At 70.9% G+C, this 113,333-nt stretch carries 98 protein-coding genes and 1 tRNA gene (2 of these 99 running past the window's edge); 48 read left to right on the forward strand and 51 right to left on the reverse strand.

The genetic code is table 11. The annotated features are described in order from the left end of the window. The 4 genes from I5731_RS19940 to hemC form a co-directional block, all read right to left on the reverse strand. Positions 1-1,619 carry the 5' portion of a heme biosynthesis protein HemY gene (locus I5731_RS19940; RefSeq protein ID WP_197310971.1) on the reverse strand. It extends 256 nt beyond the left edge of the window, so 1,619 of the gene's 1,875 nt are visible here — the first part of the coding sequence; it begins with the start codon at positions 1,617-1,619; its stop codon lies beyond the left edge, outside the window. A gap of 107 nt (positions 1,620-1,726) precedes the next feature. Next, a complete protein-coding gene (locus I5731_RS08775) occupies positions 1,727-3,877 on the reverse strand; it encodes a hypothetical protein (RefSeq protein WP_197310972.1) in 2,151 nt (716 codons plus the stop codon). A 118-nt stretch (positions 3,878-3,995) separates the two neighbouring features. After that, positions 3,996-4,802, reverse strand: a complete 807-nt coding sequence (locus I5731_RS08780; protein ID WP_197310973.1) for a uroporphyrinogen-III synthase — start codon at positions 4,800-4,802, stop codon at positions 3,996-3,998. A 58-nt stretch (positions 4,803-4,860) separates the two neighbouring features. Beyond that, complete coding sequence (gene hemC, locus I5731_RS08785) at positions 4,861-5,799, reverse strand: hydroxymethylbilane synthase (protein WP_197310974.1); 939 nt, start codon at positions 5,797-5,799, stop codon at positions 4,861-4,863. Between the two features lie 210 nt (positions 5,800-6,009). Between hemC and tsaD the strand changes: the two genes are divergently transcribed. From tsaD to acs, 7 genes are all read left to right on the forward strand, one after another. Then, positions 6,010-7,083, forward strand: coding sequence for a tRNA (adenosine(37)-N6)-threonylcarbamoyltransferase complex transferase subunit TsaD (tsaD, locus tag I5731_RS08790; RefSeq protein WP_197310975.1), 1,074 nt, complete (start codon positions 6,010-6,012; stop codon positions 7,081-7,083). A 37-nt stretch (positions 7,084-7,120) separates the two neighbouring features. Beyond that, positions 7,121-8,104, forward strand: coding sequence for an NAD(P)H-dependent glycerol-3-phosphate dehydrogenase (locus tag I5731_RS08795; RefSeq protein ID WP_197310976.1), 984 nt, complete (start codon positions 7,121-7,123; stop codon positions 8,102-8,104). Between the two features lie 513 nt (positions 8,105-8,617). Continuing rightward, the gene (locus I5731_RS08800; protein ID WP_197310977.1) at positions 8,618-8,905 is read left to right on the forward strand and encodes a YciI family protein; all 288 of its coding nucleotides are present in this window, start codon (positions 8,618-8,620) and stop codon (positions 8,903-8,905) included. A gap of 76 nt (positions 8,906-8,981) precedes the next feature. Then, complete coding sequence (locus I5731_RS08805; protein WP_197310978.1) at positions 8,982-9,395, forward strand: EVE domain-containing protein; 414 nt, start codon at positions 8,982-8,984, stop codon at positions 9,393-9,395. Further along, the gene (locus I5731_RS08810) at positions 9,396-10,115 is read left to right on the forward strand and encodes a class I SAM-dependent methyltransferase (RefSeq protein ID WP_407941833.1); all 720 of its coding nucleotides are present in this window, start codon (positions 9,396-9,398) and stop codon (positions 10,113-10,115) included. A 172-nt stretch (positions 10,116-10,287) separates the two neighbouring features. After that, positions 10,288-12,153 carry a PHA/PHB synthase family protein gene (locus I5731_RS08815; RefSeq protein ID WP_197310979.1) on the forward strand — a complete coding sequence of 622 codons (1,866 nt, stop codon included), beginning with the start codon at positions 10,288-10,290 and terminating at the stop codon, positions 12,151-12,153. A gap of 218 nt (positions 12,154-12,371) precedes the next feature. Then, complete coding sequence (acs, locus tag I5731_RS08820) at positions 12,372-14,318, forward strand: acetate--CoA ligase (protein ID WP_197310980.1); 1,947 nt, start codon at positions 12,372-12,374, stop codon at positions 14,316-14,318. A gap of 84 nt (positions 14,319-14,402) precedes the next feature. Here acs and I5731_RS08825 read toward each other — a convergent pair whose 3' ends face one another. Then, on the reverse strand, positions 14,403-15,539 hold the full coding sequence (locus I5731_RS08825; protein ID WP_197310981.1) for an alpha/beta hydrolase family protein: 1,137 nt from the start codon (positions 15,537-15,539) through the stop codon (positions 14,403-14,405). Positions 15,540-15,679: 140 nt separating this feature from the next. Here I5731_RS08825 and I5731_RS08830 point away from each other — a divergent pair, with 140 nt between their 5' ends. After that, on the forward strand, positions 15,680-16,732 hold the full coding sequence (locus tag I5731_RS08830) for a helix-turn-helix domain-containing protein (RefSeq protein WP_197310982.1): 1,053 nt from the start codon (positions 15,680-15,682) through the stop codon (positions 16,730-16,732). A gap of 241 nt (positions 16,733-16,973) precedes the next feature. After that, on the forward strand, positions 16,974-17,300 hold the full coding sequence (locus I5731_RS08835; RefSeq protein WP_235981678.1) for a DUF2794 domain-containing protein: 327 nt from the start codon (positions 16,974-16,976) through the stop codon (positions 17,298-17,300). Positions 17,301-17,313: 13 nt separating this feature from the next. Here the strand turns inward: I5731_RS08835 and I5731_RS08840 are convergent, their stop codons facing one another. The 3 genes from I5731_RS08840 to dapF all read right to left on the reverse strand — a co-directional run bounded on the left by I5731_RS08840 (position 17,314) and on the right by dapF (position 19,778). Further along, on the reverse strand, positions 17,314-17,856 hold the full coding sequence (locus tag I5731_RS08840; RefSeq protein ID WP_197310983.1) for a GNAT family N-acetyltransferase: 543 nt from the start codon (positions 17,854-17,856) through the stop codon (positions 17,314-17,316). A 170-nt stretch (positions 17,857-18,026) separates the two neighbouring features. Beyond that, positions 18,027-18,791 carry a Bax inhibitor-1/YccA family protein gene (locus I5731_RS08845; protein ID WP_197310984.1) on the reverse strand — a complete coding sequence of 255 codons (765 nt, stop codon included), beginning with the start codon at positions 18,789-18,791 and terminating at the stop codon, positions 18,027-18,029. A 150-nt stretch (positions 18,792-18,941) separates the two neighbouring features. After that, positions 18,942-19,778, reverse strand: coding sequence for a diaminopimelate epimerase (dapF, locus tag I5731_RS08850; RefSeq protein ID WP_197311184.1), 837 nt, complete (start codon positions 19,776-19,778; stop codon positions 18,942-18,944). A gap of 1,000 nt (positions 19,779-20,778) precedes the next feature. Here dapF and ffh point away from each other — a divergent pair. The 4 genes from ffh to trmD all read left to right on the forward strand — a co-directional run bounded on the left by ffh (position 20,779) and on the right by trmD (position 24,404). Next, positions 20,779-22,353, forward strand: coding sequence for a signal recognition particle protein (gene ffh, locus I5731_RS08855; protein WP_197310985.1), 1,575 nt, complete (start codon positions 20,779-20,781; stop codon positions 22,351-22,353). A gap of 96 nt (positions 22,354-22,449) precedes the next feature. Beyond that, positions 22,450-22,809 (forward strand): 30S ribosomal protein S16, encoded by a 360-nt coding sequence (gene rpsP, locus I5731_RS08860; RefSeq protein WP_197310986.1) that lies wholly within the window; start codon positions 22,450-22,452, stop codon positions 22,807-22,809. A gap of 192 nt (positions 22,810-23,001) precedes the next feature. After that, positions 23,002-23,661: a ribosome maturation factor RimM gene (gene rimM, locus I5731_RS08865; RefSeq protein ID WP_197310987.1), complete on the forward strand. Its 660-nt coding sequence runs from the start codon at positions 23,002-23,004 to the stop codon at positions 23,659-23,661. Further along, the gene (gene trmD, locus I5731_RS08870; RefSeq protein ID WP_197310988.1) at positions 23,658-24,404 is read left to right on the forward strand and encodes a tRNA (guanosine(37)-N1)-methyltransferase TrmD; all 747 of its coding nucleotides are present in this window, start codon (positions 23,658-23,660) and stop codon (positions 24,402-24,404) included. The genes rimM and trmD overlap by 4 nt, the downstream gene beginning before the upstream one ends. An 81-nt stretch (positions 24,405-24,485) precedes the next feature. On the opposite strand, the gene I5731_RS08875 is transcribed toward trmD, so the two are convergent. Then, a complete protein-coding gene (locus I5731_RS08875) occupies positions 24,486-24,956 on the reverse strand; it encodes a BA14K family protein (RefSeq protein ID WP_197310989.1) in 471 nt (156 codons plus the stop codon). A 285-nt stretch (positions 24,957-25,241) separates the two neighbouring features. Between I5731_RS08875 and rplS the strand changes: the two genes are divergently transcribed. Next, entirely contained in the window at positions 25,242-25,712 is a 471-nt protein-coding gene (rplS, locus tag I5731_RS08880; RefSeq protein ID WP_197310990.1) for a 50S ribosomal protein L19, read from the forward strand. Positions 25,713-25,900: 188 nt separating this feature from the next. Continuing rightward, positions 25,901-26,800, forward strand: coding sequence for a metallophosphoesterase (locus I5731_RS08885; protein ID WP_197310991.1), 900 nt, complete (start codon positions 25,901-25,903; stop codon positions 26,798-26,800). 115 nt (positions 26,801-26,915) lie between these two features. On the opposite strand, the gene I5731_RS08890 is transcribed toward I5731_RS08885, so the two are convergent. Beyond that, on the reverse strand, positions 26,916-27,314 hold the full coding sequence (locus I5731_RS08890; protein WP_197310992.1) for a DUF1236 domain-containing protein: 399 nt from the start codon (positions 27,312-27,314) through the stop codon (positions 26,916-26,918). A 234-nt stretch (positions 27,315-27,548) separates the two neighbouring features. On the opposite strand from I5731_RS08890, the gene I5731_RS19945 reads away from it, so the two are divergent. The 3 genes from I5731_RS19945 (at position 27,549) to I5731_RS08900 (ending at position 29,612) form a co-directional block, all read left to right on the forward strand. Beyond that, positions 27,549-27,683, forward strand: coding sequence for a hypothetical protein (locus I5731_RS19945; protein WP_268926567.1), 135 nt, complete (start codon positions 27,549-27,551; stop codon positions 27,681-27,683). 77 nt (positions 27,684-27,760) lie between these two features. Continuing rightward, on the forward strand, positions 27,761-29,173 hold the full coding sequence (gene leuC / locus I5731_RS08895; protein WP_407941834.1) for a 3-isopropylmalate dehydratase large subunit: 1,413 nt from the start codon (positions 27,761-27,763) through the stop codon (positions 29,171-29,173). A gap of 226 nt (positions 29,174-29,399) precedes the next feature. Further along, positions 29,400-29,612 carry a hypothetical protein gene (locus I5731_RS08900; protein WP_197311201.1) on the forward strand — a complete coding sequence of 71 codons (213 nt, stop codon included), beginning with the start codon at positions 29,400-29,402 and terminating at the stop codon, positions 29,610-29,612. A gap of 99 nt (positions 29,613-29,711) precedes the next feature. Here the strand turns inward: I5731_RS08900 and I5731_RS08905 are convergent, their stop codons facing one another. Continuing rightward, the gene (locus I5731_RS08905) at positions 29,712-31,235 is read right to left on the reverse strand and encodes a hypothetical protein (RefSeq protein ID WP_197310993.1); all 1,524 of its coding nucleotides are present in this window, start codon (positions 31,233-31,235) and stop codon (positions 29,712-29,714) included. A gap of 147 nt (positions 31,236-31,382) precedes the next feature. Beyond that, positions 31,383-32,636, reverse strand: a complete 1,254-nt coding sequence (locus I5731_RS08910; protein ID WP_197310994.1) for a ubiquinone biosynthesis hydroxylase — start codon at positions 32,634-32,636, stop codon at positions 31,383-31,385. Positions 32,637-32,837: 201 nt separating this feature from the next. On the opposite strand from I5731_RS08910, the gene tesB reads away from it, so the two are divergent. The 7 genes from tesB (at position 32,838) to I5731_RS08945 (ending at position 42,019) form a co-directional block, all read left to right on the forward strand. Continuing rightward, positions 32,838-33,695 (forward strand): acyl-CoA thioesterase II, encoded by an 858-nt coding sequence (tesB, locus tag I5731_RS08915; protein WP_197310995.1) that lies wholly within the window; start codon positions 32,838-32,840, stop codon positions 33,693-33,695. Positions 33,696-34,062: 367 nt separating this feature from the next. Continuing rightward, positions 34,063-35,433 (forward strand): ammonium transporter, encoded by a 1,371-nt coding sequence (locus I5731_RS08920; protein ID WP_197310996.1) that lies wholly within the window; start codon positions 34,063-34,065, stop codon positions 35,431-35,433. Positions 35,434-35,827: 394 nt separating this feature from the next. Beyond that, the gene (locus I5731_RS08925) at positions 35,828-36,166 is read left to right on the forward strand and encodes a P-II family nitrogen regulator (protein ID WP_197310997.1); all 339 of its coding nucleotides are present in this window, start codon (positions 35,828-35,830) and stop codon (positions 36,164-36,166) included. Between the two features lie 314 nt (positions 36,167-36,480). Further along, the gene (locus tag I5731_RS08930) at positions 36,481-37,701 is read left to right on the forward strand and encodes an aminotransferase class I/II-fold pyridoxal phosphate-dependent enzyme (RefSeq protein ID WP_197310998.1); all 1,221 of its coding nucleotides are present in this window, start codon (positions 36,481-36,483) and stop codon (positions 37,699-37,701) included. Further along, a complete protein-coding gene (locus I5731_RS08935; protein ID WP_197310999.1) occupies positions 37,698-37,886 on the forward strand; it encodes a hypothetical protein in 189 nt (62 codons plus the stop codon). Before I5731_RS08930 ends, I5731_RS08935 begins: the two co-directional genes overlap by 4 nt. 129 nt (positions 37,887-38,015) lie before the next feature. Further along, positions 38,016-41,156: a DNA translocase FtsK gene (locus I5731_RS08940; RefSeq protein ID WP_197311000.1), complete on the forward strand. Its 3,141-nt coding sequence runs from the start codon at positions 38,016-38,018 to the stop codon at positions 41,154-41,156. Positions 41,157-41,380: 224 nt separating this feature from the next. Continuing rightward, on the forward strand, positions 41,381-42,019 hold the full coding sequence (locus I5731_RS08945; protein WP_197311001.1) for a LolA family protein: 639 nt from the start codon (positions 41,381-41,383) through the stop codon (positions 42,017-42,019). Positions 42,020-42,468: 449 nt separating this feature from the next. Here I5731_RS08945 and leuB read toward each other — a convergent pair whose 3' ends face one another. The 10 genes from leuB to I5731_RS08995 all read right to left on the reverse strand — a co-directional run bounded on the left by leuB (position 42,469) and on the right by I5731_RS08995 (position 53,122). Further along, positions 42,469-43,581 carry a 3-isopropylmalate dehydrogenase gene (gene leuB, locus I5731_RS08950; protein ID WP_197311002.1) on the reverse strand — a complete coding sequence of 371 codons (1,113 nt, stop codon included), beginning with the start codon at positions 43,579-43,581 and terminating at the stop codon, positions 42,469-42,471. A 390-nt stretch (positions 43,582-43,971) separates the two neighbouring features. Beyond that, positions 43,972-45,396, reverse strand: a complete 1,425-nt coding sequence (locus I5731_RS08955; RefSeq protein WP_197311003.1) for an aldehyde dehydrogenase family protein — start codon at positions 45,394-45,396, stop codon at positions 43,972-43,974. A 173-nt stretch (positions 45,397-45,569) separates the two neighbouring features. Then, the gene (locus I5731_RS08960) at positions 45,570-46,055 is read right to left on the reverse strand and encodes a MarR family winged helix-turn-helix transcriptional regulator (RefSeq protein WP_197311004.1); all 486 of its coding nucleotides are present in this window, start codon (positions 46,053-46,055) and stop codon (positions 45,570-45,572) included. Positions 46,056-46,151: 96 nt separating this feature from the next. Beyond that, positions 46,152-46,742: an NAD(P)H-dependent oxidoreductase gene (locus I5731_RS08965; RefSeq protein WP_197311005.1), complete on the reverse strand. Its 591-nt coding sequence runs from the start codon at positions 46,740-46,742 to the stop codon at positions 46,152-46,154. Next, the gene (locus I5731_RS08970) at positions 46,742-47,323 is read right to left on the reverse strand and encodes an NAD(P)H-dependent oxidoreductase (RefSeq protein ID WP_197311006.1); all 582 of its coding nucleotides are present in this window, start codon (positions 47,321-47,323) and stop codon (positions 46,742-46,744) included. The genes I5731_RS08965 and I5731_RS08970 overlap by 1 nt, the downstream gene beginning before the upstream one ends. Before the next feature lie 244 nt (positions 47,324-47,567). Further along, complete coding sequence (locus tag I5731_RS08975) at positions 47,568-48,992, reverse strand: FAD-binding oxidoreductase (protein ID WP_197311186.1); 1,425 nt, start codon at positions 48,990-48,992, stop codon at positions 47,568-47,570. A 5-nt stretch (positions 48,993-48,997) separates the two neighbouring features. Next, on the reverse strand, positions 48,998-50,362 hold the full coding sequence (locus I5731_RS08980) for a cytosine deaminase (RefSeq protein ID WP_197311007.1): 1,365 nt from the start codon (positions 50,360-50,362) through the stop codon (positions 48,998-49,000). 6 nt (positions 50,363-50,368) lie between these two features. After that, positions 50,369-51,217, reverse strand: a complete 849-nt coding sequence (locus I5731_RS08985) for an ABC transporter permease (RefSeq protein WP_328838466.1) — start codon at positions 51,215-51,217, stop codon at positions 50,369-50,371. Then, complete coding sequence (locus I5731_RS08990; RefSeq protein WP_197311008.1) at positions 51,214-52,056, reverse strand: ABC transporter ATP-binding protein; 843 nt, start codon at positions 52,054-52,056, stop codon at positions 51,214-51,216. The genes I5731_RS08985 and I5731_RS08990 overlap by 4 nt, the downstream gene beginning before the upstream one ends. 64 nt (positions 52,057-52,120) lie before the next feature. After that, positions 52,121-53,122, reverse strand: coding sequence for an ABC transporter substrate-binding protein (locus I5731_RS08995; RefSeq protein WP_197311009.1), 1,002 nt, complete (start codon positions 53,120-53,122; stop codon positions 52,121-52,123). 419 nt (positions 53,123-53,541) lie between these two features. Between I5731_RS08995 and I5731_RS09000 the strand changes: the two genes are divergently transcribed. The 6 genes from I5731_RS09000 to I5731_RS09025 all read left to right on the forward strand — a co-directional run bounded on the left by I5731_RS09000 (position 53,542) and on the right by I5731_RS09025 (position 63,469). Next, complete coding sequence (locus I5731_RS09000; RefSeq protein ID WP_197311010.1) at positions 53,542-53,976, forward strand: RidA family protein; 435 nt, start codon at positions 53,542-53,544, stop codon at positions 53,974-53,976. Positions 53,977-54,014: 38 nt separating this feature from the next. Beyond that, positions 54,015-54,572, forward strand: a complete 558-nt coding sequence (locus I5731_RS09005) for a Uma2 family endonuclease (protein WP_197311011.1) — start codon at positions 54,015-54,017, stop codon at positions 54,570-54,572. After that, positions 54,569-55,912, forward strand: a complete 1,344-nt coding sequence (locus tag I5731_RS09010; protein WP_197311012.1) for an 8-oxoguanine deaminase — start codon at positions 54,569-54,571, stop codon at positions 55,910-55,912. The genes I5731_RS09005 and I5731_RS09010 overlap by 4 nt, the downstream gene beginning before the upstream one ends. A gap of 235 nt (positions 55,913-56,147) precedes the next feature. After that, complete coding sequence (locus I5731_RS09015; RefSeq protein ID WP_197311013.1) at positions 56,148-56,951, forward strand: creatininase family protein; 804 nt, start codon at positions 56,148-56,150, stop codon at positions 56,949-56,951. 390 nt (positions 56,952-57,341) lie between these two features. Continuing rightward, positions 57,342-59,669 carry a heavy metal translocating P-type ATPase gene (locus tag I5731_RS09020; RefSeq protein ID WP_197311014.1) on the forward strand — a complete coding sequence of 776 codons (2,328 nt, stop codon included), beginning with the start codon at positions 57,342-57,344 and terminating at the stop codon, positions 59,667-59,669. Between the two features lie 125 nt (positions 59,670-59,794). Beyond that, a complete protein-coding gene (locus tag I5731_RS09025; RefSeq protein ID WP_197311015.1) occupies positions 59,795-63,469 on the forward strand; it encodes an AsmA family protein in 3,675 nt (1,224 codons plus the stop codon). 123 nt (positions 63,470-63,592) lie between these two features. On the opposite strand, the gene I5731_RS09030 is transcribed toward I5731_RS09025, so the two are convergent. Together I5731_RS09030 and I5731_RS09035 are read right to left on the reverse strand one after the other, a co-directional pair. Continuing rightward, positions 63,593-64,444, reverse strand: a complete 852-nt coding sequence (locus I5731_RS09030) for a transglutaminase-like domain-containing protein (RefSeq protein WP_197311016.1) — start codon at positions 64,442-64,444, stop codon at positions 63,593-63,595. 178 nt (positions 64,445-64,622) lie between these two features. Next, positions 64,623-66,302: an acyl-CoA dehydrogenase family protein gene (locus I5731_RS09035; RefSeq protein WP_197311017.1), complete on the reverse strand. Its 1,680-nt coding sequence runs from the start codon at positions 66,300-66,302 to the stop codon at positions 64,623-64,625. A 299-nt stretch (positions 66,303-66,601) separates the two neighbouring features. Between I5731_RS09035 and I5731_RS09040 the strand changes: the two genes are divergently transcribed. Continuing rightward, positions 66,602-67,612, forward strand: coding sequence for a YihY/virulence factor BrkB family protein (locus I5731_RS09040; RefSeq protein ID WP_197311018.1), 1,011 nt, complete (start codon positions 66,602-66,604; stop codon positions 67,610-67,612). Here I5731_RS09040 and I5731_RS09045 read toward each other — a convergent pair. Beyond that, complete coding sequence (locus I5731_RS09045; RefSeq protein WP_197311019.1) at positions 67,609-67,938, reverse strand: DUF167 family protein; 330 nt, start codon at positions 67,936-67,938, stop codon at positions 67,609-67,611. The genes I5731_RS09040 and I5731_RS09045 overlap by 4 nt on opposite strands. A gap of 19 nt (positions 67,939-67,957) precedes the next feature. Next, positions 67,958-68,248: a YggT family protein gene (locus I5731_RS09050; RefSeq protein ID WP_197311020.1), complete on the reverse strand. Its 291-nt coding sequence runs from the start codon at positions 68,246-68,248 to the stop codon at positions 67,958-67,960. A gap of 277 nt (positions 68,249-68,525) precedes the next feature. Between I5731_RS09050 and I5731_RS09055 the strand changes: the two genes are divergently transcribed. Further along, positions 68,526-68,601 (forward strand) — tRNA-Ala (locus tag I5731_RS09055). Between the two features lie 143 nt (positions 68,602-68,744). On the opposite strand, the gene I5731_RS09060 is transcribed toward I5731_RS09055, so the two are convergent. After that, positions 68,745-69,101: a response regulator gene (locus I5731_RS09060; protein WP_197311021.1), complete on the reverse strand. Its 357-nt coding sequence runs from the start codon at positions 69,099-69,101 to the stop codon at positions 68,745-68,747. Between the two features lie 238 nt (positions 69,102-69,339). Here I5731_RS09060 and I5731_RS09065 point away from each other — a divergent pair, with 238 nt between their 5' ends. Then, positions 69,340-70,344: an HWE histidine kinase domain-containing protein gene (locus tag I5731_RS09065; RefSeq protein WP_197311022.1), complete on the forward strand. Its 1,005-nt coding sequence runs from the start codon at positions 69,340-69,342 to the stop codon at positions 70,342-70,344. 36 nt (positions 70,345-70,380) lie between these two features. Here the strand turns inward: I5731_RS09065 and I5731_RS09070 are convergent, their stop codons facing one another. From I5731_RS09070 to I5731_RS09130, 13 genes are all read right to left on the reverse strand, one after another. After that, a complete protein-coding gene (locus I5731_RS09070; protein ID WP_197311023.1) occupies positions 70,381-71,142 on the reverse strand; it encodes an amino acid ABC transporter ATP-binding protein in 762 nt (253 codons plus the stop codon). A 23-nt stretch (positions 71,143-71,165) separates the two neighbouring features. Beyond that, on the reverse strand, positions 71,166-71,954 hold the full coding sequence (locus I5731_RS09075; RefSeq protein WP_197311024.1) for an ABC transporter permease: 789 nt from the start codon (positions 71,952-71,954) through the stop codon (positions 71,166-71,168). Next, complete coding sequence (locus I5731_RS09080) at positions 71,951-72,649, reverse strand: ABC transporter permease (RefSeq protein WP_197311025.1); 699 nt, start codon at positions 72,647-72,649, stop codon at positions 71,951-71,953. Before I5731_RS09080 ends, I5731_RS09075 begins: the two co-directional genes overlap by 4 nt. 120 nt (positions 72,650-72,769) lie before the next feature. Continuing rightward, the gene (locus tag I5731_RS09085; RefSeq protein ID WP_197311026.1) at positions 72,770-73,630 is read right to left on the reverse strand and encodes a transporter substrate-binding domain-containing protein; all 861 of its coding nucleotides are present in this window, start codon (positions 73,628-73,630) and stop codon (positions 72,770-72,772) included. 67 nt (positions 73,631-73,697) lie between these two features. Further along, positions 73,698-74,531: a transporter substrate-binding domain-containing protein gene (locus tag I5731_RS09090; RefSeq protein WP_197311027.1), complete on the reverse strand. Its 834-nt coding sequence runs from the start codon at positions 74,529-74,531 to the stop codon at positions 73,698-73,700. A 70-nt stretch (positions 74,532-74,601) separates the two neighbouring features. Beyond that, complete coding sequence (locus I5731_RS09095) at positions 74,602-75,915, reverse strand: NtaA/DmoA family FMN-dependent monooxygenase (protein ID WP_197311028.1); 1,314 nt, start codon at positions 75,913-75,915, stop codon at positions 74,602-74,604. A gap of 411 nt (positions 75,916-76,326) precedes the next feature. After that, a complete protein-coding gene (locus tag I5731_RS09100; RefSeq protein ID WP_197311029.1) occupies positions 76,327-76,854 on the reverse strand; it encodes a flavin reductase family protein in 528 nt (175 codons plus the stop codon). Beyond that, entirely contained in the window at positions 76,851-77,963 is a 1,113-nt protein-coding gene (locus I5731_RS09105) for an MsnO8 family LLM class oxidoreductase (protein WP_197311030.1), read from the reverse strand. The genes I5731_RS09100 and I5731_RS09105 overlap by 4 nt, the downstream gene beginning before the upstream one ends. 44 nt (positions 77,964-78,007) lie before the next feature. Next, entirely contained in the window at positions 78,008-78,703 is a 696-nt protein-coding gene (gene ribB / locus I5731_RS09110; RefSeq protein ID WP_328838475.1) for a 3,4-dihydroxy-2-butanone-4-phosphate synthase, read from the reverse strand. A gap of 23 nt (positions 78,704-78,726) precedes the next feature. After that, the gene (locus I5731_RS09115; protein ID WP_197311031.1) at positions 78,727-79,263 is read right to left on the reverse strand and encodes a flavin reductase; all 537 of its coding nucleotides are present in this window, start codon (positions 79,261-79,263) and stop codon (positions 78,727-78,729) included. A gap of 61 nt (positions 79,264-79,324) precedes the next feature. Next, positions 79,325-80,632 (reverse strand): NtaA/DmoA family FMN-dependent monooxygenase, encoded by a 1,308-nt coding sequence (locus tag I5731_RS09120; protein ID WP_197311032.1) that lies wholly within the window; start codon positions 80,630-80,632, stop codon positions 79,325-79,327. Between the two features lie 49 nt (positions 80,633-80,681). Beyond that, on the reverse strand, positions 80,682-81,983 hold the full coding sequence (locus I5731_RS09125) for an NtaA/DmoA family FMN-dependent monooxygenase (protein ID WP_197311033.1): 1,302 nt from the start codon (positions 81,981-81,983) through the stop codon (positions 80,682-80,684). Positions 81,984-82,097: 114 nt separating this feature from the next. After that, positions 82,098-83,669 (reverse strand): ABC transporter substrate-binding protein, encoded by a 1,572-nt coding sequence (locus tag I5731_RS09130; protein WP_197311034.1) that lies wholly within the window; start codon positions 83,667-83,669, stop codon positions 82,098-82,100. Between the two features lie 310 nt (positions 83,670-83,979). Between I5731_RS09130 and I5731_RS09135 the strand changes: the two genes are divergently transcribed. After that, positions 83,980-85,017, forward strand: coding sequence for a LysR family transcriptional regulator (locus I5731_RS09135; RefSeq protein ID WP_197311035.1), 1,038 nt, complete (start codon positions 83,980-83,982; stop codon positions 85,015-85,017). A 61-nt stretch (positions 85,018-85,078) separates the two neighbouring features. Here the strand turns inward: I5731_RS09135 and I5731_RS09140 are convergent, their stop codons facing one another. The 7 genes from I5731_RS09140 to I5731_RS09170 form a co-directional block, all read right to left on the reverse strand. Continuing rightward, positions 85,079-86,239: a DMT family transporter gene (locus tag I5731_RS09140; protein WP_197311036.1), complete on the reverse strand. Its 1,161-nt coding sequence runs from the start codon at positions 86,237-86,239 to the stop codon at positions 85,079-85,081. Positions 86,240-86,271: 32 nt separating this feature from the next. Then, the gene (locus I5731_RS09145; RefSeq protein ID WP_197311037.1) at positions 86,272-87,756 is read right to left on the reverse strand and encodes an MATE family efflux transporter; all 1,485 of its coding nucleotides are present in this window, start codon (positions 87,754-87,756) and stop codon (positions 86,272-86,274) included. Positions 87,757-88,012: 256 nt separating this feature from the next. Continuing rightward, positions 88,013-89,833: an ABC transporter ATP-binding protein gene (locus I5731_RS09150; RefSeq protein WP_197311038.1), complete on the reverse strand. Its 1,821-nt coding sequence runs from the start codon at positions 89,831-89,833 to the stop codon at positions 88,013-88,015. A gap of 3 nt (positions 89,834-89,836) precedes the next feature. Further along, positions 89,837-90,733, reverse strand: coding sequence for an ABC transporter permease (locus I5731_RS09155; RefSeq protein ID WP_197311039.1), 897 nt, complete (start codon positions 90,731-90,733; stop codon positions 89,837-89,839). A gap of 70 nt (positions 90,734-90,803) precedes the next feature. Then, positions 90,804-91,772, reverse strand: coding sequence for an ABC transporter permease (locus I5731_RS09160; protein ID WP_197311040.1), 969 nt, complete (start codon positions 91,770-91,772; stop codon positions 90,804-90,806). A 488-nt stretch (positions 91,773-92,260) separates the two neighbouring features. Further along, positions 92,261-93,310 (reverse strand): L,D-transpeptidase family protein, encoded by a 1,050-nt coding sequence (locus I5731_RS09165; protein ID WP_235981647.1) that lies wholly within the window; start codon positions 93,308-93,310, stop codon positions 92,261-92,263. Positions 93,311-93,448: 138 nt separating this feature from the next. After that, the gene (locus I5731_RS09170) at positions 93,449-95,788 is read right to left on the reverse strand and encodes a heavy metal translocating P-type ATPase (RefSeq protein WP_197311041.1); all 2,340 of its coding nucleotides are present in this window, start codon (positions 95,786-95,788) and stop codon (positions 93,449-93,451) included. Between the two features lie 68 nt (positions 95,789-95,856). Here I5731_RS09170 and I5731_RS09175 point away from each other — a divergent pair, with 68 nt between their 5' ends. The 5 genes from I5731_RS09175 to paoC all read left to right on the forward strand — a co-directional run bounded on the left by I5731_RS09175 (position 95,857) and on the right by paoC (position 101,058). Next, entirely contained in the window at positions 95,857-96,294 is a 438-nt protein-coding gene (locus I5731_RS09175; RefSeq protein WP_197311042.1) for a MerR family transcriptional regulator, read from the forward strand. A 169-nt stretch (positions 96,295-96,463) separates the two neighbouring features. Further along, positions 96,464-97,120: a DsbA family protein gene (locus I5731_RS09180; protein ID WP_197311043.1), complete on the forward strand. Its 657-nt coding sequence runs from the start codon at positions 96,464-96,466 to the stop codon at positions 97,118-97,120. Between the two features lie 129 nt (positions 97,121-97,249). Beyond that, positions 97,250-97,909, forward strand: coding sequence for an aldehyde dehydrogenase iron-sulfur subunit PaoA (gene paoA / locus I5731_RS09185; RefSeq protein WP_197311044.1), 660 nt, complete (start codon positions 97,250-97,252; stop codon positions 97,907-97,909). After that, the gene (locus I5731_RS09190) at positions 97,906-98,853 is read left to right on the forward strand and encodes an FAD binding domain-containing protein (RefSeq protein ID WP_197311045.1); all 948 of its coding nucleotides are present in this window, start codon (positions 97,906-97,908) and stop codon (positions 98,851-98,853) included. Before paoA ends, I5731_RS09190 begins: the two co-directional genes overlap by 4 nt. 3 nt (positions 98,854-98,856) lie before the next feature. Next, positions 98,857-101,058, forward strand: coding sequence for an aldehyde oxidoreductase molybdenum-binding subunit PaoC (gene paoC, locus I5731_RS09195; RefSeq protein WP_197311046.1), 2,202 nt, complete (start codon positions 98,857-98,859; stop codon positions 101,056-101,058). A 31-nt stretch (positions 101,059-101,089) separates the two neighbouring features. On the opposite strand, the gene I5731_RS09200 is transcribed toward paoC, so the two are convergent. Beyond that, positions 101,090-101,428 (reverse strand): hypothetical protein, encoded by a 339-nt coding sequence (locus tag I5731_RS09200; RefSeq protein WP_197311047.1) that lies wholly within the window; start codon positions 101,426-101,428, stop codon positions 101,090-101,092. Positions 101,429-101,550: 122 nt separating this feature from the next. Next, on the reverse strand, positions 101,551-102,540 hold the full coding sequence (locus I5731_RS09205; RefSeq protein ID WP_197311048.1) for a barstar family protein: 990 nt from the start codon (positions 102,538-102,540) through the stop codon (positions 101,551-101,553). Between the two features lie 218 nt (positions 102,541-102,758). On the opposite strand from I5731_RS09205, the gene I5731_RS09210 reads away from it, so the two are divergent. Genes I5731_RS09210 through I5731_RS09220 form a run of 3 tightly spaced genes read left to right on the forward strand, consistent with a single transcriptional unit; the run spans position 102,759 to position 105,189 of the window. Then, a complete protein-coding gene (locus I5731_RS09210) occupies positions 102,759-103,886 on the forward strand; it encodes an acyl-CoA dehydrogenase family protein (protein ID WP_197311049.1) in 1,128 nt (375 codons plus the stop codon). Beyond that, positions 103,883-104,617, forward strand: a complete 735-nt coding sequence (locus tag I5731_RS09215; RefSeq protein ID WP_197311050.1) for a PIG-L deacetylase family protein — start codon at positions 103,883-103,885, stop codon at positions 104,615-104,617. Before I5731_RS09210 ends, I5731_RS09215 begins: the two co-directional genes overlap by 4 nt. Continuing rightward, the gene (locus I5731_RS09220; RefSeq protein WP_197311051.1) at positions 104,614-105,189 is read left to right on the forward strand and encodes a class I SAM-dependent methyltransferase; all 576 of its coding nucleotides are present in this window, start codon (positions 104,614-104,616) and stop codon (positions 105,187-105,189) included. The genes I5731_RS09215 and I5731_RS09220 overlap by 4 nt, the downstream gene beginning before the upstream one ends. Here the strand turns inward: I5731_RS09220 and I5731_RS09225 are convergent. After that, the gene (locus tag I5731_RS09225) at positions 105,079-106,338 is read right to left on the reverse strand and encodes a glycosyltransferase (protein WP_197311052.1); all 1,260 of its coding nucleotides are present in this window, start codon (positions 106,336-106,338) and stop codon (positions 105,079-105,081) included. The genes I5731_RS09220 and I5731_RS09225 overlap by 111 nt on opposite strands. 247 nt (positions 106,339-106,585) lie before the next feature. Here I5731_RS09225 and I5731_RS09230 point away from each other — a divergent pair, with 247 nt between their 5' ends. The 4 genes from I5731_RS09230 to I5731_RS09245 all read left to right on the forward strand — a co-directional run bounded on the left by I5731_RS09230 (position 106,586) and on the right by I5731_RS09245 (position 111,418). Continuing rightward, positions 106,586-107,092 carry a YciE/YciF ferroxidase family protein gene (locus tag I5731_RS09230; RefSeq protein WP_197311053.1) on the forward strand — a complete coding sequence of 169 codons (507 nt, stop codon included), beginning with the start codon at positions 106,586-106,588 and terminating at the stop codon, positions 107,090-107,092. Between the two features lie 73 nt (positions 107,093-107,165). Beyond that, on the forward strand, positions 107,166-109,283 hold the full coding sequence (gene katE, locus I5731_RS09235; RefSeq protein WP_197311054.1) for a catalase: 2,118 nt from the start codon (positions 107,166-107,168) through the stop codon (positions 109,281-109,283). Between the two features lie 280 nt (positions 109,284-109,563). Further along, entirely contained in the window at positions 109,564-110,235 is a 672-nt protein-coding gene (locus I5731_RS09240) for an SRPBCC family protein (protein WP_197311055.1), read from the forward strand. Between the two features lie 10 nt (positions 110,236-110,245). After that, positions 110,246-111,418, forward strand: coding sequence for a zinc-dependent alcohol dehydrogenase (locus I5731_RS09245; RefSeq protein ID WP_197311056.1), 1,173 nt, complete (start codon positions 110,246-110,248; stop codon positions 111,416-111,418). A gap of 381 nt (positions 111,419-111,799) precedes the next feature. Here I5731_RS09245 and I5731_RS09250 read toward each other — a convergent pair whose 3' ends face one another. Further along, positions 111,800-112,156: a hypothetical protein gene (locus tag I5731_RS09250; protein ID WP_197311057.1), complete on the reverse strand. Its 357-nt coding sequence runs from the start codon at positions 112,154-112,156 to the stop codon at positions 111,800-111,802. Between the two features lie 188 nt (positions 112,157-112,344). On the opposite strand from I5731_RS09250, the gene I5731_RS09255 reads away from it, so the two are divergent. After that, on the forward strand, positions 112,345-113,333 hold the 5' portion of the coding sequence (locus tag I5731_RS09255) for a DNA topoisomerase IB (protein ID WP_235981648.1). Its footprint extends 76 nt past the window's final position; 989 of the gene's 1,065 nt are visible here — the first part of the coding sequence; its start codon is at positions 112,345-112,347; the stop codon falls past the right edge of the window.

Here is a 113,333-nt window from a genome sequence, read left to right on the forward strand (position 1 = left end):
GTGGCGGCTGCGGCAGTGGCGGCTGCGGCGGGGAGCGGCGCGGGGGCGCCGGGCGGCATGGCACCCGGGCGCGGCGTGTCGTCGGCCGCGACGTCGGCGGGCTTGCCGATGGCGGAACCGCCGCCGGTGCCGTTCCCCGGTCGCGGACCCTTGCCGAGGCCGCCGCCGTCGCCCGTGCCGGAGCCGGGGCCAGAGCTGGGGCCCATGCCTGAGCCGGACGGCGGGTCGGCCCGGTCGTCGGCGTCTTCGAGCGGCGGCATCGCCGCGCGCGGCGGCTCCAGCGGCAGCATGGCGCGGTCGGCGAGGTCGGCGCCGTCGAGCGAGGTGCCGTCGCCGCGGGTCGCCGGCACCTTCCATTCATAGGCGTCGAGGCGGCCGGTCACCGGCGAGACCGGCGCCCACTCGTCGGAGGCGACGCCGTCGGCGATCCAGGTGGCGTCGGGGGCGGCGGTGACGGCGCGCGACAGCCATTCGCGCATGCGGCCGCGGTCGCCGTGCTCGGCTTCCTCGAGCTCGGCGAGCATCAGGCAGACGCGGCGGGTCGGCGCGAGCCGCAGGGCGCGGGTCAGCGCGTCGCGTGCTTCGGCCCACTCGTGCGCGTCGATCGCCTGACGGGCGACGGCGACGAGGCCCTCGATGCTGTTCGGACGCAGGGCGGCGAGGGATTTGGCGCGCTTCAGGCGATCGCGCGGCGCATCGCCCGGGCGGACGTGGGCGTAGACCTCGGCGATGTCGGGGTGCGGGCTCTGCTTCCAGGCGGCTTCCAGCACCTTCGACGCCTTGCGCAGGTCGCCGAAGCGCGACAGCAGGCGGCCGGCGGCGACGGCGGCGGGCACCAGTTCCGGCGCGAGGCGATGCGCCTCCAGCGCATTGGTGCGTGCCTTTTCAGGCTCGGAATCCTCGCACTGCAGGGCGCGGGCGGTGAGCAGCACGGCGCGCTGGCGGCGCGCCTCGCGCTTGTCGACGAGGCGGCTCGAGGCGCTCTGCTCGAGGGTCGCCAGCGCGCCCTCCCAGTCTTCCTCTGCCGACTGGAACTCGATCGTCGCCTGCCCGGCCCAGGGAATGCCGGGGGCGACTTTCATGGCTTCGGCGGCGTAATGGCGGGCGGCGTCGGCCTCGCCGGCGCGGGAGGCCTCGATGTAGAGGCCGCGCAGGCCGAGCAGCGCGGTTTCCGGGTTGTCGAGCATGCGGTTGAAGGCGGCGCGGGCGCGGTCGTCGGCGCCCTCGATCTGGGCGGCCTGGGCGTCGAGCAGGTGGACGAGCGGCTCGCGGCCGCCGAGCAGCTTGCGCGCCTCGCCGGCATAGCGGTGGGCGAGGCGGGCGTCGCCGGCGCCGACGGCGATCATGCCGCGGCTCAGCGCGGCATAGCCGCGGTCGCGGCGCCGGGCGCGGAAATAGTCGCCGACGATCTTCGGCGAGCGCAGCACGCCCGAGAGAATCGCCCAGGCGAGCACCGCGGCGAGCGCGAAGAGGACGAGCGCCACCACGACCACCCGGGCGGAGGGGGCGATCTCGCCCCCCGGCCAGGCGACGGTGACGGCGAGCGGCACGCCGCCGAGCCAGTCGAGGGCGAGCACGGCGGCAAACAGTACCGCGATGGCGATCAACACCCGGATCATCGTCCCGTCTCCCTTGCCGCGCGCCGGGGTCGATGCCCCTGCCGCGGTTGTCCCTCGTTGTGCCGGCTCCGTCCGTCGTCCGGCCCGACCGGGCCGGCGCGGCGGGGTCAGTTCTTGTTCACCTGCACCGACAGCCGCTCGACGATGCGGTCGGTGAGCGCCGAAATCGCGCCGTCGGCGGCGATGCGGGCCGACAACGCCTGCTCCCACTCCGCCGAGGCGGCTTTCGCCGGCTCCGGCAGGCGGTCCCAGCTCGCCTTGGCGCCGACGAGGTCGCCGGCCGCGAGCTTGGCGCGGATATCGCCGACGATGGTGCCGAGCGACTCGCCCTCGGCCTCGTCGGTGGAGCGGAAATTGACGAGGCGGCGCGCCCCGGCGAGCAGGCGCTCGACCGGTTCGGCGTCGGGCGCGACGATCTCCGAATTCACCACCTCGGTCTCGGGGAAGCTCGCGGTGACGCCGGCGGCGGTCGGCACGCCGGTTTCGGCGAACGGCGCCAGGCCGTCGATGCCCGGCAGGTCGCTGGCGCCGGCCTGGACGGCGGCGAGGTCGGCGGTGAAGGGTTCGCCGCGGGCGACCTTGCCGGCGAGGGTGGTGACGGCGAGCGACAGGGCGGCGATCTCGCCTTCTTCCGGCGCGCGGGCGATCACCGTCTCGACGGCGGCGAGGCGCTGGTCGACCGCATCGAGCGCGCCACCGGTTTCGCCGAGCCGGCCGTCGAGGCCGGCGATCCGCTCACCGAGGCTGCCGTCGAGGCCGTCGATCCGTTCCCCGAGACCGGCGACGGTTTCGTCGGTCTTGCCGGAGAGGGCATCGAGGGCCGCCGTCTGGGCTTCGTCGGCGCTGCGCAGCTCGTCGAGCGCGGTGAGACGCTGCTCGATCGCATCGAAGCGGCCGTTGCTCGCCGTCGCGGCGTCGCGGGCTTCGGTCTGGCTCGCCTCGAACGCGGCGCGCAGCTCGTCCTGGCCGGTCTTCAGCGCCGAGACGGAGGGGCTGAGGTCGGCGACGGTGCCGTCGACGAGGCCGAGGCGGGTGCCGAAGGCTTCGGCGCGGCTTTCGAGCGTGCGCACGGCGGGGGCGAGGTCTTCCTTCGGCAGCGCCTCGACGGCGGCCTGCAGCGATTCGAGGCCGCTCGCGGCGGCGTCGGTGCGCTCGGTCAGGCCGGCGACGGTGGTGGCGGTGCTGCCGGTGCTCTCCTCGAGGCTGGCGCCAAGCGCTTCGCGCGCGGCGGTCTCGGCGGCGAGCGCCTGTTCGAGGCGCTGCAGCGGGCCGGCGACGTCGACCGCGCCGGCGGCTTCGGCGGCCTGCCGCGTCTCGGCGAGGCCGGCCTCCAGCGCGCTGAGCCGGGCCTCGGCGCCGTCGTCGGCGGAGAGGGCGCCGAGGCGGCTGTCGAGCTCGGCGAGGCGGGCCTCCAGCGCGGTGACACTGGCGGTGACGGTGTCCGGCGTGCCGAGCGACACGGCGCCGCCGCGCACCAGCGCATAGGCACCGCCGAGGGCGACGACGCCGCCGAGGCAGGCGGCGAGCACGAGGCCGGCGGGCGAGGCCCGCCGCGCGGCGGGCGCGTCGGACGCCGGCGCCGAGGCGGCCCGGGCGGGCGCATCGCCGATCGGGTTGCTGGCGGCGGCGAGGGTATCGATCGGAGTCGCCGGGGGAACGGTGTCGGCGGGCGGCGGCTCCACGGCGGAGGCATCGGTTGACGGCGCCGCCGCCGGGTCATCGACCGGTGCGGCGGCCTCGGGCGGCGCCGGCTCGGCGGAAACGGTGTCGCCGAGCGGGGGCTCGCCGGCCGATGGGCCGGGCGTCGCCGTGTCGGTGGGTCCCGTCGCGGTGGGGTCCACGGCGGGCCCGGTGCCGGGATCGAGGTCGGCGGAGGGGGCATCGTCCGGGCGGCCGGGCGGCGCGTCGCCGTCGGTCGCGACGGGCGCGGCCTCGCCGGTGCCGGGCTCGCGCGGCAGGCCGGAACCCTCGGCGACATCCGGCTCGACCGGCCGGGCGTCGTCGGCGGCGGGGTGTCCGGGATGGGCGGGGGTTTCGGGATCGGCGGGGGCAAAGACGTTCGGCGGCACCTCGTCGGGGGAGGCCTCGGCCGAGGAGGGTCCGGTGGACGGTGTGGCTCCGTAAGCGGCCTTTTCCGCGTCGGCGGCCGCCTGCGCGCGCGCGACTTCGGTCGCGGTGAGATCGATGGTCGTGGACCGCTTCGGGGTCCGGCCGCCGCCGGTCCGGTCGGACGACTTGCGGTCCTTATCGCTCACCATGCCTGCGCTCCCGTCGCTTCGGCCGGAGATCCGGCCCTTGTTCCTTGGCGGCGATGACGCCGCCGGTCGGCCACGCAGCCGGCATCGGCCCGCCGCGGCCGGCTGGATGCTTCCGCCGTCAACCCGCTGCCCCGCCGGATGTTCCCGGCCCGGCGTCGGGCTCCGTCCAGGCCCCATTGTTCGGCACTGCGGCGCCGAGCGCAACCACGAGCCGATCGAGACTTTCGCCGTCCGGCGTCGCGGCGGTCAGGATCCGGCCGGCCCCGGCGAGCGGCGCGGCCGCCGCCGCCGAGATCGCCGCGACGGTGAGCCCGGCGAGGCGATCGGCGAGGCCGGCACGGACGAGCCCCGCGGCAAAGGCGCGCGCGGTCCGTGCCGAGGCGACCACGACGACGTCGACGGCCCCGGCGGCCAGCGCGGCCACCACCGGCGCCGGCAGCGTCTCCGCCATCTCGGCAGCGTAGGTCTCGACCGTCGTCACCGCCAGCCCCGCCCGTGTGAGATCGCCGGCAAGGTCGCCGGTCCGGTCGCGTCCGGCAAGATAAAGCAGGGACGAGGCTGCGGCACCATCCGCGTCCGTGCGGATGCGGCGCCGGGCGAGGGCGGCGAGCGCCGCCACGTCGCCGTCGGCGCTCTCGACGACGACGCAGCCGGCGGCGCGGGCCGCGGCGGCGGTCGATGCACCGACGCAGAGCACCGGGAGGGCGGCGAGCGCCGGCGGCAGCCCGGCGGCGAAGGCGGCGGCGCTGGTCGCGAGCAGCGCCGCGGGCGGGCGGTCCACGAGGCCCTGCGGCAGGCGCGCCGGCCAGTCGACCATCGGCACGATGGCGAGCATCGGCGCGGCCAGCACGTCGAACCCCGCCGCCCGCCAGCGCGCGGCATCCCGGCTGGCCTTGTCCGCGGGGCGGAGGGTGAGGATCAGCATGGCGGCGGACGATCCCCGTTTCGGGCCCCGTTTCGTGCCCCGGTTCGTGACTGGCGGCTCACAGCCCGCTGAAAAAGTCCGGTCCGCCGCGCGCCTTCAGCCGGGCGCCGAGCTCCGCGCCGATCTCGGCCGCATCGCCGGTGAGCCCTTCGATGCGGTCGGCGTGCGCGGTGGCGCCGTCCGGCGTCAGGATCAGCCCGGCGAGCGTGAGGCGCCCGGCGGCGATCGTGGCGTGGCCGGCGATCGGCGTGCGGCAGGAGCCGTCGAGAGCGGCGAGGAACGCGCGTTCGGCGGCCAGCGCCACGGCGGTATCCGGGTCGACGACCGGGGCGAGCAACGCGGCGACGCCGGTGTCGCCGGCGCGGGTCTCGATGCCGATCGCGCCCTGGCCGACGGCGGGCGGAAACTCGTCGAGGCCGAGGATCTCGGTCGCGACATCGGCCATGCCGAGCCGCTTCAGCCCGGCGAGCGCCAGCAGGGTGGCGTCGACGACGCCCTCGTCCAGCTTGCGCAGCCGGCTCTGCACGTTGCCGCGGTAGGTGACGACCTCGAGGTCGGGCCGGAGGCGCCGCACCAGCGCCTGGCGGCGCAGCGAGGCGGTGCCGACGATGGCGCCGGCGGGAAGATCGGCGAGGCGCGCGGCGCGCGGCGAGATGAAGACGTCGCGCACGTCCTCGCGGGGCAGGAAATGCTCGAGGACGAGGCCGTCCGGCAGCGTCGTCGGCATGTCCTTCGCGGAATGCACGGCGAGGTCGATCGTGCCATCGAGCAGCGCCTCCTCGATCTCCTTGGTGAAGAGCCCCTTGCCCCCCACTTCAGAGAGCGGGCGGTCGAGGATGATGTCGCCGGAGGTGCGGATGACGACGACCTCGATCGCCGCGGGATCGAGGCCGTTCGCGGCGGCGATGCGGTCGCGCACCTCGTGCGCCTGGGCGAGGGCGAGCGGGCTGCCGCGGGTGCCGATCGCGAAGCCGCCGCGCGTGGGATTCGTTTGCAAGGCGCGGTTCCGGGTGTTAGGGGCCAAGCGACCTCCGGACCCGCATCGAAGCGGCGCCGGAGGGGTCCGGGGCTGGCCCGGAGCGGTGATGGAGGCGTAGCGGCCGGGCGGCGGCTTCGTCAACCGTGCTGCGCGGGGAGAGCCCGCTGCGAGACGACCGGCGGCCCGCCGCGCCGGCCGGACGGGCGAGATGCGAAGGAACTTTCGACGGTGATCGTGCTCGGCATCGAGACGTCCTGCGACGAGACCGCCGCCGCCGTCGTGGCGCGCGGCGCGGACGGGCGCGGCACGATCCTCTCCAACGTCGTGCTGTCGCAGGACGGCCACGCCGTCTATGGCGGCGTGGTGCCGGAGATCGCCGCGCGCGGCCATGTCGAGGCGCTCGACGACGTGATCGGCGAGGCCCTGGCCGAGGCCGGGGTCCGCCTCGCCGATCTCGACGGCATCGCCGCGACCGCCGGTCCCGGCCTGATCGGCGGCGTGCTGGTCGGGCTCACCACGGCGAAGGCGCTGGCGCTGGCGGCCGCCAAGCCGCTCGTCGCGGTCAACCATCTCGAGGCGCACGCGCTGACGGCGCGCCTCACCGACGGCATCGACTTTCCCTATCTGCTGCTGCTGGTTTCCGGCGGGCATACCCAGATCGTGCGCGTCGACGGGCTCGGCGACTATGTGCGGATCGGCACCACCATCGACGACGCGCTCGGCGAGGCCTTCGACAAGACGGCGAAGTTGCTCGGGCTCGGCTATCCCGGCGGGCCGGCGCTGGAGCGGATGGCGGCCGGCGGCGATCCGCGCCGCATCGCGCTGCCGCGGCCGCTCACCGGCCGGGCCGAGCCGGATTTTTCCTTCTCCGGCCTGAAGACCGCCGTGCGGCTGGAAGCGGAGCGGCTGGCGCCGCTCGACGACGGCGCCGTCGCCGATCTCGCCGCCGGCTTCCAGGCGGCGGTGTGCGACGTGGTCGCCGACCGGGTCGGCCGGGCGCTGGCGCTGTTTGCCGCCGCAAGGCCGGGCGTGCCGCCGGTGCTGGTGGTCGCGGGCGGCGTCGCGGCGAACAAGGCGATCGCCGCGCGGCTGCGCGAGGCCTGCACGGCCCGCGGTGCCCGGCTGGTGGTGCCGCCGGGCGTGCTCTGCACCGACAACGGCGCCATGGTCGCCTGGGCGGGAGCCGAGCATCTCGCCGCCGGCCACCGCGACGGCTTCGATTTTGCAGCGCGGGCGCGCTGGCCGCTCGACGGCCGCGCCGCGCCGATGGTCGGCCACGGCCGCCTCGGCACCAAGGTCTAGTGGTGGCGGCGCGCGCGCCAGTCCGGAGGATGCCCGCATGATGGGTCCGTTGCGTGTCGCCGTGTTCGGGGCCGGGGCCTGGGGCACGGCGCTCGCCCTCGTCGCGGCGCGGGCGGGGCACGACGTCGATCTCATCGGCCGCAGTCTCGACCGCGCCCGCGAGGCCGACCGCAGCCGCCGCAGCCCGGCGCTGCCGGAGGCGGAGCTGCCGGCCGGCGTGCGCACCGGCGCCGATCCCGCCCTCGTCGCCGATGCCGACCTCGTGCTCGTCTGCGTGCCGGCGCAGGCGACGCGCACGGCCCTGCCGGGGCTCGCACCGTTCCTCGCCCGCGGCGTGCCGCTGGTCGCCTGCGCCAAGGGCATCGACCGGCAGACCGGGCAACTGGTCGGCGAGGTGATCGGCGGCCTGGTGCCGAATTCGCCGGTCGCCGTGCTGTCCGGTCCGGGCTTTGCCGTCGACGTCGCGCGCGGCCTGCCGACGGCGGTCACGGTCGCCGCCGAGGACGAGGTGCTGGCGGGCTGGGTGGCGACGGCGCTCGCCGGGCCGGGCTTCCGGCCCTATGCCTCGACCGACCCGGTCGGGGTGCAACTCGGCGGCGCGCTGAAGAACGTGCTCGCCATCGCGTCGGGCATCGTCGCGGGACGCCGGCTCGGCGCGAGCGCGGAAGCCGCCGTCGTCACGCGCGGCTTCGTCGAGCTCCGCCGCCTCGCCGCCGCCTGGGGCGCGCGGCCGGAAACCGCGATGGGGCTGTCCGGCCTCGGCGACCTGATCCTCACCTGCCGCAGCCTGCAATCACGCAATTTTTCGCTCGGCCATGCGATCGGCGCCGGCGAGGCCCTCGGCGACGGCAAGCTCGCCGAGGGTGCCGCAACGGCGGCGATCGCGGTCGAGCGCGCCGGCGCCTTCGGCATCGAGGTGCCGATCATGGCCGCGGTCGCGGCGATCCTCGCCGGCGAGATCGACGTCGACGACGCCATCGACCGGCTGCTGGCCCGGCCGCTGAAGCGGGAGGACGGGTGAGGGGGAGACTCGGCGGAAAGAGGACGGCTGAGGTTCAAGGCCGGGCCCGCGGTGCGTGGTGCGGGTTGCGTGGTCGGGGAGCGCGGTGTGGATGCCGCCAGGATCCGGACTTTTCAGTTCGGAGCGGTTCCCATCCAATACCCCCTCCACCCGTCATTGCCGGGCTCGACCCGGCAACCCAATAGCTTCGCCGCCCTCCATGCCTATCGATCGGAAATCGCAGCGGTTTTCTGCTGCCCTGCGAATCGCCGCGAGGCCATTGGGTCGCCGGGTCGAGCCCGGCGATGACGGAATGGAGGGGTTGGGGATGGGGGCAAGGTGGCGGGGCCGAGTTTCCGGCAAGGCCACCCGGCCCGCCGCCACCCGGCGCTGATGCCACTCCGGGGCGAGCCCGCAGCTCCTCTCCCCTGTGGCCCCGCACCCCGCATTGCCGCCCGCTTCCTTCCGCCCCCTTTACCTCGCTCGCTCCCGCCTCTAGAGCTTGTCGCCGCCCCGTTTTCCCGGAGATCCGTGATGCTCTTTGCCGTCAGCTGCCTCGACAAGCCCGGTCATGCCGAGGTGCGTACCGACAACCGCCCGGCCCACGTCGCCTGGCTGAAGGCGAACGGCGCGGCGATCAAGGCGGCGGGGCCGTATCTCTCCGACGACGGCGCGGTGATGAACGGCTCGCTGCTGATCGTCGAGGCCGAGGACCGCGCGGCGCTCGACGCGCTGCTGGCGCAGGATCCCTATCTCCACGCCGACCTCTTCGACAGCGTCACGGTGCGGCCGTGGAAGTGGGTGATCGGCGCCCCGGCCTGATCGGTCCGGCCCGATTTCCCGCCCGATTCCCGGCCACCCCGTCCCGTCCGACGTTCGTCCGCACCGGAGCCCGTTCATGGCCAAGTGGCTGTTCAAGTCCGAGCCGTTCAAGTGGTCGTGGGCGATGCAGAAGGCGAAGGGCGCCGAGGGGCAGGCGTGGGACGGCGTGCGCAACTACCAGGCCCGCAACAACATGCGGGCGATGCAACTCGGCGACGAGGGCTTCTTCTACCATTCCAACGAGGGGCTGGAGATCGTCGGCATCGTCGAGGTCTGCGCCCTCGTCCACCCGGACCCGACCACGGAGGATCCGCGCTGGGAGTGCGTCGACATCCGCGCCGTGCGCGACGTGCCGAACCCGGTGACGCTCGCCGCGATCAAGGCCGAGCCGCGGCTCGCCAAGATGAGCCTCGTCACCTCGATGCGCCTCTCGGTGCAGCCGGTGACCGACGCGGAATGGGACATCGTCTGCCAGATGGGTGGCCTCTAGGTGGGCGCGCCGCCCGCCGATCCTGCTGCCGACCTTGCCGCCGCGCCTCTCCTCGACCGACCCGCCTTCATCCGCGCCAACACCGCGCTGATCGCCCCGCCGCACGTGCCCGAACTCCGGCTCCATCTCGCCGTCGAGGCGATGGACCTCTGGGAGCGCACCGAGGAGGAGCTGGGCGAGATGGGCCTGCCGCCGCCGTTCTGGGCGTTCGCCTGGGCGGGCGGACAGGCGCTGGCGCGGCATATCCTCGATGCGCCGGAGCTCGTCGCCGGGCGCCGGGTGCTGGATTTCGCCGCCGGCTCGGGGGTGGTGGCGATCGCCGCCAAACGCGCCGGGGCGGCCTCGGTCACGGCGAGCGAGATCGACGCCTTTGCCCTCGCCGCGATCACCCTCAACGCCGCGGAAAACGGCGTCACCATCGAGCTCGAGACGCGCGACGTGCTCGACCCGGCGCTGGCGGCGGAGTTCGCCGGCTTCGACGTGGTGCTCGCCGGCGACGTCTTCTACGAGAAGCCGATGGCCGACCGGGTGTTGCCGTTCCTGAAAGCCTGCGAGGCGCGCGGCGCCCTCGTCCTCTTCGGCGATCCCGGCCGCAGCTACCTGCCGAAGACGGGCATCGAGAAGCTCGCCACCTACGATGTCGCGGTGTCCCGGGCGCTGGAGGATTCGGAAGTGAAGCGCACCAGCGTGTGGCGGTTCAGCGTTCCGCACCCCGGCTGAGCCGGTTCCGGTCGGTCCGATCCCGGCGTCCGGCGACCCGACTTGCTCTCGATCAAGGCACCTCCCGTTTGCGCAGCCTAGAGTGGCCGGACAGTCCGGCCGGCGGCACCGCCGTCTCGGCCGTGGGTGACCGTGCCGGTGACGGGATCGCAGCCCGGGGGGCACAGATCGGATGGTCCAGATGCTCGAGACGCTGCCGAAGGGAAAGGCCGGCGAGGCTGCCCTGCCGGCGACCGCACCCCGGATGACGCCGGCCGGAGCCGGGCCGCGCGCGCTGGCGCCGGAGCATGTCCATCAGAATCTCGACCGCTCACTGCGCGCGTCGGTGGCGCGGTTGACGGGCGGCATCTCGACCCACGCGTTCCTCGACGCGTGGACCGACTGGACGTTTCACATGGCGCGGTCGCCGGGACGGCAGCTCGAGCTGCTGGAGCGGGCGCAGCAGAACCTGCTGAAGCTGATGGCGCACGGCGGCGGTCCCGCGTCCGATCCGGGTTCGGATCCCGGTCCTGGCGCCGATGCCGATGTCGCCGCCGAGATCGCCGCGCCGTTCACGCCGAAGGCTTACGACCACCGGTTCGACGATCCGGGCTGGCAAAGGCCGCCGTTCTGGCTGTGGCAGCAGAGTTTCCTCGCCGTGCAGGACTGGTGGGATCACGCGACCGACCAGCTGCGCGGCCTGCAGCCCAAGGACGCCGACCGGGCACGCTTCATGGCGCGGCAGGCGCTGGACACGGTGTCGCCGTCCAATTTCCCGGCGCTGAACCCGGAGATCATCGGCACGACGCTCGCCAGTGGCGGGCGCAACCTCGCCGACGGCGCGGTGCACTTTGCCGAGGACATGCTGAAGACCCTGGCGCAGGTGCACGATCCGGCGCCGCCGGGCTATGAGGTGGGCAAGGATCTCGCCTGCACGCCGGGCACGGTGGTGTTTCGCAACGCGCTGTTCGAGCTGATCCAGTATGCGCCGCAGACCGGTGCGGTGCGGGCGGAGCCGGTGCTGATCGTGCCGGCCTGGATCATGAAGTACTACATCCTCGATCTCTCGCCGCAGAACTCGATGGTCCGCCACCTGGTCGGCCAGGGCTTCACCGTGTTCATGATCTCGTGGTGCAACCCGACCCCCGCGCAGGCGGAGCTGTCGCTGGAGGACTATCGCGCCAGCGGGGTGATGGCGGCCCTCGACAGGGTGGGCGCCCTGATGCCGGGACGCCGGGTCCACGCCGTCGGCTACTGCCTCGGCGGCACGATGCTGGCGATTACCGCGGCGACCATGGCGCGCGACGGGGACGACCGCCTCGCCAGCATCACGCTGCTCGCCGCACAGGTCGATTTCGCCGAGGCGGGAGAGCTGCTGCTGTTCGTCGACGAAAGCCAGGTCGCCTTCCTCGAGGACATGATGTGGGACCGCGGTTACCTCGACCGCCCCCAGATGGCGCGGACGTTCTCGGCGATCCGGTCGGAGGACCTGATCTGGTCGCGGGCGGTGCGGCGGTATTTCCTCGGTCAGGAGGACCTGCCGACGGACATGGGCGTCTGGGTCGCCGACACGACGCGGATGCCGGCGCAGATGCACTCGGAATACCTGCGCGGCCTGCTGCTGCAGAACCGCCTGACGGCGGGGCGCTTCGCGGTCGAGGGGCGCGTGATCGCGCTGAAGGATATCTCGGCGCCGCTCTTCGTCGTCGCGACCGAGACCGACCACATCGCGCCGTGGCGGTCGGTCTACAAGACGCAGCTCTTCACCGACTGCGATCTCACCTTCGTGCTCACCAGCGGCGGGCACAACAGCGGCATCGTCAACAAGCCCGGCGATCCGCGCAGCCGGTACCTGTGGTCGCATCGCCCGCCGGGCGCGCTCTACGTCGGCCCCGACGACTGGGTGGCGACGGCGACATCGGCGCAAGGCTCGTGGTGGCCCGCCTGGGCGGACTGGCTGGCCGGCCGGAGCAGCGCCGCGCTGACGGCGCCGCCGCCCGTCGCCGCGGAGGCCGCGTTCCTGGGCGCGGCGCCGGGCACCTACGTGTTCCAGACGTGAGGCTGCCGTGCCCGCGACCCGGCGCCGTTCGCGCGCGCCGGGGCCCGCAGGCCGCGGCATCCGGGCTTTCGATTCGGCGCGCCCCTCGCCCCCCTTTCGTCGCGCTACCAAAGTGCGAGCGGTCGCAGGTGGACGCTAGGGGGTGCGATTTGCATAATGCGGCGCAAAGAGGCGGCGGTTTTCCGTAACGCCTGAACGGCTTATCCGGGAGGATCACCATGTCTGAGAACGTTTATCCGGTGCCTGCGGCCTTCGCCGACGGCGCGCTGGTCGACAACGAGGCGTATCTCGACATGTATCGGCGCTCGGTCGCCGATCCGGATGGCTTCTGGGGCGAGCACGGCAAGCGGCTCGACTGGATCAAGCCGTTCACCAAGGTGAAGAATTCGAGCTTCGGCCCCGAGGATGTCTCGATCAAGTGGTTCGAGGACGGCACGCTCAACGTCGCCGCCAACTGCGTCGATCGCCACCTCGCGACCCGCGGCGACCAGGTGGCGATCATCTGGGAAGGCGACGACCCGGCCGACTCGAAGTCGATCACCTATGCCGAGCTGCACGCCGAGGTCTCGACGTTCGCCAACGTGCTGAAGAAGCACGGCGTCAAGAAGGGTGACCGCGTCACCATCTACCTGCCGATGATCCCCGAGGCGGCCTATGCGATGCTGGCCTGCGCCCGCGTCGGCGCGATCCACTCGATCGTGTTCGCCGGCTTCTCGCCGGACAGCCTCGCCGGCCGCATCGAGGACTGCGATTCGAAGCTGGTGCTGACCGCCGACGAGGGCCTGCGCGGCGGCCGCAAGGTGCCGCTGAAGACCAACGTCGACGCGGCGCTGAAGAAGACGGCCGGCGGCGAGAAGGTGATCGTCGTCAAGCGCACCGGCGGCAGCGTGCCGATGACCGAGGGGCGCGACTTCTGGTACGACGACGAGGCGGCGACCGTTTCGGCCGATTGCCCGCCGGAAGAGATGAACGCGGAAGACCCGCTGTTCATCCTCTATACCTCCGGCTCCACCGGCAAGCCGAAGGGCGTGCTGCACACCACCGGCGGCTATCTCGTCTATGCGTCGATGACGCACCAGTACGTGTTCGACTACCACGACGGCGACATCTACTGGTGCACCGCCGACGTCGGCTGGGTCACCGGGCACAGCTACATCGTCTATGGCCCGCTCGCCAACGGCGCGACGACGCTGATGTTCGAGGGCGTGCCGAACTATCCCTCGCCGGCGCGCTGCTGGGAGGTGGTCGACAAGCACAAGGTCAACATCTTCTACACCGCGCCGACGGCGATCCGCGCCCTGATGGGCGCCGGCGACGACCACGTGACGAAGACGTCGCGCGCGTCGCTGAAGCTGCTCGGCTCGGTCGGCGAGCCGATCAATCCGGAAGCCTGGAACTGGTATTACAACGTGGTCGGCGACAAGCGCTGCCCGATCGTCGACACCTGGTGGCAGACCGAGACCGGCGGCATCCTGATCACGCCGCTGCCGGGCGCCACCGCGCTGAAGCCGGGCTCGGCGACGCGGCCGTTCTTCGGCGTCGAGCCGGCGATCGTCGACGCGGAAGGCAAGATCCTCGAGGGCGCCTGCGAGGGCAACCTCGTCATCACCACGGCCTGGCCGGGGCAGATGCGCACGATCTTCGGCGACCACGAGCGCTTCGTGCAGACCTATTTCTCGACCTACAAGGGCATGTACTTCACCGGCGACGGCTGCCGGCGCGATGCCGACGGCTACTACTGGATCACCGGCCGCGTCGACGACGTGATCAACGTCTCGGGCCACCGCATGGGCACGGCGGAAGTGGAATCGGCGCTGGTCTCGCACCCGAAGGTGTCCGAGGCGGCGGTGGTCGGCTATCCGCACGACATCAAGGGCCAGGGCATCTACTGCTACGTGACGCTGATGGCCGGCGAGGAACCGTCCGAGGCGCTGCGGAAAGAGCTGAAGAACTGGGTGCGCCGCGAGATCGGCCCGATCGCCTCGCCCGACCTGATCCAGTTCTCGCCCGGCCTGCCGAAGACCCGCTCCGGCAAGATCATGCGCCGCATCCTGCGCAAGATCGCCGAGGACGAGTTCGGCGCGCTCGGCGACACCTCGACGCTGGCCGACCCCGGCGTCGTCAACGAGCTGATCGACAACCGGCAGAACCGCAAGGCGGGCTGAGGGGGATCGATCGCGATCGACATGGCAGAGGCCCCGCTGCGTCGCCGCAGCGGGGCCTTCCCGTTTGCGACGTCGCGTTTCGGATCAGAGCCGCGCCTTCAGGAAAGCCGTGATGCGGGCGGTGACATGCTCGTGGACCGCGGCCCGATCCGACACCGCCGGATCGGTGCAGACGGGGTCGTCCCTCTCGGCTTCCAGCAGCGCCGCGCCTTCCGGCTTGCACAGGCCGAGGAAGCTGAAGTGGATTGCCGGACCGATCGTCGCCCGCTCGACCTCGGGAAGCCGCAGGGCGAGGCCGCTGCCGGCGGCACCGACGTCTCGCGCGAGGCCCGGATCGAAGCCGGTCCAGTCGTCGGGCGGCGCGAAATCGACGAGCAGCACCGGCAGGTGCATGTCCAACACGCTCTCCGGCGTGAAGCCGTAGCTCATGCCGGGATCGACGGCGACCGCGGCGCGGATCCGCGGGTCGCGCAACTCCGCCTCGAAACTCTCCGGCAGCGCGGCGAGGTCGACGCCGCCCTTGCCGAAGAAGACACAGTCGGTCGCCTCGGCGAAGCGGGTGCAGTAGTCGCGGTAGCGGCCGCGGTCGAGACGCGCGCCGGCGAGCTGCAGCGCGGTCGAGCCGCCCAGCGAGAAGCCGAGCACCGCGATGCGGTCGCGGTCGACGCGGGGGCCGAAGGCCGGATCGGCGAGCAGGGCGTCGAGCGCGGCCGTAAGATCCCTCGCTCGCGCGGCGAGATCGATCGAGCGGCGCGGCGAGGAATCGCCCGAGGTGCTGCCCGGATGGTTGACGGCGAGCACCATGACGCCCCGCAGCGCCAGCGCCGAACTCAGCCAGCCGAGATTGTCCATGTTGCCGCCCGAGCCGTGGGAGACGACCAGCAGCGGAAAGCGCCCCTCGGCCGGCGCGGCGCCGACGAAGGCGGGCGTACCCCGGAAGACGGGGTTGTCGCCGACGAGGCCGCCGTAGGTCGGCGTTCCGACCGGATACCAGACCGAGGCCGCGACCGGCCCGGCGCGGTGCGGCAAGGCGAGATCAAGACGGTCGTAGCCGGCAGTGGCGCCGAGCGCGTCGGCGGTGCGATCCCCTTCATGCCCGGCGGGAGCGGACTCATCCGCCCGGGCGTCCGCGGCGACGGCCTGCGAAACGAGGGCGAAGGCGAGGAGCGCACCCATATGGATGGCGCGGCGAGCGCCGGGCCGGCGGATGGCGTATGGCATGGGCAGGTGTCCTTCGAGGTGGTGGAGACATCGTTCTCCTGACGATTTTCCGCCGCAGCGGCGTCCTCGAACCGGTTCGAGGTCGCGCAGATGCGGTTTTCGGACCATCAAGGGCCGTCGTCTTCCAGCGCCGGTGCCCGATGCTGACCCTGCCCGTTCCCCTCGTCGTCTCGCTGGTGCTGATCTTCCTGATGCTGCGCGTGCTCGTGCGCCGCGATCGCCCACCGCTGTTCGCAGCGTTCGTCGGCGCCTGCGCCCTGCAGGGCCTCGTGGTTTCGCTCAATCAGCACTACGGCCTCACCGGGCTGCACCCGCTGCAGCCGGTGACGGCGACGATGATTCCGCCGCTCGCCTGGATCACGTTCGAAACCAGCGTCAGGCGGCGCCTCGAGCTTCGGCTCGACCTGCCTCATCTCGCCGGCCCGGCCTTCACCGCCTTCGCCTCGGCCTTTGCGCCGTCGACCCTCGACGTCGTCGTCCCGGCGATCTTCCTCATCTACGGCGGCCTCATTCTCGTCGCCCTCCGCAGCGGCGACGACGGCCTGCCCCACGCCCGGCTGGAAGCCGGCGGGCGGCCGCGCCTGATCTGGCTCGCCATCGCGCTCGGCCTGATCTTCTCCGCCGCGGTCGACGGTGTCATCGCGCTGGGACAGGCGGCCGGCCACGACGAACTGCGTGCGCTCGCCGTCGGCTTCGCCGCCTCGCTGAACCTCCTCGTCATCGGTCTGCTCGGCCTGTCGCCTGACGTTGCCGGCGCCGCGCCGGACGACGCCGAGACGATGGGCGAAGCGAGGGCGGGCGAAGCGCCGGCGGGCGAGGCGGCGGCGGGCACACCGGACGCCGGGCTTGCCGCCCGCGACGCGGGCGTGATGGCGCGCGTCGCGGACGTCCTCGACCGCCAGGGGCTCGCCCTCGATCCGGACCTGACACTGGCGCGTCTCGCCCGCCGCGCGGGACTGCCGGCCAAGGAGGTCTCGGCGGCGATCAACCGCACGACTGGCGAGAACGTCTCGCGCTACGTCAACGGCCACCGCATCCGCCAGGCCTGCGTGCGCCTGTGCGCCGGCGCCAGCGTCACGACGGCCATGCTGGAGAGCGGCTTCAACAGCAAGTCCAACTTCAACCGCGAATTCCTGCGCGTCACCGGGCTGACGCCTTCCGCCTTCGTGGCCGACGCGGGGAAATCGACCTGAGGCCGCCGCCGGCTTGCGGGGCGGGGCCCAGGGAGTGACCCGTCAGGCGTCGATCTCTTCCGCCCCATTGCCATCGGCGCCGTCCGGGGTGATCATGACGGACGGGTGACGGTGGGATCCGGTCGGGAGAGGCCGTTTGAACGAGAACGACGAAGCGTCGCAAAACGGGGCGAACGCCTCCGGCACGGTGCATCGGCCGGAACGCTGGCAGGAGCCCGCCCAGCCGGCAGGTCCGCCGCGGCTGGTCGCCTCGCAGCCGCGCCCCGCGCCGATGGTCGCCTTCGACCGCAGCGAGCTCAACGAAATCCTGAAGATCTACGGCCGCATGGTCGCGGCGGGGGAATGGCGCGACTACGCCATCGACCATCTGAAGGACCGCGCCGTGTTCTCGGTGTTCCGGCGCTCCAGCGAAGTGCCGCTCTACCGGATCGAGAAGGATCCGGCGCTCGCCCGCCGCCAGGGCGCCTACAGCATCGTCGCCCAGACCGGCATGATCCTGAAGCGCGGGCCAGACCTCGCCAAGGTGCTGCGCGCGATCGACAAGAGCCTCAAGATCGTCAGCGGCTGAGTTTTCCGGAAGGTCAGAGAGCAGGCGGCGGCGCACCCGCGCCGCCCATCGGCGCGAGTTCGCGCTGGAGAATCACCGTGTCGAGCCAGCGACCGTGCTTGAAGCCGACGGCGCGCAACACCCCGACCTCGCGAAAGCCGAGGGCGCGGTGCAGGCCGATCGAGCCGGCACTGGCGCTGTCGCCGACGACGGCCACCATCTGATGGAAGCCGCGGGCGGTGGCCTCGATGATCAACGCAGCCAGCAGCCGCCGACCGAGACCCGAGCGATGCCGGTCCGGCCGGATGTAGATCGCGTCCTCGACGGTGGAGCGGTAGGCGGGGCGCGGCCGGTAGGGGCCGGCGTAGGCGTAGCCGGCGATGCCGTCCGCCGCGGTCTCGGCCACCAGCCAGGGATGCCCGCCGTCCAGCACCGCCGCCATGCGCCGGCCGATCTCGGCCGCGTCGGGGGGCTCGAGCTCGAAGCTCGCGGTGCCGCTCGTCACGGCATGGGCATAGATGGCGGCGATGGCCACGGCGTCGGCGGGGGTCGCGGGGCGGATGTGGGGCTCGGTCATCGGGGGCGTCGGATCACGAAGGGCGGGACTCGGGGCGGAGCCTTGCGCACGGCCGCCGGCAGCGCAACCCCCACCGGCCGGTCGCGCCCCGGGGAGCTGGCGGGGACCATGCGAAAAGGGCGCGGCCCTTGCGGACCGCGCCCCCTTGTCGCTTCACCCTGGCCGATGCGTCAGCGGCGGTCGCCGAAGAGCTGCAGCAGCATGATGAACATGTTGATGAAGTCGAGGTAGAGCCGCAGCGCGCCCATGATGGCCTTGCGGCCGGCGGTCGCCTCGTCGTCGGACGCGTAGTACATCTCCTTGATCTGCTGGGTGTCGTAGGCGGTGAGACCCGCGAAGACCAGCACGCCGATCACCGACACCGCGAAGGCGAGGGCGGACGAGGCGAGGAAGATGTTGACGATCGACGCGATGATGATGCCGATCAGGCCCATGAACAGGAACGAACCCCAACCCGACAGGTCGCGCTTCGTCGTATAGCCGAACAGGCTCAGCGCGCCGAAGGAGGCCGCGGTGATGAAGAACACCTGCGTGATCGACTGGCCGGTGTAGACCAGGAAGATCGACGACAGCGACAGGCCGACGAGGCCGGCGTAGACCCAGAAGGTGATCTGGGCCGCGGCGACGCTCATCTTCTCGATCCGGAAGGACAGGAAGAAGACGGCGGCGAGCGGGGCGAGCATCACGACCCAGCGCAGCGGGCTGGTATAGAGCAGCGCGCCGAACTCGGTCAGGCCGAGCGCGCCGGTCGCCGGGTCGGTCGCGACCGCGGCGTTGAACGCGCCATAGGCGGCGATGCCGGTCAGCGCGAGGCCGATCGCCATGTAATTGTAGACCCGCAGCATGTAGGCGCGCAGGCCCGCGTCGATCTCGCCGGCGCCGGCACGCGACACCGTGCCGTAGCGCGCATAGGCGTTGCGATCCGGGTTAGCCATGGAAGACCCCTTAGACACTTTGGTGGTGCCGTTGGTACGGCAGATGCGGCAGCCGGGACCGGCGCCGCCTTCGACCCACAATATGGTGGGGACGCGCTTTGTCCACAAGCATCGCGCGTCGCGGATCGGCGACGCGCGCGGGACCTCGCCTCAGGCGGCTTCGGCGGCGAACACGGCGGCGGGGATCTCGCCGCGATGCTCGAAGGCGGTCGGCCCGGTCATCAGGATGTGGCCGTCCTCGCGCCAGAGGATATCGAGGGTGCCGCCGGGCAGTGCGACGGCGACCTCGCGGCCGGTGCGCCCGGTGCGGGCGGCGGACACCGCGGCGGCGCAGGCGGCCGAGCCGCAGGCGCGGGTGAGGCCGACGCCGCGCTCCCAGACTTTCAGCGTCAGGCTCGCGGGCGAGGTGACGGCGGCGAGCGAGATGTTGGCGCGCTCGGGGAAGATCGGGTGGTTTTCCAGCATCGGCCCGAAGCGGCCGAGGTCGTGCGCCTCGACGTCGGCGACCCAGAAGATCGCGTGCGGGTTGCCGACGTTGACCACCGACGGCGAATGCAGCACCGGCGCGTCGATCGGGCCGATCTGCAGCTCGATGGCGCGGGTGTCGTGGAACGGCTCGGCGAGCGGGATGTCGGCCCAGTCAAACTTCGGCTTGCCCATGTCGACGGTGACGCCGCGCGCGCCGGCATCGGTGACGGTGAGCAGGCCCGCGCGGGTTTCGAGCAGCAGCTTCGTGCCGCCCTCCGCGTCGAAGAGATAGCGGCCGACGCAGCGGGTGCCGTTGCCGCAGGCGAACGACTGCGAGCCGTCGACGTTGAAGATCGCCATCGCCGCCTTGGTGCCCGGCGTGCGCGGCGGATAGAGCGCCATCAGCTGGTCGAAATGGCCGCCCGGCAGCGCGGCGATCGCGCGCGCCGCGGCCGGCGTCACCCGCTCGGGCCTGCCGCGCAGATCGAGCACGACGATCTCGTTGCCGATGCCGTTCATCTTGAGGAAGGGAATGGCGTCCACGGCGGGCGGCTTTCGGAAGACGAGGGGGAGAGGGCCGGAAGCCGGCGCTGCGTAACCTGTGCGCTCTCTATATGCGCGATCTCCGCGCGCGGGAGAAGAGGCGCGGCTCGGGACGCTGCGTCCGGCGGCGAACCGTTGCCATCCGGTCAAAGCACATCGGCACCTGCCGAGTGTCAGCGGAGCGTGGACGAACTCGCAGGACTGCTTGCGAGGACACGACGTGCGGTCTGCTGACGCCTCGGCTTTTCCCTCGTCCTTCGAGACAGGCGCTTCGCGCCTTCCTCAGGATGAGGGAAAAGGATAACCGTCTCAGGATGAGGTAAAAGGGTAACCGTCTGGAGATACACTGAAAACCTCACCTAGGCCTCATCCTGAGGAGGCCCGCAGGGCCGTCTCGAAGGACGAGGCCGGGCGCGCCGACCTCTCTCCGGCTGCCTGACCGGACAGCAGTGACCGCGCCCCCCCGACGCAAAGAAGGGCCGCCCGGTGGGCAGCCCTTCCATTGTCGAACCGAAATCGACGGGAAACCGTTCAGGCGAGACGAACACCGCAAGAGGTGTAGATCCGGCCGGCGGTCTCCAGAGACCTCGGCTTGTGACAATGAGACACTGGATCACCTCCTTTCAATACGTTGCTGACAATCCGATGGTCGCCTGCATCGCGGGGTCTGGCAAGAGGCAATTTTTGCCCACCGCTGCCCAATCCACAGGCGCGGTCAAGAGCCGGGCAGGGCGGCTTCCGGCCTGCGCGCGGCGGCCATTCCTTGACTTTGCGGCCCCGCAAGGGTATCCACCGCTCGAAATCGTCCAGGATCCCCGTCTTGGAGCCGCCGACCGGGCGTATGAGCCCGGAGGTCACCACCCGCCAGCGCGATGCGCCCGCGGGTGTCGCAGCGCTTTGCGCGCGGCTTTTCTGCGGGGGCCGGGATGACCACATGCCCGGGGATCACGTCTCTCCGGGGAAGGACCCAAGCACGATGTTCGAAACCCTTTCGGATCGCCTGTCCGGCATCTTCGACAAGCTGACGCGGCGCGGCGCGCTGTCGGAAGCCGATGTCGGCGAGGCGATGCGCGAGGTCCGCCGGGCGCTGCTCGAGGCGGACGTCGCGCTCGACGTGGTGAAGTCGTTCACCGACAAGGTGCGCGCGCGCGCCGTCGGCGCCGAGGTGGTGAAATCCGTCACCCCCGGCCAGATGGTCGTGAAGATCGTGCACGACCAGCTCGTCGAGATGCTGGGCTCCGAGGCCAAGCCGATCGACCTGCACGCGGTCGCGCCGGTGCCGATCCTGATGGTCGGCCTGCAGGGCTCCGGCAAGACGACGACGACCTCGAAGATCGCCCGCCGCCTGAAAGAGCGGGACCGCAAGAAGGTCCTGATGGCCTCGCTCGACACCCGCCGCCCGGCGGCGATGGAGCAGCTGAAGATCCTCGGCGAGCAGAACGGCGTCGACACGCTCCCGATCGTTGCCGGCCAGAGCGCGGTGCAGATCGCCAATCGCGCGATCAATGCCGCGAAGCTCGGCGGCTATGATGTCGTCATCCTCGACACCGCCGGCCGCGTCACCGTCGACGAAGGCCTGATGGACGAGGTGGTCGAGGTCAAGCGCCAGACCAACCCGCACGAGATCCTGCTGGTCGCCGATGCGCTGACCGGCCAGGACGCCGTCAACACCGCGCGGGCGTTCGATGGCCGCGTCGGCATCACCGGCATCGTGCTGACCCGTGTCGACGGCGACGGCCGCGGCGGCGCCGCGCTCTCCATGCGCGCCGTCACCGGCAAGCCGATCAAGCTGATGGGCGTCGGTGAAAAGTCCGACGCGCTGGAAGATTTCCATCCCTCCCGCATCGCCGACCGCATCCTCGGCATGGGCGACATCGTCGCCCTTGTCGAGAAGGCCGCCGCCAACATCGACGCCGAGAAGGCGGCGAAGATGGCGAAGAAGATGCAGAAGGGCGAGTTCGACCTCGACGATCTCGCCGACCAGCTGCGCCAGATGCAGAAGCTCGGCGGCATGAACGGCATCATGGGCCTGATGCCGGGCATGGGGAAGATGAAGTCGCAGATCGCCGCCGCCGGCTTCGACGACCGGCTGATCAAGCGCCAGATCGCCATCGTGCAGTCGATGACCAAGGTGGAGCGGGCAAAGCCCGCCGTGCTCGACGCCAAGCGCAAGCGCCGCGTCGCCGCGGGCTCCGGCACCGACGTCTCCGACATCAACAAGCTCCTGAAGCTGCACCGCCAGATGGCGGACATGATGAAGAAGATGGGCAAGCAGAAGGGCGGCCTGATGGGCGCCCTCGGCGGCATGATGGGCGGCGGCGCCGGCGGCCTGCCCGACATGTCGCAGGTCGATCCGGCGACGCTCGACCGCGTGGCGCGCGAGGCCGGCCTCGGCGGCCCCGGCGGGCTGAAGGGCCTGCCGCCCGGCGGTCTCGGCGGCATGCCGGGCGGAATGCCCGGCGGCCTGCCGCGCGGCGGCCTCGGCGGCGCCCTCGGCCGCCTCCCCGGCCTCGGCCTGCCGGGCATGGGCAAGGGTCCGAAGAAGAAATGATGCGGTTCGGCCGGTGATCCGAGCTCTCGGCACCGGCAGACCGCTTCCTGAAAAAGCACTGAAACATCAAACCAAGCACTGAAAAGGACTGAAGAAATGTCTCTCAAGATTCGCCTTGCCCGCGGTGGCACCAAGAAGCGTCCGCACTACCGGATCGTCGTCGCCGATGCGCGCAGCCCGCGTGACGGCCGCTTCATCGAGAAGATCGGCACGTTCAACCCGCTGCTCGCCAAGGATTCGGCCGAGCGCGTCGCGCTCAACGTCGAGCGGGCGCAGTACTGGCTGAGCCAGGGCGCCCAGGCGACCGACCGCGTGCTGCGCTTCCTCGACGCCGCCGGCCTCGCCAAGCGTCCGGCCCGCAACAACCCGGTCAAGGCCGAGCCGGGCACCAAGGCCAAGGAGCGCGCCGCCGAGCGGGCCGCCGCCGCCGAGAAGGCCGCCGCCTCCGCCGAATAAGGCGTTCCGCCGGTGCCGGCGCCAGCCCCTCGGGGGGCGGTGGCCGGCCGGCGATCCCCGGCGGCAGGCCGGTCGCGAGGCCGCGGGGGTTTCTCCGCGGCTTTTTGCTTTGTCCGGGGCGTTTCGCCCCGGGCGAGGGTCCGTCGCCGTCCGGCCGTCCGGCCGCGCGGCGCTGAAGGAGGCTTGCAGCCGATGCGCGATTCGCGCTCCAGACCCCCGTCCCGTCCGTCTCCCGGCCGTGCTCCGGCGGGCAGGCCGCCCGCCGCCCGGCCGGCGCCGCTCGTCGATCCGGTGCTCGTCGCCGAGATCGGCGCGGCGCACGGGGTGCGCGGCGAGCTGCGGGTAAAGCCGCACACCGGCGACGCCGAAGCGATCGCCGACTACGGCCCGCTGGTCGCCGAGGACGGCCGGCGCTTCGTGATCGAGCGGATGCGGCCGGCAAAGGCGATGCTGGTGGTAAGCTTTGTCGGTATCACCGACCGCAACGCGGCCGAGCCGCTGGTCGGCACCAGGCTCTATGTCGAGCGCGCGGCGCTGCCCGAGCCGGACGAGGACGAGTTCTATCATTCCGACCTGATCGGCCTCGCCGTGGAAACCACCGCGGGCGAGCCGTTCGGCCGCGTCGCCGCGCTGCATGATTTCGGCGCCGGTGACCTCGTCGAGGTGATGCGGCCCGGCGCGCCGTCGGTGTTCCTGCCGTTCACCAAGGCGGTGGTGCCGGTGATCGACATCGCGGGCAAGCGCATCGTGGTCGAACCGCCGGCGGGCCTGCTCGGCAGTTCGCCGGACGATGCCGAGGCGCAGGCCGCGGCGGCGGGCGAGGACGGCGACGAGACGCCGCCCGGCGCATGAGCGACGACGACCTCGCCGGTGACGCCGGGGCGGCGACGCCCCGGCCGGCGGGCTTTGCCGCCACCGTGCTGACGCTCTATCCCGAGATGTTTCCCGGCCCGCTCGGCACCAGCCTGTCCGGCCGGGCGCTCGGCGACGGGCGCTGGTCGCTGGAAACCGTGCAGATCCGCGACTTCGGCCTCGGCCGGCACCGGGCGGTGGACGACACGCCGGCCGGCGGCGGCGCCGGCATGGTGATGCGGCCCGATGTCGTCGCCGCGGCGATCGATGCGGCGGCACCAGGCGATGATCCGCGTCCAAAACTCTTCATGAGCCCGCGTGGCCGGCCTCTGAGCCAGGCGCGGGTTCGCGAGCTTGCGGCCGGTCCCGGCGCGGTGATCCTCTGCGGTCGGTTCGAGGGCGTCGACGAGCGGGTGATCGAGGCGCGCGGCCTCGAGGAGGTGTCGATCGGCGACTACATCCTGTCGGGTGGCGAACTCGGCGCGATGGTGCTGCTCGATGCGGTGGTGCGGCTGCTGCCGGGCGTGATGGGCAATGCGCAGTCGGGGGTTTCGGAGAGCTTCGAGGGCGGGCTGCTCGAGCATCCGCAGTATACGCGGCCGCCGGTGTTCGAGGGCCGGGCGATCCCCGAGGTGCTGACCTCGGGTGATCACGGCGCGATCGCGCGCTGGCGGCGCGCTCGCGCGGAACGTCTCACCGCCGAACGGCGGCCGGATCTGCTGGCACCCGGCGGCAAGCAATAGAAAAGCGGCGCCCCGGGGGACGCCGCTTTCATGTTCATCAGGTCCGAAATTCACTGAACCCGGGCTCAGCCCGTCGGGGCCTTACTGGCAGTAGTGACGCTGACGGTCGTTGCCGAGGAAGGTGCCGCTGTCCGGATCGAACGAGCGGTACTTCGACGAGCAGTAGTTGTAGTAACCCTGCGTCCCGAACGGATGACCGCCCGCCGGAGGGGCGCCGGAGGCACCCTGGCTCGGGCGCTGGCCGCCCTGACCGGCACCCGAGAGGGCACCGCCGAGGATGGCACCGGCGGCGAGGCCGAAGATGGCCGCGGCGCCGTCGTTGTTGTTCCTGCGGTCGCGGCGATGGCGGCTCTCGTACCAGCGGCGATAATCGCGCTCCGACCAGCGGCTGCGCTCGCGCTGCCAGCGGCGATAGTCGCGATCCTGCGGGTTGTTCTGGTAGTACTGCTGGATGTAGCGGTCGCGGCGCGGATCGGCGTTCGCCGGAACGGCCACGATCATGCTCGACCCGAGGACGGCGGCCGCAAGAATGGCGCTTATCGTCTTTTTCATTGTCGCTCTCCTGATCACTGCGGTCGGCAATCCGAAGTCGGTCGGCCGCAACTTGGGGGGAGAACGTGCCGGGCGGGGATCTGTTCCCCCGCGGGGCGAAACCCCCGGCGACGGCGGATTTCGGGGCTGCGGCCTCGACAAGACCGGCGCAGTGGTGTAGAGAGCCGCGCGATGGCCGCATGCCGGCCGCTTTCTAACGATGCGAACCGAACGGCGAATTCGCCCCCATCGCGTTGACGATGCGCGGGCGCTCTGGGCGTTCGAAACAACCCAAGGCGAGATGCCATGAACATCATCGAAGAGATCAACAACGAGCAGATGGCCGTGATCGAGGCGAAGCGCAAGCTGCCCGAGTTCAGCCCCGGCGATACCCTCCGCGTCAACGTCCGCGTGACGGAAGGCACCCGCACCCGCGTGCAGGCCTACGAGGGCGTCTGCATCGCCCGCTCGGGCGGTGGCCTCAACGAGAGCTTCACCGTTCGCAAGATCTCCTACGGCGAAGGCGTCGAGCGCGTGTTCCCGATGTACTCGCCGATGGTCGAGGGCGTCGACGTCGTGCGCCGCGGCAAGGTGCGCCGGGCCAAGCTCTATTACCTGCGCAACCTGCGCGGCAAGTCGGCCCGCATCTTCGAGGCGACCAACGTGCGCGCCCGCAAGCTGAACGACGCCGACAAGGCCGACGCCGCCGCCGTCAAGGCCGGTGTCGCCGCCGCGAAGGCCGAAGCCGCCGCTGCGAAGGCGGAAGCCGCCAAGTAATCCAGGGCCGCTCGCGCGGACCGGACACCGAGATTGCGACGGGCGGCCTTCGGGTCGCCCGTTTTCGTTTGGGGGGGACTGGTTTAGCGCCCCTCCCGTCCGACGGCGTTAACCGCGTGCGCCGAAATCCGCGGCCGGGTGCCTCTCTGGCCGGAATTTCTCCATGATCGCCGCGCTAGGGTTCCGCGATGATCACCCGCCGCACCTTTCTCCGTCTCGCCGGCACGGCCGCGATGTCGCTCGTCTCCGTCGGCGCCTATGCCGGGGTGATCGAGCCGCGCTTCCGGCTGGTCGTCACCCGCTACACGCTGCGCATCCCGCGCTGGACGGCGGCGCATGGGCCCATGCGCATCGCGGTGATCGCCGACCTGCACGCCTGCGAGCCGTGGATGCCGCCGGCGCGGATCGCCGAGATCGTTGCCGAGACCAACCGGCTCGCCCCCGACCTCACCCTGCTGCTCGGCGACTATGTCACCGGCATCGGCCGGTTCAGCACGGCCGAGGTGCCGATCGAAGTCTGGGCGGCGGCGCTCGGCGGGCTGTCGGCACCGCTCGGGGTGCATGGCGTGCTCGGCAATCACGACTGCGGGGCGGATGTGCCGGCGATCCGGCGGGCATTCGCCGCGCAGGGGATCACGCTGATGGAGAATGCGGCGCAGCGGCTCGCCACACCGTCCGGCGGGGCGGCGTTCTGGCTCGCCGGACTCGGCGACCAGATCGCTTGGAACGGCCGCGGCGGGCGCGGCCTCGACGACCTGCCAGGCACACTCGCCCAGGTGACGGACGATGCGCCGGTGCTGATGATGGCGCACGAACCCGACATCTTCGCCAGGATGCCCGACCGGGTGAGCCTCACCGTCAGCGGTCATACCCACGGCGGCCAGGTGCGGCTGCCCTTCGTCGGCAGCCCGCTGGTGCCGTCGCACTACGGGCAACGCTACGTTTACGGCCACATCGTCGAAGACGGAAAGCAGATCGTGGTGTCGGGCGGGCTCGGCTGCTCGCTGCTGCCGGTGCGCTTCGGCCGGCCGCCGGAGATCGTGCTGCTGGATATCGTCGGAGCCGAGGATGATGGCAGGGTGGCCTGAGACCACCGCCGAGAAGTGGCCTCGAGAGACGTACCGATACGCGAAGACGGCGGAGACCGGCAATCGCCGTCCTCCACCGCCCTCGCAAGTTCATAGCCTGATCAGCCGAGCCGGATCAGTTGACGATCTCGATCACCTGACGCGAGCCGGCGTCGATGATCAGATACTGCCCGTTGACGTAAGCGTACTGATACTGCGGCTGCTCGGGCACTTCGTAGACGACGACCGGCGGCGGCAGCACCACGCCGACCTCGACCGGCTGCTCGATGATCACCGGCTGCACCGGGGCCGGCTGCTGCACGACATATTCGCGGACCTCGACCGGCGGGGCGACGACGGTGCCGACGATCGCGCCGGCGACGCCGCCGACGGCCGCGCCGACCGGACCGCCGACGATGGCCCCGGTCACCGCGCCGCCGGCAGCACCGGTGACGGTGCCTTCCTGGGCGAGGGCAGGGGCGGCGCCGAACGCGAGGCCGGCGGCGAGCGCGGTAGCTGCGAAGATGGTCTTCATTGCGGTTCTCCTTATGCCGTTTCCAGCTCCGGGACCGAAACTGCCTCTGCCGCCGGTTTGTTCCAGCGGCAAATCCTGACGGCGGAGCGTAATCCGCCATCACCGTCGCGGAAGACGTGTCCATTGCTTGTCCGACAACCGGATCATCTTGCAGAGGGTGGGCGGGCCGATGGCAGCGGGCGGCCGGTGGAGGCTCTTTTCCGGGCGGCGCGGTGCGGCTATAAGGAGCCCATGATGAGACCCGCGGGAAGCCGGACGCTGCAGACGAGCGAGACGACGATGGAGTTCGCCCCCATCGGCGATCACGCGCGCCTGCCCGGCCGGTTCCATGCGCGGCTTTCGGGGGTGACCTCGCGGCGAGCGGCCTGACGCCCCGCCGCCATCGTCCTTTCGCGCACCTCGATCTTCGCCGCCTCGCGGCCTTCTCGCTTCCGGATACCCAACTGATGACCAGCACCCCGCGCACCCTCTACGACAAGATCTGGGACGACCATGTCGTCGACACCCAGCCCGACGGCACCGCGCTGCTCTATATCGACCGCCACCTCGTGCACGAGGTGACCAGCCCGCAGGCTTTCGAGGGCCTGCGCACGGCGGGCCGCAAGGTGCACCAGCCGCAGAAGACGCTGGCCGTCGTCGACCACAACGTGCCGACCACCGACCGCTCGCAGCCGAACGAGGATCCGGAGTCCGCCGCGCAGATCGCGGCGCTCGCCGAGAACACCCGCGAGTTCGGCATCGAGTATTATGACGAGCACGACGACCGTCAGGGCATCGTGCATGTGGTCGGGCCGGAGCAGGGCTTCACCCTGCCGGGCATGACCATCGTCTGCGGCGACAGCCACACCTCGACGCACGGCGCCTTCGGCGCGCTGGCGCACGGCATCGGCACCTCGGAGGTCGAGCACGTGCTTGCCACCCAGACGCTGATCCAGCGCAAGGCGAAGAACATGCGCATCACCGTCGACGGCACGCTGCCCGAGGGCGTGACGGCGAAGGACATCATCCTCGCGATCATCGGCGAGATCGGCACCGCGGGCGGCACCGGCTACGTGATGGAATACGCCGGCGAGGCGATCCGCGCGCTGTCGATGGAAGGCCGCATGACGGTCTGCAACATGTCGATCGAGGGCGGCGCCCGCGCCGGCCTGATCGCCCCCGACGAGAAGACCTTCCAGTACATACTCGACCGGCCGAAGGCGCCGAAGGGCGAGGCGCTGGAGCGCGCGATGGCCTACTGGGCGTCGCTGCAGTCCGACGAGGGCGCGTTCTTCGACCGCGAGGTGCGGCTCGACGCCGCCAGCCTGCCGCCGATCGTCTCGTGGGGCTCCAGCCCCGAGGACGTTGTCTCGGTCGCCGGCGTGGTGCCGAACCCGGACGAGATCGCCGACGAGAACAAGCGCACCTCGAAGTGGCGCGCGCTGGAGTACATGGGCCTCGAGCCGGGCACGAAGATCACCGACATCGCGCTCGACAAGATCTTCATCGGCTCGTGCACCAACGGCCGCATCGAGGACCTGCGCGCCGCCGCCGCCGTGGTGAAGGACCGCAAGGTGGCCGGCAACATCAAGCTCGCGATGGTCGTGCCGGGCTCGGGCCTCGTCAAGGCGCAGGCCGAGGCCGAGGGTCTCGACAAGGTGTTCGTCGAGGCGGGCTTCGAGTGGCGCGAGCCGGGCTGCTCGATGTGCCTCGCGATGAACCCCGACAAGCTGCAGCCGGGCGAGCGCTGCGCCTCGACCTCGAACCGCAACTTCGAGGGCCGCCAGGGCTTCAAGGGCCGTACCCACCTCGTTTCGCCGGCAATGGCGGCGGCGGCAGCGATCGCCGGCCACTTCGTCGACGTGCGCAGCTGGGCTTGAGCCGCGCCGCGGCCGCGGCGCCGCGACGGACCTGATCGATCTGACGGAACGGCCGGCATCACGCCGGCCGTTTCGCGTTGCGGGGCAGGCGGCCTCGAGGCCGGCCGGCCGGGGCAGGGAACAGCGACGGGGTCCCGTCCGTTCTCTTTCCATGCGCACCACAAACACGTGGCGCCCGGCAGCGCCGGCCCCGGCCGGGCGCAGCCAACCGAAGGAGTCCCGCCCCATGACCGACACAAGCAACGACGAGTTCCGCGACCGCCCGCGCGTCCCCGCGCAGCCGCTGCCGCCGGGCCATGCCGAGAAGCCGAGCACCGAGCCCGGTGCGACCTCGGCCGAGGAGCAGAAGCAGCACGACGCGACCGACGACCAGCTCGAGGACGAACTCGAGGATTCCTTCCCGGCGAGCGACCCCCCCTCGATCACCCAGCCGAAGTGAAATCGTCCGGATCGCCCGATCCGGTGACTTGATCCCGCCCGCCGCGCTGCTTCAATGCAGCCGGCGGGCGGTTTCGTTTTTCAGGGTGCGAAGGCCGGATCAGCGGCTCGGCGGCACCAGCATCTGGCCGTTGACCGACACCGAGCCATTGGCCGCGACGTCGACCTCCCACACGGAGCGGCCGCCTTCGTTGCGCGCGAGTCCCTTGGCGAAGATCAGGGCGGGGATCGCCTGCTGCACCTCCGGCACGTCGCCGGCCTTCTGCAGTTCGGCGATGATGCCGTCGAGGTTGGTCAGGGCGATCGTCGCGCTGCCCTCGACCACCGGCGGGGCCTCGACCTTCACCTCGCGGCGCGGCTTCATGCTGTCATGTGAGACGGTGAAGCGCCCTTCGACGGCCGCGGTGTAGAGCGGCCCGGTCACGGTGCTCGGCTCGAGCACGATGCTCAGTGCGCCGTCCGGCAGGATGACCCGGCCCGCCGCCTCGAAGTCGCCGTCGTCCAGCGGCTGATCGCTGTTGAAATCCGCCCGGTCGATCAGCAGACGCGCCGGTGCATCGAGGTCGAGGTCTTCCAGCGCCAGTTCGGCGTCGAAGCCGGTCGGGAGCAGCGGCGTCGTCCACGCGGGCAGGACGCCCGCCGGAAGCGCCACGCCGTCGCTGCCCATCGAGATCGCCACCCGCGCATCCGGGATCGCGCCGGGGAAATCGAGACCCAGCCGGATCGACTCCGCGGTGGCGCGGCCGGCCGGCAGCTCGACGACAATGTTCTCTCCGGTAAACACACTCGTGATCTGCCGGAATCCGGGGAGCATGGTGGGCAATTCGGCCTTGAGCGAGACTGCTTCTTCCGCTGTGCCGTCTGTGGCCTCGGCGGACAGTGCCGCTATGATCGGCAGGAAATCGATCGGTCGGAGGACCATGCCAATCGCTTCGAAGTCGTAGCGCAGCGGCGCAAGGCTGAGGGTGTACGCCGGCGAACCGTTTGTCATCATCGTCTGTCGGTATGACGCGACGCCCAATTCGGCCTTGGAATCGAAACCTCCCTCGACGTTGCGGGTGTCCCGGCCGTTGACGACGGTCTCGCTCTCCTCGGTTCGTGACTCCTGCCCGTCCATCTTCTGTTGCGTGGTGGTGCGGTCGACGCGCACCCGGAAGCTCTGGAATCCGCCGAGCTCGGGGTCGAACACCGCATCGGCGCTCTGGCCCTCCGGCCGCCACTCGAAGAAATCCGGCTCCCCGTTCTCGCTGCCGAATTCGACCTTCAGCGACGGGTAGACGAAGTCGGTGACGCGCCAGAGACCGTTCTCGACGGGCATCGTCCGGATCCACGGGTTCTCGTAGACGGTCAGGTTGATGGCGTCGCCGGCGAAGGCGCCGACGATGCGGCCGAGGTCGAGGTCGATCCGGTAGGCATCCCCGTCGGCTCCGACGGTGACATAGCCCTTGTCGAAGGCCGGCTGGCCGACATAGGCGGCGATGTTGCCGGCAAGGGTGCGGGCGCCTTCTGCCGTGGCTTCGGCGGCGAGGGCGGGGACCGCAAGCAGCGGGCCGGCGAAGAGCGGGGCGGCGAGGGCGGCGGCGGCAACGGATCGCGTGATGAAAAGGCGCTTGTCGACGAACATGTCGGTCTCCTGCGAAAGCGCGCGCAAGATAGCACGGCTACAACCCGTCGTTCAGCCCGCGACGCTCCCAAGATTCCGGGGAAGCGGCCGGCCGGGGCCGCGCTTGACCGGCGACACGCCGGGCGCCGGCGCTGCCGGACGCCGACCTCAGAGCCGCTCGCCGCGCATCAGCCGGGGCTGGTCGGCGCCGTCGCCGGCGGCCTGGCGGATGAAGGCGCGTTTCAGGCCCGGCAGGCGGTCGACGAGGCCGAGGCCGATGTCGCGGACGAGGCGGACCGGGGCGAGGTCGTTGGAGAACAGCCGGTTGAGCACGTCGGTGACGACGGCCATCTGCGCCGTGTCGAAGCGGCGCCAGCGCTGGTACTCCTCGAGCACGTCGAGGGAGCCCGGGTCACGGCCGATGCGCAGCGCCTCGACCAGCGTCTCGGCGAGCGCCGCGACGTCGCGGAAGCCGAGGTTGAGGCCCTGGCCGGCGATCGGGTGGATGCCGTGCGCGGCGTCGCCGACGAGGGCAAAGCGCGGGCGGACGAAGTCGCGCGCCAGCGTCAGCCCGAGCGGATAGGCGACGCGCGGCCCGACCACCTCGATGCGGCCGAAGCGCAGGCCGAGGCGGCGCTCGAGCTCGACGTCGAACAGGATCTCGTCGCCGCGCACCAGCTTGTCGGCGACCCCGGTCTTCTCGGTCCACACCAGCGACGAGCGGTTGCCGGTGAGCGGCAGCGTCGCAAACGGCCCGGCGGGCAGGAAATGCTCCTCGGCGCGGCCCTCGTGCGGCCGCTCGTGGGCGATGGTGGTGACGATGCCGGACTGGCCGTAGCTCCAGGAAACGGTGCGGATGCCCGACAGCGCGCGCAGGCGCGAGCGGACGCCGTCGGCCGCGATGAGCAGGGAGGCCGCGATGCGGCGGCCGTCGGCGAGCCGCGCCACTGTGCTGCCGGCGCCGGTCTCGAAGTCGACCACCGAGCCGGGGGCGATCAGCCGGACGCCGGCGGCGACCGCGGCGCGGGCGAGCGCGCCGACCATCACCGCGTTCGGCACCATGTGCGCGAAGGGCGCGCCGTCGTCGGTGCGGCCGTCAAAGGTGAGGAACAGCGGCCGGACGGCGTCGTCGAGCCGCGAATCGGTGATCACCATGTCGAGGATCGGCTGGGCGGCGGGCTCGATCTCGGCCCAGACGCCGAGTTCGCCCAGCATGCGCCGCGCCGCGGCGGCGATCGCCGAGGCGCGCAGGTCTTTCGCCGCCTCGGCCGGATCGGTCTGCGGCGGGCGGGCGTCGACCAGCGTCACGCCGAGGCCCGGCAGGGCGCTCGCCAGCGCCAGCGCCAGCGACAGGCCGACGTAGCCGCCGCCGGCGATCAGGACGTCGGTCCGTTCGATATCGGCCCGTGGGTTGTCGGTCATCGTCCGCGCCCTTCGCTTCCCCGGTTCGCCCTCGCCGCCCGTCCCCCGTCATCTATCGCACGGCGCACCGCGCGGCCACCAGAGGGGAAACCCGAGGGCGGCCGGCAGACCCGCCGCACGTCCCGCCGCGCTTGACGGCGGCCGCCGCGGCCGGCCACATGGCCTTGAATCTCCTCGATCCCGCCAGCGCACCGGACGCCCATGACCGACGCCGCCGTCTCCGTCGCCGCCATCCTCGACCTCGAGCAGATCGAGGCGACGCTGTTTCGCGGCAGCAGCCCGAAGCTCGGCTGGCAGCGGGTGTTCGGCGGCCAGGTGATCGGGCAGGCGCTCACCGCCGCGAGCCGCACGGTGACGGGGCGGCTGGTGCACTCGCTGCACTGCTATTTCCTGCTGCCCGGCGATCCGGCACTGCCGATCGTCTACGAGGTCGAGCGGATCCGCGACGGCGGCAGCTTCACCACCCGGCGGGTGGTCGCCGTGCAGCACGGCCGGCCGATCTTCGCGCTCTCTGCCTCGTTCCAGGCGCCCGAGGCGGGTTTCGAGCATCAGGACGCGATGCCCGACGTCGCGCCGCCGGAAAGCCTGCCCGGCGGCGACCAGCTCAGCGCCGAAATCCTCGCCCGGGCGCCGGAGCCGATCCGCCGCTACTGGCAGCGGCCGCGGCCGCTGGAGCTGCGCCCCGTCGATCTCGCGAGCTACGTCGACCGCAGCGCGCACCGGGCGAGCCAAATGATCTGGGTGCGTTCGGCCGCGGCCTTGCCGGACGACCAGGCGCTGCACCGCGCCGTGCTCGCCTATGCCTCCGACATGACGCTGCTCGACACCTCGCTGCACGCGCACGGCCGCTCGGTGTTCGACAAGGACCTGCAGGTGGCGAGCCTCGACCATGCGATGTGGTTCCACCGCGACGTCGTGGCCGACGACTGGCTGCTCTATGTGCAGCACAGCCCGTCGGCCTCCGGCAGCCGCGGCTTCATCCGCGGCTCGCTGTTCGACCGCGCCGGCCGCCTTGTTGCCTCCGTGGCGCAGGAAGGACTCATTCGTAGGCGTCCGTGACCTGGCGCCTGCGATTTGTGCATCTGTTTTTTAGGCAATCGGCGCTTTTTTGATCAGATCGATCATCCGCTGTTGCGATCCCGCGCGTTTGTTGCGCTGCGGTCCGGAAAATGCGGCTCGTGTGCGGCGCGAAAGCCCGATTCTCGCCATGATTCCGCCGCCGCCCCCGACTTGGCACGAAGATTGTAACCGGATCGCCGCCATCAGGCGGGATCGAGGGGGGAAGCGGCGGCGTCGCAAGATGCCATGCAGACCGGCGATCGACGTCTGGACCTCACGGAGTGAACGGCGGGGGCTGAGCCATAGCCCGCGCGACGGGCATTGAAGAGCAACGACAACCCTCGCGATTTACAGCAAAGGTACGTCCATGAGATTCTTGAAGATCGTTTCTGCGGCCGCGACGATGGCGGCACTGGCGGCACTGCCCGCCTTCGGTCAGGAGGCCGCGCCAGAGGTCGCAGCCGAGGTGGTCGAAGCCGTCGCCGCGGTGCCGAACCCCGGCAACACCACCTGGATGATGATTTCCACCATCCTCGTCCTGTTCATGACCATCCCGGGCCTCGCGCTGTTCTACGGCGGCCTCGTGCGCGCCAAGAACATGCTGTCGGTGCTGATGCAGGTGCTGATGGTCGCCTCGGTCATGATGATCGTCTGGGTGGTCTACGGCTACTCCTTCGCCTTCGGCGGCTCGGAGAGCGCCTTCTTCGGCGGCTTCGGCAAGCTGTTCCTCTCGGGCGTCACGGCCGATTCGACGGCGGCGACCTTCTCCGATGAGGTCATCCCCGAATACGTGTTCATCGCCTTCCAGATGACGTTCGCGGCGATCACGCCGGCCCTGATCGTCGGCGCCTTCGCCGAGCGCATCAAGTTCTCGGCCGTGATCCTGTTCTCGATCCTCTGGGTCACCCTCGTCTACTTCCCGATCGCCCACATGGTCTGGGACGCGAACGGCCTGATCTTCACCGGCGCCCACGCGGGCGGCGTTGCGGCGCTCGACTTCGCCGGCGGCACCGTCGTGCACATCAACGCGGGCATCGCGGGCCTCGTCGGCGCCATCGTCGTCGGCAAGCGCACCGGCTATCCGCGGGACATGATGCCGCCCCACTCGATGACGCTGACCATGGTCGGCGCCGCGATCCTGTGGGTGGGCTGGTTCGGCTTCAACGCCGGCTCCAACCTCGAAGCCAACGGCGGCACCACGCTCGCCCTGATCAACACCTTCACCGCCACGGCCGGCGCCGTCGTCGCCTGGGGCATCATCGAGACCATCGCGCGCGGCAAGGCTTCCGGCCTCGGTGCGGCTTCGGGTGTGGTTGCCGGCCTCGTCGCCGTCACCCCGGCGGCGGGCCTGATCGGCCCGATCGGCGCCATCGTGCTCGGCGCCATCGCCAGCCTCGGCTGCTACTTCTTCGTCTCGGTCGTGAAGCCGAAGCTCGGCTATGACGACAGCCTCGACGTGTTCGGCATCCACGGCATCGGTGGCATCATCGGCGCCATCGGCACCGGCGTCTTCACCGCGAGCTCGCTGGGCGGCGTCGGTATCCCCGGGGACGCCTCCATGGGCGCGCAGGTCTACTCGCAGATCGTCGCCGTGATCATCACCATCGTGTGGTGTGGCGTGGTCAGCTTCATCCTCTTCAAGATCGTCGACGTCGTCGTCGGTCTGCGCCCGTCCGTCGAGGCCGAGCGCGAGGGTCTGGATCTGTCGAGCCACGGCGAGTCCGCCTACCACAACTGATCGTTGCCCGGTCGCGGGGGGCCTCCATGCCGCCCGCGACCGGCGCCTTCGCGCCCCCGGTTCCCGCCGACCGACACCCGCCGCGACGCACCTCCGGCCCGTCGTTCGAAATCCTCGCGCCCGATCGCCCGCATCCGGATCGATTCGGACCCACGAGGGTTGTGTAACCACAGCGAGAAGGCGCTAAGTTCTGGCTGGACCGACCTCGGCGTGGCAGCTGCCTCGCCGAACCACGGACCGGTCACGAAGAAGGCAACGGCCCCAGGGCCGCTGTTTCCGGCGCCGGGCCCCGCATGGGCCGGCTGCGGACGGCAGCGGTTCCGAGACAAGAGACACGACGCCCAGGCTGGCCGACGCGGCCAGACGACCGAGCAAATTCCCAAGGGAGAACCCCATGAAGATCGTCATGGCCATCATCAAGCCGTTCAAGCTGGACGAGGTGCGCGATGCGCTCACCGCGATCGGCGTGCACGGTCTCACCGTGACCGAAGTTAAGGGTTACGGCCGCCAGAAGGGCCACACGGAAATCTACCGCGGCGCCGAATACGCCGTCAGCTTCCTGCCGAAGCTGAAGGTCGAAGTCGCCGTGGCCACCGACCAGGCCGATAAGGTCGTCGACGCGATCTCGGTCGCGGCGAAGACCGGCCAGATCGGCGACGGCAAGATCTTCGTCTACGCGATCGAGCAGGCCGTGCGCATCCGCACCGGCGAGACCGACGCCGACGCGCTCTAAGCCGATTTGCGATCGTCCGTGGAAGAGGGGCCGGTTTTCCGGCCCCTTTTTTCGTGCCCGGCGGCGATCGGCACCGGGCGACGCCGCCGGGCGAAAACCGGAGGCCGCCCGCGCCGCAGCGCGTTCGCAACCCGTTGCAGAACCGGAAGAATTTGCATTCCGACCGGGGGGAGCGCCGAAATCGATCGTTAGGCTTAATGCCCGATTAACCGGGACTGGTTAGCCTTCCGGGCAACGACAGGAGGTGCCGCCGGATGCGGCGCCGTCGCTGCCGGAGCCGGTCGCCCGCGACCGGCCCGCCGTCCAGGATCGCCATGACAGCCGCGCCCCCGTCAGTCATCGCCTCGCCGTTCCAGCGCTATGCCGCGCTGATCGCCGGCATGGCGCCCGGCGCGCCGGCGATCGACCTCACCATCGGCGAGCCGCGCCATGCGGTGCCGGAGTTCGTCGCGCCGGTGCTGGCCGCTGCGAACGCCGATTTCGGGCGCTATCCGCCGATCCGCGGCACCGACGCTTTTCGTGCCGCCGTCGCCGACTGGCTCGGCCGGCGCTACGGGCTGGCCACGCCGATCGATCCCGCCGCGGGCGTGCTGCCGCTGAACGGCTCGCGCGACGGATTGTTCTCCGGTGTGATCCACGCGGCCCACCGCGCCGCGGGCCGGCTCGGCGGCCGTCGTCCCGCGGTGCTGATCCCCAATCCCTTCTATGCCGTCTATGCGGCCGCCGCCGAGATCGCCGGGGCGGAGCCCGTCATGGTGCCGGCGACGGCGGCCGGCGGCCACCTGCCCGATTTTGCGAGCCTGCCTGCGGACCTGCTCGACCGGACGGTCGCCGCCTTCTACGCCTCACCGGCCAATCCGCAGGGGGCCACCGCCTCGCTCGCCGACTGGACCGCTCTCGTCCGCCTCGCCCGGGCGCACGGCTTCATGCTGTTCGCCGACGAGTGCTATTCGGAAATCTGGCGCGGCGCGCCGCCGGCCGGGGCGCTGCAGGCGGCCGATACGCTCGGCGACGGCTATGCGGGCGTCGTCGCGTTCAACTCGCTTTCCAAGCGCTCCAACCTGCCGGGGCTGCGCTGCGGCTTTGCGGCCGGGGATCCCGATTTCCTCGCCGACTGGGCGGTGAAGCGCAACGTCTACGGGCCGCAGGTGCCGATCCCGGTGCAGGCGGTCGCCGTCGCGGCCTATGCCGACGAGGACCACGTCGCCGAGAACCGCCGGCTCTACGACGCGAAGTTCGTCGCAGCGGCCGAGATTCTGGCGCCGGTGTTGCCGGTCACGGTGCCGCCCGGCGGCTTCTTCCTGTGGCTCGACGTCGGCGCACTCGGCAGCGGCGAGGCGATCGCGCGCAGGCTCTACGCCGAGGCCGGCGTCAAGGTGCTGCCCGGCGCCTATCTTGCGGCAAACGACCCGGTTCACGGCAACCCCGGAGCAGATTACATCCGGGTGGCGATGGTCGAGGACCAGCAGCGGACGGAGGCGGCGCTCGGCCGCCTCGCCGCCGTCCTCGCATCGGCGAGGGAGACAGCCCGATGACGACACCCACCCCGAACCGCCAGCCGATCTGGCGGCGGTTCGATCCGCCCATCCTCGAAGCCTACGCGCCCGGCCGCCGTCCCGACGGCACCGACTTCGGCGCCGAGGACGAAGAAGACGAGGACGACACCGCGGCCGAGCCGGAGGCGAGCCCCGCGCCCGGCCCGGCCCCGAAGGCGAGCTGACGCCGCGAGCCGGCCCGCGAGGCCGGCCCGGCCGTTCCGCATCCGGTGGATGCGCCGTGCTGAAGACGACCCGAGTTGTGACCGGCCGCCGGCGTTCCGGCGGCCCCGAAGAGGACGAGACCGGTAAAGATGCGCAGCTCCCGAACGCTTTCCTCGGCCCGGATGCCCGCCGACAGCCGCCTGCGGCAGGCGCTGCGCCGCAACGTCGCCGGCGTGGCGGGCCTCGTCATGATCGCCGCCGTCGCGGCGCTCGCCGCCGCGCTTGCGACCTGGTCGGTCGATGATCCGAGCTGGAGCCACGCGACCGAGCTGCCGGTGCGCAACGCGCTCGGCCCGGCCGGCGCGGTGGTGGCCGACCTGCTGATGCAGCTGGTCGGGCTGACCTCGGCGGTGTTCCTCTATCCGATCGTGGTGTGGGGCTGGCAGCTCGTCGTCGGGCGCACGGTGAAGGTCGAGCGCCGCCGCATGGTGGCCTGGGTGCTCGGCACGCTGTGCGGCGCGGGCTTTGCCGGCGCGCTGCCGGTCGCGGCCGGCTGGCCGCTGCCGACCGGGCTCGGCGGCGTGCTCGGCGATCTGGTGCTGCAGGTGCCGGCCGCCTTCTCCGGCGGCCTGCTCGAAGGCACCGAGCGTCTCGTGGTCGCCGGCCTGTTCGGCCTCGGCGGCCTCGCGCTGCTCGCCTATGCCGCCGGCCTCTACGGCACCCGCCGCGAGGTCGACATCGACACGCTGGAGCCGGCCGACGAGGAAATCGAGCGCGACAGCGATGGCTTCGGCGCGGCGGCGATCGGCGCGGTGTCGCACTGGTGGCTGTCGGCGAAGGCGCGGCTCGGCCGCGGCCGCGCGGCCCCGGACTACGCCTATCCGGGCGAGGAGGGCTTCGACGAGGCGCCGCCGCCCGAGAAGCGCGGCCGGCTCGGCCGCATGGTGCGCGGCCTGGTGCAGCCCGACGACGGCCTCGACCAGCTCGTTGCGCCGGTGCCGGTCGCCACGCCGCGGCGGGCGCCGGAGCCCCGTGTCGAGGCCCCGCGGGCCCCGGCGCCGGTGCGCGCGCCGGCCCTCGACGGCGACGGCGGCCTCGATCGCCGCGCGACGCGCGGCGGCTCGGTGCACGCCGATTATGCCCCGAACCGCAGCCGCGTGGCGGAGCCGGCGATGGCGCCGGTGCCGCAGCGCGAGCCCGCGCCGGAGTACCGCGCCGAGGCGCCACGCGCCGCGCCGCGGCCGGCGCCGGTGCCGGCCGACGAATATGATCTCGACGACGACCTCGAGGCGATCGCCACCGTGCGCCCCGCCGTCCGGGCCGCGGCCGAGCCGCGCGCCGCGCGCCCGGATCCGGTGGCGCCGCGGCCGCGGCCGCTGCGCGGGCCGTTCGCGTTGCCGCGCACCCCGGCCGCCCCGGCCGGCGGCGCGGCGGAGGCCGAGCCCCGCCTCGATCCGCCGTTCGACCCGCTGTTCGATCCCCCCTTCGGCGACGAGGCCGAGCCGGCGGAGGACTTCGCCGACCGGTTCGCCCCGGAGCCGGACGAGGACGACGACTACGATCCCGGCTTCGTGCAGCCGCGCACCGTGGAAGTGACGCCGCCGCCACGGCCGCTGCGCGGCCCGGCCGCGCCGCGCCCCGCGCCGGTCGCCACTGAGCCGATGGTCGGCCGGGTGACGCCGCCCGCCCCGCCGCCGCGCCCCGGCAAGCGGCTCGAGGCCGACCGGCAGCCGCCGCTGCCGGTGTTCACCGCCGGCGGCTACCAGTTCCCGCCGCTGCAGCTCCTCGCCGAGCCGCGGCCGCAGGGCCAGGTCAAGGTGTCGGCCGACGCGCTGGAGCAGAACGCGCGCCTGCTCGAGGGCGTGCTGGAAGATTTCGGCGTCAAGGGCGAGATCATCAACGTGCGCCCCGGCCCGGTGGTGACGCTCTATGAGCTCGAGCCCGCGCCGGGCATCAAGTCGAGCCGCGTCATCGGCCTCGCCGACGACATCGCCCGCTCGATGAGCGCGATCGCCGCCCGCGTCGCGGTGATCCCGGGCAAGAACGCCATCGGCATCGAGCTGCCGAACCAGCGCCGCGAGACCGTCTACTTGCGCGAACTCGTCGCCAGCGAGGACTTCGAGCGCTCCAAGGCGCGCCTCGCGCTCTGCCTCGGCAAGACGATCGGCGGCGAGCCGGTGATCGTCGACCTCGCCCGCACGCCGCACATGCTGGTCGCCGGCACCACCGGTTCGGGCAAGTCGGTGTCGATCAACACGATGATCCTGTCGCTGCTCTACCGGCTGACGCCGGACCAGTGCCGGCTGATCATGATCGACCCGAAGATGCTGGAGCTCTCGGTCTACGACGGAATCCCGCATCTTTTGACGCCGGTGGTCACCGACCCGAAAAAGGCGGTGGTGGCGCTGAAGTGGACGGTCCGCGAGATGGAGGACCGCTACAAGAAGATGTCGAAGCTCGGCGTGCGCAACATCGAGGGCTTCAACGCTCGCCTCGCGCAGGCGCTGGAAAAGGGCGAGAGCATCTCGCGCACCGTGCAGACGGGCTTCGACCGCGAGACCGGCGAGCCGATCTTCGAGACGGAAGAGTTCGACCTGCAGCCGATGCCGTTCATCGTGGTGCTGATCGACGAGATGGCCGACCTGATGATGGTCGCCGGCAAGGAGATCGAGGGCACGGTGCAGCGGCTCGCCCAGATGGCGCGCGCCGCCGGCATCCACGTCATCATGGCGACGCAGCGTCCTTCGGTCGACGTCATCACCGGCACGATCAAGGCGAACTTCCCGACGCGCGTCTCCTTCCAGGTCACCTCGCGCATCGACAGCCGCACCATCCTCGGCGAGCAGGGCGCCGAGCAGCTGCTCGGCCAGGGCGACATGCTCTACATGGCCGGCGGCGGTCGCATCCAGCGCGTGCACGGCCCGTTCGTCGCCGACGAGGAGGTCGAGCAGATCGTCGCGCACCTGAAGACCCAAGGCACGCCCGACTACCTCGACGCGATCACCGCCGACGAGGACGAGAGCCCCTACGACGAGGGCGGCGGGGCTGCCGGCGGCGGCGAGGTCGGCGAGGGCGCCGATCTCTACGACCAGGCGATCGCCGTGGTGCTGCGCGACAAGAAGGTCTCGACCAGCTACATCCAGCGCCGCCTCGGCATCGGCTACAACCGCGCTGCGTCGATCATCGAGCGGATGGAGAAGGAAGGCATCGTCAGCGCGCCCAACTCGCAGGGCAAGCGCGAGATCCTGCTCGAGCAGCCGGTCGGCGGCGGCTACGAGCAGGATTACTGAGCCCGGCGCTTGACGGTGTCGCCGGATCGCCGGCGGCGCCGCGGATTTGCCGGAATGATCGGCGATAGTCGGGCCTGGAACCGCAGACCCCGTCCCTGCGTTGGCTGAGCGGCCCCGGCCGCGGCGCCAGCGTTCCGGCCGGCCCAGCGCCCCAAGCCCCGGTTGAAGCCCCCCGGTCACCGCTCCGCGCGGCGCCCGGCCGGACCCACGAGGAAACAAGATCGATGTTCGCGCCCGCCCGACGCCTTGCCGCCGCCCTGCTCGCCGCCGCGGTGCTTGCCGCCCCGCTCGCCGGCCCCGCCGCCGCCGCGCCGAACCTCGCCAATCTCAGCGCCGAACAGCGCGGCACCCTCGACAGCATCAACCGCTATTTCGCCAGCGTCACGACGCTCGAGGGCAAGTTCATCCAGACCGGGCCCGACGGCAGCACCGCCGAGGGCTATTTCGTGATCGACCGGCCCGGCAAGATGCGCTTCCGCTACGAGCCGCCGGCGCCGATCGACATCATCGCCGACGGCCGCACGGTGGCGATCAACGACAAGCGGCTGAAGCAGCAGACGCTGGTGTTCCTCAACGACACGCCGCTGCGCTTCCTGCTGACGCCGAACCTCGACCTCACCAAGGAGGCCGTGGTGCAGTCGGTCTCGGTCGCCGACGACCTGATCACGGTGATGCTGGAAGACCCCGGCACCTTCCAGACCGGCCGCCTGACGCTGATCTTCGACGGCCGCACCACGGAACTGCGCCAGTGGACCATCACCGACGCGCAGGGGCTCGACACCACGGTCGCGGTCTACGACCTGCAGGGCGGCAAGGCGACGAAGCCCGAGTGGTTCAAGATCAACTTCTCGCTGTACAAGTGAGGGGATGACGGGCCGTCACCCCGTGGAGGATGGCCCGTTCCCCCTCATCCGCCCTTCGGGCACCTTCTCCCGCGAGGGGAGAAGGGGTTTTTGCGGAAATGCAGTGGGTTACGGGACGGGTCGCTGGCGGCCCGTGCCGTTTGCTTCACTACCCTTCCGCCGTCATGGTCCGCGCAGGCGGACCATCCACGAAGGCCGCACGGCGCAGATTTTCCCAGTTACCTGATTGTTGCACGGCTCGTGAAGCAGGGTCCGCATCGCTGTTGGACGCCTGCGGGGCCGTTGCCGTGGATGGTCCGCCTGCGCGGACCATGACGTGCAGGGGTGGACGACCCAGAGCCCAGAGCCAAGCACACCCAACTCCGCGACGTCTTCTTCCCTTCTCCCCTCGCGGGAGAAGGTGCCCGAAGGGCGGATGAGGGGGCAGCAGCGCCCCCTCAAACCCAATCTTACCCCACCTTCGCCTTGAACGCCTTCAGGATCGCCGCGCCCATCTCCGTGGTCGAGACCACGTTGGAGCCTTCCGAGGCGATGTCCTTCGTGCGCGTGCCGCTGTCCAGCACCTCGGCGATCGCCGCGTCGAGCTTTTCGGCGAGGTCGATCAGCCCGAAGGAGTAGCGCAGCGCCATGGCGAAGGAGCCGAGCATGGCGATCGGGTTGGCGAGGCCCTGGCCGGCGATGTCGGGGGCGGAGCCGTGCACCGGCTCGTAGAGCGCGCGGCGGGTGCCGGTGGCCGGGTCCGGCGCGCCGAGCGAGGCGGACGGCAGCATGCCGAGCGAGCCGGTGAGCATGGCGGCGACGTCGGAGAGGATGTCGCCGAACAGGTTGTCACAGACGATGACGTCGTACTGCTTCGGCCAGCGCACCAGCTGCATGGCGCAATTGTCGGCGAGGACGTGCTCGAGCTTGATCTCGGGGTACTCGTCGGCGCCGACCTTGGTGACGACCTGGTTCCAGAGCACGCCCGACTTCATCACGTTGCGCTTCTCGGCCGAGGCGACGCGGCCCGAGCGGGTGCGGGCGAGGTCGAAGGCGACGCGGGCGATGCGCTCGATCTCGCCCGTGGTGTAGAGCTGGGTGTCGACGGCGCGGCGCTGGCCGTTCTCCAGCGTCACGATCTCCTTCGGCTCGCCGAAATAGACGCCGCCGGTGAGTTCGCGCACGATCAGGATGTCGAGCCCCTCGACCACCTCGGGCTTCAGGCTGGAGGCGGCGGCGAGCGCCGGGTAGCAGATCGCCGGACGCAGGTTGGCGAACAGGCCGAGATCCTTGCGCAGGCGCAAGAGGCCGGCCTCGGGGCGCACGTCGTAGGGCACCGCGTCCCACTTCGGCCCGCCGACGGCGCCGAACAGCACCGCGTCGGCGGCGAGCGCCTTCGCCATGTCCTCTTCCGAGATCGCGCGGCCGTGCGCGTCATAGGCGCAGCCGCCGACGAGGCCCTCGTCGGTCTGGAAGTCGGCGAGGCCCGCTTCGTTGATGAAGCCGATCACGGCCTTCACCTCGGCCATGATTTCCGGGCCGATGCCGTCGCCGGGAAGCAGGAACAGGTTCTTCGTCGTCATGGGACCGTCCGTCGGGCACGAGGTTGGCGACCGCCGGACGGGGTCCGGGGGCGTTGCGGATCTGTGCGGCGGGGTTACCGCGCCGCGCCGGGCGGCGCAAGCCTCGGGCGCTGTGGGAGCGTGGGAAGGGCGCGGATTTGCTCGTCCCCGCGGTGACATTCCGCCTCTTCCCGCGGGGACTTTCCCCTCTCCCCTCGCGGGAGAGGGTGCCCGAAGGGCGGGTGAGGGGGCGGGCTCTCCGCCGGGATCAGCGGTGGCGAGAGGCAATCTCGGCGGGGCCATCGCGGCGCCTGCAGAACGCGGCACCGCCGTGCCCCCTCATCCGCCCTTCGGGCACCTTCTCCCGCGAGGGGAGAAGGGCTTCTTGCCACCGCCTTCGATGACAGCCGCTCAGCCGTGGCCGACGATGCCCTTCACCTCCAGGAAATCGTGGATCGCCCAGTCGGCGTATTCGCGGCCGTTGCCCGACTGCTTGAAGCCGCCGAAGGGGGCGTGGGTGTCCCAGGCGGGGTAGTTGATGTTGACGGTGCCGGCGCGCAGGCGCCGGGCGAGCGCGCGGGCGGCGTCGAGGTCGGTGGCGGCGATGTAGGCGGCGAGGCCGTAGACGGTGTCGTTCGCCATCTCGACCGCCTCGTCGAGGTCGCCGTAGGGCAGGATCGCCAGCACCGGGCCGAAGATCTCCTCGCGCGCCACCGTCATCGCCTGGGTGACGCCGCCGAACACGGTCGGGCGGATGTAGTAGCCGGTGTCGAGGCCGTCCGGCTTGCCCGGGCCGCCGGTGACCAGCGTCGCGCCCTCGGCGATGCCGGCCTCGATCAGCCGCTGGATCTTGTCGAACTGCACCTTGCTCACCACCGGTCCGAGCCCGGTGCCCTCGGTACGCGGGTCGCCGGTGACGTGCGCCTCGGCGGCGGCTTTGGCGATGGCGAGCGCCTCGTCGTGGCGGTCGGCCGGCACCAGCAGCCGGGTCGGGGCGTCGCAGGACTGGCCGGAATTGGCAAAGCAGGCGTTGACGCCCTCGGTGACGGCGCTGGCGAGGTCGGCATCGGGCAGCACGATGTTCGGCGACTTGCCGCCGAGCTCCTGCGCGACGCGCTTCACCGTGTCGGCGGCGGTCTTCGCCACCATGATGCCGGCGCGGGTCGAGCCGGTGAACGACATCATGTCGACGTCGGGATGGGCGGCGAGCGCCTGGCCGACGCCGGGGCCGTCGCCGTTGACGAGGTTGAAGACGCCCTTCGGCGTGCCGGCGGCGTCCATGATCTCGGCGAAGACGATGCCGCTGATGGGGGCGATCTCGCTCGGCTTCAGCACCATGGTGCAGCCGGCGGCGATCGCCGGGGCGACCTTGCAGACGATCTGGTTCAGCGGCCAGTTCCACGGCGTGATCAGGCCGACGACGCCGATCGGCTCGCGCACCACGCGGGTGGTGCCGCGCTGGCTTTCGAACGCGAAGTCCTCCAGCGCCTTGATCGTCGCCTCGAGGTGCACCTGGCCGGCCCAGGCCTGCGCCTCACGGGCAAAGCCCATCGGCGCGCCCATCTCGTGCGAGACGGCTACGGCGATCTCCTCGTAGCGCTCGTTGTAGAGATCCAGCACGCGGCGGAGCAGCGCGAGCCGCTCCTCGCGGCTGGTGAGCGCGAAACCCGGGAAGGCGGCCTTCGCGGCCGCGACCGCCTTGTCGACGTCCGCGGCCGAGCCGATCGAGATCGCGGTATAGGCGGCCTCGGTGGCCGGATCGATCACGTCGAGCGTCTTCGGCACGACCGGATCGACCCAGGCGCCATCGATATAGAATTTCGTGTGGTTCGACATGGACGAGCCTCGACTGGCGGACGGGCCTTGCGGCGCCGAAGGGCGGGGGAACGGGCCGCGCGGCACCGGAGGGCGGGCCGCGGGTGCGGTGTGGTCCGCAGCATAGGCTGGCCGGCGCCGCGCCGTCACCAGCCCGGGGCGAGGAAAAATCGCGGGCGAACCGCGCTGCAGCCTCAGACGGCGTAGATGCGCTTCAGCGCCCGCACCAGCCGGTCGGCCTCGGTCTGCGACAGCCGGCCGAGGATGCGCGCCTCGTGGCCGGCGACGAGGTCGCGCACGGCGGCGAGTTCCGCTTCGCCGGCGGGCGTGAGGGCGAGTTCCTGTCGGCGCCGGTCGGTCGTCGACGGCCGCCGCCGCACCAGTTCGCGCTCTTCGAGCCGGTCGACGAGGCCCATCATGGTCGCGCGGTCGGTGCCGAGCGCCGCGGCGAGGTCGACCTGCGAGACTTCGGGATTGGCGGCGACGAGCTCGAGCACGGCGAGCTGCTTCTGCGTCAGGCCGCGGTCGCCGATCGTGGCCGCGAAATCGCGGTAGATCGCGGTCTGCGCCATGCGCACGTGAAAGCCGAGCAGGGTGTCCAGCCGGCCGTAGGACAGGCGCCGGCCATGGGAATCGGTGGGTGCCGCGTCGGCGACGCGGGCTTGTCTCTTTGCGACCATTGATCCGCCCCAGTGCCGTTTCTTTGCCGGCTGGGGTCATAACGGACCGATTGCGCGCCCCCGTCAAGCGGCATCGGACTTGCGCCTGCCGCCGGGTCAGGCCCGGGCGAGTTCCCGCTCGACGCGGCCGAGATAGGCGGTGCGGGCGGCCTCCGTCACGGTGTCCATGCGGTAGAGCGCGAGATAGCGCGTCCGGCACAAGGGGTGGCAGACCGAGCGCAGGCCGCGGGTGATGGTGCGCCGGCCGGGCTCGCCGACCAGCTTCGACAGCCACCAGCTCGCGCCGCAGGTGGTGACCACGGTGATACGGCGGATGTGGGAGAGGCCCGGGCGGATGCCTTGCGCGCCCTGGTCCATGTGGAAGGCGACGCCGGGCAGCAGCACGCGGTCGAGCCAGCCCTTCAGCATCGCCGGCAGATTGTACCACCAGGTCGGGTAGACGAAGACCAGCGCTTCGGCCCAGAGCAGCGCCGCGACATGCGGCTCGACGTCGGGCGAGGGACGGTGGCCCGGATCGTTGTAGCTGCGCCGCTCGGCGGTGGTCAGCGTCGGCGAGAAATCCTCGCCGTAGAGGTCGATGACGCGGTAGTCCCGGCCGGCGCCGGCGAGTCCGGCGCAGACGCGGTCCATCAGCGCGCGGCCGAAGCTTTCCGGCACCGGATGGCAGAAGACGACGAGCGTGCGCATCAGAAGGTCCGCATCTCCTGCTCGACCTTGGCGAGGAACGCCGCGCGGCTTTCCGGGGTCGAGCGGTTCATGTCGTAGTGGGCGAGGTAGCGCACGGGCACGGCGAGCCCGGTCACCGCCCGCAGCACCCGCATCACCAGCTTGCGCGGCGGATCCCCGACGAGGAACGCCCTGAGCCGGGAGCCGCCGTAGGTGGTGACGGCCGCCATCTTGCGGATGTTCCTGAGCTGGGTCTGCACCCGGCCGTCCACCATCTTGAAAGATACGCCCGGCAGGAAGACGCGGTCGAAGAAGCCCTTGAGGATCGCCGGATAGCCGAAGTTCCACACCGGATAGACCAGCACCAGCGCCTCGGCGGCGAGGACTCTTCCCACATAGGGATCGACCGCGGCGCGGTTCGCCGGAATGTCGTGGTAGGCGAGGCGCTCGGCGCGGGTGAGGCGCGGGTCGAAGTCCTCGGCATAGAGGTCGAGGTCGTCGACGTCGTGCCCGGCGGCGCGCAGCGTCGTGACGACCTTGGCGTGCAGGGCGGCCTGGAAGCTCGTTTCGACGGGATGGGCGAAGAGGACGAGGACGCGCATCAGGGGAGGGTCCGGGTGGGCGTGGGGGATGGCGGTGCGTGGGGCCTACCCCTCTCCCTGTCCCTCCCCCACAAGGGGGGAGGGGACGCAGGAGGAGGTTTTTTTCGTCCGACCAGCGCCGCGTCCGAGACAGACTGCCGGTCGGGCAAAGCCGCGCCCCGATCGTCCCCTCCCCCCTTGTGGGGGAGGGACAGGGAGAGGGGTGAGACCACGCCCAGCGACCTGTCGGAAAGCGCCGCGCCCCTCACCCCGCCACCCTCAAACCCTTGAACAGATACGTCTTCTCCGACGTGAAATCGAACTCCGGGTCCTCCCAGGCGATCATCTTGCCGGGGTTGAGCAGGCCCTTCGGGTCGGCCTCGCGCTTGAAGGCGAGCTGGACGGCGTCGGTCTGCTTCATGCCGCCTTCCTCCAGCGTGTAGCGGTGCGGGTTGAACACCGGGCAGCCGTTCGCCTCGTAGAGCGCGATGATCTCCTCCAGCCGTTCTTCCGTCGAGAAGCGCACGATCGGCAGGCCGAAGCAGGCGACATCGCCGTCGAAGCGGACGAATTCGAGGTGCTCGGGCACCTCGTCGCCGAAGATCCCGGCGATGGTGGCGACCTTCTCGAGGTGGTCCGGGGCGGGGTAGAGCGTCTGCAGGTAGGTGATCGAGGGATCGACGCGCAGGCCGCGCAGGGTGGTGTGGTTCCAGGTCAGCTCGTAGGCGGGCGGCAGGCCTTTCTTCTCCTCGTCGCTCGCGGTGTCGGAGCGGTAGAGGATCTCGGCCTGCATGCGCGCGGCGAAGGCGGCAAACGCCCCTATCGCGAAGGGGGCGATGGCGAGCACCGCCACCGACTGGTCGCGGCGGATGAATTTCTGGTGGCGCAGGAAATAGTCGTGTGGCACGGGGGCGGCGACGACGGCGATTTCTTTTGCCAGCAAACCGTCCTGGCGGGCGAGCGCGTCGCCGAAGCGCGCGGCCGTGACGTAATCGTCGAAGCCGCAGAGCACGTCGACCCAGTCGTAGGCGGCGGTGAGCGGCATCTCGACTTCGGTGATGACGCCGTTGGTGCCGTAGGCGTGGCTGACCTTGTGCATGTCGTCGCCGGTGAGGTCGAGTACGCGCGGGGTTGCCTCGCAGGTGACGACGCGGGCGCGAATGATGTTGCCGTGGTCGCGCAGGCCCCCCCAGCGCACCGAGCCGACGCCGCCGGAGCCGCCCGCAATGAAGCCGCCGATGGTGGCGCTGCGGTAGGTCGAGGGGTGGAGCCGCAGCTCCTGGCCGGAATGGGCGCGCGTCGCCGTGTCGATCGCCTCGATGATCGCGCCGGCCTCGGCGACGACGAAGCCGGAGCCGATCGCCTTCACCGCCGTCATCTCGGCGAGGTTCAGGATCGCGCCGCCTGACAGCGGCATCGCCTGGCCGTAGTTGCCGGTGCCGGCGCCGCGCACGGTGAGCGGCACGCCGTGGCGATAAGCGGCCGCGACCGCCGCCACCACCTCGGCCTCGCTCTTCGGCGTCACGACGAGGTCGGCGGTCACGTCGTCGAGTTGGCGCTTCAGCACCGGCGAGTACCAGAAGAAGTCGCGGCTCTTCTGCTTGACGAGCTTCGGGTTGTCTTCCGTTGCGATCGCGCCGAGGTCGGCGCGGAAGGCGGCGAGATCGTAGGCCGGGTTGGGCGCGGACATGTCGTTCACCTGGCGTCTCCGAAGAGGGAATCGAGCTCGGCGTAATCGGGCAGCGTCCGGTCGATGGCGCGCCCGGCGCGCAGCACGGTGCGGTCGGCCTGCGGCCGGCTGAGCAGCTCGCTGTAGCGGCGGGCGCGGAACAGGACGAGGTCGGCGGCGGCGCCGGCGGCGATCCGGCCGTGCTGCTCGGCGCGCAGCGCCGTCGCCGGCGTCGTGGTGATCGCGGCGGGCCAGTCGCCGAACGGATGGTCGAGCTGCAGGATGCGCACCGCCTCGCGGAACACCTCGACGGCGTCGAGGTCGCCGTAGGCGTAGAACGGATCGCGGGTGTTGTCGGAGGAGACGGCGACGGGGATGCCGCGCGCCTTCATCTCGTGCAGCAGGGTGACGCCGCGCCAGCGCGGCGTGCGGCGCGGGCCGGTGCCGCTGGCGTCGTCGAGCAGGTGCCGGTCCTGCAGGTACATGTTGCACATCGGCAGCGACACGACGGTGATGCCGGCTTCCGCGACGAGGTCGAGCGTTGCGTCGATCGCCTCCGGCGTCTGCCGGGCGAGCGAGCAGCAATGGCCGGCGACGATCTTGCCCGGAAAGCCGATGGCGATCGCCTCCTCGGCGAGGTGGCGCAGCGCGGTCGCCGCCGGGTCCTCGGTCTCGTCGACGTGGAGGTCGAGGTCGAGGCCGTGGTCGGCGGCGAGGCGGAGCAGCGTCGCCACCACCTCGCGCGAGCGCGGATAGACGGCGAGCGAGCCGCCGAGCACGCCGCCGGCGTGCTTCACCGCGGCGACGATCTCGGCCATCAGCTGCGCGTCGAAGACGTGGTCGGGGCCGACGAGGGCGACGCCCTGCAATTCGATGCGGTCCGCCCAGTCCGCCTTCATCTCGGCGAACACCGGCCAGGAGATCTTGTGCTGGGGGCCGACGGAATCGATGTGGGTGCGGATCAGCGAGGTGCCGTGGGCGTAGGCGCACTTCAGCCCGAAGGCCATGCGGGCGGCGACGTCTTCGGCGCTCCAGTTCGCCTCGCGGTCGCCGGCGACGTTCAGCAGCGCGCCCATGAAGCTGCCGTCCGGATTGCGCCGGCGCGGCCAGATGTGGCCCTTGTCGAGATGGGTGTGCATGTCGACGAAGGTCGGCCAGACCATGCCGCCGCCGAGCTCGATCCGCGGCGGAGCGTCGCCGGCCGGCGTGCCGGCGGGGAGCACCGAGGCGACCTTGCCGGCCTCCACCGTGATGTCGACGCGGGCGAGGCCGTCGGCGTCGGCGGCGAGCGCGGGCGCCGCGACGAGGCAGGCCGGCACCGTGGCATTGCCGAGCACGTAGCCGGCGGCGGGCAGGTCGGCGAGGAAACCGAAGGTCGGGGCTGCGGTCATTGAAACTCAGTTCTCGCGCTTCAGCGCGCTCTCGTGCCAGCGGCGCAGCAGGAGGTGGGAGACGGCACTCGTCGCCGCGAAGATAACGACGCCGGTGAGCGACAGGAGGATCAGCGCCGCGAACAGGCGCGGAATGTTGAGCCGGAACTGCGATTCCAGCAGCCGGAAGGCAAGGCCCGAGCCGGCCCCGGCCGAGCCCGCGGCGAACTCCGCCACCACCGCCGCGATCAGCGCGAGGCCGCCGGCGATGCGCAGGCCGGCGAGGAAATAGGGCAGGGCGTTGGGCAGCTTCAGGTAGAGCAGCGTCTGCCAGCGGCTGGCGCCGTAGAGCTCGAACAGGTTGAGCAGGTTGTGGTCGGTGGATTTCAGCCCCTGCATCGTGTTGGAGAGCACGGGGAAGAAGGCGACGATCCAGGCGCAGATCAGCAGCGCCTGCTGCGTCGTCGGGGCGTAGATGATGATCAGCGGCGCGATCGCCACGATCGGTGTGACCTGCAGCACCACGGCATAGGGGAAAAGCGCGAGCTCGAACCAGCGCGACTGCACCATCAGCACGGCGAGCGCGACGCCGCCGACGAGGGCGAGCAGCAGCGCGGCGAAGGTGATCTTCAGCGTCACGATGAGGGCGGCACCGAGGATCGGCCAGTCGGTCCACATCGCCTGCGCGACGCGCAGCGGGCTCGGCAGGATGTAGTGCGGCACCTCGTAGAGCGTGCAGTAGGCCTGCCAGGCGGCGACGAGCAGCACCATCATCGCCGCGGGCACGGCGATGCGCAGCAGGCGGCCGGAGCTGGCCGAGCGGCCAGGTTGCCCGGTCGCGGCCGGCGCGGCGCCGTCGCTTGCCGCGGCCGTCACAGGTGGTCGTCCAGGCCGGCGGTGCTCGACATGATCGCCGCGTGCAGCGATGCCGAGACGCGGCGGCAGTGCTCGGCGTAGCCGGCGGAGGTGCGGAAGGCGTCGCCGCGCGGATAGGGCGCGTCGATCGCCATGTCCTCGAACACCCGGCCCGGCCGCGCCGCCATCACCACGATGCGGTCCGAGAGGTAGACGGATTCGAACACCGAATGGGTGACGAAGACCACGGTCCAGCCGTAGGTCTCCCAGAGGTGCAGGAGGTCGTTGTTGAGCTTGAAGCGGGTGATCTCGTCGAGGGCGGCGAAGGGCTCGTCCATCAGCAGCACCTTCGGCCGCGTGACGAGGGCGCGGGCGATCGAGACGCGCATCTTCATGCCGCCGGAGAGTTCGCGCGGATAGGCGCCGGCGAATTTGGCGAGGCCGACGAGGTCGAGCGCCTCCATGACGCGGCCCGACGCCTCGGCCTTGGAAATGCCTTTCAGGCGCAGCGGCAGCCAGACGTTCCTGAACACCGTCGCCCAGGGCATCAGCGTCGGCTCCTGGAAGACGAAGCTGATCTCCCGTTCCGGCCGGCCGCTGGAATCATGCTTCGAGGTCGGCCACTCGACGGTGCCGCTGGTCGGGTCGCCGAGGCCGGCGATGATGCGCAGCGCGGTGGACTTGCCGCAGCCGGACGGGCCGAGCAGGCTGACGAAGGAGCCGGGCGCGACGTCGAGCGACAGGCCGGACAGCGCGACGGTGCCGCTCGAAAAGGTCTTCGAGACGTTGCGAAGCCGGATGATCGGCCGGCCGCTGCCGGCCTCGGCGCCTGCCGGGATCGATGCCCGCTGCGGGTCCATGCGCATCCTTCGGAACGCGGTCGCGGCCGCCGCGCCGGAGGGCGCGACGGCCGGACACGCCGTATCACTTCTTGAGGTCGAGGCCGACGCCGTTGCAGACGAACTCGGTCGTATAGACCGACGAGACGTCGAGGCCGGCCTTGACGACGCCGGCCTTCACCATCGCGTCGTAGAAGCCGGTGACGGTTTCGGCGGTGAAGCAGCCGATGCCCTTTTCGGTCGCGAGGCCGGAATCGACGATGCCGTATTCCTTCATCGTGGCGATCGAGAACTCGATCTGGCCGTCGGTCATCTCCGGATTGTCGGCCTTGATCAACGCGTTGGCCGCGGCGTTGTCGCCGTAGAGGTAGTTGTACCAGCCGACGATCGACGCCTCGACGAAGCGCTTGGTGATGTCGGGGTTGGCCTTGACGTAGTCGGCGGTCGCCTCGATCAGCGTCGACGGGGTCGAGAAGCCGGCGTCGGCGAGCAGGAACAGCTTCGGCTTGATGCCGCCTTCGGTCTCGATCGCATAGGGCTCGGAGGTGACGTAGCCCTGCTGCGCCGATTCCTTGTCGGCGAGGAAGGGCGCCGCGGAGAAGGTGTAGGGCTTGTACTGCTCGTCGGTGAAGCCGGTGTAGGCGGACTTCATCCACTGGAAGTAGGTCGCGAAGCCGTCCTTGCCCATGAAGATGGTCGGCAGCTTGGCGAGGTCCTCGAAGGTCTCGATGCCGGTGTCGGGATGGGCGATCAGGACCTGCGGCTCCTTCTGGAAGATCGCCGCGACCTCCATCACCGGCACGCCCTGCTCCACCGCCGAGAACGAGCCGAGCAGGTTGCCCTGCATGTAGAACTCGATCCGGCCGGCCATCAGCAGCGCCTGGTTGGCGGCCTGCGGGCCGCCCTGCACGATGGTGACCTTGAGGCCGTATTTCTCGTAGGTGCCGTCGGCGACGGCCTGGTAGAAGCCGCCGTGTTCGGCCTGGGCCAGCCAGTTGGTGCCGAAGCTCACCTCGTCGAGCGCGAAGGCCGACGTCGCCTGCAGGGCGGCGACCGCCGCAAGGCCGAGTGTTCCGAATACGCGCATCCTTCGATCCCCCAAAGTCGCGGGCGACGCCCGCCGGTTTCGTGCCGGTGCCGGCCAGCCTCGGCAGCCGCGTCGCGCCGCCGACTGTGCGACGGCGGCCCCGGCCGTGACAAGAGCGCCCTTGGACCGTCTCCCGTGCGACGCGCGTTGGCCCACCCTGCGAGCGCGTTCCGCGGCGGAGTTCCCGGAGGCGACATGCCGCAAGAGCCATGCCATGCCCTGCCGCCGCGGGTTCGACTCACGGGCCGTGCCCCGGCGCCCGGCACCACGGGTGATACGGGCGGCGGGCCCGTGGCGGATCGCGCGCCACTGCCGAGATTTGCGGCAGCCGGCCGCAAATATTTGACCATTTGATCAGCTTGCAGCCGCCCCGCCCCGGGCCTTAGGCTCGCAGCCGTTCCGCCAGCCGAGATCCGACCATGCCCCGCGCCCCGACCGCCAGCGCCTCGCCCGACCGTGCAGCGGCCGCGCGGCCGCTCTCCCCTGCCGCGATCCGGGCTCCCTTCGGGCGCTATTCGCACGGGCTGGAACTGCCCGAAGGCGCCCGGCTCGTCGTGGTGTCGGGCACGCTCGGCGTCCAGCCGGACGACGGCGTGCCGGAGGACGTCACGGCGCAGGCCGAACTCTGCTTCTCGAACATCGCCGCGATCCTCGCCGAGGCGGAGATGGACTTCGGCGACGTGGTGCGCATCAACGCCTTCGTGACGCGGCGCGAGGATTTCCCGGCCTATATGGCGGTGCGGGACCGATGGGTGCGCGAGCCGCTGCCCTGCTCGACGCTCGTCATCGTGTCGGGCTTCACCCGGGCGGAGTTCAAGGTCGAGGTGGAAGTGACGGCGGCGAAGATGCCATGATGGCCGCGAACCTGGTGCCGTTGACCGGATGTTGCCCGATGGCCGAGCTGAAGTCCGAACCGATGTCGGCCGAGGCGTTTCTCGCCTGGTGTCTCGACCGTGAGGAGCGCTACGAACTCGTCGATGGCCTGCCGCGGATGATGACCGGCGCGCGCCGGGCGCACGATCGCGTCGTGCTCAATGCGCTGATCGCCTTCGGTGGCCTGCTGCGTGGCAGTCCCTGCGAGCCCGGCTCGGCCGACATCGCGGTGCGAATCCCGAACGGCAATGTCCGCCGGCCCGACGTCAGCATCGACTGCGGCGACAAGGATGGTTCGCTGCTCGAGGCGACGCGTCCGGTCGCCATCGTCGAGGTGCTTTCCCCGTCGACCCGGCAGACGGATCTCATCCGCAAGCTCGGCGAGTACCAGACGCTGCCGTCACTCTGCTATCTGCTCTTTCTCGAGCCGGAAGAGGTGTCCGCCGTCTTCTGGCACCGCGTGCCCGGCGGGACGTGGACCTATCTTTCGCTCATCGGCCGCGACACCGACATCGCCATGCCGGAGGTCGGCGTGACGCTGCCGCTCGGCGCATTCTACGAGGGAACCGACGCATGAGGCTGTGGATCAAGGACCCGATCGCCGTGCTGGCCGAGGGGGCGGAGCGCGGCATCGTTGTCGAGGGCACGAAGATCGTCGAGCTGGTGGGACGCGGCAAGGAGCCCGCCGCTCCGGTGGACGCCACCTTCGACGCCGCGCGCCACGTGGTCATCCCCGGCCTCGTCAACACCCACCACCACATGTTCCAGACGCTGACGCGCGCGCATCCCGCCGCGATCAACAAGGAACTGTTCCCGTGGCTGGCGGCGCTCTATCCGATCTGGGCGAAGAACGTGCGGCCGGACGCGTTCCGCCTCGCAACGCGCCTCTCGCTGACCGAGCTCCTGATGTCGGGCTGCACGACGGCGTCGGACCACCACTACCTCTATACGCCCGGCCTCGACAACGCGATGGACATCCAGGCCGAGGAGGCGTCGGCCATCGGCATGCGGATGACGCTGACGCGCGGCTCGATGAACCTCACCGTCGAGGAGGGCGGCTCGGCGATCGCCGGCACGGTGCAGGACACCGACGTGATCATGGCCGACTGCGAGCGCGTGGTGGCGAAGTATCACGACGCCGGCGAAGGGGCGATGTTCAAGGTGGCGCTCGCACCCTGCGCGCCGTTCAACGTCAAGAAGGACGTGATGATCGAATCGGCCAAGATGGCCGAGAAATACGATCTCCGCCTGCACACCCACCTCGCCGAGACCCGCGACGAGACCGCCTACTGCCTCGACAAGTTCCAGTGCCGCCCGGTCGACTACCTCGAAGAGGTCGGCTGGATGAACCACCGCGTCTGGCTGGCGCACGGCATCCACTTCAACGACGACGAGGTGAAGCGGCTCGGCCATGCCTGCGTCGGCGTCTGCCACTGCCCGACCTCAAACATGGTGCTGGCGTCGGGCCAGTGCCGGACCAAGGAGCTCGACGCCGCCGGCTCGCCGGTCGGCCTCGGCGTCGACGGCTCGGCCTCGAACGACAATTCCAACCTGATGGAAGCGCTGCGCCACGCGCTGATGATCGGCCGCCTCACCTATGACGCCGCCTCGGTGACGCATTTCGACGTCTACAAGTGGGCGACCGAGGGCTCGGCGCGCTGCCTCGGCCGCGACGACATCGGCAAGATCGCCGTCGGCAAGCAGGCCGACCTCGCCTTCTTCACCCTCGACGAGCTCCGCTTCTCGGGCGGCGGCGACCCGCTGGCGACGCTGGTGCTCTGCGGCGCCCACGCGGCGGACCGGGTGATGGTGAAGGGCGAATGGCGGGTGACCGACGGCGCACCCTTGGGCGTCGACGTCGCGCGGCTGCGCTACGAGCATGGGGCGGCGGCGAAGAAGTTTCTGGAGGCGTTGTGAGAGGGATGGGTGTGCAACTGGACGCGATGACGATCTGCACTGCCGGGTGGAGAGTCCCCCCCTCCCTGACCCTCCCCCTCGAGGGGGGAGGGGACTGCTCGGGCTTTCCCGTATGGATCCCCTCCCCCCTCGAGGGGGAGGGACAGGGAGGGGGGGAGCCAGCCGCATCGCCAAAGGTCTCGCCTGACATCCGGATCCGGTGCTCAGCCACGCTCGCCTCGGGGGGCACCACCCCATGACCCTCCCCCGCCGCCACTGGGCCGAGATGCGCGCCCCCGACTTCCTCGGCGATACCGCCGACTGGATCGCCGTGCTGCCGATCGCCGCGATCGAGCAGCACGGGCCGCACCTGCCGGTCGCGACCGACACGCTGATCGCCGAGGGGCAGATCGCGCGGGTGATCGAATTGCTGCCGCCGGAGATCCCGGCGACCTTCCTGCCGGTTCAGGCGGTCGGCAAATCCAACGAGCACATCTCCTCGCCTGGCACGCTGACACTCGACTGGGAAACGGCGACCAAGGCATGGATCGAGATCGGCGACAGCGTCGCCCGCGCCGGCGTGAAGAAGCTCGTCATCGTCACCTCGCACGGCGGCAACGTCTCGATCATGGACATCGTTGCCCGCGAGCTGCGCGTGAAGCACGATATGCTGGCGGTCTCGACCGCCTGGGCGCGCTTCGGCCAGCCGGACGGCGTGTTTCCGGCCGAAGAGTTCGCCTATGGCATCCACGGCGGCGACATCGAGACCTCGATCCTGCTCCACCTCCGCCCCGACCTCGTCGACATGGCGGCGGCGACCGATTTCCGCTCCACCCAGCACGAGCTGATCGCCGAGATGAAGCACCTGCGCGCGCACGGGCCGTCGCAATACGGCTGGAAGGCGCAGGACCTCAACCCGGCCGGCACCGTCGGCAATGCGTCGGCGGCGACGGCGGAGAAGGGCCGGGCGTCGCTCGACCACGCCGCGCGAGGATTCGCCGAGCTGCTCGACGACGTGCACCGCTTCGATCCCGGCCGGCTCTGGCAGGCGCCCGGCTAACGGCGCGGCGTCGGCGGCCGGGGGTGAAGACTTAGCCGGCGTAGCGACGGACAAAATTGGAACACAATTCGGCGCGCGTGGAACGAAACGGGTCCGCCGCGTGACGGTGGGGGACTTGATCCACCGGCCGTGCACAGGTCATGCACAGCTTGCCCGACGCGGCGGGGCAACGGTTCACAGCCCGCCCACAGGTTGTCCACATGCCCTCCACAGCGCGTGCGCCGGAGGTCGCGCGTTCGCGGCGGCGTCGTTGATCCGTCGCAAGGCGGGGCCGCGCGCGGTGTGGCTGGCTGCAAGCCCTTGAAGATCCGGGCCTGCCGGCCCCATTTCAGGGGCTCGCGCCGCCGCCGCGGTGGTGCCCCCGGCGATCCTGCCATTGACGGAGCCGCCATGTCCGCCGCCATCCATGCTACCCCCCGGGCCGATGCCCGCCCGACGCCGCCTCCGGCCGGGCCGCGCAGAAGCTACGATATCCGCGGTATGACATGTGCCGCGTGTGCCGCGCGGGTCGAGACGGTGCTCGGCCGCGTGCCGGGCATTGCTGCGGCGAGCGTCAATCTCGCGCTCGAACGCGCCGACGTGACCTTTTCGCCCGACGCCGGCGCCCCCGACGACGCGGCGGTGGTGGATGCCGTCGATCTCGCCGGCTACGAGGCACTGCCGCGCGCCGAAGACCCGCGAGAGCGCCGGCTCGCCCGCGAAGCGCGGGAGGCGGCGGGCCGTGCCGAATTCCGCCAGACCGCCCTCGTCTTCGCCATCTCGGCGCTGCTCACGCTGCCGTTCATGCTGGCGATGGGGGTGATGGCGCTGGGCGGGCCGCACCTGCTGTCGCCCGTCACCGAACTCGTGCTCGGCACGCTGGTGCAGGTGATCGCCGGCGCCCGCTTCTACCGCGGCGCGTTCAACGCGCTGCGCGGCGGCAGCGCCAACATGGACGTGCTGGTCGCGCTCGGCACCACGGCCGCCTGGGGGTTCAGCGCGGTGATGGTGCTCATGCGCGGCCATGACGCCATGGGGCATCTCTATTTCGAGGGCTCGGCGACGATCCTGACCCTCGTGCTCGCCGGCAAGCTGATGGAGGCGCGCGCCCGGGCGAGCACGACCGCGGCGATCCGCGCGCTGATGGCGCTGCGCCCCGAAACCGCGGTGCGCGTCACCGGCGAAGGCGCGGCGGAGCGCGAGGAGACTGTGCCGGTCGAGGCGCTGGCACTCGGCGACCTAGTGCGGGTGCGTCCGGGCGAGCGGGTGCCGGTCGACGGCTGGGTCATGGCCGGGGCGAGCAGCCTCGACGAGAGCCTCGTCACCGGCGAGAGCCTGCCGGTCGACAAGAACGCCGGCGACCATGTGATTGCCGGCACCATGAACGGCGAGGGGGTGCTGACGCTCACCGCCGACGCGCTCGGCGAGGACACGACGCTCGCCCGCATCACCCGCCTGGTGGAAGCCGCGCAGACCGGCAAGGCGCCGGTGCAGAAGCTGGTCGACCGCATCTCGGCGGTGTTCGTGCCGGTGGTGCTGGTCATCGCGGTGCTGACCTTCGCCGGCTGGCTGATCGCCGGCGGCGGCGCGGAGGCGGCGTTCGTTGCGGCCGTTTCGGTGCTGGTGGTGGCCTGTCCCTGCGCGCTCGGCCTCGCGACGCCGACGGCCCTCGTCGCCGGCACCGGCGCCGCCGCCCGCGCGGGCATCCTCGTCAAGGACATCGAGACGCTGGAAAAGGCCGGTCACATCGACACGGTGATCTTCGACAAGACCGGCACGCTGACCGAAGGTCGCCCGGCGGTGACCGAGGTGGTGGCGGCACCGGGCGAGACCGCCGACCGCGTGCTGGCGCTCGCCGCCGCCGTGCAGCGGGCGAGCCGGCATCCGCTCGCCGAGGGCATCGTGCGCGCCGCCGACGCCGCCGGCCTGACGCAGCACGCCGCCGATGGGTTCCGCAGCCATACCGGCCGCGGCGTCGTCGCCAGCGTGAAGGAGCCCGGCGGCGGCCCCGCTGCCGCGCGGACGGTCCGCGTCGCGGTCGGCAACGCCGGCCTGATGACGGAGTTCGGCGCCGATCCCTCGGCGCTCGCCGCCGCGGTGGGCCGGCTGGAGGACGCGGCGCAGACGGTGGTGCAGGTCGCGGTCGCCGCCGAGGGCGAACCGGTGCGCCTCGCCGGGCTGATCGCGCTCGCCGACCGCATCCGCCCCGAAGCGAAGGCGGCGGTGGCGCGCCTCGCGCGGCACGGCGTCACCTCGCGCATGCTGACCGGCGACAACGCCCGGGTCGCCGCGGCGGTCGCGGCCGAGATCGGCATCGCCGGCTGGCGCGGGCCGGTGTTGCCGGCCGACAAGAGCGAGGAGGTCGTCCGGCTGCAGGCGGATGGCCGCCGCGTCGCGATGGTCGGGGACGGGGTCAACGACGCGCCGGCGCTCGCCGCCGCCGACGTCGGCATCGCCATTGGCACCGGCGCCGACGTCGCGATCGAGACGGCGGGGGTGACGCTGATGCGCTCCGATCCGCGCCTCGTGCCGGCCGCCCTCGACATCGCCGCCGCCACGGCGCGGCGGATCCGGCTCAACCTGTTCTGGGCCTTCGCCTTCAACGTGGTCGGCATCCCGGTCGCCGCCCTCGGGCTGCTGACCCCGGCGCTCGCCGGAGCCGCGATGGCGGCGAGTTCCGTCACCGTCGTCACCAGCGCGGCGCTGCTCGCGCGCTGGCGGCCGCACCTCGGCGACTGAGTCGTTCCGGCAACACCGGTCGATCCTTGCGGGGGCGGCGGTATCGGGCGGGCTGCGAATGCGCCACCATCGGGGGTGATCGTCGCCGTGATTCGCGACCCTCTCCCGGCCGGAGGCCCGACGCCTTGCTTCGCTTCCTGGCCGCCGTCGGCGGCTTCGTCTTTTTCGTCCTGATCGCGCTGCTGCTCGTGCCGCTGCTGATCCCGGCCGACTGGATCCGTGACCGGGTCGTTGCCGAGATCGAAACGGCGACGGGGCGCGAGCTGACCATCCGCGGCGATTTCGGCCTCTCGATCCTGCCGGAGATCGCGCTCGCCATCGACGACGTCGAGATTTCCGGGCCGGGCGGCGAGGGCGATTTCGCCAGCCTCGGCGAGCTGCGCGTCGGGCTCGCGCTCAGGCCGCTGTTCGACCGCCGCATCGAGATCACCGGCCTGACGCTGGTGCGCCCGGCGATCGACCTCGCCGTCGATGCCGACGGGCGCGGCAACTGGGGCGGCGACGCCGACGGGGCCACGCCCGGCGACCCGGCGCCCGAGACCCTGCCGTCGGACGATGCCGCCGGCGATCTCGCGCCGACCGAGGACGGCCTCGGCCTCGCGGGCTTCTCGATCGCCCGGCTGCGCATCGTCGACGGCCGCGTCACCTATACCGACGCCCGCAACGATGACCGCTACGAGGTCACGGGCATCGGCCTCGACACCGCGCTGCCCGACCTCACCGGCCCGGTCGCCGCGACCGGTGGCCTGACCTGGAACGGCCGCGCCTTCACGCTGGACGCCGAGGTCGCAGCTCCGCTGGCGCTGTCGGAAGGGCGGCCGTCCGACGCCGTGGTGACGATCGCCAGCGATGGCGCGAAACTCAGCTTCACCGGCCGACTCGACCCCGCCGGGGTTGCCGCCGGTACGCTCGGCCTCTCCGCCGACGCCCTGCCGCGGCTGCTCGCCGACCTCGGGATCGCCGCCGACGTGCCGGTGCGGCAACTCAGCGCCAGCGGACAGATCTCGGTCGGCGACGGCCGGCTCGACGTCACCGGGCTCGACCTCCGCGCCGACGACCTCGCCGCGACCGGCGAGATCGCGCTCGACGGACGTAGCGAGCGACCGCGGCTCGACGCGCGGTTGCACCTGCCGACGCTCGATCTCGACGCGCTGCCGCGCGGCAGCGGCGCCGGCGGATCTGGCTCGAGCGGCAGCGCCGGGTCTGCTGGGTCGATCGATCTCTCCCCACTCGCGAGCTTCGACGCCGGCGTCGCCATCGGCATCGGCCGCATCACCGGAGCGGCGCTCGGGGCCGCGGGACCGCTCAGCGATGTCGCGCTCACCGCGGTGGTCGAAGGCGGAAAGCTCGATGCGGTGGTCGAGCGGATCGCGGTGGCCGGCGGTCATCTCGCCGGCCGCGTCGCGGCGCAGCCGGCGGACGGCGGCGCGCGGCTCGACGGGCGGCTCGAGGCGAGCGGCTTCGACGTCGCGGCGCTCGCCGCCCTCGTCGGCCAGTCGCTGCCCGTCAGCGGCGCGCTGTCGGCGGACGTCTCCTTCGCAGCTCTCGGGGCGACCACGGGTCAGTTGCAGCAGAGCCTCAACGCGGCGGGCAGCGTGGAACTCGCGCGCGGCCGCGTCGACGGGCTGGGCCTGGCCGAGGCCATCGGCGATCCGGCGGCCGACCGGCTCGAGGACGTCGCCCTCGTCGCGCGCTTCGACAGCCTGGAAGCGCCGGTGACGCTGTCGGGCTCGGCGCGCTGGCGCGGCACGCCGTTCGATCTTTCGCTGACCGCCGACCCGCGCCGCTTCGCCGCCGCCGGCGCGGTGCCGCTCGGGGCAAAGCTCAGCAGCCGGCTGGCCAGCCTGTCCTTCGACGGGACGGTCGACGCCGGTGCCGGGCGCGCCGCCGGTCGCATCGACCTCGCCGCGGCCTCGCTCGAGGCGCTGTCCGATCTCGCGGGTCGGCCGTCGAGCGGCTTGCCGCCGGGCGAGGTGCGCATCGCCGGCACGCTCGCGGCCGGCGCCGACGCCGTGTCGCTGACGGACGGACGCTTCCGGCTCGCCGGCACCGACCTTTCCGGCGACGTTGCCGTGGGGCTCGCCGGGCGGCCGAAGCTGACGGCGCGGCTGGCCGGCGAGGCGGTCGACCTCGGCGTGCTGCTCGCCGGTGCCGCCGGCTCCGGCGACGTGCCCGGCGGCAGCGCCGGTGCGGCTGCCCCGTCGCCGGGCTGGAGCGACGCACCGCTCGATCTCGGCGGACTGGCGAGCTTCGATGCCGATGTCGCGATCCGCGCCAGCGAAGTGCGCTTCGACCGGATCACGGCCGGCCCGGTCGACCTCGTCAGCCGGATCGAGGCGGGCCAGCTGACGACGACACTCTCCGACCTCAGGCTCTATGGCGGGGTCGGCAGCGGCGAGGTGGTGATCGGCACGACCGACGCCGTGCCGTCGATCAAGGCTGCGTTCCGGCTGAGCGGCGTCGATGCGCTGCCGCTGCTCACCGATGCGGCGGGCTTCTCGCGCCTCGCCGGGCGGATGGAAGTCGCCCTCGACGTTGCGGCGAGCGGTGCCAGCCAGCGCGACCTCGTCGGGGCCCTCGCCGGCACCGCCGCCTTCGGCCTCACCGACGGTGCGGTGCTCGGCATCGACATTCCGAAGATGCTGGGGGCGATCGCGTCCAGTGTCGTGCAGGGCTGGGGCGGCGGCGGCTCCACGCCGTTCCACAGCCTGTCGGCGTCGTTCGCGATCGCCGAGGGCATCGTGCGGACGGAGAATCTGGCGCTCGCCGGGCCGGTGGTGTCGGCGGCCGGGGCCGGCGCGCTCGACCTGCCGAACCGCCGCCTCGCCTTCCGCATCACGCCCGAGATGCTCGCGGCGGAAGGTCGCCGCGGCGTGCTCGGCTTCGAGGTTCCGGTGGTGATCGAGGGGCCGTGGGCAAACCCGCGCATCTATCCGGACATTTCCGGCATCCTCAACGACCCCGCCGCGGCCTATCAGCGCCTGCGCGAACTCGGCGGCGGCTTCTCGGCGCTGTCGAAGAACCCGGAGGCGGTGCTAGGCCAACTCGCCGAGGGCCTGCTGCCGGCGCTCGGCGGCGGGGCCGCGGGCGGCGAGCGCCCGGCGCTCTCCACCGGCGACCGCGACATCGACGCACTGCTCGGCGGCATCGCCGGGGCGGTGGTGGAAAACCAGCAGGGCCGGGATACCGGCGGATTCGGCGGGCTGGGCGGCCTGTTCGGCGGCCTGTTCGGCGGCAACAGCCGGCCGAGCGAGCCGCCTCCGTCGCCTCCGGCGGTCGCCGAGTTGCCGACGGCCGCGCCGGAGCCGCAGACGAGCGATCCCGTGACCGAACCGGGCGCGGGCGAGCCGGTCATTCCGCCGGCGCCGGATGGGCCGGCGCCGGAGGGGCCGCTGGTGCTCGGGCCGGACGATCCGGCCGCGCTGCCGGGCGACCCGGCCCCGGACGTGCCGCTGCCGCGGTCGCGGCCGCCGGAACTGCCGCCGCGCGACGCCTCGACGGTGCCGCAGCCGGATCCCGACGTGCCGATCGTGGCGCCGCCGCCGGTGGACGAACCTCCACTGCCGGAGCAGTCGCCTGCGCCGCCCCCCGAGCAGCCTTTGCCGCCGGAGAATCCGGCGCCGGAACCGGCCCCCGAGGCACCGCCGCCGTTGCCGGAAGAGCCGCCGCCGGCCGAGGCCACGCCGCTGCCCGAAGCGGCGCCGGCCGATGCGGGCGCGTCGGAGGAGTCTCCGACCGAGGCCGCACCCACCGATCCGCTGCTCGATCTCCTGCAACAGGTCGCGCCGCCGCAGCCGTGACCCCGGTCGGGCACGGATGGGCGGTTGGCGAGATCAGGAGGACGTCAGCAAGGCGCCGGCCGCGCGGACCGGCGCCGAGGGGCGGATCGCGGTCGTTAGCCGGATTCCGAAGCCCCCGTCAGCTCAGGCGGCCATCACCGGCGCGAGGCGCCAGCCGCCGGCGCCGTCGGGCAGCACTTCCTCGGCCACCACTTCGAAGCGCTTCAGCACGGTCGAGCCGAAGGCGTTGCTCAGCGGCACGTCGGCGGCGTCGCGGCCGTAGGCCATCAGCACGCGGCCGATGCGGCGGGCGTTATTGCGCGGGTCGAAGGTGTGCCAGGCGTCGCCGATATAGGCCTCGAACCAGCCGGCGAAATCCATCGGCGCCGCGACGGCCGGCACGCCGATGTCGGGGATGTAGCCGGTGCAGTAGCGGGCCGGAATGTTCATCGCCCGGCACAGCGCGACGCCGAGGTGGGCGAAATCGCGGCAGACGCCGGCCTTCTCGTTGAAGGCGTCGTAGGCCGACTTGGTCGAGCGGGCATGCTCGTAGCCGAAGGTGATGTGATTGTGGACGAAGTCCGAGATCGCCTGCACGCGCGCCCAGCCCGGCTGCACCTGGCCGAACAGATCCCATGCCGCCTGCGACAGCTTGTCGGTCTCGCAGTAGCGGCTGCCGAGCAGGAAGACGAGCGTCTCGGACGGTAGCTCGGCGATCGGCACTTCCCGGGCGTTGAAATCGACCGGGTCGGGCAGGCCGTCGTCGTAGATCACGGTCTCGGTGGTGAGTTCGAGATCGCCGACGGGCGCGACGAGGCGGGTGCACCAGTTGCCGAAATCGTCGTGGTAGCCGTCGAGCGGGATCGCCGGGTTGGTCACGATCCGGTCGGGCGTCAGCAGGTCACCCACGCGCGACTGATGCACGTTGAGCAGGACGATGATCGGCGTCGGCTGGGCACAGCCGAACACCATTCGATAACCAAGACGGATATGCATTTCCGGAGTGCTCCCCTCGGGCCATTGTCGGCCCTCGACCTCGACCGGCCGGCCGATGCGTGCAGGGACGCGCCGACACGTGACTACCACGGCCAAAATCGGGTGCAGCAAGAATTGTTCCGTTCCCGCGCAGGGCGGGCATGCGGTCCGGCCGGATCCGGACCGCATGGGGCCTGGATCAGTCCTCGAGCAGGCGGCGGGCGATGACCTGGGCCTGGATTTCGGCGGCGCCCTCGAAGATGTTCAGGATGCGCGCGTCGCAGAGCACGCGGCTGATCTGGTACTCGAGCGCGAAGCCGTTGCCACCGTGGATCTGCAGCGCATTGTCGGCCGCAGCCCACGCGACGCGGGCGCCGAGCAGCTTCGCCATGCCGGCCTCGACGTCGCAGCGCTTGTCGTGGTCCTTCTGGCGCGCCGAAAAATAGGTGAGCTGGCGGGCGATGTTGATCTCGACCGCCATGATCGCCAGCTTGTCGGCGACGCGGGGGAAGTTGATCAGCGCCTTGCCGAACTGGATGCGCTCCTCGGCGTATTTGAGACCGATGTCGAAGGCCGACTGCGCGACGCCGACGGCGCGGGCCGCCGTCTGGATGCGGGCGCTCTCGAAGGTCTGCATCAGCTGCTTGAAGCCCTGGCCCTCGACGCTGCCGAGGAGGTTGCCTTCCGGCACCTCGAAGCCGTCGAAGGCGATCTCGTATTCCTTCATGCCGCGATAGCCGAGCACCTCGATCTCGCCGCCCGACATGCCGGCCGCCGGAAACGGCTCCGCGTCGGTGCCGCGGGGCTTGGGCGCCAGCAGCATCGACAGGCCCTTGTAACCGGGCTGGTTCGGGTCGGTGCGCACGAGCAGCGTCATCAGGTCGGCGCGGACCGGATGGGTGATCCAGGTCTTGTTGCCGGTCACCTTCCAGACGTCGCCGTCACGCACCGCGCGGGTGCGCAGGGAGCCGAGGTCCGAGCCGGTGTTGGGCTCGGTGAACACCGCCGTCGGCAGCACTTCGCCCGACGCGATCTTCGGCAGCCACTCTTCCTTCTGCGCCTCGGTGCCGCCGACGAGGATCAGCTCGGCGGCGATCTCGGAGCGGGTGCCGAGCGAGCCGACGCCGATATAGGCGCGGCTGAGCTCCTCGGAGACGACGCACATCGATTCCTTGCCGAGACCGAGGCCGCCGTAGCTCTCGGGGATGGTGAGGCCGAACACGCCGAGCTCGGCGAGCTTGCCGATCACCTCGAGCGGAATGTAGTCGTTCTTCAGATGCCACTCGTGCGCGAAGGGCAGCACTTCCTCTTCGGCGAAGCGGCGCATTTCGGCGCGGAAGGCTTCCATCGTCTCGTCGAGGCCGCCGTCGCCGACGATCTCGGCCGCGCTCTTGCGGCGGATGGCGTCGACGAGTTCGAGCCGCGGGCCCGGCGCGGTGCCGGCGGCGATCAGCGCCTCGGCGGCCGGGATGCGGGCGCGCTCGGCGGCGCGGGCGTCGACGCCGATGTCGGCGAGCCGGACGATCTCGCCTTGGTTCATCGGTATGCCGCCGAAGACCTGCGCGAGATACTCGCCGGCGCCGATGCCGACCAACAGCTGCTCGGTGCGGCCGAAGCGGCCTTCGCCGCCGAGGCGGGTGGCATAGTCGGCGAGCTGGCGCACGCTCTCGACATAGGTCGCGAGCCAGGCGAGGCCGTGCGCCGCGCGCTGCTCGCGGTCGAGCGCGCCGGCGTCGATGCGGCCGCCGACCACCACCTTGTCGCGCACCGCGGCGCGCGCCGCGCCGAGCAGTGTGTCGAGGGCTGCGACCGTGTCGCCCAACCCGCCGAGCGCGTCGGTGATCGGGTCGGTCGGATCGAAATCGTGGGCCAGGCTCATCGGTCACCCTTCCTCAAAGGCAGCATCGGCACAATGGCGCCGCACGGTCGGCCGCAGCGCGATCCTGCCGGCTGTACGGCGGGAGGCGTCGCGCGGATCGGCCCGGCGCGGGGTGCGGCGCACGGCCGCGGCGCCGGAAACCGCCGGGCGGCCGCGTGATCGCCGCCACCGTTTCGCAAATGCGAGCGCCGCACAACGCGCTTTTCGTCGCGCTCGCCCTAGGTCGTAGTCGGCGGATCGATTTGTTCTTCTTTCCCGCTATAAGAGGGAACGAACGGCGTAACCCGCCAGGAGGTTCGATGACGCTGTCGGATGCGAGGTCGTGGGCGGTGAGCCAGCCGCTGCTGAGGCCGGTGCTCGGGTTCGCCCGGTCCACCTGGCGGGCCCTCGACCGGTTCAACGTCACCGACGGATGGGCGATCGCCAGCCACGTCGCGATGACCGCCCTGATGGCGATGTTCCCGTTCCTGATCTTCCTCACCGCCTTCGCGAGCTTTCTCGACCTCTCCGATCTCGCCCAGACCGGCGTCGACCTGATCTTCGAAGCCTGGCCGCCGTCGGTCGCCGGGCCGATCGCCGGCGAGGTGCGCAGCGTGCTCACCGTGCGCCGCGGCGACCTGCTCACCATCGGCATCCTGCTCGCGCTGTATTTCTCGTCGAACGGCGTCGAGGCGCTGCGCGTCGGGCTCAACCGGGCCTACGGCGTCGCCGAGCACCGCTCCTATCTCTGGCTGCGGCTGCAGAGCGCCGGCTTCGTGCTGCTCGGCAGCCTCGTGCTGCTGACGCTGGCGCTGCTGGTCGTCGTCGGGCCGGTGCTGTGGTCGACGGTGCAGCACGAGATCGCGCTCGACCAGCTGTCGGGCCTTGCCGACAGCTCGGGCCTCTCCGCCACCGCGCCCTATGGCTTCGTGATGTCGCAACTCGGCACGCTGGTGCGCTATTCGATCACCGTCGTGGTGATGGCGGTCGCGCTGTTCGTCGCGCATCTCTGGCTGCCGGCCGGCCGGCGCAAGGTGCGGGAGGTGGCGCCGGGCGTGGTGCTCACCATCGTCGCCTGGATCCTCGGCGCGGTCGGCTTCGGTACCTATCTCGCGAACTTCGGCACCTACGCCTCGACCTACGCCGGCCTTGCCGGCGTGATGACGGCGCTGGTGTTCCTCTATTTGCTCGCGGCGATCCTGCTGTTCGGCGCGTCGCTGAACGCGGCGCGGATCGAGCACCGGCTGTCGAAGAAGCTGATCGAGCAGATGGACGATGACGCCCCGGACCAGATCCGGCCGTCAGGCGCGAAGGTGGAGGCGCGGCGCTAGGGGCGGGGAGCCGCGGCGGCCTGCAGCGCGGCGAGGCCGGCGGCGCCGGCGCCGGCGAGGCGGATGGTCTTGACGCGGCTGCGCGGCCCGGCGACCACCGCCGCCCGCGACTTCGGCACCCCGGCCGCTTCGGCGACCAGGGCCGCGACGGCGGCATTCGCCGCGCCGTCCGCCGGCAGGGCGCGCACCTTCACCGTGAGCACGACCGCGCCGTCGCCGAGCACGGCGATCTCGCCCAGCCCGTCGCGGCCGGCGCGCGGCGTCACCCGCACGGTGACGAGCAGGTCGTCGCCGTCGAGCCGCCAGGGCTGCGGCGCGGCATCCATCACGGCGGCGTCGGCGGGATCAGAAGGCGTAGGGGTAGACGTAATAGATGATCAGGCGCTGGATCAGGAAGATCAGCAGCAGCACCACGATGGGCGAAAGATCGAGCCCGCCCATGTTCGGCAGCAGGTTGCGGATCGGGCGCAGCACCGGTTCGGTGAGCTGGAACAGCGCGTTGCCGATCACCGAGACGACCTGATTGCGCGGGTTCACTACGTTGAACGCATAGAGCCAGCTGAAGATCGCGGACGCGATCAGGACCCAGATATAGAGGTCCAGGGCGATCATGATCACGTCGAGGATGGCGCGCATGAGGTCCGGAACTCCGTCTTCTGGGGGCTGGCGTCGGGGGCGGGCAACAGGGGCTGGCGTCGGCGGCGGGTCACGGCGCCGGAGCGCTCGATGCCGCACCGCAGTGCCGTTCCCTGCGACATGTAGACGGCCGACCGCCCGCCCGCAACCCCGCGCCGATCATCGCGTCCGGCCCGGCGGCGGCGCCCCGGCAAAGCGAGCTGCGGGACCTCGGCGAACCGTGCAAGTCCCGCCTTGACACCGCCCGGCGCCATCCCCTAAATGCGCGCACCCTGCCGGGGCCGTAGCTCAGATGGTAGAGCGCTGCAATCGCACTGCAGAGGTCAGGGGTTCGATTCCCCTCGGCTCCACCAGGTCTCCCCTTTTCACGCTGCCGACACGACCGATCGCCGAGACGGCGTGCGGATCCCTGCCGGTCGATCCGCAGGTCCCGCCGTACGGGTTGCAGGGGTGACCGGGCTGGACCCCGTGCCCGGCGACCGCCGCGCCTGTCTGCTCATCCCTTCGACTTCACCAGCCGCTCGACCGCTGCCGTCAGCGTCGTGCGCGCCAGCGGCTTCGACAGCAGCGGCTGCTGGCGCAGGTCCGGGGGGAGCTCGTATGTGAACTGGCCGCTGACGAAGGCAAAGGGGATGTCGAGGGCGCGCAGGCGTTCCGCGATCGCAACGCTGGTTTCGCCGCGCAGTTCGACATCGAGCAGCGCCACGTCGATCGCCGCGTCGTCGATCGCGCTGAGCGCTGCCTTCACCGTGGCGCAGGGGCCGACGACGTCGTGCCGGGCCTCCCGCAGCATGGCGGCGTGGTCCTCGGCGATCAGCCATTCATCTTCCACGACAAGTACAGTGGGGGCCATGCGTCCACCTCCCGCGATCGATGGCAAAGGATCATGAGGCTCAACGGCCGGGCCGTGAATATGTTCAGCGTTTTTACCGGCCCGCAGCGATCAGTTCGTATCATTTCCCCTTCGCGAGGTATGATATCTTGCGCAATCAAGTGCTGTCCGGCCCCTTGAATTTCCTGAAGGCTCGACGAGATTGCAGGGAATGTAGACCCGGTCTAATCTCACCGTCCCGCCGCAAGGGTTGCTTTCAATGAACATGGACGATCTCTACCGCCTGCTACGCACGGGCCACGTCCAGGCGCAAGGAATCGTCGATACCGTTACCGATCCGCTGCTCGTGCTCGACGAGAGCCTGAACGTCGTCACGGCGAGCCGATCCTTCTTCGAGACGTTCAAGGTCGGACGCTACGAGACGATCGGACAGCCGCTGAACGGTCTCGGCAACGGGCAGTGGGACATTCCCGAGTTGCGCCGGCTGCTGCTCGAGGTGATCCCGAAGACCACGGCCGTCATCGACTATGAGGTACAGCACGAGTTCCCGGCGCTCGGCAAGCGGACGATGCTGCTCACCGCGCGCATGCTGCATCACCCCGACAGCAGCAGCCATTCGATGCTGCTGTCGATCGTCGACGCCACGGAGCGCCATCGGCGCGAGTCGTCGCGGGACATGCTGTTCAACGAGATCCGGCACCGGATGAAGAACCTGCTCTCGGTGGCGCAGTCGATCGGGCGGCAGACCACCACCGAGGGACGGACCGCGGAGGAATACCGCGACGACTTCCTCGGCCGGTTCGGGGCGCTGGTGGCGGCGCACGAACTCGCCTTCGCCCGGCACGACGGGACCGGTTTGCAACAGCTGCTCGAGCGCGTGCTCGCGCCCTATACCGTCAATTCCGACGCGGTCGTCATCGAGCCCGGCGCCGTGGTCGAGCTCAGCTCGCACCAGCTGACGTCGCTGAGCATGGTGCTGCACGAGCTTGCGACCAATGCCGTCAAGTACGGCGCGCTGTCGGCGGCGGGTGGTCAGGTGCGGGTGCGATGGGAGGTGGCGGCGGACAGCGGCGACCTGACGCTCAGCTGGATCGAGCGGGGCGGCCCGCCGGTGACCGCGCCGACCAAGAAGGGCTTCGGCACCTCGCTGATCCACTCGACGACGGCCTACAATCTCGGCGGCGAGGTCCGGCAGGAATTCGCCGCCGACGGGCTCGAGACCGACATCGTGGTCCCGCTCCGGAATACCTCGCCCTCGCCTTGACGTCGGCCGCTCCCGCCCGCCGGGAGCGGCGCCCGGTCAGTGCAGGATCTGAGCGAGGAACTGCTTCAGGCGGTCGCTGTCCGGGTTGCCGAAGAAGTCCTCGGCGGTCGCTTCCTCGACGATCTCGCCCTTGTCCATGAAGACGCAGCGGTTGGCGACGCGGCGGGCGAAGCCCATCTCGTGGGTGACGCAGATCATGGTCATGCCCTCGGCGGCGAGGTCCTCCATCACCTGCAGCACCTCCTTGATCATTTCCGGATCGAGCGCCGAGGTCGGCTCGTCGAACAGCATGATGCGCGGCTCCATGCAGAGCGCGCGGGCGATCGCGACGCGCTGCTGCTGGCCGCCGGAGAGCTGGCTCGGGTATTTCATCGCCTGCTCGCCGATCCGCACGCGTTCGAGATAGCGCCGGGCGATCGCCTCGGCCTGCTCCTTGGCGACACCGCGGCCGAGGCGGGGCGCCAGCATGCAGTTCTCGAGGATGGTGAGGTGCGGGAACAGGTTGAACTGCTGGAACACCATGCCGCATTCGAGCCTGACGTCCTGGGTGCGCCCCGGCGAGCCGTCGAGCTCGATGCCGTTGACGGTGATCGTGCCCTTGTCGTGCGGCTCGAGCCGGTTGATGCAGCGGATCAGCGTCGACTTGCCCGAGCCCGACGGGCCGCAGATGACGATCTTCTCGCCCTTGCGCACCGTGAGGTCGATCCCCTTCAGGGCCTGGAAGGTGCCGTACCACTTGTCGACGCCGGTCATCTCGACGGCGATCGGGCGGAGCGGTTCGGCGACGGGGCTGGCCATGGGGGCTTCGGTGGCGAGGGAGGTCAAAGCACCTGCTCCTTCTGCGAGAGGGCGAGCTTCCAGCGGGCGGCGAGGGCCGTGAACCCGGCGCTGGCCGGCTGGCGCTGCTTTTCGACCGCGATGTGGTGGCGGCTGAGGTAGGCCTCGAGCTTGCGGAAGCCGAGGCGGATCAGGTTGACGAGGCACCAGTAGAGGGCGCCGGCGGTCAGCATCGGCGTGAACGGGTCATAGGTCAGCTCGAAGACCTCGTTGGCGACGGCCGTGAGGTCGATCACCGTGACGACGCTGATCACGGCGGTGCCCTTGGTGAACATCACCACTTCGTTCTGGTAGGCCTTCAGGCCGTAGCGCATGGCGAGCGGCAGCTGGATCTGGCGGAAGGTGTCGCGCGGCGGGATGCCGAGCGCGGCGGAGGCCTCGGTGAGGCCGGCGGGCACCGCCTCGAGGCTGCCGCGCACCACGTCGACCATGAAGGCGACGTGGTTGAGCGTCAGGCCGATCACGGCGCAGGCGAACGCGCTGCCGAAGATGAACCAGAGTGGGCCGTCGCGCAGCACCTCGATCTGGCCGAAGCCGTAGTAGACGAGGTAGAGCAGGATCAGGAGCGGCGCGCCGCGGAAGAACACCACGAACACCGCCGCCGGCCAGGCGAGGAGCGGGTTGCGCGACATCCGCGCCAGCGTCACCGGCACGCAGAGCATCAGGCCGAGCGCCAGCACGATCACCGTCACGACCACGGTGGTCATCAGGCCGCGCAGCATGGCGGGCAGGCTCTCCCAGGCGAGAGCGGGGTCGATGGGAAGCGCGTTCATGCCTTCACCCTCTGCAGTCCGCGGGCGAACCGCCGTTCGAGCCAGTTGGAAAGCGGCATCGTCAGGGCGCTGGCGACGACGAAGAACAGCGATGCCGCGATGAAGAAGACGAAGGGTTCCTTGGTCGCACCGGCCGCGATCTTGGCGTTGGCGACGAGGTCGTTGAGGCCGGCGAGCGACACCAGCGGCGTGTCTTTCAGGACGATCAGCCAGATGTTGACGAGGCCGGGCAGCGCGAGCCGCGCGAGCTGCGGCATGATCACGTGGCGCCAGGCCGAGACCGGCCGGATGGCGAGGGCGGCGCAGGCCTCGAACTGGCCGCGCGGCAGGTTGCGCACCGCGCCGTGCACGAGCTCGGCGACATAGGCGGCGTAGACGATGGTGAGCGCGGCGAGGCCGGCGCCGAAGGGCGTCACGTCGACGTAGAGGTTGTTGCCGAACAGGCCGCGCAGCATGGCGCTGCCGCCGTAGTAGAGCAGGAAGATGATCAGCAGCGACGGCACGCCCATGATGATCGAGGCGTAGACCCGCCAGACGGCCTGGATCACGATGTTGCGCGACAGGGTGATGATGCCGATCGCGACGCCGAAGACGAGGGCGAGCGTGAAGCCCGACATGAAGAGCTGGATCGTGACGACGGCGCCGTCGAGCATCTGGCCGACGTAGCCCCAGAAGTCCGCGGTGGAGATGTTCATGGGTCCGCTTCCCTGCGCTCGACTTGAGGAATGGGGCTGCCGCACGCGGACAGGCCGAAGGCCGGCCTTCGCGCGGAGGCGGAGGCGGCCGGGCCCCGGCGAGCGGGACCCGGCCGGCGATCAGTTGGTCGTCGTTTCGCAGGCGGCGTCCTCGGGCAGCGTCGCCACCGCGAGGTACTTCTTGCGGATCTTCGTGTAGGTGCAGTCGGCGATGATTTCCTTCAGCGCCGCGTCCATCCGGGCGAGCAATTCGGGAGAATCCTTGCGCACCACCCACGACAGGCCGCGCTCTGCCTCCGGTACGGAGGCCTCGCCGATCCAGTATTCCTCGGTGCTCATCTTGAACTTGCCGGCGCCCTGCTTGTCGAGGAACTCGAGCTGGGCGTTGATCTTCGCCTCGAACGACGAGTTGATGCGGCCGGCGAGCATGTCGAGATGGAACTGGTCGGGGTTGTCGTAGAGCACGATCTCGACGCTGTCACCGAACATGTCCTCGGCGATCTTGATGTGGGCGCCGCCGCGCTGCAGGCCCATCTTCAGGCCCTTGCCGGCGAGACCTTCCTTGGTGAACACGTACTCGCCGTCGGCGGGGACGAGGAAGACCATCGGGTTGGCGACGACGCGGGTCGAGAGCAGCATCTTCTCCTTGCGCTCGGGCGTCGGCGTCACCTGGGAGACGAGGATGTCGAACTTGCCCTGCAGCAGCGAGGGGATCAGCGCCTTGAAGTCCATGACGACGAATTCGCATTCGGCGCCGAGGCGGGTGCACATCTCGCGGGCGAGGTCCGGCTCGACGCCGGTGAGGTTGCCGGCGGAATCGACCATGCTGAAGGGCGGGTAGACACCCTCGTTGCCGAGGCGGAGCTTTTCGGCGGCCGCCCCGGGCAGCACGGTGGCGAGCAGCAGGGCGGCGGCGAGGCCGAGGCGGGCGAGGCCGGGTCGTCGGCGGGTGTGGGCCGGCGGCGTGGTGGAACGGATCATGGCGGAAGTCTCCGGTTGAGGCGCGTGAGTTGCTGGCATCGGGTCCTGGACTCGGTCGGCGCGGCCGTCAGTTAGTCTTGTCCGCGCAGGCCGCCTCTTCCGGGAGCGCCTCGATCTCGAGGTACTTCTTGCGGATCGCCGTGTAGGTGCAGTCGGCGATGATCTCCTTCAGCGCCACGTCCATGCGGGCGAGCAGTTCGGGACTGTCCTTGCGCACCACCCAGGACAGGCCGCGCTCGGCTTCGGGCACGGAGTCCTCGCCGAGCCAGAAGTCCTCGGTGCCCATCTTGAACTTCTCGCCGCCCGCCTTGGTGAGGAAGTCGACGGAGGAGTTGATCTTCGCCTCGAAGCTCGCGTGGACGCGGCCGGCGAGCATGTCGAGGTGGAACTGGTCGGGGTTGTCGTAGAGAACGATCTCGACGCTGTCGCCGAAGCGCTCCTGCAGCAGCTTGATGCCCGCGCCGCCGCGCTGGGTGGCGATCTTGAGGCCCTTGCCGGCGACGCCTTCGCGGGTGAACGGATAGTCGGCGTCGGCCGGCATGATGAAGACGTTCGGGTTGGCGACGATGCGCGTGCCGAACAGCATCTTCTCTTTCCGCTCGGGCGTCGGGGTCACCTGCGAGACGAGGACGTCGAACTTGCCCTGCAGCATCGACGGGATCAGCGCCTTGAAGTCCATGACGACGAATTCGCATTCGACGGCCATGCGCTTGCACATCTCGCGGGCTAGGTCGGGCTCGACGCCGGTGAGGTTGCCGGCGGCGTCGACCATGCTGAAGGGCGGGTAGACGCCCTCGTTGCCGAGCTTCAGGGTTTCCGCCTGCGCCGCGAGCGGCAGGCCGGCGACGAGCGCCAGCGACAGGGCGACGGCGCGAAGACGGGCTATGCGGTCTGCTGGCATGTGTCGTTACTCCGGTTCGGTAGGCGTTGAGGCATGGACGGACGACGCGGGACGGCGTCGCCGGCCGGGGTCAGAACTCGAGCAGGTTGTCGCGCAGCTGGGTGTGGGCGTAGGCCTTGCGGGTCAGGCCGCGCTGCTGCAGTTCGGGCACCAGCCCGTCGGTGATCGAGGCGATCGTGCGCCGCGAGACGTCCGGCTGCTCGATCAGGAAGCCGTCGCCGCCGACTTCTTCCATGATCTCGGCCATCTGGCTGGCGCAGCTGTCCGGGGTGCCGACCACGTCGACGCAGATGCCGCCGGTGCTGTAGGCGACGATCGCCTCGCGCAGCGTCTTGCCCTCGGAATTCTTCAGGAACTGCTGCAGGCTCGACTGGTGGCCGTTGGTGGTGAACTCGCCGACGGGGGCGTCGAGGTCGCAGCCGGAGAAGTCGATGTTGGTGCTCCAGCCCATGCGGGCGAGGCGCTTGTCGATGTCGGCCTCGGCGGACGCCTTGCGGTCGGCGACGCGCTCGGCGGCCTCGGCCTTCGACTGGGTGACGATCGGCTGCAGCAGGAACAGGATCTTGCAGCCGTCCGGGTCGAGCCCGATCGCCGCGCGCTCGGCGCGGACGTCCTCGCGGTACTTCTTCATCGCTTCGACGCCGCGCGGGGCGGCGACGACGGTGTCGGCATATTTCGCGGCGAACTTCTTGCCGCTGACCGAGCCGCCGGCCTGGGCGATCACCGGCTGGCCCTGCGGCAGCGGGCCGGAGTTGAGCGGGCCGCGCGACGAGTAGTACTTGCCGACGTAGTCGATCGTGTGGACCTTCTCGGGGTCGATCAGCACGCCGGACTTGCGGTCGGCGACGATCGCGCCCGGCTCCCAGGAGCCCCAGAGCCGCTTGCAGATCTGGACGTATTCCTCGGCCATCAGGTAGCGCTCGTCATGGTCGGGCAGCTTGTCCATGCCGAAGTTCTGCGCCGAGAGGTCCGAGCTTCCGGTGACCATGTTCCAGCCGCCGCGGCCGAGCGAGACCTGGTCGAGCGTGCCGACGATGCGGGCGGTGAGGTAGGGGTGGTAGGCGAAGGTCGACAGCGTCGGCACGATGCCGAGCCGCGTGGTGGCGGCGGCCATCATGGCGGCGACGATCGACGGCTCCTGCCGCGGGATCGACATGCCGTTCTTCAGGAAGATGTCGCGCGAGTTCTTCCAGTTCTGGCCGACGTAGATGGAATCCTCGATCAGGATGTAGTCGAAGCCGGCGCGTTCCATCTGACGGGCGAGGTCGAGGAAGAGGTCGGGACGCATCCACTCTTCGCTGATGTTGCCCGTCCAGGGAGCGCCCCAGGCCTGAATGCTCGAACCCTGCAGGAACCAGGCGAGATGGAATGGGGCCGCTGCCATGGACTGGGAAACTCCGTCACTGTTGATCGGGCCGCCTGACCGGGGCCGGTTGATCGGGTGGGCCATCGGCTGATCCGGGCGGAACCCGATGCGACAAGCCCATGACGATCAGCCTAGGCCGGGGGACTTGTGCCAGAACATCCAGAATCAGCGATCCGCCGACGGACATACTGCGAAGATAAAAATGCTTGCGATCGGGCCTTTCTGACTAATTTTTCGCCGTTTCTGCCGCTGAGATCACAGTGTCGACACGGTGTGGCGACGCGCGCGGCATCGCCGGCGAAAGCTGCTGCATCCGGAAGCTTGTCGATATTCTCGTAGCGACGACGAGACGCGGGCGGTGACCGTGTGGTCGCCGCCCAAGTCCGATCAGGACGGAGCTAAATCGTCGCAGGCGCGGCGCCGGCCGCGTCAGCCGAGCGGGGCGAGGCCGGCGTGGGTCTTGCCGCGGAAGAACACCAGCGGGTCGCCGTCGGCGCGCGAGGCGGCGCCGGCGACCGTGCCGATGACGATCGAGATGCTGCCGCGCTGCACGACGTCGTCGACGGTGCAGTCGAACACGCCGAGGGCGGCCTTCAGCACCGGCGCGCCGGTGGCGAGCGTCGTCCATTCCGCAGGCACGAAACGGTCGGCACCGGAGAGCCCGGCCTTGCCGCCGAAAGCGTCGGCAACGTGGGCGGCCTCGGCGGGCAGGTAGTTGACCGCGAAATGCCGGCTCGCCAGCACGCTCGCGAGCGCGCTGGTCTTGGCGTCGATCGAGACCAGCAGCGTCGCGGGATCGGCGGTGACGTGGGCGGCCGAGAGGCCGAGGAAGCCGGTCGGGCCGTCCGGGCCCATCGCGGTGACCACGGTCATGCCCGTCGCGCGGGCGCCGAGCGTGCGCCAGAAGGTGCCGGGGTCGATGCCGGCCGGTGCGGCTACGGCGGGGGTCTCGCTCATTCTTGCGGCTCCATGTCTTGCGACGGCGTGGGGGTGATCGGTCGATGGTCGGGCGCGCGCCAGGCCGCCGCCCGCTCGGGCGCGGCGCCGAGGCCCATGGCGCGGGCGAGGAGCTCGCAAGAGCGCAGCCGGTCGGCGGGGGAATGCGTGGTGGTGACGACGACGAGTTCGTCGGCGTCGAGCGCCGCGGCGATCTCGCGCAGCCGCGCCGCGACGCCGGCGCCGGTGCCGCGCACGATGCGGGTGCGCAAGGCGGCGAGGCGGTCTTCCCCGGCCGGCGACGGGCGCGCCGCCGCCACCTCGGCCGGGCCGGGGAACGCCGGCATGTGGCCGCGGTCACGGTCGAGGCGCCAGAGCGCATAGGCCTCGGCGAGCGCGTCGGCGGCAGCTTCCGTCGGCGCCGCGACGGCCCAGACGCAGAGGCCGACGTGCGGGCGGGCGCGGGCCGCGCTCGGGCGGAACGCCGCGCGGTAGGCGGCGATCGCCTCGGCCGCGCCGGCTCCGTCGTCGAAGAAGTGGGCGTAGCAATAGGCGAGGCCCTGCGCGCCGGCGACGCGGGCGGTGGCGCCGCTGCTGCCGACGATCCACGGCTCGGGCGCGGTGGTGTCGGCTACCGGCTGGGCGATGATGCCGGCGAAGGGGTGGCCGTCGGGCAGCGCGGCGCCGCGCGTCCAGGCGACGACGTGGCCGACGTCCTCGGGAAAGCGGTCGAGGCCCATCATGGCGAAGGGATTGTCGAGGGCGCCGGGCTTCAGCGCATAGGCCGCCTGCCGGTCGGCGCCGGGGCCACGGCCGAGGCCGAGGTCGATGCGGCCGGGGGCGAGGGCATCCAGCACGCGGAACTGCTCGGCGACCTTCAGCGGCCCGTAGTGCGGCAGCATGACGCCGGCGCTGCCGATGCGGATGCGGCGGGTCGCCATGGCGAGCGCGCCGAGCAGCACCTCGGGCGCGGAGCCGGCGATGCCGGGGCTGCCGTGGTGCTCGGAGACCCAGAACCGGGCATAGCCGAGCCGCTCGCAGGCTTGCGCGAACGCGACGGTGTCGCGGATCGTCTCGCCCGCGCTGCGGCCGGCCGCGACGGTGGACTGGTCGAGGACCGAAACGCGCATGGCGGCTCCTTTCCGGGTCGGCGCCCCGCGGATCGCGGCGGGCGTCAGGCTTCGGCGGCGCGGCGCCAGGCGACGAGGTCGGCGATGGTGCCGACTTTCAGGCCGTGGCGGCCGGCGAACAGCAGCAGGTCGGGCAGGCGAGCCATGCTGCCGTCCTCGTTCATGATCTCGCAGATCACGCCGGACGGCGGCAGGCCGGCGAGGCGGGAGAGGTCGACGGCGGCCTCCGTGTGGCCCGGGCGGACCAGGACGCCGCCGTCGCGCGCGACGATCGGGAAGATGTGGCCGGGCATGACGACGTCGGCCGGCACCGCGTCTTCCGCGATCACCGCGGCGACGGTGCGGGCGCGGTCGTGCGCGGAAATGCCGGTGGTGACGCCCTCGGCCGCCTCGACCGAGACGGTGAAGGCGGTGGTGAAGCGGGCGGTGACGGCAGCCGTCATCGGCGCGAGGGCGAGGCGGCGCGCCTGCTCCTCGGTGATCGCGAGGCAGACGAGGCCGCAGGCGTTGCGGGCCATGAAGTTGATCGCCGCCGGGTCCGCGTGGACCGCCGGGATCACCAGGTCGCCCTCGTTCTCGCGGTCCTCGTCGTCGACGAGCACGACCATGCGGCCGGCCTTCGCCTCGGCGATGATCTCCTCGGGGCTGGAAATGGCGACGGGCGCCGCGCGCCAGCCGGCGGTTTCCAGCAGGCGTCTGGCGAGCGGTGCCCCTTCGAGCGAACGCGTCATGGTGTTCATTGGCTTTCTCCCGGGCCACGCCCTCAGGCGAGGCGGTGGAACTTGCGGCTGAAGTAGACGAGGCTGTCGGCGGCCTCCTCGCGCACGGCGACGACCTCGCAGTAGAGGACGTCGTGGCTGCCGACCGAGGCGATGTCGACGACGCGGCAGTCGAAGGCGACGGCGGCGCCGATCAGCACCGGCGCGCCGGTGGCGAGGGTCGTCCACTCGGCGCTGGCAAAGCGCGCCGCCATGTCCTTGTTGCCGCCGGCACCCGCAAACAGCATCGAGAGATCCTCGTGCGGGCCGGCGACGGTGTTGACGCAGAGGATGCGGCTCGACGTGATGGTCGGGTGGGCCTGGGTGCCGCGGTTGATGCAGACGAGCAGGGTCGGCGGCGCGTCGGTGACGCTGGAGACGGCGGAGGCGGTGAAACCGCACCAGCCGTCGTCGCCGGCGCTGGTGATGATGTTCACCGCCGCGGCGAGGCGCGACATGGCGCTGCGATAGACGAGCTTGTCGACGGGGGGCAGCGGCTCGGCGACCGGAACCGGCGACAGCGTAGCGGACGAAAGGGTCATGGGTGGCACCTTCGGCTGGCGGACCGCCGGGCGGCGGTCCGCGGAAAAGGGAAGCGGCCGCTCAGAACTCGCGCAGCGTCTCGCGCAGGGTGGTCTTCGTGTATTCGGTGCGGGTGAGGCCGCGCCGCTGCAGCGCCGGCACCAGGCCCTCGCAGATCTCGAGGATGTACTTGCGGCTGATCGTGGTGGTGAACGGCCGGGTGATCAGGAAGCCGTCGCCACCGACCGCCTCCATCACCTCGGCCATGCGGTCGGCGACCTGGTCGGGGGTGCCGACCAGCCCGTCGATGCCGCGCGACACCTGCTCCATGCAGATCTGGCGCAGCGTCTTGCCGCTGCCCCACTGCGCGAAGGCGTCAAGCGAGCCCTGTTCGCCGTTGGTGGTGAGGTGCGGCAGTTCCGCGTCGAGGTCGAACTGGCCGAAGTCGATGTCGGTGATCGAGGAGATCGAGGCGAGCACCTTGGGGATGTAGCTCGGCTCGGCGGAGATCGCCGCGAATTTCGCCTGCGCCTCGGCCTCGGTCTCGCCGAGCACCGGAGCGACGACGAACAGCACCTTGATCTCGTCCGGATCGCGGCCGGCGGCGGCGGCGCGGGCGCGGATGTCGTCGCGGTAGGCCTTGATGCCGGCGACGCCCGACGACGGCGCGATGATGCTGTCGGCGGTCTCGGCGGCGAACTGGCGGCCGCGCGGCGAACCGCCGGCCTGCACGAAGGCGGGACGGCCGGGCTGCACCGGCGGCACGCAGTTGAGCGGGCCGCGGCACTTGTAGAATTTGCCCTCGAAGTTGATCGGGTGGACCTTGGTGTAGTCGGCGTAGGTGTCTGTCTCGCGGTCGAGCACCACGGCGCCCGGTTCCCAGCTACCCCAGAGCTGCTTGACGAGGTCGACGTACTCGTCGGCCATGTCGTAGCGGTTCTGCCGCGGCGGCAGCTCGTCCATGCCGAAGTTCTGCGCGGCGAGGTTCTCGCCGGACGTCACGATGTTCCAGCCGAAGCGGCCGCCGGCGATGTTGTCGAGCGTCGCGCAGAGCCGGGCCAGCATGAAGGGCGGGTAGGCCATCGTCGACATGGTGGCGACGACGCCGAGGTGCTTGGTGTTCGCCGCGATCAGCGCCGCCATCGGCGCCGGGTCACCCTTCGGGCCCATGATGGCGTATTTCAGATAGGCCTCGGTGCTGTGGCCGTAGGCCTCCGAGATCATCAGCGTGTCTTCGAGCATGATGTAGTCGAAGCAGGCGCGTTCCATCGACTTCGCCATGTCGATGTAGAAGCCGCCGTCCCAGGGGCTGCCGCCGGCGGCAAAGGGCTTGTTCCACTCGTCGAGGGCGAAGTTCATGAACCAACCGAGGTGAAAGCGCTTCGGCATGGGAGACCTTTCGATGGGTGTGCGGGCCGGCACGGGGGCCGGCGGCTGATCAGAATTCGCGGAGGGTCTGGCGCAGCGTCGGCTGCGTGTACTGCGTGCGGGTGAGGCCGCGGCGCTGCAGCGCCGGGACGAGGCCCTCGCAGATCTCGAGGATGTATTGCCGGCTCACCTTCTGGAACGGCGAGGAGATCAGGAAGCCGTCGCCGCCGACCTCCGCCATCACCTCGGCGAGGCGGTCGGCGACCGATTCCGGGGTGCCGACGACGCCGGTGAGGCCGCGGGTGGCGCGGTCCATGACGAGCTGGCGCAGGGTCTTGCCCTTGCCCCACTGCGCGAAGGCGTCGAGCGAGCCCTGCTCGCCGTTGGTGGTGAGGTGCGGCAGCTCGTCGTCGAGGCCGAACTGCGAGAAGTCGATGTCGGTGACCGAGCTGATCGAGGCCAGCGTCTTCACCATGTAGTTCGGCGAGCTGACGTAATTGTCGAACTTCGCCTGGGCGGCCTCCATCGTCTCGCCGAGCACCGGCGTCACGATGAAGAACACCTTGACCTCGTCCGGGTCGCGGCCGGAGGCGGCGGCGCGGGCGCGGATGTCGTCGCGGTATTCCTTCATCGCGGCGATGCCCGAGGCGGCGGCGATGATGCTGTCGGCGGTCTCGGCGGCGAACTGGCGGCCGCGGGCCGAGCCGCCGGCCTGGACGAAGGTCGGGCGGACCTGCGGCGAGGGCGCGCAGTTGAGCGGCCCGCGGCACTTGTAGAACTTGCCCTCGAAATTGATCGGGTGGACCTTGGTGTAGTCGGCGTAGGTGTCGGTCTCGCGGTCGAGCACCACGGCGCCCGGCTCCCAGCTGCCCCAGAGCTGCTTGCAGAGCTCGACATATTCGTCGGCCATGTCGTAGCGCGCCTGGCGCGGCGGCAGCTCGTCCATGCCGAAGTTCTGCGCTGCGAGGTTCTCGCCCGAGGTGACGATGTTCCAGCCGAAGCGGCCGCCGGCGAGGCTGTCGATGGTCGAGCAGAGCCGGGCCAGCATGAACGGCGGGTAGGCCATCGTCGACATGGTGGCGACGACGCCGAGGTTCTTGGTCTTCGAGGCGATTAGGGCGGCGAGCGGCGCCGGGTCACCCTTCGGCCCCATCAGCGCGTACTTCAGGTACGCCTCCATGCTGTGGCCGTAGGCCTCCGAGATCATCAGCGTGTCTTCGATCATGATGTAGTCGAAGCAGGCCCGCTCCATCGACTGCGCCATGTCGACGTAGAAATCGCCGTTCCACGGGGTGCCGCCGGCGGAGAACGGCGTGTTCCACTCGTCGACGGAGAAGTTCATGAACCAGGCGAGATGGAAGGGCTTTGTCATGGGTGCGTCCTTTTGCGGGATCTGTCGGCCGGCGCGGCCGCGCGGCCTTTCGGCGGCGGCCGCCCGCCGGTGGTCGCGGGGCGGCGGTCCGGCGGGATTGCGGCGGGGCGCCGGTCAGGCGTCCTTGCTGAGCAGGGCGAGGGATTTCGGCATTTCCCATTCGAAGGGATTGCCGGTGACGGCCTTGTGGAGAACCATCGCCTGGTTGACGTAGCAGGGGATGACGCAGCCCGATTCCAGCGCGACCCGCTTCAGCGCCGCCTTGTAGGCGGTGACCTGGGCTGCGCGGTCGGGCTCGCCGAGCGCCGCCTCGATCGTGGTGCGCAGGGTGCCGTCACCGTCGAAATGCGAGCCGTTGTAGGGGCTGCCGGCCGCAAAGGTCAGGTCCATGGCGTCATGGCCGTTGCGGCGGTTCATGTAGTCGACGTAGCCCGGGCGCTTCAGCCAGATCTGGTCCCAGTAGGTCGAGACCGGCCACTGGTTGACGCTGACCCGGATGCCGGCCGGCTTCACCGTCTCGGCGAAGGCGACGGCGAGGTCGACCATGCCGGGTAGGATCGGCGAGGTGAACAGCTCGAAGTCGATGCCGTCCGGGAAGCCGGCTTCGGCGAGCAGGGCCTTCGCCTGGTCGATGTCCTGGGCGCCGTCGAGGTCGTCGGGAAACAGCGGGTCACCGGGCGGGACCGGCACGTCGGGGGTGATGGTGCCCTGGCCCTGGTAGACGGTGTCGAGGATCAGCTTGCGGTCGAGCGCCAGCTTGATCGCCCGGCGGACGCGCACGTCCCTGAACGGCTCGGCCTCCTGGCTGAGGAAGATGCCCCAGTACTGGGCGCTCGGCAGGAAGGCGACGCGGACCTCGGGGTTGGTGAGCAGGTCCTTGATCACCACCGCGTCGACGCCGTCGATGATGTCGACGGTGCCGGAGATCACCGACTGCACCTTGGCGTTCTGGTCGGGGATATGGACGCACTGGATCTTGTCCAGCGTGGGCACGCCCGGCTGCCAGTAGCCGTCGAAGCGCTCGACCTCGAAGGCCTCGCCGGGGGCGAAGGCCGAGACCTTGAACGGCCCGGTGCCGACGGCGGTCGCCGGGTCGACGTCGCCGACGGTGCCGTCCTTGGTGATGCCGATGATGAAGCGCGAGAAGGATTCGACGAGCAGCGTGTCGGGCCGCGTCATCACGATTTTGAAGGTGTGGTCGTCGACGATCTCGAGCCCGTCCGGGCCGAAGCTGGCGCTGAGCCGCTTGTAGAGGCCGGAGCCGTTGGCTTCGTCGAGGTGGCGCTTGATCGTGTAGACGACGTCCTTCGCCGTCATCGGCGTGCCGTCGTGGAAGACGACGTCCTTGCGCAGGAAGAAGGTCCACTCGCGGGCGTCGGCGCTGAGTTCCCAGCGCTCGGCGAGCCAGGGGTGGAAGCTCCAGTCCGGCCCGCGCCGCACCAGCGTCTCGTAGACGATCTGGACGAGGTCGATGCTGGCGCCGTTCTGCACGGTGACCGGATCGAGCTTTTCCCCGGGAAAGCTGTCGCCGATGCCGAAGCGCAGCACGCCGCCGGTGGCGGCCGCGGAGGGCCTCACCCCGGCTGCGAGCGCTGCGAGCAGCACCGAGCCACCGAGGAACGAGCGCCGGTCGATCCCCCCGCCAAGGGTCGCATGGTCCTGATCGTGTCCGAAATGCCGTTGCATCGCCCGTGCTCCTCTGAGCTGCCCTGAAAAGGCTAGTCGGAAGCGCGGGGCCGGAACCATCGGCAAAGCAAGAAGCGTCATTCAGTCGGGGGCTCGACGCGATCTTGGGCAGAATCGCTGGAAGCGGTGGATTTAGAGGCATGCCGCTTTCGCATGCAGCAGCGTTGCGGGCGCTTCGGATGCTCTCGGAGCCCCGTTTCAACTCCGTATGTATTCTTAAGGGTTTATCCGCACCTCGCGGGGGGCATGGCACGGAGGTTGCTAAACCATGGCCCGGGAGGACGCCCTCAGCCAATGAGGACCGGAAACAATGCAGAATCTCAGCCAGATCTACGATGTCGATCTCAAGTTGCTTCGATGCTTCTGCACAATCGTAGAGGAAGGTAGTTTCACTGCTGCGCAGGCGACTCTCAACCTGTCGCAGTCCATGCTCAGCGAATATCTGAAGTCGCTCGAAATCCGCCTCGGAACCCGCCTGTGCCAGCGCGGGCCGAAGGGGTTCAAGCTGTTTCGCGAAGGCGAGCTCGTCTACGAGGCCGCGAAAGACCTGTTCGCCTCGGTCGAGGCGTTCCGGCAGCGGGCGTCGAACCTCACGGAAAAGGCCGAGCGCGAGCTCGTGATCGGCATCCAGGACAACATCGTCGACAACCCGCGCTCGCGGGTCGCCGAAGCCATCGGCCGCTTCGAGGAGTACTATCCGAACGTCCGCTTCCGTGTGGAGGTGATGCTCGGCTTCCAGCTCACCGGCCGTCTCGCCGACGGGCTGGTGCACGTCGGCGTCGGCATCGTCAACGACCACTTCCAGCAGCTGTCGGCGGAGTATCTGTTCGACGAGCAGGCCTGGATCTGCTGTGCGCCCGAGCATCCGCTGTTCGGCGTTCCGGATGCGGAGATCACGCCGGAGCAGATCGCGAGCGCCGCCTATGCGCATCGCGGCAATCACGAATTCTATCATCCCGACCGGGTGCGCAACGAAGCGGGCCGGGGTGACATCGGCCACGGGGCGCAGGCGCATCTCGTGCTGATCCTGTCGGGCCGCAACATCGGCTATGTGCCCGACCACGTGGCACAGGCCTATTTCGCGACGGGCCAGCTCCGGCCGCTCCGGCCGGACATCACCCGTCTCGTCAACCCGATCTCCGCGATCACCGGGCCGAGCACCGCGGACTTCAAGCTGGCGCGCCGCTTCGTCGACTGTCTCGTCGATCTCCACATGGAAGCGGCCGAGGCGGCGCCGGCGAAGCTGCCGCCGCCGGTGCGGCGGAGCGAGCGGGCACCGGCCTATGCGGCCAAGCCGCGCAGCGAGCCGGCGGTGATCGAGAAGAACCGGGTGGCGCAGCCCTGCTGAAGAAGGGTCCGGAGCGCACCCCGCGCTCCGGACGGCACGGCGGCCCGGGCGTCGTCGCGGCTCAGCCCTGCGCCGTGCCGCCGGGGCTCGTCTCGGCGTTGCGGCGCATGGTGTAGATCGTCGCGGCGATGACGATGCCGGCGCCGACCATGGTGGCGAGGTCCGGCACCTCGGCGAACAGGAAATAGCCGATCGCGATCGCGAAGATCAGGCGGGTGTATTCCATCGGCGCCAGTGCCGACGCCTCGCCGATCCGGCAGGCGAGGGTGAAGATGTACTGCGCCGCCGTGCCGACGACGCCGGTTATCACCAGCAACACCCATTGCCGCGGCGTCGGCCAGACCCACCAATAGAGCGCCGGCCCGATATAGGCGGTGCAGAGCACGATCGACTGGTAGAGCATGATCGTCGCGGTGTTCTCGGTGCGCGCCATCATGCGGATGGTGATGGTGACGCCGCAGACGAGCAGGGCGCTCAGCACGGCGAGCAGGGCGTAGCCGTTGAAGCCGCCGCCCGACGGCTTCAGCATGATCAGCACGCCGACGAAGCCGACCAGCGTCGCGCCCCAGCGCCGCCAGCCGACCTTCTCCTTCAGCACGATGACTGCGAGCACGGTCATGAACAGCACCTGGCTGAAGCAGAGCGCCGTCATCTCGGCGAACGGCAGGTAGAGCAGCGCCATGAAATAGGAGAGCTGCGAGCCGAGCGAGAGCAGGCCGCGCGACAGCTGCAGCCCGAGGTGTTTCGTCCGCAGCGCGCCAAGGATGTCGGGGGTGAACAGCGGCAGCAGCAGGATGGTGACCATGACCTGGCGGATCAGCAGGGTCTCGGTCAGCGGCAGGCCGGTGCCGATCTCCTTGATCGTCGTCAGCATCACCGAGAACAGCACGATGGCGACGAGGCTGAGCACCGAGCCGCGCAGGTTGCCCGACGCGGCGTTCCAGCGCGCGAGGCCGTGGCGGCCGAGGCCCGCGAGGCGCAGGCTGCCCCGGCCGCGGCCCGGAAGTCGGCCGTGCAGCCGGCCGCGCAGTCCGCGATGGCCGGGTGCGGGCGCCGCCACGTTCGTCATCGGCACCGGCGCGGTCGCAGCGACCACGGCCGACGCGTCGGAGGCGACGTTCATGTCCGCGAAGTCGGTCGCGTCGCGGCGGTCGTCATGGTGCCGCTCGTGATGCCCGTCGTTGGCAGCCCAGTCGTCGCCCGCATCACCGCTGCGTTCCATGAAACCCGGTCTTTCTTCCTCGTCGCGCCGCATCACGGGGCGATGTCCGTGAGGCCGGGGCTGAGCCCGGCGAAGGGGGCGGGGGCGGCAGCGTCGCGCATCCTGCGGCTCAGCCGGTCGTAGCGCCAGACCAGCGTCACGCCGACGGCGCCGAGCCCGGCGACGAGGCCGCACCAGATGCCGGACGGCCCCATGTCGGTGAGGTAGGCGAGGCCGAGGCCGACGGGCAGGCCGACGCACCAGTAGGCGACCGCCACCACCAGCATGGCGAAGCGGTTGTCGCCAAGGCCGCGCAGCACCGCCATGCCGGTACCGTAGAAGCCGTCGACGAAGACGAACAGGCTGGCGAAAACGACGAAGTCGCGCGCGACGAGCACGGTTGCGGCGTTGGCGGGGGCGTCGACGTCGACGAAGAAGCCGATGAAGACGTCGGGGAAGAAGAACACCGCCGCGGCCGCCACCGTCATGAAGGCGACGCCGAGCGCCACGGCGACGAGGCCGGCGGTGCGGGCGTCGGCATAGGCGCGGGCGCCGCGGCGATAGCTGATCCGGAGCGCGCCGGCGTCGCCGCAGGAGGCGGCGGTCGCGTAGGCGATGGTGCCGCAGTTGAGCGCGATCTGGTGCGCGGCGAGCGCCGGGGCGCCGAAAGTGCCGATCAGCAGGGTGATGGCGAGGAAGAACATGCCGTCGATCGCTTGCATGACGCCGATCGGATAGCCGATGCGCAGGATCGGCCCGATCCGGTCGAGGTGCAGCCGCGCGAAGGGGATCAGCTTGCGGGTGGCGGTGCCGTGCACGGCGGCGAGCATGGCGAGGGCGCCGATCCAGTTGGTCGCCGCCATCGCCATCGGCACGCCGAGCCAGCCCTGCGCCGGAATGATGCCGACGCCGTCCACCAGCATCATCGCGGTGACGACATAGAGACCGAGGGTGAGCGGCGTCAGCGCATAGAGGATCGCGGCCTTGCCGAGCGCCGGCAGCACGGCGCGCATCAGGCCGAGCCGGATCAGGTTGGCGGGCTCGGCCCAGCGCATCACGTCGAGGCAGGCCTGCGTCTGCGCGACGATCTCCGGCGGCTGGCCGACGGCCGCGAGCAGGTGATGCGCCATGCTCATCCAGGTGAAGGAGACGAGGGAGAGCGCGAGCGACAGGTAGAGCCCGTTCCAGTAGAGCCCGGCGACGCCGCTCTGGTGGCGCGCGCCCTGCGCCTCCGAGATGAAGACGCCGACGCAGAGCAGGATGCCGGAGAGGATGTTGGTGCTGACGGCGACGCGCAGCGCGAGACCGCCGGCGGCGAGGGCGTCGGGGCTGAGCGCGCCGAACAGGATCAGCGTCGCCGTGCTGGTGGCGAGATAGGAGAGGTGCCCCATGCCGATCGGCCCGGCGAGGTGCAGCGTCTCGATGACGTGGCGGCCGATGCCGGTGCTCGGCCGGATGTGGCCGCCGTCGCCGGCGAGAGCGCCGAGATCCTCGGCATCGGCCCGGCCTGGGCCGCGGGAAAAATGAACTCGTCGCATCGTCGTCGACCAAAACGATCCCTGCAGGTGCGCGCGGCGCACCCGCGAGGCGGGATCGGCCTTCCCTGAACATGAGTTGGACTGTGGAGGCGGCGCGGCCAGGAGCGGCCGCCGCGGCGTCAGCTCATCCGACACCTCTTTGCGGCCCGGGCTGGCGCTGTCCGGCGCTGTCCGGCGTCGGGCGGGTGGTCGGCGGTGCGGCGCGGCGGCAGCATCTTCTTCCTCCTTCGGGGGCGCCGGACCGGCGCTGCGGGCGTCATGCGGCACCGAGGCGCGGGATCGCGGCGATCAGCTCGCGGGTGTAGGCGGACTGGGGATCGGCGAAGAGCGCGTCGCTCGCGGCCTGCTCGACCACCATGCCGTCCTTCATCACGATGATGCGGTCGGCCATGGTGCGCACGAGGGCGAGGTCGTGGCTGACGAGGATCACCGCCGCCCCGGTTTCTGCCGAGAGGTCTGCGATCATCTGCAGCACGGTCGCCTGCACCGAGACGTCGAGCGCCGAGGTGACCTCGTCGCAGAGCAGCAGTTGCGGCCTTGCGAGGAAGGCGCGGGCGATCGCCACGCGCTGGCGCTGGCCGCCGGAGAGGTGGTGCGGCATGCGGTCGGCGACGCTGGCCGGCAGGCGGACCCGGTCGAGGATCGCGAGGATCATCGCCTCGCGCTCGCGCGCGCCGAGCTCGCCGCGAAACAGCACCAGCGGCCGCATCAGGATCTGCCGGATGCTGTGGCGCGGATTGAGCGAGGCGTCCGGGTTCTGGAAGACGAGCTGGATCGTGCGGCAGAGCTCGCGCGGCCGTGCCAGCGCGAGGCTGTCGAGCCGGATGTTGCCGAAGCGCATGTAGCCTTCGGTCGGCAGCACCAGGCCGGAGATCATCTTGAGGATCGACGACTTGCCGCTGCCGCTCTCGCCGACGATACCGAGCCACTCGCCGGCGGCGAGCTTGAACGAGACGTCGTCGACCGACGGGCGCGGCGCGTTGCGATAGTGCAGCCGCACCTGGTCGACGATCAGCAGGGTTTCGGTGCCGGCGTCGCGGGCGTGGGCGAACGCCACCGGTTCCGGCGAGACCGTGCTGAGCTCGTCCGCCCGCAGGCAGCGCACGACGCCGCCGTGCGCTGCGGCGGCCGGGGCCGGATGCACCGTGTGACAGGCGTCCGCGGCATATGGGCAGCGCGGCGCGAAGGCGCAGTGGTCGAGCACGGCGGTCGGCGGCGGAATGCCGGGGATGCCGGGCACGAGGCGCGGGTCGTCGATGCGCGGGCTGAGGCCGAGCAGGATCTTGGTATAGGGGTGGCGCGGCGCCGCGATCACCGCCCGCGTCGGCCCTTCCTCGACGATCTCGCCGGCGTACATCACCGCAAGGCGGTCGGTGAGGTTGGCGAGCAGGGCGAGGTCGTGGCTGACGTAGAGCACCGCGATCCGCATGCGGTCGGCGATGTCGCGCAGCAGCGCCGAGATGCGCGCCTGGGTCGTCACGTCGAGGCCGGTGGTCGGCTCGTCGAGGATCAGGATCTCCGGATCGCAGCAGAGCGCGATGGCGAGCGCGATGCGCTGCTGCTGGCCGCCGCTGAACTGGAACGGATAGCGCTTCAGCGCCGCCTGCGGGTTCGGGATGCCCACCATCTCGAACAGCTCGACCTGGCGCTGCGCGAGGGCGGCGCCCTTCAGGCCGCGGTGGCGGCGCAGCGGCTGGGCGAGCTGGCGCCCGACGCGCATCGACGGGTTGAGCGCCAGCGAGGCGCTCTGCGACACGTAGGAGATCCGGTTGCCCCAGAGACGGCGGCGCGCATCGGGGGCAAGGCCGAGCAGGTCGAGACCGGAGAGCACCGAGGCGCCGCTCACCTCCTCGCCGCCGCGCCGGAAGCCGATCGCCGCCTTGGCGGTCGTCGACTTGCCGCAGCCGGATTCGCCGGCAAGCCCGAGGATGCGGCCGGGCTCCAGCGTCAGCGTCACGTTCCAGACGGTCGGCCCGTCGCGCCCCGGTCCGGGATGGCGGACGGTGATGTCGCGCAGCTCGAGGCGCCCGCCCGCGGGCTCGCCGCCGATCGCAAGCTCGTCATGGTCGCGCAGCATGATTCAGCGCCTCCCGTTGCCCTGGCTGGTGACGTGGCGGACGAGGGCGTCCGACGCGAGGTTGAGGCCGATCGAGAGGGCGGCGATCGCCATCGCCGGCAGGATGGTGATCAGCGGCGCCTTCTGCAGCGACGAGCGCGACTCCTGGATCATCAGCCCCCAGTCGGCTTCCGGCGGCTGCACGCCGAGGCCGAGGAAGCTCAGCGTCGACAGCGCGATGATCCCCCAGGTGATGCGCAGGGCGAAGTCGGCGGCGACCGGGCCGAGCACGTTGGGCAGGATCTCGCGCACCACCACCGACAGCGTCGCCTCGCCGCGCGCCTGGGCGGCCTGCACGTAGTCGGCGCGGATCTCGCCGAGCACGGCGCCGCGCACCACGCGGCTGGCGCCCGGCATGTTGGTGATGGCGATGGCGACGATCAGCACGCCGGTGGTCGGTCCGAAGGCGGCGACGAGCAGCAGGATCTTCAGGAGCGCCGGCAGGCTCATCATCAGTTCGAAGAAGCGGCAGACGACGAGGTCGACCGCGCCGCCGCGGTAGGTGGCGACGAGGCTGAGCAGGCCGGCGGTGGCATAGGTGAGGATCACCGCCATCAGCGGGATGGCGAGGATGCTGCGCCCGCCCCAGAGGAAGCGGCTGAAGACGTCGCGGCCGAGGTGGTCGGCGCCGAGCAGGTGCTCGAAGCTCGGCGGCTGGTTGGCGGGGGCGAGGTTGATCGCGGTCGGCGAATAGGGCGCGGCGAGCGGACCGAAGACGATCAGCAGCAGCATGGCGACGGTGAGGCCGACGCCGACGCGGCCGTCGGGCGCCGCCATCAGCCCGCGCCAGAGCGCGGGGCGGCCGGGGCCCGGCGCCTCCCCGGGGGCTTCCCCCGGCTGCTGCAGGACGGCGATCGACATCGATCTTCCTCCTCAAGGCTGGCGCCGAACCGCGGCGTGACCGGACGAACTTTCTGACGACGCCGCCGCCTCAGCGGCCGGCAAGGCGCAGGCGCGGGTTGAGCCAGAGCATGACGAGATCGACGACGACGTTGATCGCGACGATCACGAGGGCGAACAGCATGACGATGGCCTGGGTGGTGAAGAGGTCGCCCGAGCCGATCGAGGCGACGAGCAGGGCGCCGAGGCCGGGAAAGCCGAACAGGTAGTCGACCACCACCACGCCGGAGACGGCGTAAACGAGGTTGATGCCGATGACGCTGACGAGGGGCAGGGCGGCGTTGCGGAAGGCGTGGTCCCAGTTGACCTGGCGCTCGCTGAGACCGCGCAGCCGGGCGGCGTCGACATAGTCGGACGCAAAGGCCTCCATGGTCGCGGCGCGGGCGACGCGGGCGATGTGTGGCATCAGCAGCAGCGCGATGGTGGCGGCCGGCAGCACGAAGGTGACGGCGCGCGCCCAGACGTCGCCGAAGGAGAAGGCCATGCCGGCCTGGGTCGGGAACCAGCCGAGCCAGACGACGAAGACGAGGTAGAGCGCGATGCCGATCAGGAATTCTGGCATCGACGCCAGCACGAGCAAACCGGTGACGAGGCGGAAGTCGGTCTTGGAGCCGATACGCCGGGCGAGGAAGACGCCGATGGCGATGCCGGCGGTGACGCCGACCAGCGAGCCCAGTGCCGCGAGCAGCAGGCTGCGGCCGAGCCGGGTGACGACGTCGGCCGACACCGGCCGGCCGGTGACGATCGACTTGCCGAAATCGCCGCGCACGAAATCGGCCATCCAGCCGGCGTAGCGCGCGAGCACCGGACGGTCGAGCTCATGGCGCGCGACGAACTCGGCGATCTGCGGCGCCGAAACCTCGCGGCCGAGCACGCTGCGGGCGATATCCTCGGGCGCCTTGACGTTCATCAGCAGGAAGGTGACGGCGGAGATCAGCGCGAGCGTCAGGAGGTTCGCCCCGAGCCGCATCCCGACCTGTTGCAGCAGCCGCCAGTTCAATATCGTGGCCTCCGCGAGAGCCCCCGACCGTCCTCACGACGGCGGTCCCGCAGGCGGCCGGCCCCGCCGCCCGATGGCGTGACGGTCCGGCGAGTTGCCCCGGGGGGACAGCTCGAACGATAGGTCCGGCACCGGGGCCGGACCATCGACAAAGGGGAATGCTGGTTTCGGTCGCCGCCGAGACTTCGCTGCCTCAGCCGTTGGCGCGGCGACGTTTTTGGCGCCAGCGGGGGTGGGGGCGGCGGGCGGGTTGGGGGCTTTGACGAGGCCTCACCCGGCGGACAGTCCCCCCCCCTCCCTGACCCTCCCCCTCGAGGGGGGAGGGGACGGGTAGTCAGAGTGTCGGGTGTCTTGCTGCGGGCTCGGAGTTCATTTGCACGACGCCATCAATCCCCTCCCCCCTCGAGGGGGAGGGTCAGGGAGGGGGGGACTATCCGCGATTTCTGAGTAGCCGGCCTAAACAGCCCGGCCCGACCCCGAACCCCGCCCTACTCGCTCGCCCCCGCCGTCAGCGCCGACAGCGCGGAGAAGGACTTCGCCTGGTAGGGGTCGCTCAGCGCCGCGTCGGGGCGGCTGACGGGGGCGCGTTCCGAGGTCATCTTGGCGAGTCGGTCGGGGCCGGAGCGGCGCAGCACTTCGCGGAAGCTCTCGTGCATGCCGCCGTCGACGTAGGACATCGTCGGCAGCACGGGATAGGCGGCGCGGACCATCGCCGCGTCGGCGGCGTCCTTCGCCTGCTTGGCGGCGACGGCGGCGACGAGGGCCGGATCGGTCTCGATCGGCGGGCAGTCGGCGAGCGGGTCCGCGTCGGCGACGTTCGCCGCGTTGAAGACGTAGCGGCGACCGCAGTATCCGACGCGCGGCGGCACCTTCGTCAGGTCGAAGGCGTCGCTGCCGTCCTTCAGGGTGCGCCAGAACGGCATGTTGGGGTCGTCGCGGTGCAGGGCGAGATTGGCCGGCGTCATGCGGAACGGCAGCGCCTGGACCTGGAACGCCGGCTGGCCGCTGCGGAAGGCTTCGCGGGCGACGGCATAGATCTCGAAGGCCGCCTCGTCGGTGACGGCGTAGCAGCCCGACGACGAGCAGGCGCCGTGGATCATCAGCGCGCCGCCGGTGTAGCCGAGCGCGCTTTCCAGCCGGTTCGGGAAGCCGAGGTTGAAGGAGAGGTAATAGCGGCTGTCCGGATTCATCTGGCTGTAGGCGACGTGGTAGAAGCCTTCCGGCGCCTGCCGGTCGCCCTCCACCGTCTTCGGCCCGAGCCGGCCCGACCAGCGGCAGATCGGGTAGGTCTTCAAGAGCGCGAAGCGGCCGGTGCGATCCTGCTTCCAGAGCTCGAGCTCGCTCTCCTGCTTGAACAGCCGGATCATGATGGGCGAGGTGCGCTCCATGTTCTTGTCGCGCATCGCCTTGACGAGGCTCGACGGGATCGGCTGGATCGAGCGCTCCGACTGCGGCAGGTCATAGTCGAGGGCCGCGCAGGAGGCCATGACCAGGGCGAGCAGAACGGCCGCGAAGACGCGTAGGGAAAAGATCGGCAAGCTGGAACCCCCCTCTCGATCGTCTCCGGATACGGTTAAAATTGGCCGCTTTCATGGCGCGGAGCGTGTGAAATTTCTGCCTCAACACCCTGAATTTTAGCAATTTTTTAAGGTTCGCGGAGGGCGGTGCCAAGCCCCTCACGCGCCGCCCTTCCAGCGCAGCAGCCGCATGGCGTTCGCGGTCACCAGCACGGTGGCACCGGTATCGGCGAGGATCGCGGGCCAGAGGCCGGTGACGCCGGCGAGGGTGGTGACGAGAAACACCGCCTTCAGCCCGAGCGCAACCGCGATGTTGACGCGGATGTTGGCCATCGTCGCCCGCGACAGCGCCACCATGTCGGCGATGTCCGTCACCCGGCCGTGCAGCACCGCGGCGTCGGCGGTCTCCAGCGCGACGTCGCTGCCGCCGCCGATGGCGATGCCGATGTCGGCGGCCGCGAGCGCCGGGGCGTCGTTGATGCCGTCGCCGACCTTGCCGACCCGGGCGCCGCCGGCCTGCAGGTCGCGGACGATGCGCTGCTTGTCGGCGGGGAGCAGCTCGGCCTTCACCTCGATGCCGAGCTCGGCGGCGACGGCGGCCGCCGTGCGCCGGTTGTCGCCGGTCAGCATCAGCGGGCGCAGGCCGGCGGCTTTCAGCGCGGCGATGCCGCGGCGGGCGTCGGGCTTCAACTCGTCGCGCAGGGCGAGGAAGCCGAACGGCCGGCCGTCCCGGACGAGGACCGCGACCGAGTGGCCGGCCGCGGCGCTGGCGGCGACGGCGGCCGCCTCGGCGTCGCCGAGCCCCGGATCGGCGGCGACGGCCGCGGCGGAGCCGAGGAACACCGGCACGCCGGCGACGACGCCGGCGACGCCCTTGCCGGGTACGGCCCGCGCAGCGGTCGCGGGGGGCACCGCGACGGCGCGCCGGGCGGCCTCGTCGAGGATCGCCCGGGCGAGGGGATGGCTCGAGCCGGCCTCCAGCGCGGCGGCGAGGGCGACGACCTCGTCTGCCGCGGCGCCGCCGAAGCCGGCGACGTCGGTGACGCGCGGACGGCCCTCGGTCAGGGTACCGGTCTTGTCGAGGGCGATCACGGTCAGGCCGCCCAGCCGCTCCAGCACGACGCCGCCCTTCATCAGCAGCCCGCGGCGGGCGCCGGCGGCAAGGCCCGCGGCGATTGCGGCCGGCACCGAGATCACCAGCGCGCAGGGGCAGCCGATCAGCAGGATGGCGAGGCCCTTGTAGATCCACGGCTGCCAGTCGGCTCCGGCGAGAAGCGGCGGCAGCACAGCGACGAGGGTGGCGACGACGAGGACGGCGGGCGTATAGTATCGCGAGAAGCGGTCGATGAAGCGCTCGGTCGGCGCCTTGCTCTCCTGCGCCTCCTCGACGAGGCGCACGACGCGGGCGATGGTGTTGTCGGCCGCCGCGGCGGTGACGCGGATCCGCAGCACGCCCTCGCCGTTGACGGTGCCGGCGAACACCGCGTCGCCGGGCGCCTTCGGCTTCGGCACGCTCTCGCCGGTCACCGGCGCCTCGTCGACGGCGCTCTCGCCCGCGACGATCTCGCCGTCGGCGGGCATGCGGTCGCCGGGGCGGACCTGCACGAGCGCGCCGACGGCGAGGTCCGCCGCCGGCACCTCGACGATCTTCCCGTCCCGCTCGAGCCGCGCGGTCTTCGGCACGAGGTCGGCGAGGCCGCGGATCGAGGCGCGGGCGCGGGCGGCGGCGACGCCTTCCAGCATTTCGCCGACCAGGAACAGCACGACGACCACCGACGCTTCCTCGGTGGCGCCGATCGCCACCGCGCCGATGGCGGCCAGCGTCATCAGCGTCTCGATGGTGAACGGACTGCCGAGGCTTGCGGCGACCACGGCGCGCCGGGCGATCGGCACCAGCCCGACGGCCATGGCGACGAGAAAGGCTTCGAAGCCGAGCGACGGCACGGCTTGGGCGAAGGCGTAGGCGAATCCCAGCGCGCCACCGCTCGCCAGCGTCAGCGCCGCCTTGCGCGTGCGCCACCACGGTCCGTCGTCCGGGGCATGGGCGTGCAGGTGGCCGAGCGCAGCGCCCGCGGGCGCGGGTTGCGTCGGGCTTTCGTGCGAATCCCCGTCGCGGTGATGCTCGGGCTCGTGCTCGTGCTCGTGAGAAGTCCCGTGATCGTGGCCATGGGCATGTCCGTGCTCATGGGGGTCGTCGTGAGCGTGCTCATGTGCATGGCCGCAGCCACAGCCGTCGTCCGGCGCCGGCCCCGCCACGGTACCAGGGGTGGCTCGCGGCGCGGCCGGCCGGGCCGGGTAGCCGAGGCGGGCGAGGGTGGCCGCGACCTTGTCGAGATCGGCGCCACCCGTATGGGTCAGCGTCATCGCGGCGGCCGTGACCGAGACCGTCACGTCTTCGACGCCGGGCAGGCGGCGGGTGGCGGTCTCGATCTTCCTGGCGCAGGCGGCGCAGTCCATGCCGTCGACGTGGAAGCGGGTTTCAAGCGTTTCTGCAGGCATGACCGGGTCCTTGTCACCATCTCGCCGCGACCCTACGTTCTCTAGCGACTAGAGGAGCAAGCGAGAAAATGCCCATCGACGTGCCCGGCGACGTGCCGATCGGCGAGGCCGCCCGCGTCAGCGGCGTCAAGGTGCCCACCATCCGCTACTACGAGGAGATCGGGCTGTTGCCGGAGCCGCCGCGCAGCGACGGCAATCGCCGCCTCTATGGCCCGGCGCATCTCGCGCGGCTCGCCTTCATCCGGCACAGCCGCCAGCTCGGCTTCGAGATCGAGGCGATCCGCACCCTGCTCGACCTGCAGGACAATCCCGGCCAGCCGTGCTCGCCGGCGGATTCGATCGCGCGGCGGCGGCTCGACGAGGTCGAAGCGCGCATCGCCAGCCTGATCGCGCTGAAAGCCGAGCTCGAACGGATGATCGACGGCTGCGCCCACGGCAGCGTCGCCGAGTGCCGGGTGATCGACGTTTTGTCCGATCATGGCAAGTGCGCGCACGCCGACCATTGAGCCGGCCGGCCCCGTCGCCTCACGGGCGCGAATGTCGCAGCGGACATCGCGGCCTCCGGGAAGAAATGCCCTTGCTCCTCCAGTGACCTGAGAAGCTAGCTTGCGCGCGGCGCTCCCGGCCCGTTCCGGTGCGGCGCGGGGCCGGACAAGACCATCAGGGGAGAAACGCATGAATCTCGATGCCCGCTACGACCGCCGCCGCCTGCTCGGGGCGGCCGCCCTCGGCCTCGCGGCGCTGCAGTTCGGCGCAGGCGGCGCCCGGGCGCAGGACGCGCAAGCGCTGGTCGCAAAGGCGCTCGGCGATCCGGGCCCGCTGCCCGAGCAGGGGTTCGGTCCGGAAGATGCCAAGGTGCGCGTCGTCGAATATGCCTCGCTCACCTGCCACCACTGCCGCAACTTCCATCTCGAGACCTGGCCGCTGGTGAAGGCGAAGTACGTCGACACCGGGCGGATCCGCTTCGTGATCCGCGAGTTTCCGCTCGACCCGCTGGCGATGGGCGGCTTCATGCTGGCGCGTTGCCGGCCGGACGAGCAGTGGTACGCCACCGTCGACCTGCTCTATCGCAGTTCGGAGGTCTGGGCGCATGCGGCAGATCCGGCGGCGGAACTCGCCCGGGTCATGGGCCAGACCGGCATGGGCGCCGAAGCCTTCGAGGCCTGCCTCAGCGACCAGGCGCTGATGGACAAGATCCAGGCCGTCTCGCTGTCCGGCTCGGTCGCCGGCGTCAGCGGCACGCCCACCTTCTTCTTCAACGAGCGCAAGGAATCCGGATTCATGACGATCGAGGCGTTCAGCGCGATCCTCGATCCGATGCTGGAGGGCTGAGGGCCGGCCGAGATACCGGGGGCGCCTGCCGCCGCCGGATCACGTCCGCGTGCGGTGCAGTGCCGTTTCGGAACTGAAATCGGTGATCGGGGATTGGGCTTTCAACGAGGACATCCGGAGACCCCCGACATGAACCGACGCGAAGTGCTCGCAGCTGGCTCCGCCGGCGCGGCGAGCGCCCTGCTCCCCGCTGGCGCCTTTGCCCAGAACGCCGAGACGTCCCCCGCGGCGCCCGCCGCGGTCGCCGCCAAGGCTGCCGGCGCCGGCAATGCCCCGATCCGGATGGGGGTTTCGTTCTCCGTCAACGGCGCGGCGCGCGCCATCGACGTCGATACCCGCACGACGCTGCTCGACGCGCTGCGCGAGACGCTGCAGCTGACCGGCAGCAAGAAGGGCTGCGACCACGGCCAGTGCGGTGCCTGCACCGTCCTCGTCGGCGGCCAGCGGATCAATTCCTGCCTCAGCCTCGCCGTCATGCACGAGGGCGACGAGATCACCACGATCGAAGGCCTCGGCACCCCGGACGCGATGCACCCGATGCAGGCGGCGTTCGTGGCGCACGACGGCTACCAGTGCGGCTATTGCACGCCCGGGCAGATCTGTTCGGCTGTCGCCGTGCTGGACGAGATCCAGGCCGGCGTCCCGAGCCACGTCACCGACGACCTCGAGGCTGCCCCGGAGCTCACCGCCGTGGAACTGCGCGAGCGCATGAGCGGCAACATCTGCCGCTGCGGTGCCTATCCCAACATCATCGACGCCATCACCGACGTTGCCGAGGGCCGCGCATGAGACCGTTTACCTACGAGCGCGCCGAGACCCCGGCCGCAGCCGTCGCCGCGGCGGCGTCCACCGGCGCGAAGTTCATCGCCGGCGGCACCAACCTGCTCGACCTGATGAAGCTGGAGATCGAGGCGCCGACGCATCTCGTCGACGTCAACCGCCTCGGCCTCGACACGATCGAGCCGACCGAGGATGGGGGCCTCCGGATCGGCGCGCTGGTGCGCAACACCGATCTCGCTGCCGACGCCCGCGTGCGGCGGGACTACGGCGTGCTGTCGCGGGCGCTGCTTGCCGGCGCCTCCGGCCAGCTGCGCAACAAGGCGACGACCGCCGGCAACCTGCTGCAGCGCACCCGCTGTCCCTATTTCTACGACACCAACCAGCCCTGCAACAAACGAGAGCCGGGCAGCGGCTGCTCGGCGATCGAGGGCTTCAGCCGGCAGCTCGGCGTCGTCGGCGTCAGCGACGCCTGCATCGCGACCCACCCGAGCGACATGGCGGTGGCGCTGCGCGTGCTCGACGCCGTGGTCGAGACGGTTCGGGCGGACGGCTCCGCGCGGCAGATCCCGGTGGAGGAGCTTCACCTCCTGCCGGGCGACACGCCCGACGTCGAGACCGCACTCGAGCCCGGCGAACTGATCACCGCCGTGACCCTGCCGCCTCCGGTCGGCGGCGTGCAGGTCTATCGCAAGGTGCGCGACCGCGCCTCCTACGCCTTCGCGCTGGTCTCGGTCGCGGCCGTGCTCCAGCCGGACGGCAGCGGGCGGGTCGCCATCGGCGGCGTCGCGCCGAAGCCGTGGCGGAGCAAGGCTGCCGACGCCGAACTGCCGCGCGGCGCGCGTGCCGTCGCGGAAGAGCTGTTCGCCGGCGCCGTCACCACGCACCACAACGCGTTCAAGCTGCCGCTGGCCGAGCGCACGCTCGCCGCGGTGCTCTCGGAAGCAAAAGGCTGACCCATGCGTTTCGATACCCCCGCCACCACCAACCCGATCGACCAGATGAAGGTCGTCGGGCAGGCCATTCCGCGCGTCGACGGCCCGCTGAAGACCACCGGCACCGCGCCCTATGCCTATGAGCGCCACGACGTCGCGCCGAACCAGGCCTATGGCGCGGTCGTCGCGGCCGGGATCGCCAAGGGCCGCATCGCCTCGATCGACCTCGCCGCGGCGCGGGCCGCCTCCGGCGTGATCGCCATCGTCACGGCGGAGGACGCGAAGGATCTCGGCAAGGGCGACATGAACACGGCGAAGCTGCTCGGCGGCCCGGACATCGACCACTATCACCAGGCGGTCGCCGTTGTCGTCGCCGAGAGCTTCGAGGAGGCGCGGGCGGCGGCGAACCTCGTGCGGGTCCGCTATGAGACCACCCCCGGACGTTTCGACCTCGAAGCCGAACGCGGCGCCGCGAAGACGCCCGACGAGGACAGCCCCGAGACCGCCGTCGGCGACTTCGAGGGCGCCTTTGCCGCCGCCGCGGTGAAGCTCGACGCGACCTACACGACGCCGGACCAATCGCACGCCATGATGGAGCCGCACGCGTCGATCGCGGCCTGGGACGGCGACCAGCTGACGATCTGGACCTCGAACCAGATGATCGCCTGGAGCCGCGGCGACATCGCCAAGACCTTCGGCATCGACAAGGACAAGGTGCGGCTGATCTCGCCTTTCATCGGCGGCGGCTTCGGCGGCAAGCTGTTCATCCGCTCCGACGCGGTGCTCGCGGCGCTCGGTGCGCGTGCCGCGGGGCGGCCGGTCAAGCTCGCCCTGCCGCGGCCGCTGATCGCCAACAACACGACGCATCGCCCCGCCACGATCCAGCACATCCGCATCGGCGCGACCCGCGACGGGCGCATCACCGCGATCGGCCACGAAAGCCTGTCGGGCAATCTTTCCGGCGGATCGTCGGAAAACGCCGTGCAGCAGACGCGGCTGCTCTATGCCGGCGCCGATCGCATGACCGCGCTGAAAATCGCCGACCTCGACATGCCGGAAGGCAACGCCATGCGCGCGCCGGGCGAAACGCCGGGCCTGATGGCGCTCGAGATCGCCATCGACGAACTCGCCGAACTCACCGGGCTCGACCCGGTCGAGCTGCGCATCCTGAACGACACCCAGGTCGACCCGGAAGATCCGGAGCGGCCGTTCTCGCAGCGCCGTCTCATCGAATGCCTGCGCCTCGGCGCCGAGCGCTTCGGCTGGGCGGGCCGCAGCGCGACGCCCGGGCGCCGACGCGAGGGCCGCTGGCTGATCGGCACCGGCGTCGCGGCGGGCATCCGCAACAACATGGTGGCGACGTCGGGCGCGCGGGTTCGCCTCGATGCCGACGGCATCGTCACGGTCGAGACCGACATGACCGACATCGGCACCGGCAGCTACACGATCATCGCCCAGACCGCGGCGGAGATGATGGGCGTCGGCGTCGACCGCGTCCTGGTGCGGCTCGGCGATTCGTCCTTCCCGGTCTCGGCCGGCTCGGGCGGCCAGTGGGGCGCCAACACCTCGACCGCCGGCGTCTATGCGGCCTGTGTCAAGCTGCGCGAGGTAGTCGCCCAGCGGCTCGGCTTCAACTCGGGCGATGCCGAGTTCACCGACGGCTCGGTGCGCGCGGGCAACCGCAGCGTGACGCTCGCCGAGGCGGCCGGGGCGGACGGGCTGGTCGCCGAAGATTCGATCGAGTTCGGCGACCTCGACAAGGACTACCAGCAGTCGACCTTCGCCGCGCATTTCGTGGAAGTCGGCGTCGATGCCGCGACCGGCGAGGTGCGCGTGCGCCGCATGCTCGCCGTCTGCGATGCCGGGCGCATCCTCAACCCGGTGACGGCGCGCAGCCAGGTGATCGGCGCCATGACGATGGGCGTCGGCGGCGCGCTGATGGAGGAACTCGCCGTCGACACCGACCGCGGCTTCTTCGTCAACCACGACCTCGCCGGCTACGAAGTCCCGGTCCATGCCGACATCCCGGCGCAGGACGTCGTGTTCCTCGCCGGCGACGACCCGATGTCGTCGCCGATGAAGGCGAAGGGCGTCGGCGAACTCGGCCTCTGCGGCGTCGGCGCGGCGGTGGCGAACGCCGTCTACAACGCGACGGGTGTCCGCGTGCGCAGCTATCCGATCACGCTGGACAAGCTGCTGCCGGGCCTGCCGGAGATGGTGGGCTGACAGGAGGCCCGGTGGAGAAGCCGGCCTCTCCTCACCCGTCCTCCCCCGCCCCGTCGTTCGTGACGGGGTGGCAGCCGCTCAGGTGGAGGATCCGTTCGACGATGTTCTCGTCGCCGGTGATCGAGAGGCCCCGGTCCGTCTCGGTGGCGAGAACGACACTGCTGCGGCCGATCCGGTAGTGGTTCTCGGTCAGGAACCGCTCTCCGCCGATGCCGAAGCGCTCCTCGGTCGCGGTGGCGCCCATCTCCAGCAGCACGCCATGCAGCCGCGCGAACAGCGCCGCATCGTACTCGTCACCGACGACGGCGATCACCCGCGCGGGCCTGCCGATCACCCCGAGCCATTCCATCGCCGAGCGCAGCGCGCGCATGTCGCCTGTCCATGCCTTTCCGCGCCGGAGAGGCGCCGGGTTGCGGTTCGGGCAGACCGCAGCGGTCCGTGTCTCGTGCAGTCTGTTGGATCGGGGTGGCGGCTGCAATCGTCGCGGCTGGGTCAGACGAGGGAGATGACAGACCGGATGAGATTGTCACGAAAGACGCCGACGTAGAGGCGCCCGAAGTCCGGTTCGCCGCGCAGGCTTTCGACACAGATCAGCCGGGTGCCGCGCTCGGTCCGGAGATCGCCGAGATCGAGTTTGTAGACGAAGGACGAGTCGCTGATCCTGATCCCCCCACCCGCATGAACCAGTTGCAGGGTCGGTGCGAACGCCGCGTCGATCGGGATATCCCTCGCGTTCCATGGCCCGTCGCGATAGGCGAGGCGGCCGCCGAGATGGAAGACGACGAACACCGCTTCCGCCTCTGGAAGGTGCGGTGCGAGGACCGCGACGACATCGGCAGCGCCGTGCAGCCATAGCGGCACGTCACTTTCAGGAAACAGTCGCGACAGGTCGAAGGTATCCGCGTCGGCCGTCCAGGTGGCGGTCCGCTCCTCGGCCTCGAGTCGATCGACCAGGCGGCGCACCTCGGGCGGTGGATCGCCGGCGAGCAACATCTGCTTCAGGTCGACCGACGTCTTGCGGAAGAACCCGCTCGCTTCCATGACCTCGAGCTCGATCTCGCCCGCAAATCCGTCCCGGATCAGTTGCAGGAACGGACTGTCGTCCGCGTCGGTCTGGAGCGTCACGACGATCCGCTTGTCGAATGTCGGGTCTGCCGTCCCGGCAAAGCACCTGATGAGCGCCGGCCGGTCGGCTTGGTCGCGGGACAGGATCGCGTCGACGTCGAGGACGACGATGTGGATCTCGCGTTCCGCGATCCATTCGAGATCGATCATGCACTCCTGGATCGCGCCCCAATTGCGGCCGAAGTAGTACGGGAACTGCAACGACGCCATGAGTTCCTTGACGAGGTCGTCGTACGTTTCGCAGTGACCGCCGCGGACGAAGCGGACGGCGATCCCCTCCCGCAGGGTCTTGCCGCAGAAGTAGTTGTCGAGAGCCTGGTGGCTCATCCGGGTGTGGAAGATCGTCGCCGCGGACATCGTCGGTTCCTTCGCCCATCAGCGCCGTTTTGAGCGCGCTACCGGCCGCCCCTGCAAGCGTTCGCTCGGATGAACCCGCCACGGTTTCAACCGTCAGTCTGTTGGATCGTGGCGGCGGCTGCAATGGCGCGAACCGGGCGCGGCTCGCCTGCTCGTTGCCGTTCGCGTGGAACTTCGCGGGGCATGCTCCATTGATCAGGGTCAAGGGAGACCCAGCCATGCTCGACGTCGATGACCGGCGTATCGTCACCCCGTCGTTCCGGCGTGAGCTCGTCGCCGTTGCCGCGCGGGCGGCGGCGCTCGACCACGACGACAGTTTTCCGGCCGAGGACGTCGCTCGCCTCGGCGCCGTCGGGGCGCTCTCCGCGCCGTTCGCCCGTCCCGGTGGCGGGTTCGACGGCCGGCATCCGGACGACTTGATGGAGGCGCTGCGCAGCGTCGGGCACGCCAGCCTGCCGCTTGGGCGGCTCTATGAGGGCCACGTCAACGCCGCGGCGCTGATCCGGCGCTACGGTACGCCGGTGCAGCAGGCGTGGGCCCTCGCCGCGGCGCAGGGCGGGGCGCTGTTCGGGATCTGGAACACCGAGGATGCGGACGGGCTGCGGCTGGTGCAGCGTGGCGGCGGGCTCGCGCTCGAGGGCAGCAAGGTGTTCGCCTCCGGCGCCGGGCACGTCGGTTGCCCGCTGGTGACCGCACGCGACGCGGCCGGCGGCCTGTTCCTCGTGCTGCCGCGTCTCGACGGGGCGCCGCGTGCCGACCTTTCGGCCTGGAAGGCGCACGGGATGCGGGCGTCGGGCAGCGGCCGGTTCAGCTTCACCGGGCTCGACGTCGCGCCGGTCGACATGATCGGGGCCGAGGGCGACTATCACCGCCAGCCGCATTTTTCGGCCGGCGCGTGGCGCTTCTGCGCCGTGCAGCTCGGCGGCATCGAGCGGCTTGTGGAGGAGGCGCGCGCGTTCCTCGTCGGAAGTTCCCGCGACGGCGACCCGCACCAGCGCGCCCGGATGGGCCAGGCGATGATCGCCGCGGAAACGGCGCGGCTCTGGGTCGAGCGGGCGGCGCGGATCGCCGAGGCCGAGGAGACCGCGGCCGGCGGCGATGCCGCCGCGGCCGCCGTCGCCTACGTCAATCTCGCGCGCTCCGCGGTCGAGCGCTGCGGCCTCGACGTGCTGGAGCACGTGCAGCGGTCGATCGGCCTTGCCGCCTTCATGCGCACGCATCCGGTGGAGCGGCTCTGCCGCGACCTCGCCACCTATCTCCGCCAGCCGGCGCCGGACCGCGCGCTCGGTGAGGCGGCCGCCTACGGCCTCGGCGCCGGCCTGCCGCTGCGGGAGCTCTGGCGATGAGCGGCTCGGTGCGCGACGCGCTCGCCGCCATGGCCGCGCTGCCGCTGGTGGAGCCGGCGGCGTTCGTCCGGCGCCAGCTCCTCGTCGTCGCGCCGCATCCCGACGACGAAAGCCTCGGCTGCGGCGGGCTGATCGCGGCCTGCCGGGCGGCGGGGCTGCCGGTCAGCATCGTCGTGGTCAGCGACGGCGCCGGTTCGCATCCGAACTCGCGGCTGTTCGCAGCCCCGTGCCTTGCGGAACTCCGGCGCGGCGAGGCGCTGGAGGCCGCGCGCCGGCTCGGCGTTCCGGCCGCGGCGGTGCATTTCCTCGACCTGCCCGACCGCTTCGTGCCGGCGGACGGCCCGGAGGCCGAGCGGGCGGCAGCGGCAATCGCCGCGCTCGGCGCCGACGCCGACGTCGTCGTGGTGAGCTGGCGGCACGACCCGCACGCCGACCATCAGGCGAGCTTTGCGCTGGCGGCCGCGGCGACCCGCCGGCTGCCGGGGGCGACCCTCTGGGAATATCCGATCTGGGGCCTGACGCTGCCGCCGGAGACGATGCTGTACGGGCCGCCGGTCACGGGGGTCCGGGTGCAAATCGACGCCTTTCTCGCGCCGAAGCGCCGGGCGATCGCCGCCCATGCCTCGCAGACCACCGATCTCGTGCGCGACGATCCGGACGGCTTCTGCCTGTCGCCCGAGATGTTGGCGCGGTTCGAGGCGCCGGAGATTTTCCTCGGGCCCGCGTCATGAGCAACAGCCTGCCACCGGACTATTTCGACGCGCTCTATGCACGCTCGCCCGACCCGTGGTCGTTCGAGACCAGCGCCTATGAGGATGCCAAATACGCGGCGACGCTCGCGGCCCTGCCCGATGAGCGGTACGCGGCCGCGCTCGAGGTCGGCTGCTCGATCGGCGTGCTCACCGCCCGCCTCGCGCCGCGCTGCGACCGGCTGGTGGCGATCGACCCGGCGGCGGCGGCGCTCGAACTCGCGCGCCGGCGCTGCGCGGAGCTTCGCCACGTCGACTTCGTGCAAGGCTACGTGCCGGCCGATTGGCCGGCGGGGCGGTTCGACCTGATCCTCTTCTCGGAGGTGATCTACTACCTCGGCCTGCCGGATCTCGGCGCCCTCGCCGCGCGGACTGCGGGCGCGATCGCGCCGGGTGGGCATGTCCTGCTGGTGCACTGGGTGCGCGAGACCGATTATCCGCTCTCAGGCGACGAGGCTGCCGAGCGGTTCATCGCGGCGCTCGGCGACGGGTTTCGGCTGCTGCGGCAGCAGCGCACCGACGACTACCGGCTCGACCTGCTCGTCGCGCCCTGAGACCGTCCCCGAGACGGGGCCGAGCGCTGCCCGCACCCGCCGGGCCATGCAGAGATGCCCCTGCATCTCGGCGGGGCGCAAGGGACGCGCGACGAGGATCGGGCTTTCGAGCAGCGCGACCGACCAGGCTTCGCCGAAGCGCCGCTGCGCCCGCCCCGCCAGGGTGCCGGCCGGGAGCACGAGGCGACGTTCCCAGTCGCCCGGACGGAAATCGCCGAGAAACGCGCGGCGCAGCCGCCCGCGCAGCACCATCCGCCGCAGCGCGGCGGGCAGCGCCTCCAGCCGCTCGTCGCCGGGAACGGCTTCGCTCTCGCTGCGCTGGCGCAGCGCGCTGGCGCAGCCCGCCGACGCGCGACCGTCGAAGCGGGCCGAGGTGGTGACGACGATGCCCGGGTCATGGCGAAGGGCGATGTCGTGCCGGGCGAGTTCGCGCGCCAGCGCCCGGTCCTCGCCGTTCTCCGCCGCCGGCAGCCCGCCGATGCGGCGATAGGCGGCGAGCGTCACGGCGAAGCTCGCGCCGGAATGGGTCGAGTGGTTCGGCCAGGGATCGTGCGGCAGCGGATCGAGCCGGGCGGCGAGGGCATCGAGCACATGCTCGTAGGCACTCTCGACCTGGCGGCGGCGCACGAGATGCAGCGGCCAGCCGGCTTCCTCGGCGGCATCGAAGGCAAAGCGTCCGGCGACGGCGCTGCAGGGGCCGGAGAGAGCGGCGACGTTGCGGGCGATCCAGTCGGGCGGCACGCGGCTGTCGGCGTCGGTGGTGAGCAGGATGCCGCGCCCCGCCGCCTCTGCCGCCCAGAGACTGGCGACATCGAGTGCAAGGCCGCGGGCAAAGCCGGCGTTCGCCTCGCCGGGGGCAAGGTCCACCGCCAGCACGATATGCGGCAGCCCGGCCGCCTCGAGACATGCGCGCGCGCGGGGCACGGTGTCGTCGCTGCAGTTGTTGGCGAGGAGGACGATGCCGAAGGCGCCGCCCGGGGCGGCCGGCGCGTCGCGCTGTCCGGCGAGTGCCGCGAGGCACGCCTCGATCCGCTCCGCCTCGTTGCGGGCCGGGATGGCGACGACGATGCGGGGCGCACGGCCGGCCGGCCGCGCGCCGGCGAAGAGATGGCGGGCGAGATCGAAACGTAACACGGAAGCTGGGGACATTCGGGATCCTCTGCGGCAGTCCCCCAACATCCGACTCGCGCCTGCGGTTCCCGCCGCCTCGTCCGGCGACGAGGACCGCGCCGCCGGGGCCTCCTCCATCGCCCTGCCGTCGCCCGGCGCCGCGCGGGCGCGACCTTGCGTTTCAAATTCAGTGCCCGGCGACCGGAACAGCCGTGGCGATGGCCGGTTAGGGGCTCAGTCACTCTGCGGTGACGCCAAATTTTTCGAATCCAAGGGAAATAAAATCATGGCCAAGGAAAAGACGCTGGAAGATCTCTTCCACGACACCCTGAAAGATATCTACTACGCCGAGCGCAAGATACTGAAGGCGCTGCCGAAAATGCAGCGCGCGGCGCAGTCCGACGACCTGAAGGCGGCTTTCGAGAAGCACAAGGGCGAGACCGAAGGACAGATCGAGCGCCTGCAGCAGGTGTTCGAGATCATCGGCAAGCGGGCGCAGGGCAAGACCTGCGAGGCGATCGAAGGCCTCGTCGCCGAGGGCGAGGAGATCATGGACGAGTTCAAGGACACGGCCGCGCTCGACGCCGGCCTGGTCTCGTCGGCGCAGGCCGTCGAGCACTACGAGATCGCCCGCTACGGCACGCTGAAGCGCTGGGCGACGGAACTCGGGCTCGACGATGCGGCGGCGCTGCTCGATGCGACGCTGCAGGAAGAAACGACGACCGATGCCGCGCTGACCAAGCTCGCCGACGCCTCGGCGAACGCGCGCGCGAAATCGACCAAGGCCGCGTGATCCGGACGGCCCGGGGCAGGCGCCCCGGACCGGTTCCCGCTTCCGGCGCCCGAGAACTCTGGAGACTTCGACTATGGCAAGACAGCGCAAGCAAGGCCGGCCTTCCGGCCAGAGCGCGACGATCCACGACCAGACGCTGGTGCGGGGCAACGGCGGCGAACTGCATCAACTCGCCGAGGGCGACACGCCGGTGCTGACCACGGCGCAGGGCGCCCCGGTCGCCGACGACCAGAATTCGCTGCGCGCCGGCGCGCGCGGTCCGGCGCTGATCGACGACTTCCACTTCCGCGAGAAGATCTTCCACTTCGACCACGAGCGCATCCCCGAGCGCGTCGTGCACGCGCGCGGCTACGGCGCGCACGGCTTCTTCGAGGCCTACGACGTTCTGTCGAAGTACACCCGCGCCGACCTCTTCCAGCGTCCCGGCGAGCGGACCCCCGCCTTCGTGCGCTTCTCCACCGTTGCCGGCGCCAAGGGCTCGTTCGATCTCGCGCGCGACGTGCGTGGCTTCGCCGTGAAGATCTACACCCAGGAGGGCAACTGGGATCTCGTCGGCAACAACATCCCGGTGTTCTTCATCCAGGATCCGATCAAGTTCCCCGACGTGATCCATGCGGTGAAGCCCGAGCCCGACCGCGGCTTCCCGCAGGCGCAGTCGGCGCACGACAATTTCTGGGACTTCATCTCGCTGACCCCGGAATCGATGCACATGATCATGTGGGTCATGTCCGACCGGGCGATCCCGCGCTCGTTCCGCTTCATGGAAGGCTTCGGCGTCCACACCTTCCGCCTGCTCGACGAGGCGGACGAATCGACCTTCGTGAAGTTCATCTGGAAACCGAAGCTCGGGCTGCAGTCGGTGGTCTGGAACGAGGCGGTGAAGATCAACGGCGCGGATCCCGACTTCCACCGCCGCGATCTCTGGAACGCCATCCAGTCGGGCGATTTCCCCGAGTGGGAACTCTGCGTGCAGCTGTTCGACCAGGAATTCGCCGACAGCTTCGACTTCGACGTGCTCGACCCGACCAAGCTGATTCCGGAAGAGATCATCAAGCCGATCCCGGTCGGCCGGCTGGTGCTCGACCGCATGCCCGACAACTTCTTCGCCGAGACCGAGCAGGTCGCGTTCATGACGCAGAACGTGCCGCCCGGCATCGACTTCTCCAACGATCCGCTGCTGCAGGGGCGCAACTTCTCCTACCTCGACACGCAGCTGAAGCGCCTCGGCGGGCCGAACTTCACCCATATTCCGATCAACGCGCCGAAGTGCCCGTTCGCCCATTTCCAGCAGGATGGGCACATGGCGATGCGTAATCCGGTCGGCCGGGTGAACTACCAGCCGAACTCGCACGGCGTCGGCCCGCGCGAGGATCCGGCGCGCGGCTTCCGCGCGTTTGCCGAGGAGATAGAGGCGCCGAAGGTGCGGCTGCGGCCCGAGAGCTTCGCCGATCATTACAGCCAGGCGCGGCAGTTCTTCGACAGCCAGACCGCGCCGGAGCAGAAGCACATCGTGATGGCGCTGACCTTCGAGCTCGCCAAGGTCGAGAACCCGGTGATCCGCGAGCGGATGGTGGCGCACCTCCTCAACATCGACGAGGCGCTGGGCGCCACCGTCGCCGACAAGCTCGGCATCAAGGAGTTGCCGAAGCCGGCGGACGCGGCCGTGACGCCGCGCGATGACCTGCCGCCGTCGCCGGCGCTCAGCATCATCGAGAACGGCCCGGAGAGCTTTGCCGGCCGCAAGGTCGGCGTGCTGGTCAGCAACGGCTGCGACGACAAGCTGCTGAAAGCGCTCGAGACCGCCCTCCAGACGGAAGGCGCGACGATGGAGCTGGTGGCGCCGAAGGTCGGCGGCGTCGAGACGGCGGGCGGGGTGTCGATCCCCGCCCATCACATGATCGACGGCGGCCCCTCGGTGCTGTTCGATGCGGTCGTGCTGCTGCTCTCGGAAGAGGGGGCCGAACGGCTGGCGGGCGAGGCGACGGCGCGCGACTTCGTGTCGGATGCGTTCCAGCACTGCAAGTTCATCGGCTTCACCGCCGATGCCGCGCCGCTGCTGGCCCGTGCCGGGGTGGCGCCCGATGCCGACGAGGGCATGATCGAGTTCGCCGACGCCGCCTCGGTCCCCGGCTTCGTCGAGAGCTGCCGCAAGCTGCGGCTCTGGGCTCGCGAGAGCGCCGTCAAGCTCTGAACCCGGCGCCATGGCCGCTTCCTGCGGCCATGGCGGGCTTGTTCCCGACAGATCGGGAATGCGGAGAACGGCCCAGCGAAGCCGGATTCGGTCTGCGCTGGCCCTTTTGCTTATCCGGCTATCGATCTGCGTCGGCTGCCGAGCGACGCGCCGTTTCGGTGCGCCGATCCGAACCTCCCGTGGGTCCGCGTCTCCGCCCGCAGGGGAACAATGGCCCCGTCCCATCTGTTCGATCGTTCATCAAGCGGCCGCTCGACGCCGCGCAGCGGGAGATTGAAACATGTTCAGCCATCGCCACGCTCGGGGATTGCACCATCCCACCGCCAAGCAGGGCGGGATCGGTCTGCTCGCGCTCCTCGCCGGCGCCGCGGCGGTCTGGGCGGTCGGGTCGCTGATCTCCGACATCAAGCCGTCCGACTCCGCACGCAAGGAGCGGCAGAAGGGGCGCCGGATCGGCAGCGGCGCGCCGGACGAGGCGAAGAGTGCCGTCGTCGGGCGCACGGTGACGATCCATCGGCCGAAGGCGGAACTCTACGACGCCTGGCGCGATTTTGCGCGCCTGCCGGAATTCCTCGAAAACGTCGAGTCGATCGCGGTGCTCGACGAGACCCGCTCGCGCTGGACCGTGACCGGGCCGGCGGGCACCTCGTTCGAGTTCTTCTCGGTGATCACCGAGGACCGCCCGGGCGAGGTGATCGCCTGGACGTCGGAGCCCGACGCCGACGTGCGCAACAGCGGCCGGGTCGAGTTTCGCGACGCCCCCGGCGGCCGCGGCACCGAGGTCAAGGCGACGATCGCCTACGAGCCGCCCGGCGGGCCGCTCGGCCAGATCTTCGCCAAGATGCTGCAGCGCGAGCCCGGACTGCAGGTCCGCCGCGACCTGAAGCGCTTCAAGCAACTGATGGAAACCGGCGAGATCGCCGTCGCCGCGTCGCGCCGCGCGGAAAGCTGAGGAAACCCGAATGCGAGCTCTCACCTGGCACGGCAAGCGCGATGTCCGCGTCGAGACCCTACCCGATCCGGAGATCGTCAATCCGCGCGACATCATCGTCCGCGTGACCTCGACGGCGATCTGCGGCTCCGATCTCCATCTCTACCACGGCATGATTCCGGCGATGATGCCCGGCGACGTGCTCGGCCACGAGTTCATGGGCGAGGTCGTCGAGGTCGGCCGCGGCAACACATCCTTGAAGAAGGGCGACCGCGTCGTCGTGCCGTTCGTGATTGCCTGTGGCGCGTGTTTCCATTGCCGCAAGCTGCAGTATTCGTCCTGCGAGAATTCCAATCCCGCCGACACCGCCGACTTGCCCGAAACCGTCTACGGCCACCAGACGGCGGGCTTGTTCGGCTATTCGCACCTCACCGGCGGCTATGCCGGCGGCCAGGCGGAACTCGTCCGCGTGCCCTATTCCGACGTCGGGCCGATCGTGGTGCCCGAGGACCTCACCGACGACGAGGTGCTGTTCCTCTCCGACATCCTGCCCACCGGCTGGATGGCGGCGGAAAACTGCCAGATCGAGGAAGGCGACACCGTCGCGGTCTGGGGCTGCGGGCCGGTCGGCCTGTTCGCGATCCAGAGCGCGCTGTTGATGGGCGCGAGCCAGGTGATCGCCATCGACCACATGCCGACGCGGCTGGAACTCGCCCAGCGGCTCGGCGCCAAGGTGATCGATTTCAGCTCGGCCGACGTCTATTCGGCGCTGCTCGACATGACCGGCGGCATCGGCCCCGACGCGGTGATCGACGCGGTCGGCATGGAAAGCCACGGCTTTGCCTTCGACAACATCGTCGACTACGCCAAGCAGATGCTGATGCTGGAGTCCGATCGCCCGTCGGCCCTGCGCCAGGCGATCTTCGCCTGCCGCGCCGGCGGCCGGGTCTCGATCCCGGGGGTCTACGGCGGCTTCGTCGACAAGTTCCCGATCGGCGCCGTGATGGAGAAGGGGCTGACGATCCGGTCCGGCCAGACCCATGTGCAGAAGTACCTGCCGCGGCTGCTCGACATGATCCGGGAGAAGAAGATCGACACCACCTTTCTGATCAGCCACCGCATGCCGCTCGAAGACGCCGCCGAAGCCTACCGCATGTTCTCGGACGAGCCGGACACGACGACGAAGGTCGTGCTGAAGACGTGAGCGGGGCATGGCCGCCGGGCGCCGGCGGCCATGCTTTTGGGTAAGGGCAGCGGGTGCCGGTTCCGGCAGTGGACCTCGGAAGGTCCGGCCCGGCCCGGACAACCCTTTCCGTCGTCTTTGCCGGGCTTGACCAGTCAACCCGCTAGCTCTGGTCGTTGGAGGTCGCCCTTCTTCGATCAGGGCTCGAGGAGAGGCCATTGGGTCGACGGGTCGAGCCCGGCGATGACCGAGGACAGTCTGGCGAAAGCAGGTGGCGGCCGACGCGCGGCCTGAACCGATCCAGGGGCGGGGCTGCAGACCAATGGAAAGCGGGCGTCGCGACATCGGCGAGCCGGCGGCGGCAGTGTCCGCCGGCCGCCGCCCGGATTTCCCGCCCCCGGCTCAGCCGGCGACGAACCAGATGACGATCAGGCCGAGCACGACGATCACCCCGACGAAAGCCGCCACCGCGCCGCGGACGCGCCATTTCGCCTCCGGGAGCAGTTCACCGTCGATGCGGCGGGCGCTCTCGTCGGTGGCGGCGCTGCCGGGGGGCGGGCCGGGCAGGTCCGGCAGGTCGGGCAGGTCGGGGTCGCGCACGCCGTGCGACTGGCGGATGTCGCTGCGCGGCGCGGGGCGCCCGGCAACGCCCGCCGCCTCGTCGTCGGTGCCGAGCGGCGCCGCCGCGGGATCGGTGAACGGCACCTTGTCCTGAGGGCGGCGGTTGGAGGCGGCGTGCGGCTGGTCGCTCGTGGCCATGGCTGGGGTTCTCCGTGTTGGCAGGTCGGCCCGGCGGCGGGGTGCGGCGCGGACGGAACGTCTTGTCTCCAACAGGCGCCGCGTCCCGAGGTTCCGGACCGGCGTCGCCGCACGGGGGGCATCTTGCGGTCGGCATCCCGCGGCCTATGTCGTCGGCGTGCCTGCGCCGCGCTTCGGAGGCGACTGAATTGGACACGCTGCAACCCTTGGCGCCGGCCGCCGCGCCCACCCCCATCACGCCCGAAGACCTCGTCTACGCGAGCGACGAGACCCCCGGCATACGCCGGCGCCGGCATGGCAAGGGCTTTTCCTATGCCGGCGCCGACGGCACGCTGCTGCGCGACGCCGAGGCGCTCGCGCGGATCCGGTCGCTGGTGATCCCGCCGGCGTGGACCGACGTCTGGATCTCGCCCGATGCCAGCGGCCACATCCAGGCGACCGGGCGCGACGAGCGCGGGCGCAAGCAGTATCGCTACCACCCGGTCTGGCTCGCCAACCGCAGCGACGTGAAGTTCACCGGGCTCACCGCCTTCGCTGCGGCGCTGCCGCGGCTGCGGGCGCGGGTCGAGGTCGATCTCGCCCGGCGCGGGCTGCCGCGCGAGCGGGTGCTCGCGTCCATCGTCTGGCTGCTCGACCACACGCCGATCCGCATCGGCAACGAGGCCTACCGGCGGGCCAACGCGAGCTTCGGCCTGACGACGCTACGCTCGCGCCATGTCGAGGTGGAGGGCGCCCGGCTGCGCTTCGCCTTCGTCGGCAAGTCCGGCAAGGCGTGGTCGCTGAAGCTCACCGACCGCCGCATCGCCCGCATCGTCGCGGCGATCGACGACCTGCCGGGGCGGCAGCTGTTCAAGTATCTCGACGAGGCGGGCGCGCGGCGTCCGGTCGATGCGACCGAGGTCAACGCCTACATCCGCGCCGGCTCCGGCGCGAACTTCACCTCGAAGCACTTCCGGACCTGGTTCGCGACCCTCGAGGCCGCACGGCTGTTCGCGGCGGCGGACGTGCCGGCGACGAAGACGGCGCTCCGCCGCAAGACCAACGAGGTGATCGACGCCGTCGCGCACCGGCTGCACAACACCCGCAGCGTCTGCCGCTCGGGCTACATCCACCCGGCCATCCTGTCGGGCTGGGAAGAGGGCACGCTGACGCCGGAATTCGCCGAGCTCCGCCGCCG

Origin of the sequence: Methylobrevis albus (assembly GCF_015904235.1) — a bacterium.
GTDB classification, from domain to species: Bacteria; Pseudomonadota; Alphaproteobacteria; order Rhizobiales; family Pleomorphomonadaceae; genus Methylobrevis_A; species Methylobrevis_A albus.

What these genes read in the sequence shown, in the direction of transcription:
- dapF (WP_197311184.1), bottom strand. Translation starts at nt 19,778, where the DNA reads ATGAACGGCATCGGCAACGAGATCGTCGTGCTCGATCTGCGCGGCAGG.
- I5731_RS08955 (WP_197311003.1), bottom strand. Translation starts at nt 45,396, where the DNA reads ATGTCGAACCACACGAAATTCTATATCGATGGCGCCTGGGTCGATCCG.
- I5731_RS08920 (WP_197310996.1), top strand. Translation starts at nt 34,063, where the DNA reads ATGAGATTCTTGAAGATCGTTTCTGCGGCCGCGACGATGGCGGCACTG.
- rimM (WP_197310987.1), top strand. Translation starts at nt 23,002, where the DNA reads ATGCGCGATTCGCGCTCCAGACCCCCGTCCCGTCCGTCTCCCGGCCGT.
- paoA (WP_197311044.1), top strand. Translation starts at nt 97,250, where the DNA reads ATGAACCGACGCGAAGTGCTCGCAGCTGGCTCCGCCGGCGCGGCGAGC.
- I5731_RS09030 (WP_197311016.1), bottom strand. Translation starts at nt 64,444, where the DNA reads ATGCATATCCGTCTTGGTTATCGAATGGTGTTCGGCTGTGCCCAGCCG.
- I5731_RS09020 (WP_197311014.1), top strand. Translation starts at nt 57,342, where the DNA reads ATGTCCGCCGCCATCCATGCTACCCCCCGGGCCGATGCCCGCCCGACG.
- I5731_RS08990 (WP_197311008.1), bottom strand. Translation starts at nt 52,056, where the DNA reads ATGGACCCGCAGCGGGCATCGATCCCGGCAGGCGCCGAGGCCGGCAGC.
- I5731_RS08970 (WP_197311006.1), bottom strand. Translation starts at nt 47,323, where the DNA reads ATGCGCGTCCTCGTCCTCTTCGCCCATCCCGTCGAAACGAGCTTCCAG.
- I5731_RS09190 (WP_197311045.1), top strand. Translation starts at nt 97,906, where the DNA reads ATGAGACCGTTTACCTACGAGCGCGCCGAGACCCCGGCCGCAGCCGTC.
- I5731_RS08775 (WP_197310972.1), bottom strand. Translation starts at nt 3,877, where the DNA reads ATGGTGAGCGATAAGGACCGCAAGTCGTCCGACCGGACCGGCGGCGGC.
- I5731_RS08995 (WP_197311009.1), bottom strand. Translation starts at nt 53,122, where the DNA reads ATGCGCGTATTCGGAACACTCGGCCTTGCGGCGGTCGCCGCCCTGCAG.
- I5731_RS09105 (WP_197311030.1), bottom strand. Translation starts at nt 77,963, where the DNA reads ATGCGCGTTTCGGTCCTCGACCAGTCCACCGTCGCGGCCGGCCGCAGC.
- I5731_RS08800 (WP_197310977.1), top strand. Translation starts at nt 8,618, where the DNA reads ATGCTCTTTGCCGTCAGCTGCCTCGACAAGCCCGGTCATGCCGAGGTG.
- I5731_RS08940 (WP_197311000.1), top strand. Translation starts at nt 38,016, where the DNA reads ATGCGCAGCTCCCGAACGCTTTCCTCGGCCCGGATGCCCGCCGACAGC.
- rplS (WP_197310990.1), top strand. Translation starts at nt 25,242, where the DNA reads ATGAACATCATCGAAGAGATCAACAACGAGCAGATGGCCGTGATCGAG.
- I5731_RS08825 (WP_197310981.1), bottom strand. Translation starts at nt 15,539, where the DNA reads ATGCCATACGCCATCCGCCGGCCCGGCGCTCGCCGCGCCATCCATATG.
- I5731_RS08935 (WP_197310999.1), top strand. Translation starts at nt 37,698, where the DNA reads ATGACGACACCCACCCCGAACCGCCAGCCGATCTGGCGGCGGTTCGAT.
- I5731_RS09130 (WP_197311034.1), bottom strand. Translation starts at nt 83,669, where the DNA reads ATGCAACGGCATTTCGGACACGATCAGGACCATGCGACCCTTGGCGGG.
- I5731_RS09075 (WP_197311024.1), bottom strand. Translation starts at nt 71,954, where the DNA reads ATGAACGCGCTTCCCATCGACCCCGCTCTCGCCTGGGAGAGCCTGCCC.
- I5731_RS08965 (WP_197311005.1), bottom strand. Translation starts at nt 46,742, where the DNA reads ATGCGCACGCTCGTCGTCTTCTGCCATCCGGTGCCGGAAAGCTTCGGC.
- I5731_RS09065 (WP_197311022.1), top strand. Translation starts at nt 69,340, where the DNA reads ATGAACATGGACGATCTCTACCGCCTGCTACGCACGGGCCACGTCCAG.
- I5731_RS09045 (WP_197311019.1), bottom strand. Translation starts at nt 67,938, where the DNA reads ATGGATGCCGCGCCGCAGCCCTGGCGGCTCGACGGCGACGACCTGCTC.
- I5731_RS09085 (WP_197311026.1), bottom strand. Translation starts at nt 73,630, where the DNA reads ATGATCCGTTCCACCACGCCGCCGGCCCACACCCGCCGACGACCCGGC.
- I5731_RS08905 (WP_197310993.1), bottom strand. Translation starts at nt 31,235, where the DNA reads ATGTTCGTCGACAAGCGCCTTTTCATCACGCGATCCGTTGCCGCCGCC.
- ribB (WP_328838475.1), bottom strand. Translation starts at nt 78,703, where the DNA reads ATGAACACCATGACGCGTTCGCTCGAAGGGGCACCGCTCGCCAGACGC.
- I5731_RS08890 (WP_197310992.1), bottom strand. Translation starts at nt 27,314, where the DNA reads ATGAAGACCATCTTCGCAGCTACCGCGCTCGCCGCCGGCCTCGCGTTC.
- katE (WP_197311054.1), top strand. Translation starts at nt 107,166, where the DNA reads ATGGCAAGACAGCGCAAGCAAGGCCGGCCTTCCGGCCAGAGCGCGACG.
- I5731_RS08780 (WP_197310973.1), bottom strand. Translation starts at nt 4,802, where the DNA reads ATGCTGATCCTCACCCTCCGCCCCGCGGACAAGGCCAGCCGGGATGCC.
- I5731_RS08815 (WP_197310979.1), top strand. Translation starts at nt 10,288, where the DNA reads ATGGTCCAGATGCTCGAGACGCTGCCGAAGGGAAAGGCCGGCGAGGCT.
- I5731_RS09210 (WP_197311049.1), top strand. Translation starts at nt 102,759, where the DNA reads ATGCTCGACGTCGATGACCGGCGTATCGTCACCCCGTCGTTCCGGCGT.
- I5731_RS09040 (WP_197311018.1), top strand. Translation starts at nt 66,602, where the DNA reads ATGACGCTGTCGGATGCGAGGTCGTGGGCGGTGAGCCAGCCGCTGCTG.
- I5731_RS08960 (WP_197311004.1), bottom strand. Translation starts at nt 46,055, where the DNA reads ATGGTCGCAAAGAGACAAGCCCGCGTCGCCGACGCGGCACCCACCGAT.
- I5731_RS09100 (WP_197311029.1), bottom strand. Translation starts at nt 76,854, where the DNA reads ATGAGCGAGACCCCCGCCGTAGCCGCACCGGCCGGCATCGACCCCGGC.
- I5731_RS08805 (WP_197310978.1), top strand. Translation starts at nt 8,982, where the DNA reads ATGGCCAAGTGGCTGTTCAAGTCCGAGCCGTTCAAGTGGTCGTGGGCG.
- I5731_RS09215 (WP_197311050.1), top strand. Translation starts at nt 103,883, where the DNA reads ATGAGCGGCTCGGTGCGCGACGCGCTCGCCGCCATGGCCGCGCTGCCG.
- ffh (WP_197310985.1), top strand. Translation starts at nt 20,779, where the DNA reads ATGTTCGAAACCCTTTCGGATCGCCTGTCCGGCATCTTCGACAAGCTG.
- I5731_RS09225 (WP_197311052.1), bottom strand. Translation starts at nt 106,338, where the DNA reads ATGTCCCCAGCTTCCGTGTTACGTTTCGATCTCGCCCGCCATCTCTTC.
- I5731_RS09155 (WP_197311039.1), bottom strand. Translation starts at nt 90,733, where the DNA reads ATGTCGATCGCCGTCCTGCAGCAGCCGGGGGAAGCCCCCGGGGAGGCG.
- I5731_RS09060 (WP_197311021.1), bottom strand. Translation starts at nt 69,101, where the DNA reads ATGGCCCCCACTGTACTTGTCGTGGAAGATGAATGGCTGATCGCCGAG.
- rpsP (WP_197310986.1), top strand. Translation starts at nt 22,450, where the DNA reads ATGTCTCTCAAGATTCGCCTTGCCCGCGGTGGCACCAAGAAGCGTCCG.
- I5731_RS09120 (WP_197311032.1), bottom strand. Translation starts at nt 80,632, where the DNA reads ATGCCGAAGCGCTTTCACCTCGGTTGGTTCATGAACTTCGCCCTCGAC.
- tesB (WP_197310995.1), top strand. Translation starts at nt 32,838, where the DNA reads ATGACCGACGCCGCCGTCTCCGTCGCCGCCATCCTCGACCTCGAGCAG.
- I5731_RS08925 (WP_197310997.1), top strand. Translation starts at nt 35,828, where the DNA reads ATGAAGATCGTCATGGCCATCATCAAGCCGTTCAAGCTGGACGAGGTG.
- I5731_RS08975 (WP_197311186.1), bottom strand. Translation starts at nt 48,992, where the DNA reads ATGTCCGCGCCCAACCCGGCCTACGATCTCGCCGCCTTCCGCGCCGAC.
- I5731_RS08930 (WP_197310998.1), top strand. Translation starts at nt 36,481, where the DNA reads ATGACAGCCGCGCCCCCGTCAGTCATCGCCTCGCCGTTCCAGCGCTAT.
- I5731_RS09145 (WP_197311037.1), bottom strand. Translation starts at nt 87,756, where the DNA reads ATGCGACGAGTTCATTTTTCCCGCGGCCCAGGCCGGGCCGATGCCGAG.
- I5731_RS08795 (WP_197310976.1), top strand. Translation starts at nt 7,121, where the DNA reads ATGATGGGTCCGTTGCGTGTCGCCGTGTTCGGGGCCGGGGCCTGGGGC.
- I5731_RS09090 (WP_197311027.1), bottom strand. Translation starts at nt 74,531, where the DNA reads ATGCCAGCAGACCGCATAGCCCGTCTTCGCGCCGTCGCCCTGTCGCTG.
- I5731_RS09250 (WP_197311057.1), bottom strand. Translation starts at nt 112,156, where the DNA reads ATGGCCACGAGCGACCAGCCGCACGCCGCCTCCAACCGCCGCCCTCAG.
- I5731_RS09205 (WP_197311048.1), bottom strand. Translation starts at nt 102,540, where the DNA reads ATGTCCGCGGCGACGATCTTCCACACCCGGATGAGCCACCAGGCTCTC.
- paoC (WP_197311046.1), top strand. Translation starts at nt 98,857, where the DNA reads ATGCGTTTCGATACCCCCGCCACCACCAACCCGATCGACCAGATGAAG.
- I5731_RS09230 (WP_197311053.1), top strand. Translation starts at nt 106,586, where the DNA reads ATGGCCAAGGAAAAGACGCTGGAAGATCTCTTCCACGACACCCTGAAA.
- I5731_RS09180 (WP_197311043.1), top strand. Translation starts at nt 96,464, where the DNA reads ATGAATCTCGATGCCCGCTACGACCGCCGCCGCCTGCTCGGGGCGGCC.
- I5731_RS09175 (WP_197311042.1), top strand. Translation starts at nt 95,857, where the DNA reads ATGCCCATCGACGTGCCCGGCGACGTGCCGATCGGCGAGGCCGCCCGC.
- I5731_RS09050 (WP_197311020.1), bottom strand. Translation starts at nt 68,248, where the DNA reads ATGCGCGCCATCCTCGACGTGATCATGATCGCCCTGGACCTCTATATC.
- I5731_RS09000 (WP_197311010.1), top strand. Translation starts at nt 53,542, where the DNA reads ATGCCCCGCGCCCCGACCGCCAGCGCCTCGCCCGACCGTGCAGCGGCC.
- I5731_RS09095 (WP_197311028.1), bottom strand. Translation starts at nt 75,915, where the DNA reads ATGGCAGCGGCCCCATTCCATCTCGCCTGGTTCCTGCAGGGTTCGAGC.
- I5731_RS08980 (WP_197311007.1), bottom strand. Translation starts at nt 50,362, where the DNA reads ATGACCGCAGCCCCGACCTTCGGTTTCCTCGCCGACCTGCCCGCCGCC.
- I5731_RS08885 (WP_197310991.1), top strand. Translation starts at nt 25,901, where the DNA reads ATGATCACCCGCCGCACCTTTCTCCGTCTCGCCGGCACGGCCGCGATG.
- leuB (WP_197311002.1), bottom strand. Translation starts at nt 43,581, where the DNA reads ATGACGACGAAGAACCTGTTCCTGCTTCCCGGCGACGGCATCGGCCCG.
- I5731_RS09245 (WP_197311056.1), top strand. Translation starts at nt 110,246, where the DNA reads ATGCGAGCTCTCACCTGGCACGGCAAGCGCGATGTCCGCGTCGAGACC.
- leuC (WP_407941834.1), top strand. Translation starts at nt 27,761, where the DNA reads ATGACCAGCACCCCGCGCACCCTCTACGACAAGATCTGGGACGACCAT.
- I5731_RS09115 (WP_197311031.1), bottom strand. Translation starts at nt 79,263, where the DNA reads ATGACCCTTTCGTCCGCTACGCTGTCGCCGGTTCCGGTCGCCGAGCCG.
- I5731_RS09015 (WP_197311013.1), top strand. Translation starts at nt 56,148, where the DNA reads ATGACCCTCCCCCGCCGCCACTGGGCCGAGATGCGCGCCCCCGACTTC.
- I5731_RS09220 (WP_197311051.1), top strand. Translation starts at nt 104,614, where the DNA reads ATGAGCAACAGCCTGCCACCGGACTATTTCGACGCGCTCTATGCACGC.
- acs (WP_197310980.1), top strand. Translation starts at nt 12,372, where the DNA reads ATGTCTGAGAACGTTTATCCGGTGCCTGCGGCCTTCGCCGACGGCGCG.
- I5731_RS08830 (WP_197310982.1), top strand. Translation starts at nt 15,680, where the DNA reads ATGCTGACCCTGCCCGTTCCCCTCGTCGTCTCGCTGGTGCTGATCTTC.
- I5731_RS09080 (WP_197311025.1), bottom strand. Translation starts at nt 72,649, where the DNA reads ATGAACATCTCCACCGCGGACTTCTGGGGCTACGTCGGCCAGATGCTC.
- I5731_RS08845 (WP_197310984.1), bottom strand. Translation starts at nt 18,791, where the DNA reads ATGGCTAACCCGGATCGCAACGCCTATGCGCGCTACGGCACGGTGTCG.
- I5731_RS09200 (WP_197311047.1), bottom strand. Translation starts at nt 101,428, where the DNA reads ATGCGCGCGCTGCGCTCGGCGATGGAATGGCTCGGGGTGATCGGCAGG.
- I5731_RS09070 (WP_197311023.1), bottom strand. Translation starts at nt 71,142, where the DNA reads ATGGCCAGCCCCGTCGCCGAACCGCTCCGCCCGATCGCCGTCGAGATG.
- I5731_RS09135 (WP_197311035.1), top strand. Translation starts at nt 83,980, where the DNA reads ATGCAGAATCTCAGCCAGATCTACGATGTCGATCTCAAGTTGCTTCGA.
- I5731_RS08840 (WP_197310983.1), bottom strand. Translation starts at nt 17,856, where the DNA reads ATGACCGAGCCCCACATCCGCCCCGCGACCCCCGCCGACGCCGTGGCC.
- I5731_RS09010 (WP_197311012.1), top strand. Translation starts at nt 54,569, where the DNA reads ATGAGGCTGTGGATCAAGGACCCGATCGCCGTGCTGGCCGAGGGGGCG.
- I5731_RS09240 (WP_197311055.1), top strand. Translation starts at nt 109,564, where the DNA reads ATGTTCAGCCATCGCCACGCTCGGGGATTGCACCATCCCACCGCCAAG.
- I5731_RS09005 (WP_197311011.1), top strand. Translation starts at nt 54,015, where the DNA reads ATGGCCGAGCTGAAGTCCGAACCGATGTCGGCCGAGGCGTTTCTCGCC.
- I5731_RS09035 (WP_197311017.1), bottom strand. Translation starts at nt 66,302, where the DNA reads ATGAGCCTGGCCCACGATTTCGATCCGACCGACCCGATCACCGACGCG.
- I5731_RS09140 (WP_197311036.1), bottom strand. Translation starts at nt 86,239, where the DNA reads ATGGAACGCAGCGGTGATGCGGGCGACGACTGGGCTGCCAACGACGGG.
- I5731_RS19945 (WP_268926567.1), top strand. Translation starts at nt 27,549, where the DNA reads ATGAGACCCGCGGGAAGCCGGACGCTGCAGACGAGCGAGACGACGATG.
- I5731_RS08945 (WP_197311001.1), top strand. Translation starts at nt 41,381, where the DNA reads ATGTTCGCGCCCGCCCGACGCCTTGCCGCCGCCCTGCTCGCCGCCGCG.
- I5731_RS08910 (WP_197310994.1), bottom strand. Translation starts at nt 32,636, where the DNA reads ATGACCGACAACCCACGGGCCGATATCGAACGGACCGACGTCCTGATC.
- I5731_RS08900 (WP_197311201.1), top strand. Translation starts at nt 29,400, where the DNA reads ATGACCGACACAAGCAACGACGAGTTCCGCGACCGCCCGCGCGTCCCC.
- I5731_RS09125 (WP_197311033.1), bottom strand. Translation starts at nt 81,983, where the DNA reads ATGACAAAGCCCTTCCATCTCGCCTGGTTCATGAACTTCTCCGTCGAC.
- I5731_RS09170 (WP_197311041.1), bottom strand. Translation starts at nt 95,788, where the DNA reads ATGCCTGCAGAAACGCTTGAAACCCGCTTCCACGTCGACGGCATGGAC.
- I5731_RS09150 (WP_197311038.1), bottom strand. Translation starts at nt 89,833, where the DNA reads ATGCTGCGCGACCATGACGAGCTTGCGATCGGCGGCGAGCCCGCGGGC.
- I5731_RS08875 (WP_197310989.1), bottom strand. Translation starts at nt 24,956, where the DNA reads ATGAAAAAGACGATAAGCGCCATTCTTGCGGCCGCCGTCCTCGGGTCG.
- trmD (WP_197310988.1), top strand. Translation starts at nt 23,658, where the DNA reads ATGAGCGACGACGACCTCGCCGGTGACGCCGGGGCGGCGACGCCCCGG.